The sequence below is a fragment of the Ramlibacter sp. genome, assembly GCF_050250995.1.
Classification (GTDB): domain Bacteria; phylum Pseudomonadota; class Gammaproteobacteria; order Burkholderiales; family Burkholderiaceae_C; genus Ramlibacter.
The window spans coordinates 113,659-225,167 of the sequence record NZ_JBFWNP010000004.1 but is presented as its reverse complement, the minus strand read 5'-3'; the positions used below and the strand labels follow the sequence as shown (position 1 = coordinate 225,167).

Annotated in this window: 108 protein-coding genes and 1 other RNA gene (1 of these 109 running past the window's edge); 36 read left to right on the top strand and 73 right to left on the bottom strand. The window is 68.9% G+C overall.

Translation table 11 applies throughout. The features are described 5' to 3' along the window. A partial coding sequence (locus AB7E83_RS06405; protein WP_428566683.1) for an AMP-binding enzyme occupies positions 1-297 on the top strand: 297 nt, incomplete at its 5' end. Positions 298-346: 49 nt separating this feature from the next. On the opposite strand, the gene AB7E83_RS06400 is transcribed toward AB7E83_RS06405, so the two are convergent. The 6 genes from AB7E83_RS06400 to AB7E83_RS06375 form a co-directional block, all read right to left on the bottom strand. After that, a complete protein-coding gene (locus AB7E83_RS06400; protein WP_428566681.1) occupies positions 347-1,162 on the bottom strand; it encodes an ABC transporter permease in 816 nt (271 codons plus the stop codon). Next, the gene (locus tag AB7E83_RS06395; protein ID WP_428566678.1) at positions 1,159-2,139 is read right to left on the bottom strand and encodes an ATP-binding cassette domain-containing protein; all 981 of its coding nucleotides are present in this window, start codon (positions 2,137-2,139) and stop codon (positions 1,159-1,161) included. Before AB7E83_RS06395 ends, AB7E83_RS06400 begins: the two co-directional genes overlap by 4 nt. Positions 2,140-2,555: 416 nt before the next feature. Next, positions 2,556-3,293, bottom strand: coding sequence for a hypothetical protein (locus AB7E83_RS06390; RefSeq protein WP_428566675.1), 738 nt, complete (start codon positions 3,291-3,293; stop codon positions 2,556-2,558). 100 nt (positions 3,294-3,393) lie between these two features. Beyond that, positions 3,394-3,726, bottom strand: a complete 333-nt coding sequence (locus AB7E83_RS06385; protein WP_428566672.1) for a YkvA family protein — start codon at positions 3,724-3,726, stop codon at positions 3,394-3,396. A 50-nt stretch (positions 3,727-3,776) separates the two neighbouring features. Next, positions 3,777-5,075, bottom strand: a complete 1,299-nt coding sequence (locus AB7E83_RS06380; protein ID WP_428566670.1) for an MFS transporter — start codon at positions 5,073-5,075, stop codon at positions 3,777-3,779. 31 nt (positions 5,076-5,106) lie between these two features. Continuing rightward, positions 5,107-6,111, bottom strand: a complete 1,005-nt coding sequence (locus AB7E83_RS06375; RefSeq protein ID WP_428566668.1) for a Bug family tripartite tricarboxylate transporter substrate binding protein — start codon at positions 6,109-6,111, stop codon at positions 5,107-5,109. A 283-nt stretch (positions 6,112-6,394) separates the two neighbouring features. On the opposite strand from AB7E83_RS06375, the gene AB7E83_RS06370 reads away from it, so the two are divergent. The 3 genes from AB7E83_RS06370 to AB7E83_RS06360 all read left to right on the top strand — a co-directional run bounded on the left by AB7E83_RS06370 (position 6,395) and on the right by AB7E83_RS06360 (position 9,901). Continuing rightward, positions 6,395-7,597, top strand: coding sequence for a hypothetical protein (locus AB7E83_RS06370; protein WP_428566666.1), 1,203 nt, complete (start codon positions 6,395-6,397; stop codon positions 7,595-7,597). A 116-nt stretch (positions 7,598-7,713) separates the two neighbouring features. Continuing rightward, a complete protein-coding gene (locus AB7E83_RS06365; RefSeq protein ID WP_428566663.1) occupies positions 7,714-8,259 on the top strand; it encodes a carboxymuconolactone decarboxylase family protein in 546 nt (181 codons plus the stop codon). A 10-nt stretch (positions 8,260-8,269) separates the two neighbouring features. Beyond that, a complete protein-coding gene (locus AB7E83_RS06360) occupies positions 8,270-9,901 on the top strand; it encodes an MBL fold metallo-hydrolase (protein WP_428566661.1) in 1,632 nt (543 codons plus the stop codon). Between the two features lie 95 nt (positions 9,902-9,996). Here AB7E83_RS06360 and rnpB read toward each other — a convergent pair. The 5 genes from rnpB to AB7E83_RS06335 all read right to left on the bottom strand — a co-directional run bounded on the left by rnpB (position 9,997) and on the right by AB7E83_RS06335 (position 14,265). Further along, positions 9,997-10,323: RNase P RNA component class A (gene rnpB / locus AB7E83_RS06355), an RNA gene on the bottom strand. A 53-nt stretch (positions 10,324-10,376) separates the two neighbouring features. Further along, positions 10,377-11,252, bottom strand: coding sequence for a protease HtpX (htpX, locus tag AB7E83_RS06350; RefSeq protein WP_428566658.1), 876 nt, complete (start codon positions 11,250-11,252; stop codon positions 10,377-10,379). 66 nt (positions 11,253-11,318) lie between these two features. Further along, positions 11,319-12,071, bottom strand: coding sequence for a DUF3025 domain-containing protein (locus AB7E83_RS06345; protein WP_428566656.1), 753 nt, complete (start codon positions 12,069-12,071; stop codon positions 11,319-11,321). A gap of 67 nt (positions 12,072-12,138) precedes the next feature. Next, on the bottom strand, positions 12,139-13,173 hold the full coding sequence (gene pyrC / locus AB7E83_RS06340) for a dihydroorotase (RefSeq protein ID WP_428566655.1): 1,035 nt from the start codon (positions 13,171-13,173) through the stop codon (positions 12,139-12,141). Between the two features lie 519 nt (positions 13,174-13,692). Then, the gene (locus AB7E83_RS06335) at positions 13,693-14,265 is read right to left on the bottom strand and encodes a hypothetical protein (RefSeq protein ID WP_428566704.1); all 573 of its coding nucleotides are present in this window, start codon (positions 14,263-14,265) and stop codon (positions 13,693-13,695) included. Here AB7E83_RS06335 and AB7E83_RS06330 point away from each other — a divergent pair. Together AB7E83_RS06330 and AB7E83_RS06325 are read left to right on the top strand one after the other, a co-directional pair. Next, positions 14,264-18,526 carry an RHS repeat-associated core domain-containing protein gene (locus tag AB7E83_RS06330; protein ID WP_428566702.1) on the top strand — a complete coding sequence of 1,421 codons (4,263 nt, stop codon included), beginning with the start codon at positions 14,264-14,266 and terminating at the stop codon, positions 18,524-18,526. The two genes, AB7E83_RS06335 and AB7E83_RS06330, sit on opposite strands and share 2 nt — an antisense overlap. Beyond that, positions 18,523-18,999 (top strand): hypothetical protein, encoded by a 477-nt coding sequence (locus AB7E83_RS06325; protein WP_428566652.1) that lies wholly within the window; start codon positions 18,523-18,525, stop codon positions 18,997-18,999. Before AB7E83_RS06330 ends, AB7E83_RS06325 begins: the two co-directional genes overlap by 4 nt. Before the next feature lie 140 nt (positions 19,000-19,139). Here AB7E83_RS06325 and AB7E83_RS06320 read toward each other — a convergent pair whose 3' ends face one another. From AB7E83_RS06320 to AB7E83_RS06265, 12 genes are all read right to left on the bottom strand, one after another. After that, positions 19,140-20,135 carry an NADPH:quinone reductase gene (locus AB7E83_RS06320; RefSeq protein WP_428566650.1) on the bottom strand — a complete coding sequence of 332 codons (996 nt, stop codon included), beginning with the start codon at positions 20,133-20,135 and terminating at the stop codon, positions 19,140-19,142. Positions 20,136-20,163: 28 nt separating this feature from the next. Further along, a complete protein-coding gene (locus AB7E83_RS06315; RefSeq protein WP_428566648.1) occupies positions 20,164-21,141 on the bottom strand; it encodes a Bug family tripartite tricarboxylate transporter substrate binding protein in 978 nt (325 codons plus the stop codon). Between the two features lie 53 nt (positions 21,142-21,194). Continuing rightward, positions 21,195-22,304, bottom strand: coding sequence for a DSD1 family PLP-dependent enzyme (locus tag AB7E83_RS06310; RefSeq protein ID WP_428566645.1), 1,110 nt, complete (start codon positions 22,302-22,304; stop codon positions 21,195-21,197). Between the two features lie 2 nt (positions 22,305-22,306). Beyond that, a complete protein-coding gene (locus AB7E83_RS06305) occupies positions 22,307-23,986 on the bottom strand; it encodes an amidohydrolase (RefSeq protein ID WP_428566644.1) in 1,680 nt (559 codons plus the stop codon). A gap of 2 nt (positions 23,987-23,988) precedes the next feature. After that, a complete protein-coding gene (locus AB7E83_RS06300; protein ID WP_428566641.1) occupies positions 23,989-25,530 on the bottom strand; it encodes a gamma-glutamyltransferase family protein in 1,542 nt (513 codons plus the stop codon). Beyond that, positions 25,527-26,246, bottom strand: a complete 720-nt coding sequence (locus tag AB7E83_RS06295; RefSeq protein WP_428566638.1) for a GntR family transcriptional regulator — start codon at positions 26,244-26,246, stop codon at positions 25,527-25,529. The genes AB7E83_RS06300 and AB7E83_RS06295 overlap by 4 nt, the downstream gene beginning before the upstream one ends. A 314-nt stretch (positions 26,247-26,560) precedes the next feature. Beyond that, complete coding sequence (locus AB7E83_RS06290; RefSeq protein ID WP_428566635.1) at positions 26,561-27,298, bottom strand: amino acid ABC transporter ATP-binding protein; 738 nt, start codon at positions 27,296-27,298, stop codon at positions 26,561-26,563. An 11-nt stretch (positions 27,299-27,309) separates the two neighbouring features. Further along, positions 27,310-27,969 (bottom strand): amino acid ABC transporter permease, encoded by a 660-nt coding sequence (locus tag AB7E83_RS06285; protein ID WP_428566633.1) that lies wholly within the window; start codon positions 27,967-27,969, stop codon positions 27,310-27,312. Beyond that, positions 27,969-28,724, bottom strand: a complete 756-nt coding sequence (locus tag AB7E83_RS06280) for an amino acid ABC transporter permease (RefSeq protein ID WP_428566630.1) — start codon at positions 28,722-28,724, stop codon at positions 27,969-27,971. The genes AB7E83_RS06285 and AB7E83_RS06280 overlap by 1 nt, the downstream gene beginning before the upstream one ends. 70 nt (positions 28,725-28,794) lie before the next feature. Then, entirely contained in the window at positions 28,795-29,682 is an 888-nt protein-coding gene (locus AB7E83_RS06275; protein WP_428566628.1) for an amino acid ABC transporter substrate-binding protein, read from the bottom strand. 121 nt (positions 29,683-29,803) lie between these two features. After that, positions 29,804-30,730: a LysR substrate-binding domain-containing protein gene (locus tag AB7E83_RS06270; RefSeq protein ID WP_428566625.1), complete on the bottom strand. Its 927-nt coding sequence runs from the start codon at positions 30,728-30,730 to the stop codon at positions 29,804-29,806. A 9-nt stretch (positions 30,731-30,739) separates the two neighbouring features. Then, the gene (locus tag AB7E83_RS06265) at positions 30,740-31,171 is read right to left on the bottom strand and encodes a VOC family protein (RefSeq protein ID WP_428566699.1); all 432 of its coding nucleotides are present in this window, start codon (positions 31,169-31,171) and stop codon (positions 30,740-30,742) included. Positions 31,172-31,252: 81 nt separating this feature from the next. Here AB7E83_RS06265 and AB7E83_RS06260 point away from each other — a divergent pair, with 81 nt between their 5' ends. Beyond that, entirely contained in the window at positions 31,253-31,555 is a 303-nt protein-coding gene (locus AB7E83_RS06260) for a helix-turn-helix domain-containing protein (RefSeq protein ID WP_428566622.1), read from the top strand. Continuing rightward, on the top strand, positions 31,552-32,820 hold the full coding sequence (locus tag AB7E83_RS06255; RefSeq protein ID WP_428566620.1) for a type II toxin-antitoxin system HipA family toxin: 1,269 nt from the start codon (positions 31,552-31,554) through the stop codon (positions 32,818-32,820). The genes AB7E83_RS06260 and AB7E83_RS06255 overlap by 4 nt, the downstream gene beginning before the upstream one ends. Before the next feature lie 28 nt (positions 32,821-32,848). On the opposite strand, the gene AB7E83_RS06250 is transcribed toward AB7E83_RS06255, so the two are convergent. After that, complete coding sequence (locus tag AB7E83_RS06250; protein ID WP_428566617.1) at positions 32,849-33,865, bottom strand: aldo/keto reductase; 1,017 nt, start codon at positions 33,863-33,865, stop codon at positions 32,849-32,851. A gap of 62 nt (positions 33,866-33,927) precedes the next feature. On the opposite strand from AB7E83_RS06250, the gene AB7E83_RS06245 reads away from it, so the two are divergent. Beyond that, complete coding sequence (locus AB7E83_RS06245; RefSeq protein ID WP_428566614.1) at positions 33,928-35,793, top strand: PAS domain-containing protein; 1,866 nt, start codon at positions 33,928-33,930, stop codon at positions 35,791-35,793. A 24-nt stretch (positions 35,794-35,817) separates the two neighbouring features. Here the strand turns inward: AB7E83_RS06245 and AB7E83_RS06240 are convergent, their stop codons facing one another. The 11 genes from AB7E83_RS06240 to AB7E83_RS06190 form a co-directional block, all read right to left on the bottom strand. Next, positions 35,818-36,954: an MFS transporter gene (locus tag AB7E83_RS06240; RefSeq protein WP_428566612.1), complete on the bottom strand. Its 1,137-nt coding sequence runs from the start codon at positions 36,952-36,954 to the stop codon at positions 35,818-35,820. Next, entirely contained in the window at positions 36,951-38,258 is a 1,308-nt protein-coding gene (locus AB7E83_RS06235; RefSeq protein ID WP_428566609.1) for an amidohydrolase family protein, read from the bottom strand. Before AB7E83_RS06235 ends, AB7E83_RS06240 begins: the two co-directional genes overlap by 4 nt. A 22-nt stretch (positions 38,259-38,280) precedes the next feature. Continuing rightward, positions 38,281-39,258: a Bug family tripartite tricarboxylate transporter substrate binding protein gene (locus tag AB7E83_RS06230; protein ID WP_428566606.1), complete on the bottom strand. Its 978-nt coding sequence runs from the start codon at positions 39,256-39,258 to the stop codon at positions 38,281-38,283. 57 nt (positions 39,259-39,315) lie between these two features. After that, positions 39,316-40,554: an NAD(P)/FAD-dependent oxidoreductase gene (locus tag AB7E83_RS06225; protein WP_428566603.1), complete on the bottom strand. Its 1,239-nt coding sequence runs from the start codon at positions 40,552-40,554 to the stop codon at positions 39,316-39,318. Between the two features lie 9 nt (positions 40,555-40,563). Further along, the gene (locus tag AB7E83_RS06220; RefSeq protein ID WP_428566601.1) at positions 40,564-42,201 is read right to left on the bottom strand and encodes a sensor histidine kinase; all 1,638 of its coding nucleotides are present in this window, start codon (positions 42,199-42,201) and stop codon (positions 40,564-40,566) included. A gap of 230 nt (positions 42,202-42,431) precedes the next feature. Beyond that, positions 42,432-43,532 carry a serine hydrolase domain-containing protein gene (locus AB7E83_RS06215; RefSeq protein ID WP_428566598.1) on the bottom strand — a complete coding sequence of 367 codons (1,101 nt, stop codon included), beginning with the start codon at positions 43,530-43,532 and terminating at the stop codon, positions 42,432-42,434. A gap of 43 nt (positions 43,533-43,575) precedes the next feature. Beyond that, on the bottom strand, positions 43,576-44,241 hold the full coding sequence (locus AB7E83_RS06210) for a trimeric intracellular cation channel family protein (protein WP_428566595.1): 666 nt from the start codon (positions 44,239-44,241) through the stop codon (positions 43,576-43,578). 55 nt (positions 44,242-44,296) lie between these two features. Next, on the bottom strand, positions 44,297-45,091 hold the full coding sequence (locus AB7E83_RS06205; RefSeq protein ID WP_428566592.1) for an SDR family NAD(P)-dependent oxidoreductase: 795 nt from the start codon (positions 45,089-45,091) through the stop codon (positions 44,297-44,299). 21 nt (positions 45,092-45,112) lie between these two features. Then, positions 45,113-45,427 (bottom strand): hypothetical protein, encoded by a 315-nt coding sequence (locus AB7E83_RS06200; RefSeq protein WP_428566590.1) that lies wholly within the window; start codon positions 45,425-45,427, stop codon positions 45,113-45,115. Beyond that, entirely contained in the window at positions 45,424-45,777 is a 354-nt protein-coding gene (locus AB7E83_RS06195) for a hypothetical protein (RefSeq protein WP_428566588.1), read from the bottom strand. The genes AB7E83_RS06200 and AB7E83_RS06195 overlap by 4 nt, the downstream gene beginning before the upstream one ends. A gap of 2 nt (positions 45,778-45,779) precedes the next feature. After that, positions 45,780-47,639 (bottom strand): ABCB family ABC transporter ATP-binding protein/permease, encoded by a 1,860-nt coding sequence (locus AB7E83_RS06190; protein ID WP_428566586.1) that lies wholly within the window; start codon positions 47,637-47,639, stop codon positions 45,780-45,782. 37 nt (positions 47,640-47,676) lie between these two features. Here AB7E83_RS06190 and AB7E83_RS06185 point away from each other — a divergent pair, with 37 nt between their 5' ends. The 5 genes from AB7E83_RS06185 to AB7E83_RS06165 all read left to right on the top strand — a co-directional run bounded on the left by AB7E83_RS06185 (position 47,677) and on the right by AB7E83_RS06165 (position 59,106). Continuing rightward, complete coding sequence (locus AB7E83_RS06185; RefSeq protein WP_428566584.1) at positions 47,677-48,084, top strand: acyl-CoA thioesterase; 408 nt, start codon at positions 47,677-47,679, stop codon at positions 48,082-48,084. A gap of 305 nt (positions 48,085-48,389) precedes the next feature. Further along, entirely contained in the window at positions 48,390-49,487 is a 1,098-nt protein-coding gene (locus AB7E83_RS06180) for a tetratricopeptide repeat protein (protein WP_428566582.1), read from the top strand. Then, entirely contained in the window at positions 49,468-50,049 is a 582-nt protein-coding gene (locus AB7E83_RS06175; RefSeq protein WP_428566580.1) for a hypothetical protein, read from the top strand. Before AB7E83_RS06180 ends, AB7E83_RS06175 begins: the two co-directional genes overlap by 20 nt. Positions 50,050-50,087: 38 nt before the next feature. Continuing rightward, positions 50,088-57,068: a hypothetical protein gene (locus tag AB7E83_RS06170; protein WP_428566577.1), complete on the top strand. Its 6,981-nt coding sequence runs from the start codon at positions 50,088-50,090 to the stop codon at positions 57,066-57,068. Next, positions 56,971-59,106, top strand: coding sequence for a polymorphic toxin-type HINT domain-containing protein (locus AB7E83_RS06165; protein WP_428566696.1), 2,136 nt, complete (start codon positions 56,971-56,973; stop codon positions 59,104-59,106). The genes AB7E83_RS06170 and AB7E83_RS06165 overlap by 98 nt, the downstream gene beginning before the upstream one ends. 30 nt (positions 59,107-59,136) lie before the next feature. Here the strand turns inward: AB7E83_RS06165 and AB7E83_RS06160 are convergent, their stop codons facing one another. The 4 genes from AB7E83_RS06160 to AB7E83_RS06145 are packed head-to-tail and all read right to left on the bottom strand — an operon-like array spanning position 59,137 to position 61,130. After that, positions 59,137-60,105, bottom strand: coding sequence for an amidohydrolase family protein (locus AB7E83_RS06160; protein WP_428566575.1), 969 nt, complete (start codon positions 60,103-60,105; stop codon positions 59,137-59,139). Beyond that, positions 60,102-60,455, bottom strand: coding sequence for a DUF1428 domain-containing protein (locus AB7E83_RS06155; RefSeq protein WP_428566573.1), 354 nt, complete (start codon positions 60,453-60,455; stop codon positions 60,102-60,104). Before AB7E83_RS06155 ends, AB7E83_RS06160 begins: the two co-directional genes overlap by 4 nt. Positions 60,456-60,457: 2 nt before the next feature. Further along, positions 60,458-60,811: a helix-turn-helix transcriptional regulator gene (locus AB7E83_RS06150; RefSeq protein ID WP_428566571.1), complete on the bottom strand. Its 354-nt coding sequence runs from the start codon at positions 60,809-60,811 to the stop codon at positions 60,458-60,460. Next, positions 60,798-61,130 carry a type II toxin-antitoxin system RelE/ParE family toxin gene (locus tag AB7E83_RS06145; RefSeq protein WP_428566568.1) on the bottom strand — a complete coding sequence of 111 codons (333 nt, stop codon included), beginning with the start codon at positions 61,128-61,130 and terminating at the stop codon, positions 60,798-60,800. Before AB7E83_RS06145 ends, AB7E83_RS06150 begins: the two co-directional genes overlap by 14 nt. A 69-nt stretch (positions 61,131-61,199) precedes the next feature. Here AB7E83_RS06145 and AB7E83_RS06140 point away from each other — a divergent pair, with 69 nt between their 5' ends. Beyond that, positions 61,200-62,300, top strand: coding sequence for an AI-2E family transporter (locus AB7E83_RS06140; RefSeq protein ID WP_428566566.1), 1,101 nt, complete (start codon positions 61,200-61,202; stop codon positions 62,298-62,300). Between the two features lie 28 nt (positions 62,301-62,328). Here the strand turns inward: AB7E83_RS06140 and AB7E83_RS06135 are convergent, their stop codons facing one another. The 3 genes from AB7E83_RS06135 to AB7E83_RS06125 form a co-directional block, all read right to left on the bottom strand. After that, positions 62,329-62,811: a thioesterase family protein gene (locus tag AB7E83_RS06135; RefSeq protein ID WP_428566563.1), complete on the bottom strand. Its 483-nt coding sequence runs from the start codon at positions 62,809-62,811 to the stop codon at positions 62,329-62,331. Next, a complete protein-coding gene (locus AB7E83_RS06130) occupies positions 62,808-63,707 on the bottom strand; it encodes an SDR family oxidoreductase (protein WP_428566561.1) in 900 nt (299 codons plus the stop codon). Before AB7E83_RS06130 ends, AB7E83_RS06135 begins: the two co-directional genes overlap by 4 nt. 82 nt (positions 63,708-63,789) lie before the next feature. Further along, the gene (locus AB7E83_RS06125; RefSeq protein WP_428566558.1) at positions 63,790-64,677 is read right to left on the bottom strand and encodes a LysR family transcriptional regulator; all 888 of its coding nucleotides are present in this window, start codon (positions 64,675-64,677) and stop codon (positions 63,790-63,792) included. Positions 64,678-64,737: 60 nt separating this feature from the next. Here AB7E83_RS06125 and AB7E83_RS06120 point away from each other — a divergent pair, with 60 nt between their 5' ends. The 4 genes from AB7E83_RS06120 to AB7E83_RS06105 all read left to right on the top strand — a co-directional run bounded on the left by AB7E83_RS06120 (position 64,738) and on the right by AB7E83_RS06105 (position 68,612). Next, complete coding sequence (locus AB7E83_RS06120; RefSeq protein ID WP_428566555.1) at positions 64,738-66,102, top strand: acyclic terpene utilization AtuA family protein; 1,365 nt, start codon at positions 64,738-64,740, stop codon at positions 66,100-66,102. Further along, on the top strand, positions 66,099-66,425 hold the full coding sequence (locus AB7E83_RS06115; RefSeq protein WP_428566553.1) for an AtuA-related protein: 327 nt from the start codon (positions 66,099-66,101) through the stop codon (positions 66,423-66,425). The genes AB7E83_RS06120 and AB7E83_RS06115 overlap by 4 nt, the downstream gene beginning before the upstream one ends. Next, positions 66,422-67,393 carry a Bug family tripartite tricarboxylate transporter substrate binding protein gene (locus tag AB7E83_RS06110; RefSeq protein WP_428566551.1) on the top strand — a complete coding sequence of 324 codons (972 nt, stop codon included), beginning with the start codon at positions 66,422-66,424 and terminating at the stop codon, positions 67,391-67,393. The genes AB7E83_RS06115 and AB7E83_RS06110 overlap by 4 nt, the downstream gene beginning before the upstream one ends. Positions 67,394-67,478: 85 nt before the next feature. Continuing rightward, on the top strand, positions 67,479-68,612 hold the full coding sequence (locus AB7E83_RS06105; protein WP_428566549.1) for a tetratricopeptide repeat protein: 1,134 nt from the start codon (positions 67,479-67,481) through the stop codon (positions 68,610-68,612). A gap of 44 nt (positions 68,613-68,656) precedes the next feature. Here AB7E83_RS06105 and AB7E83_RS06100 read toward each other — a convergent pair whose 3' ends face one another. The 7 genes from AB7E83_RS06100 to AB7E83_RS06070 form a co-directional block, all read right to left on the bottom strand. Continuing rightward, positions 68,657-69,868, bottom strand: coding sequence for a diguanylate cyclase domain-containing protein (locus AB7E83_RS06100; protein WP_428566546.1), 1,212 nt, complete (start codon positions 69,866-69,868; stop codon positions 68,657-68,659). Between the two features lie 42 nt (positions 69,869-69,910). After that, positions 69,911-70,348, bottom strand: a complete 438-nt coding sequence (locus AB7E83_RS06095; RefSeq protein ID WP_428566543.1) for a universal stress protein — start codon at positions 70,346-70,348, stop codon at positions 69,911-69,913. A 16-nt stretch (positions 70,349-70,364) separates the two neighbouring features. Further along, positions 70,365-71,051 (bottom strand): TerC family protein, encoded by a 687-nt coding sequence (locus tag AB7E83_RS06090; RefSeq protein WP_428566539.1) that lies wholly within the window; start codon positions 71,049-71,051, stop codon positions 70,365-70,367. A gap of 153 nt (positions 71,052-71,204) precedes the next feature. After that, positions 71,205-72,611: a sensor histidine kinase gene (locus tag AB7E83_RS06085; RefSeq protein WP_428566537.1), complete on the bottom strand. Its 1,407-nt coding sequence runs from the start codon at positions 72,609-72,611 to the stop codon at positions 71,205-71,207. Further along, positions 72,592-73,272, bottom strand: a complete 681-nt coding sequence (locus tag AB7E83_RS06080) for a response regulator transcription factor (protein ID WP_428566534.1) — start codon at positions 73,270-73,272, stop codon at positions 72,592-72,594. The genes AB7E83_RS06085 and AB7E83_RS06080 overlap by 20 nt, the downstream gene beginning before the upstream one ends. A gap of 21 nt (positions 73,273-73,293) precedes the next feature. Then, a complete protein-coding gene (locus AB7E83_RS06075; protein ID WP_428566531.1) occupies positions 73,294-73,713 on the bottom strand; it encodes a type III secretion system chaperone in 420 nt (139 codons plus the stop codon). A gap of 14 nt (positions 73,714-73,727) precedes the next feature. Continuing rightward, on the bottom strand, positions 73,728-75,959 hold the full coding sequence (locus AB7E83_RS06070; RefSeq protein ID WP_428566528.1) for a hypothetical protein: 2,232 nt from the start codon (positions 75,957-75,959) through the stop codon (positions 73,728-73,730). Positions 75,960-76,068: 109 nt separating this feature from the next. On the opposite strand from AB7E83_RS06070, the gene gorA reads away from it, so the two are divergent. After that, complete coding sequence (gene gorA, locus AB7E83_RS06065) at positions 76,069-77,439, top strand: glutathione-disulfide reductase (RefSeq protein ID WP_428566525.1); 1,371 nt, start codon at positions 76,069-76,071, stop codon at positions 77,437-77,439. A 4-nt stretch (positions 77,440-77,443) separates the two neighbouring features. Here gorA and AB7E83_RS06060 read toward each other — a convergent pair whose 3' ends face one another. Continuing rightward, positions 77,444-77,818, bottom strand: coding sequence for a DUF192 domain-containing protein (locus AB7E83_RS06060; RefSeq protein WP_428566523.1), 375 nt, complete (start codon positions 77,816-77,818; stop codon positions 77,444-77,446). A 111-nt stretch (positions 77,819-77,929) separates the two neighbouring features. Here AB7E83_RS06060 and AB7E83_RS06055 point away from each other — a divergent pair, with 111 nt between their 5' ends. The 3 genes from AB7E83_RS06055 (at position 77,930) to AB7E83_RS06045 (ending at position 80,509) form a co-directional block, all read left to right on the top strand. Beyond that, on the top strand, positions 77,930-79,096 hold the full coding sequence (locus AB7E83_RS06055; RefSeq protein WP_428566520.1) for a DNA topoisomerase IB: 1,167 nt from the start codon (positions 77,930-77,932) through the stop codon (positions 79,094-79,096). A 137-nt stretch (positions 79,097-79,233) separates the two neighbouring features. After that, a complete protein-coding gene (locus AB7E83_RS06050) occupies positions 79,234-79,413 on the top strand; it encodes a hypothetical protein (protein ID WP_428566517.1) in 180 nt (59 codons plus the stop codon). A gap of 67 nt (positions 79,414-79,480) precedes the next feature. Next, a complete protein-coding gene (locus AB7E83_RS06045) occupies positions 79,481-80,509 on the top strand; it encodes a porin (protein WP_428566514.1) in 1,029 nt (342 codons plus the stop codon). 54 nt (positions 80,510-80,563) lie between these two features. Here the strand turns inward: AB7E83_RS06045 and AB7E83_RS06040 are convergent, their stop codons facing one another. Continuing rightward, positions 80,564-81,142: a hypothetical protein gene (locus AB7E83_RS06040; RefSeq protein ID WP_428566511.1), complete on the bottom strand. Its 579-nt coding sequence runs from the start codon at positions 81,140-81,142 to the stop codon at positions 80,564-80,566. Positions 81,143-81,236: 94 nt separating this feature from the next. On the opposite strand from AB7E83_RS06040, the gene AB7E83_RS06035 reads away from it, so the two are divergent. Then, the gene (locus AB7E83_RS06035) at positions 81,237-82,175 is read left to right on the top strand and encodes a 2-hydroxyacid dehydrogenase (RefSeq protein ID WP_428566509.1); all 939 of its coding nucleotides are present in this window, start codon (positions 81,237-81,239) and stop codon (positions 82,173-82,175) included. Between the two features lies 1 nt (position 82,176). Here the strand turns inward: AB7E83_RS06035 and AB7E83_RS06030 are convergent, their stop codons facing one another. Continuing rightward, complete coding sequence (locus tag AB7E83_RS06030; RefSeq protein WP_428566506.1) at positions 82,177-82,971, bottom strand: IclR family transcriptional regulator; 795 nt, start codon at positions 82,969-82,971, stop codon at positions 82,177-82,179. Between the two features lie 84 nt (positions 82,972-83,055). On the opposite strand from AB7E83_RS06030, the gene AB7E83_RS06025 reads away from it, so the two are divergent. Genes AB7E83_RS06025 through AB7E83_RS06015 form a run of 3 tightly spaced genes read left to right on the top strand, consistent with a single transcriptional unit; the run spans position 83,056 to position 85,978 of the window. After that, positions 83,056-83,637, top strand: a complete 582-nt coding sequence (locus AB7E83_RS06025; protein WP_428566505.1) for a hypothetical protein — start codon at positions 83,056-83,058, stop codon at positions 83,635-83,637. A gap of 17 nt (positions 83,638-83,654) precedes the next feature. Beyond that, positions 83,655-84,995: a Rieske 2Fe-2S domain-containing protein gene (locus AB7E83_RS06020; RefSeq protein WP_428566502.1), complete on the top strand. Its 1,341-nt coding sequence runs from the start codon at positions 83,655-83,657 to the stop codon at positions 84,993-84,995. Next, positions 84,992-85,978: a Bug family tripartite tricarboxylate transporter substrate binding protein gene (locus tag AB7E83_RS06015; RefSeq protein ID WP_428566499.1), complete on the top strand. Its 987-nt coding sequence runs from the start codon at positions 84,992-84,994 to the stop codon at positions 85,976-85,978. The genes AB7E83_RS06020 and AB7E83_RS06015 overlap by 4 nt, the downstream gene beginning before the upstream one ends. Positions 85,979-86,090: 112 nt before the next feature. On the opposite strand, the gene AB7E83_RS06010 is transcribed toward AB7E83_RS06015, so the two are convergent. Continuing rightward, on the bottom strand, positions 86,091-87,293 hold the full coding sequence (locus tag AB7E83_RS06010; protein ID WP_428566497.1) for an MFS transporter: 1,203 nt from the start codon (positions 87,291-87,293) through the stop codon (positions 86,091-86,093). 430 nt (positions 87,294-87,723) lie between these two features. Here AB7E83_RS06010 and AB7E83_RS06005 point away from each other — a divergent pair, with 430 nt between their 5' ends. The 4 genes from AB7E83_RS06005 to AB7E83_RS05990 all read left to right on the top strand — a co-directional run bounded on the left by AB7E83_RS06005 (position 87,724) and on the right by AB7E83_RS05990 (position 90,256). Beyond that, positions 87,724-88,254 carry a TlpA family protein disulfide reductase gene (locus AB7E83_RS06005; RefSeq protein WP_428566494.1) on the top strand — a complete coding sequence of 177 codons (531 nt, stop codon included), beginning with the start codon at positions 87,724-87,726 and terminating at the stop codon, positions 88,252-88,254. After that, positions 88,251-89,366 (top strand): transglutaminase-like domain-containing protein, encoded by a 1,116-nt coding sequence (locus tag AB7E83_RS06000; RefSeq protein ID WP_428566492.1) that lies wholly within the window; start codon positions 88,251-88,253, stop codon positions 89,364-89,366. Before AB7E83_RS06005 ends, AB7E83_RS06000 begins: the two co-directional genes overlap by 4 nt. A gap of 96 nt (positions 89,367-89,462) precedes the next feature. Then, positions 89,463-89,861: a RidA family protein gene (locus tag AB7E83_RS05995; protein WP_428566490.1), complete on the top strand. Its 399-nt coding sequence runs from the start codon at positions 89,463-89,465 to the stop codon at positions 89,859-89,861. Continuing rightward, a complete protein-coding gene (locus tag AB7E83_RS05990; RefSeq protein ID WP_428566488.1) occupies positions 89,858-90,256 on the top strand; it encodes a RidA family protein in 399 nt (132 codons plus the stop codon). Before AB7E83_RS05995 ends, AB7E83_RS05990 begins: the two co-directional genes overlap by 4 nt. A gap of 10 nt (positions 90,257-90,266) precedes the next feature. Here AB7E83_RS05990 and AB7E83_RS05985 read toward each other — a convergent pair whose 3' ends face one another. The 4 genes from AB7E83_RS05985 to AB7E83_RS05970 are packed head-to-tail and all read right to left on the bottom strand — an operon-like array spanning position 90,267 to position 94,084. Next, the gene (locus AB7E83_RS05985; RefSeq protein WP_428566485.1) at positions 90,267-91,160 is read right to left on the bottom strand and encodes an MBL fold metallo-hydrolase; all 894 of its coding nucleotides are present in this window, start codon (positions 91,158-91,160) and stop codon (positions 90,267-90,269) included. After that, positions 91,160-92,671: a tripartite tricarboxylate transporter permease gene (locus AB7E83_RS05980; RefSeq protein WP_428566482.1), complete on the bottom strand. Its 1,512-nt coding sequence runs from the start codon at positions 92,669-92,671 to the stop codon at positions 91,160-91,162. The genes AB7E83_RS05985 and AB7E83_RS05980 overlap by 1 nt, the downstream gene beginning before the upstream one ends. A 7-nt stretch (positions 92,672-92,678) precedes the next feature. Beyond that, positions 92,679-93,113, bottom strand: coding sequence for a tripartite tricarboxylate transporter TctB family protein (locus AB7E83_RS05975; RefSeq protein ID WP_428566480.1), 435 nt, complete (start codon positions 93,111-93,113; stop codon positions 92,679-92,681). Next, complete coding sequence (locus AB7E83_RS05970; RefSeq protein WP_428566478.1) at positions 93,110-94,084, bottom strand: Bug family tripartite tricarboxylate transporter substrate binding protein; 975 nt, start codon at positions 94,082-94,084, stop codon at positions 93,110-93,112. The genes AB7E83_RS05975 and AB7E83_RS05970 overlap by 4 nt, the downstream gene beginning before the upstream one ends. A 195-nt stretch (positions 94,085-94,279) precedes the next feature. Here AB7E83_RS05970 and AB7E83_RS05965 point away from each other — a divergent pair, with 195 nt between their 5' ends. Then, positions 94,280-95,659, top strand: coding sequence for a S41 family peptidase (locus AB7E83_RS05965; RefSeq protein WP_428566475.1), 1,380 nt, complete (start codon positions 94,280-94,282; stop codon positions 95,657-95,659). An 86-nt stretch (positions 95,660-95,745) separates the two neighbouring features. Here AB7E83_RS05965 and AB7E83_RS05960 read toward each other — a convergent pair whose 3' ends face one another. Together AB7E83_RS05960 and AB7E83_RS05955 are read right to left on the bottom strand one after the other, a co-directional pair. Beyond that, a complete protein-coding gene (locus AB7E83_RS05960; RefSeq protein ID WP_428566472.1) occupies positions 95,746-96,015 on the bottom strand; it encodes a BrnA antitoxin family protein in 270 nt (89 codons plus the stop codon). Further along, a complete protein-coding gene (locus AB7E83_RS05955) occupies positions 95,999-96,301 on the bottom strand; it encodes a BrnT family toxin (RefSeq protein WP_428566470.1) in 303 nt (100 codons plus the stop codon). Before AB7E83_RS05955 ends, AB7E83_RS05960 begins: the two co-directional genes overlap by 17 nt. A gap of 180 nt (positions 96,302-96,481) precedes the next feature. On the opposite strand from AB7E83_RS05955, the gene AB7E83_RS05950 reads away from it, so the two are divergent. Then, a complete protein-coding gene (locus AB7E83_RS05950) occupies positions 96,482-97,129 on the top strand; it encodes an NAD(P)H-binding protein (protein ID WP_428566467.1) in 648 nt (215 codons plus the stop codon). Positions 97,130-97,168: 39 nt separating this feature from the next. Here AB7E83_RS05950 and AB7E83_RS05945 read toward each other — a convergent pair whose 3' ends face one another. The 7 genes from AB7E83_RS05945 to AB7E83_RS05915 all read right to left on the bottom strand — a co-directional run bounded on the left by AB7E83_RS05945 (position 97,169) and on the right by AB7E83_RS05915 (position 102,497). Then, positions 97,169-98,089 (bottom strand): pseudouridine-5'-phosphate glycosidase, encoded by a 921-nt coding sequence (locus tag AB7E83_RS05945; RefSeq protein WP_428566466.1) that lies wholly within the window; start codon positions 98,087-98,089, stop codon positions 97,169-97,171. Between the two features lie 72 nt (positions 98,090-98,161). After that, positions 98,162-98,974 carry a transporter substrate-binding domain-containing protein gene (locus AB7E83_RS05940; protein ID WP_428566463.1) on the bottom strand — a complete coding sequence of 271 codons (813 nt, stop codon included), beginning with the start codon at positions 98,972-98,974 and terminating at the stop codon, positions 98,162-98,164. A gap of 88 nt (positions 98,975-99,062) precedes the next feature. Then, positions 99,063-100,025, bottom strand: coding sequence for a Bug family tripartite tricarboxylate transporter substrate binding protein (locus AB7E83_RS05935; RefSeq protein WP_428566461.1), 963 nt, complete (start codon positions 100,023-100,025; stop codon positions 99,063-99,065). A gap of 50 nt (positions 100,026-100,075) precedes the next feature. Continuing rightward, positions 100,076-101,275: an MFS transporter gene (locus AB7E83_RS05930; RefSeq protein ID WP_428566458.1), complete on the bottom strand. Its 1,200-nt coding sequence runs from the start codon at positions 101,273-101,275 to the stop codon at positions 100,076-100,078. Between the two features lie 16 nt (positions 101,276-101,291). Further along, positions 101,292-101,636 (bottom strand): type II toxin-antitoxin system HicB family antitoxin, encoded by a 345-nt coding sequence (locus AB7E83_RS05925; protein ID WP_428566455.1) that lies wholly within the window; start codon positions 101,634-101,636, stop codon positions 101,292-101,294. After that, positions 101,633-101,827: a type II toxin-antitoxin system HicA family toxin gene (locus AB7E83_RS05920; RefSeq protein ID WP_428566453.1), complete on the bottom strand. Its 195-nt coding sequence runs from the start codon at positions 101,825-101,827 to the stop codon at positions 101,633-101,635. The genes AB7E83_RS05925 and AB7E83_RS05920 overlap by 4 nt, the downstream gene beginning before the upstream one ends. A gap of 100 nt (positions 101,828-101,927) precedes the next feature. Next, a complete protein-coding gene (locus AB7E83_RS05915) occupies positions 101,928-102,497 on the bottom strand; it encodes an MOSC domain-containing protein (protein ID WP_428566450.1) in 570 nt (189 codons plus the stop codon). Between the two features lie 87 nt (positions 102,498-102,584). Between AB7E83_RS05915 and AB7E83_RS05910 the strand changes: the two genes are divergently transcribed. Together AB7E83_RS05910 and AB7E83_RS05905 are read left to right on the top strand one after the other, a co-directional pair. Then, the gene (locus AB7E83_RS05910) at positions 102,585-103,421 is read left to right on the top strand and encodes a TIGR02587 family membrane protein (protein WP_428566447.1); all 837 of its coding nucleotides are present in this window, start codon (positions 102,585-102,587) and stop codon (positions 103,419-103,421) included. 11 nt (positions 103,422-103,432) lie between these two features. After that, positions 103,433-103,873: a hypothetical protein gene (locus AB7E83_RS05905; RefSeq protein WP_428566444.1), complete on the top strand. Its 441-nt coding sequence runs from the start codon at positions 103,433-103,435 to the stop codon at positions 103,871-103,873. 16 nt (positions 103,874-103,889) lie between these two features. Here the strand turns inward: AB7E83_RS05905 and AB7E83_RS05900 are convergent, their stop codons facing one another. The 7 genes from AB7E83_RS05900 to AB7E83_RS05870 are packed head-to-tail and all read right to left on the bottom strand — an operon-like array spanning position 103,890 to position 111,315. Next, a complete protein-coding gene (locus AB7E83_RS05900) occupies positions 103,890-104,603 on the bottom strand; it encodes an isochorismatase family protein (protein ID WP_428566443.1) in 714 nt (237 codons plus the stop codon). Positions 104,604-104,607: 4 nt separating this feature from the next. Further along, positions 104,608-105,864: an FAD-dependent oxidoreductase gene (locus tag AB7E83_RS05895; RefSeq protein ID WP_428566441.1), complete on the bottom strand. Its 1,257-nt coding sequence runs from the start codon at positions 105,862-105,864 to the stop codon at positions 104,608-104,610. Next, positions 105,861-106,373 carry a (2Fe-2S)-binding protein gene (locus AB7E83_RS05890; RefSeq protein WP_428566439.1) on the bottom strand — a complete coding sequence of 171 codons (513 nt, stop codon included), beginning with the start codon at positions 106,371-106,373 and terminating at the stop codon, positions 105,861-105,863. Before AB7E83_RS05890 ends, AB7E83_RS05895 begins: the two co-directional genes overlap by 4 nt. Beyond that, a complete protein-coding gene (locus AB7E83_RS05885) occupies positions 106,370-107,233 on the bottom strand; it encodes an FAD binding domain-containing protein (protein ID WP_428566436.1) in 864 nt (287 codons plus the stop codon). The genes AB7E83_RS05890 and AB7E83_RS05885 overlap by 4 nt, the downstream gene beginning before the upstream one ends. Then, a complete protein-coding gene (locus tag AB7E83_RS05880) occupies positions 107,233-107,994 on the bottom strand; it encodes a CoxG family protein (RefSeq protein ID WP_428566433.1) in 762 nt (253 codons plus the stop codon). The genes AB7E83_RS05885 and AB7E83_RS05880 overlap by 1 nt, the downstream gene beginning before the upstream one ends. Positions 107,995-108,005: 11 nt before the next feature. Next, positions 108,006-110,312, bottom strand: coding sequence for a xanthine dehydrogenase family protein molybdopterin-binding subunit (locus AB7E83_RS05875; RefSeq protein WP_428566430.1), 2,307 nt, complete (start codon positions 110,310-110,312; stop codon positions 108,006-108,008). Positions 110,313-110,352: 40 nt separating this feature from the next. Further along, positions 110,353-111,315 carry a Bug family tripartite tricarboxylate transporter substrate binding protein gene (locus AB7E83_RS05870; RefSeq protein ID WP_428566427.1) on the bottom strand — a complete coding sequence of 321 codons (963 nt, stop codon included), beginning with the start codon at positions 111,313-111,315 and terminating at the stop codon, positions 110,353-110,355. 137 nt (positions 111,316-111,452) lie between these two features. Between AB7E83_RS05870 and AB7E83_RS05865 the strand changes: the two genes are divergently transcribed. Further along, positions 111,453-111,509 carry the 5' end (the start) of an IclR family transcriptional regulator gene (locus tag AB7E83_RS05865; protein ID WP_428566424.1) on the top strand. 696 nt of this gene lie beyond the right edge of the window, so the window shows 57 of its 753 coding nt (coding positions 1-57); the start codon lies at positions 111,453-111,455; its stop codon lies off the right edge, out of view.

Genomic DNA, 111,509 nt, shown 5'->3' with positions numbered 1-111,509 from the left:
AAGGTCTATCCGCCGGAGGTGGAGAACCTCCTGCTTCAGCACGAAGCCGTCGAGGACGTCGCGGTCGCCGGCGTGCCCCACGAGGAACTGGGGCAGCTGGTGACGGCCGTGGTGCAGGCGCGGCATGCCGCGCACGCCGGCCCGTCACTGGCTGACGAATTGATCGACTGGTGCCGCTCGAGGTTGTCGCGCGTGAAGTGCCCGCGGACCGTCGTCTTCGTCGACGCGCTGCCGCGCAGCGATGCCGGCAAGCTTCTGCGGCGGCGCGTGCGCGAACACGTCACGAAGGGAGATTAGCACCCGGATCGGCGTTTGTCGGGTCAGCGCGCGTGTGTGTATCGCGGCGTCACTTCCGCCGGTACAGCCACAGCGTCAGCGGCGCGAGCACGACCGTCAGCGCCACCGGCGCCGCGAGCGCGAGCAGCACATCGCCTGCCGTGGCCGTCCCCGCCATCAACCCGCGCTGCGCCGTCGTCATCAGCGTCACCGGGTTCACGTCGACGACGGTCCGCAACCATCCCGGCATCGTCTTGGGGTCGACCATGATGTTCGACGCGAACACCAGCGGAAACATGAAGCTGAAGCCGATGGTCATCACCGTCATCGGCGTGCGGACCGTGAGGCCGATCACGATGAAGATCCAGCCCATGCCGAAGCCGATGGCGATGAGCAGCGCGAAGCCCGCGAGCACGCCGAGCACACCCTCACCCGGCCGGTAGCCGAGGATCAGGCCGATGGTGAGGATGATGCTGCCGGCAATCAGGTGACGCAGTACGTCGCCCACCATGAGCCCGGCGAAAGGCGCCAGCGGCCAGATCGGCAGGGACCGGAATCGGTCGAACAGGCCCTTGCCCATGTCGGTGGCCAGGCCCATGCCCGAATACACCGAGTTGAACACCGTGGTCTGCACGAGGATGCCGGGCAGGAAATACTGCAGGTACTCGCGGGGCGAACCGGCGAGCGCGCCGCCGAACACGAACGTGAACAGCAGCGTGAACATGATCGGCGTCATGACCAGGTCGAACAGTTGCTCGGGCAGGTGCTTGAACTTGAGCATGGCGCGCCAGCCGAAGACGAGCGCATTCGACGCGGCCGAGGGCCGCGCGGGCGCGGCGACCGGCCGCAGTTGCGGCGCAAGCGCGCCGGTGGCGTTGTCGTTCATCCTTGTTCTCCGTCGACCGGCGCGCCTTCGCCCGCCCGGCCCGTCAATGCGAAGAAGACTTCGTCGAGACTCGGGCTGCCGAGCGCGAAGTCGACCGGCTCGATGCCGGCGGCGAGCAGAGCCGCCAGGGCGTCGCTCGCATCCTGCGCGGACCGCGCGGCCACCGAGAGGCGCGCGCCTTCGACGCCGCGCTGCACCTGCGCCCCGCAGCGTTTGTGCAGCAGCCGCGCCGCTTCGTCGAGCTGCGCCGCATCGGCCAGCGTGACGTGGACGAAACCGGAGCCGGTGGCGCGCTTCAATTCGATGCTCGTCCCTTCGGCGATCTTGCGGCCGTGGTCGATCACCGCGATGCGTTCGGCGAGCTGGTCCGCCTCGTCCATGTACTGGGTCGTGAGCAGCACCGTGACGCCGGACCGCGCGAGCTGGCGAACCATGGCCCACACGTCCTGGCGCGCCTTGGGATCGAGCCCGGTCGTCGGTTCGTCGAGGAACAGGACGCCCGGCGTCACGATCAGCGACGCCGCGATGTCGAGGCGGCGCCGCATTCCGCCCGAATAGTTCTTCACCTGCCGCGTCGCGGCATCGGCGAGGTCGAAGGCCGCGAGCAGTTCGTCGGCACGTTCCTTCGCCGCGCCGCCTCGGAAGCCCCAGAGGCGCGCGAGCATGACGAGGTTCTCGCGCGCGGTGAGATCCTCGTCGAGCGAGGCGAACTGGCCGGTCATAGAGACCGAGGCGCGCACGTCCTGCGGCGCCGCCGCGAGGTCGTGGCCCATGACGCGCGCCGTGCCCGCGTCCGGCGGCGTCAGCGTCGCGAGCATGCGCATCAGCGTCGTCTTGCCCGCGCCGTTGGGTCCGAGGATGGCGAAAATCGTGCCGCGCGGCACGTCGAGGTCGATGCCGTCGACGGCGCGGACCTCGCCAAAATGCTTTGCGAGGCCGCGGACATGGAGGGCGAGCGTTGCCGGATCTGCGTTCATCGAGTGTTCAGGCCGCGGGATGTCGTTCATCGTCGCGATGGGTTCGAAGTCCGCGATTGTGCATTGGCCTCCTCATCGCATGTGACAGCAGAGTCGACCCTCTGAAGAGAGCCGATCATGAACGTCCGCGCGGATTGACACCCGGGCGCCGCAAGTCTATGTTCGTGCGCGAGTCGGAGCACAGGGGAACATCGAAGTCGTGTAGCCGAATGGCGAGGCGGGTGCGATCTTCAGGTTCGACTCGTGCCACGCACAACGGCGTGACTTCCGCAGACCGGCGTCCCGGCCGTCATCTGCGAGGCGGCTCGGTTGGCGGTGATGCTGCCGCGGCCGAAGCATGCCGAGACTTGCCCATGCCGAGCGCTGCCACGCGGTTGCCGCAAGACACCAGGGAAACCGGCCGCTCGAATGCTCCGCTATACGCGCGCCTCAATGGCTGCAGCAACCTGATCGCCTCGGATCACGTTCTCACATGCCACCGCGAGCCAGTCGAGATGTTCGTCGTAACGCTTCAGGTAGTCCACCACATGATTCTTGACTTTTTCTGTCGACGCAGTGATCGCGTTCGCGCGCTGTCGTTGCTCGGCAATGCGCAGTTCAGAGCCGACCGAGACGTCTATCTGCTCCGGCACGGCGCGTTCCAGGCGTCTGAGCGCTTTTCCGGCAGGATCGACGACCTCTGCGAAGAACTTCTGCACTTCTGTTCCATGAGTCTTGAAAGTTTCGAAATCTATCCGAGCTCCCAACTGCTTGAGCACACCCTCCTCGGGATCCAGTACGCGTCCTGCTCTCCAGACGTCCCCATTGAGCTCGTAGAGCTTTGTGAAGAGCCAGGGAACAAGAACACCCTTTTCCATGGGCCCCAACACTTTCGCAATTTCAGACCGTTGACCGTCGATGCGTCTCTGCAGGTCAGCCGGCAACGCGACATCTCCCTGCGGCTTCGGCTTCTCGAAATCGGCCACCGCCGCGGCAAGATCTTCGAACTCCGCTTTCTCTGCGGGTTGTTGGCGCGGTTGAGCGTTCAAGGCTTGTTGGAGCGCCGAGAATGCCGATTTCGGCGAGCGATCTGCAGAAGTACAAGTTCCCATGACGATTCCCGAGATGGTTGAAGGAACTGAAGTGTTCACCGGGACGCGCAGCAGCAATATCATCCAATCGTCTTCATTGCAAACCGTTGGGAGCAAGCTGTCGCGTCATTCCGAATTGCAAATCGAAAGTTGAATTTCCGATTTGCAGACAACGCGCCGCCTTTCATCGCGCAAACCAGATATACGAGCCGCATGCAGCCGTCACCCACACCGCCACGATGCAGACGGCTCCCACCCGACTCGCCGGCTTCGACTTCCCCTCGGCAAACCACTCGTCGGCACGCGCCCGCGCATCCTGAACGACTTCGCAAGGAATCAGCCGCAATGCGAGCCAGATCAACGCCGGCAGCAGGATCGCGTCGTCGAGATAGCCGAGGACGGGAATGAAATCGGGAATGAGGTCGATCGGACTGAGCGCATAGCCGACGGTGAACAGCGCCAGCGCCCGCGCCGTCCACGGCGTGCGGCGGTCGCGCGAGGCGAACCAGAGCGCCACGCTCTCGCGCTTCAGCGCGCGTGCCCTGCTCTTGACGGAATCGACCCACTTCATGACCGAGCGACCCGGCCTGCCACCACGCGCACACCACTCGGACGAGCCCGCCAGATCGCGAACGCCGACATCGCCGCCCAGCCGATGGCGACCCAGAACGCCAAAGCATAGCTCCCCGTGCGGTCGTGGACGACCCCCGTGAACCACGGCCCCATCGCGCCCCCCGCCAACGCGGCCAGCATCAACGTACCGAAGATCGGTCCGTAGTTCTTCCCCTCGAAGATCTCCGCGGGAATCGCCCCGATCACCGACGTGAGCCCGTACCCGAGCGCGCCCTGCGCGATCACCATCGCGTACAGCAACGGCAGAGCAGGAAACGTCGGCAGCGCGAGCAACGCCACGTACGTCAGGGCGAAACCGAAGCAGCCGATGGCCCACACGATCTCGCGCCCGATGCGATCCGACAACCACCCGAGCGCGATGCCACCCGGCACGCCGGCAAGGCTCACGGCCCCGAGCGCCCAGGCGGCCTGGTGCGCGTCGAAGCCGGCTTCGATCAGGTACTTCGTCTGGTGGACCTGCACCGCATACCAGACGAACAGCGCGCCGAAGTACGCCACCGCGATCCACCAGAAGCGCGCGGTGCGCATCGCGCGGCCCAGCGTCCAGTCCACGGCGGCCCACGCGGGATCGACGACGTTCACGCGACGCGCCTGCGTCGCCGCCGACGAAGCGCTGTCGCCGTCGGGCGCGAGGCCGATGTCCTGCGGACGTCGGCGCAACAGCAGATTCAGCGGCACGAGCACGACCAGCGCCACGACGCCCAGCAGCGTGCAGGCCGCGCGCCAGCCGCTTCGCTCCACCAGCGCCTGCAAGGCGGGCAACATGACGATGGAGCCCACGCCGACGCCGGCGAAAGCCAGGCCCATCGCGAGCCCGCGGCGTCGGGCGAACCAGTTCGGCAGGAAGAGCGCCTGCCCGGTGTAGCCGGTGAACGTGGTGCCCGCGCCCACCAGCATCCCGAGCGTGAGGTAGATGTGCCATGCCTCGGTCGCGAAGGTCGCGAGCAACAGGCCCGCCGCCGTCGCGACGACGCCGATCTCCATCACGACGCGTGGGCCCCGGCGGTCCATGAGCCGGCCGAGCAAGGGGCTCAGCACGCCCGAGACGACGAAGCCGAACGAGAACGCGCCGGCGGTGACGCCGCGCTCCCAGCCGAACTCGTCGAGCATCGACGGGAACAGCAGCGAGAACGCGGTGCGGGCATTGACGCAAATGGCCATCGTCACGAAGACGACCGCCACGACGATCCAGCCGTAGAAGAAGGGCAGGCGGCGGGCGAGTCGTTCGATCAAGAGGCGCTTCTCCCGAGCGTGCGCGCCGGGCTCAATCGATCGTGATCTTCGCCTTCTCCACCACCTCCGCCCACTTCGCGCGGTTGTTGCGCACGGTGACACGGAACTGATCGGGCGTTTCGAGCCGCACGGTGTTGCCCGTGCCTTCGAGCTTGGCGCGCACCTCGGGCATCTGCAGCACGTTGCGCACCGCGCCGTTGAATTTGGCGACAACGCCGGCGTCCGTCCCCTTCGGCGCGAAGATCGCGAACCACGTCGTGCTCTCGAAGCCCTGCGTCCCGGGAATGCCCGACTCGGCGATGGTCGGCACTTCCTGGATCACGCCCACCCGCTTGGCCGTCGTCACCGCGAGCAGGCGCACCTTGCCCGCCTTGTACTGGGTGAGCACCGTCTGCACCTGGTTCATGATGCAGCAGGTCTCGCCCTTCAGCACGCCCTGCATCGCCTCGGGCCCGCCCTTGTAGGGGACGTGGACCATGTTGAGGCCCAGCTTCGAGTTCATCTCCGCGAAGGCCATGTGCGTGCCCGTGCCGTTGCCGGTCGACGCGTAGTTGTACTTGCCGGGATTCGCGCGCACGAGGTCGACGAACTCCTTGAAGGTGCGCACGTTCATCACGTCCGGGTTGACCGTGAGCACGTTCGACACGTCGAGGATCGGCGCAACCGGCACGAAGTCGGCCTCGACGTCGAAGGGCAGCTTCTTGTACAGCGCCGCGTTGCTGCCGTGCGTGGCCGCCGTGCCGAAGACCACGGTATAGCCATCGGGTTTCGCGCGCGACACGTACTCGCTCGCCACGTTGCCGGCGGCGCCGACCTTGTACTCGATGACGATCGGCTGGCCGAGCGCCTTCGACAGAGGTTCCTGGACCGTGCGCGCGACGACGTCGACGCCCGAGCCCGCCGGGAAAGTCATGACGACGTTGATCGGGTGCGAAGGGAAATCGGTCTGCGCCAGCACGAGCGGCGCAGCCAACGCGAGCGCGGCAACGGAGACGGCGCCGGCAAAGAGACGGCGATAGGACGGAAGATGGAACACGATCACTCCTGAATTCGACGGCAACGGATCATTGTGTCAAGCCTGCGAGGCCGGCGCCAGCATGAGCTCATGCATGCGCGCCGGGGAGATGCCGGAAGGCTTTAGTCTCTCGCGTCCGGTGGCACAGGGTGTTCAACTTTCGCCCATGCCCCTCCCCCCTATCGTCGGCAACCAGTTCCCGCGTCGCACGGCCGGCGCCCAACACCCGCGGCCCGCAGTGGCCGCAGTGGCCGCAGGAGAACGTTCAACGGACACCTTCGCCCCCCGGGTTGCAGCCGCGGCAATGCCGGGAATCGACGCCAGAATCATTTCGGCGCGCCGCGGACCCGTCGAGCATGCCTGCTTTCTCCTGGCGCAACCCGCACTCCCGGATCTCGACACAGCGCTGCCCGAGCTCGACGGCAACACACCCGGGCAGGTGGCCGCGTCGCTCGCGGAACTCGCCGCGAACGGCAATCCCTTGGCGCCCCGATGTCTCGACGGCCTGCGCGAGCGGATGCAGCGCCAGGCTGCGGCTGCGACGAACGAGCAGTCGCCTGCGGCCGACCCGCAGACCGCGCACGCAGGGCTCACGCACGCGGCCCCCCGCGACGCGGCCGAGGGCGCCTGCATCCACGTCATGCAGTTCCATACCCACGCGGGTCAGAGCTTCGACGAGCGACGTGCCGTCATCGAGTCGCAACGCCAGGTGCTGAATGCCTTGTACGACAAGCGCCCCAAGGCCGTCTTCGTCGAGGGCCGATCGGACATCGGCTGCGCCGACGATCGCCGGGCGGGCGCCGAGCTCGTCGGAGACGCGTTTGCGGGCTATCGCGCCGGACAGGAACTCGAGGTCGGCCAGGAATTCCAGCTGCTCGGCGCCTCGGGCGCCTTGATCTATGCGCTTCAGCACCCCGAGGTCGAGCTGCGGGGGACCACCACGGATGCGGAGAAGGCCACGCTCGACGCGTACATGCAGACGCACGGCGCGCGCATCCAGCAGGATGGCCGGCTGAACGAAGAGGACAGGCAGACGATCCTCGCGAGACGCGAGCATCTTGCCGTGTCGCTCGTCGCCGAGTGGCGCGATCGGAATCCGGGCGCGACGGCCGCCATCGTCTTCGGCGGCGCGCACGACTTCAAGAAGTACTCCGGCGCCTTGGGCACGCCGGTCGAAGCCGTCGATGCGGTGCCTCCGCTGCCGCCCAGTCAGCCCCAGTTCATGCCGGGCGCGCGCCGGACACACGCGATGGCCTTTCCCGAGGCGCAGGCGGACATGCGGAGCATGCGCCCTGCGGGAGGCGTTGCCCATCAAGTCGCACGAATGTCGCCGGCCGAACTCGACGCCCACCTCGAGCAATTTCCGATGAACGTCGCCGCACGCTTGAAGCGGGGCACCGAAGCGGACCTGCGATTCGTGCTCCAGCACGATCCCGAGCAACGCGAGGCGCTCGCTCGGCTGGGCAGCCCGGCGCCGGAGGGCGACGCCCCGGTCGATCGGCCCTGAAGTCCGCCGCGCGGCGGTAATGCGGAAGACCGCAACGCGCCCATTCCTTCGGCAAAACAGTACGGTCTTCCCGGGCAGGCGGCCAGCGCGCGCGGCCCGAGCCTTATGCTCGCGTCATGCGAATCCCCGACTGGACCCCCGAAGCGCAGCCGCGCCCCGCCGAACTCGTCGACGCCATCCTCGCGCGCCGCGGCGGCAAGCTGATGCAACTCGACAAGGCGCTGCTGTGGAGCGAGCCCGTCGCCGCCGGCTGGAACGTGTACGTGAAGAACGTGCGCACCGGCCTCGCGGCCTCGCGCAAGCTGCGCGAACTCGGCATCTGCACCGTCGCGCTGCTCACCGGCGCGGAATACGAGTACGTGCATCACGCGCCGGACTTCATCGCCGCCGGCGGCACGCAGGCGGAGCTCGATGCCCTGCAGGCGTGGGTGAAGACGGCGCGCGACGCCGCGCCCGCGAATCTCGGCGAGGACGAGGCGCTCGTCGCGCACTACGCCGCCGAGATGACGGTCAAGGTGAAGGTCGACGACGCCATCGCCCAGCGGATGCAGCAGCGCTTCTCGACCTCCGAGGTCGTCGAGATCACCGCCGCCATCGCCACGTACAACATGGTCGCGCGCTTCCTCGTCGCGCTCGGCATCGTCCCCGACGACGAACACTGACACCTGCGCCATGATCCGCCCCACGCAAATCCTTCATGCGCAACGCGAGCCCGCCGCGGTGCGCGCCGCGGCGACCGTGCTTCTGCTGCGCGACGGCCCGCAGGGCGTCGAGGTGCTGATGACGCGCCGCTCGCCCACCGCGAGCTTCGCGCCCGGCGCCTACGTGTTCCCGGGCGGCGTGGTCGACGCGGCCGACACCGAGGCGCACCGCATCGCCAACCGCCGGCCCACGCAGGACGATTCGCGCCTCACGCAGTGCATCGCGGCGATCCGCGAGAGCTTCGAGGAACTCGGCATCCTGCTCGCGCGCCGTGCCGACGGCAGCCCCCCGACCGCCGACGACATGGCGACGCTCAAGCGAGACGAGTCGCTTCTCGCGCAATTCGAGGTGCGCGGCCTTCGCTTTGCCGCCGACGAGGTCTACCTCTTCGCGCACTGGATCACCGACCGCGATTCGCCCAAGCGCTTCGACGTGCCTTTCCTCATCGCGCGAATGCCGCAGGGCCAGGTGCCCGTCGCGGACGAGGCCGAGCAGTTCGAGCCGGTGTGGGTGCGGCCGTCCGAAGCGCTGGAGCGCCACAAGGCCGGCAACTTCTTCATGATCTTCCCGACGATCCGCACGCTGGAGCGCATGGACCAGTTCGCCGACGTCGAGGCGGTGCTGGCCGCCTGCGCGAGCGAGCAGCCGATGTGGATCAGCTGCCCGCGCGGCGGGTACGTAAAGGGCAAGATCGAGCGCTACATGGAGCACGAGATGCAGTTCGGCGAACTCGCGATGGTGAGCCCCGACGGGCAGATCCAGCACGCGCTCGACTGGAACACCGAGGCGCCGGCGCGCCTGCTGAAGAACGTGATGCGCCTCACGGCGCCCAACCCCGGCGTGATGACCGGCCCGGGCACCAACAGCTACCTCGTGGGCGATGGGGCCACCGGCTATATCGCCATCGATCCCGGCCCGAACGACCCGCAGCACATCCAGCGCCTCTTCGACGCGGCGGGCGGCGACATCCGCCACATCGTCTGCACGCATTCGCATGCCGACCACTCGCCCGGCGCCAAGCCGCTGCAGGCGCTGTGCAGGAACAAGCCCGTGATCCACGGCCTGCCCTCTGCGCCGACCGCGCGGCCAGCGAGCGAATTCACGCCGGACCGCGTACTCGGCGACGGCGAGACCCTGACGGTCGAAGGCGGCGGTGTCACGCACACCCTGAAGGCGATCCACACGCCGGGCCATGCGGCCAATCACCTGTGCCTCGTGCTCGTGGAGGACGGCCTGCTGTTCTCGGGCGACCACATCCTGAACGGCAGCACGACGATCGTGGATCCGCCGGACGGCAACATGACCCACTACCTCGACTCGCTGGATCGCCTTCGCGCGGCCTGCGGCGAGTACGACATCGAGTTCATCCTGCCCGCGCACGGCCACGTGCTCGGCTTCGCGACGCGGGTGATCGACAATTTGAAGAAGCATCGGCTGCAACGGGAGTCGAAGGTCATTGCCGCGATGCGCGCCCGCCGGGGCGGCACGCTCGAAGACTGGGTGGAACTGGCCTATGACGACGTGCCCCCGCGCATGTGGCCCATGGCACAGCGCTCTCTCTTGGCGCACGTTCAGCGCATCGAAGCCCTGAACTTGGCGTGACGGGTTTTCCTCCCTCGCCCCCTCGGGGGAGAGGGCCGGGGAGAGGGGGTTCCTGAAGCCGGCGCAGCACGTTTCATCGGCGACAGCCGATGAAAAAGTGAAGTCGGCCGGTACGCCGGATTTTGTGGCCCGCGGTTGCCCGCGGGTGACCGCCATTCCTCTGGGCCGGGGGTCGCCCCACCGGCTCGGTGCTACCTACCCGCCAGCTCCGCGGGTCGCCTCATCGCTGGCCTATTTGGTATTGCTGCGCGTAGAGATTGCCCGTTTCACCCCCTGCGGTTGCCCGCAGGGACTACGTCTCTGTTGCTCTGATCCTCACCTCACGGTGGGCAGGTGTTACCTGCTACGCTGCCCTGTGCAGTCCGGACGTTCCTCCAGTGCGGCCTTTCGGCGGATGCACCAGCGGCGGTCTGGCCGACTTCACGACGCGATTATCCTCCGCCCATGAAAAGGCCGCCCGGAAGCGGCCTTTTCGTCACTGCGGCGCGTTGTTCTGCAGCGCCGCGATGCGCTCCTCGATCGGCGGGTGGGTGGAGAAGAGCTTGCCCACGCCGGAGGTGATGCCGAAGGCCTGCAGGCCCTTGGGCAGCTCTCCGGGGACCATGCCGCCCAGGCGGGCCAGCGCATTGATCATCGGCTGGCGGCGGCCCATCAGCGAAGCCGCGCCGGCGTCGGCCCGGAACTCGCGCTGGCGCGAGAACCACGCGACGATGATCGCGGCGACGAAGCCGAGCAGGATGTCCAGCACGATGGTCGTCACCCAGTAGCCGATGCCGGGACCCGAACGCTGCTCGCCGCGACTGAGCCAGCCGTCGACCATGGAGCCGACGACGCGCGAGAGGAACACCACGAAGGTGTTCATCACGCCCTGGATCAGCGTCATGGTGACCATGTCGCCGTTCGCGATGTGCGCGACCTCGTGGCCGATGACGGCCTCGACCTCTTCGCGGTTCATGCCCTGCAGCAGGCCGGTGGACACGGCCACGAGCGCGTTGTTCTTGAAGGCGCCGGTGGCGAACGCGTTGGGCTCGCCCTCGAACACGCCGACCTCGGGCATGCCGATGCCGGCCTTTTCGGCGAACTTGCGCACGGTCTCGACGATCCAGCGCTGGTCGGCGCCTTCGCTGCCGTCGATGATGTGGACGCCCGCGCTCCACTTCGCCACGGGCTTGGAGATGAGCAACGAGATGATCGAGCCGCCGAAGCCCATGATGGCGGCGAACACGAGCAGCGCGCCGTAGTTGATGCCGTTGGCCGTCATCCACCGGTCCACGCCGAGCAGCTTGGTGACGATGCCGAGGACGACGATCACGGCCAGGTTGGTCGCGATGAACAGCACGATACGTTTCATTGAGGGTCAGCTCCAAGGGTGGTCAGACGGGCACCCCGCGCGAAGATGAGGCGCGCGGCGGCGAATTCAAGGGCGGCGGGGACGGAACACCTGCGGGTCATCATAGAAGGAATCCACCTCGTTGCCGCGCCACCAGCCGGGCACGCCCAGCACCGGCAGCGGGGTGAACGGCTTCGCGGCCAGCCGCTCGACGGTGATTTGAGTGCAGAGCCAGGCGTCGAGTTCCCCAGGATTCGAGGGTGCGTTCGCGAGCGGGCCGGTCGGCGCGCACCAGACGTGCGCCGTCATGTCCTTGCGCGGCGCGGCCAGTTTCTCGAGAAGGGCGTGGCCGAAGAGATGCAGCCTTGCCTGCTGCCAGAGCGGCCGCAGTTCGATGAACGCTTTTCGCCAGTTCCGCGCGAGCAACGCCTCCCACAGCGCGGGCGGCGCGTGCAGGAGCGCGCCGTTTTCGTCGAAGACGGTGATGGCATCCCGGACGGGGCCCCGCGTTGCGCCGGCGCCGCGCCGCGCGATCTCGCCGGCCTGGAGGCGATTGAGCGCGCGCTTGCTTTCCGGGAACGCGAGCCACACGAGGCCGTTGAAGAAATCGTGCAGGTTCTCGCGCACGGGACAGCAGCCGCGGTCGTGGATGAAGGTTTCGTAGGGCACGCCGTCGGGAAGTTCGTGCTGTGGCACGAACCGGACCGGTGCGCCGGGAATTGCGTTCAGCGCCGAATGCAGCGGGCCGTCGTGCCAGTGCCGCTCGACCTGCTCGCCGGGCTCGCGGAAGGGCGCGTACCAGGGGAGGGACCAGTCCGCCGGGGGCGGGTCTTGAACCATGCGATGGCCCGCTCGGTCGACGGCGGCGGCTTGTCGAGCGTCGCGTTCGCTCACCGCCTGCCTGCGCTCAGCCCACCACCCGCCAGGGCATCGACTCGCCGCCGCGCAGCGGCTTCAGCTCGGCCTCGCCGAAGGGAACCGTCTCCGGAACCTGCCACGCCTCGCGCTTCAGCGTGATCGTGCCCGTGTTGCGCGGCAGACCGTAGAAATCCGCGCCGTTGAAACTGGCGAAGGCTTCGAGCCGTTCCAGCGCGCCCGCCGCGTCGAACGCCTCGGTGTACATCTCCATCGCCGCATGCGCCGTGTAGCAGCCCGCGCATCCGAGCGCGTGCTCCTTCAGCACCGCCGGGTGCGGCGCGCTGTCGGTGCCGAGGAAGAACCGGCCGCTGGCGCCGGTCGCGGCTTTCACGAGCGCTTGCCGATGCACTTCCCGCTTGAGCACGGGCAGGCAGTAGTAGTGCGGGCGGATGCCGCCGGTGAAGATCGCGTTGCGGTTGTACAGCAGGTGGTGCGCGGTGATCGTGGCGCCGAGAAAGCGGTCGGCCTCGCCCACGTACTGCGCCGCCTCCTTCGTGGTCACGTGCTCCATCACGACCTTGAGTTCCGGGAAATCGCGGCGCAGCGGCGCGAGCTGCTGGTCGATGAACGCTGCCTCGCGGTCGAACACGTCCACCGACGGATCGGTCACCTCGCCGTGTACGAGCAGCACCATGCCTTCGCGCTGCATCGCCTCGAGCGTCTTGTACGTCTTGCGGATGTCGGTGACGCCGGCGTCGCTGTTCGTCGTCGCGCCGGCGGGATACAGCTTGCAGGCCACGACGCCAGCCGCCTTCGCCCGCACGATCTCGTCGGGCGCGAGATTGTCGGTGAGGTAGAGCGTCATGAGCGGCTCGAACTTCGCGCCGGGCGGGAGCGCATCGACGATCCGCTTCTTGTACTCGAGCGCGAGCGCGGTCGTCGTCACCGGCGGCCGCAGGTTCGGCATGATGATGGCCCGCGCGAACTGCGCGGCCGAATGCGGCATCACGTCGCGCATCGGCGCGCCGTCTCGCACGTGCAGGTGCCAGTCGTCGGGGCGGGTGATCGTGATCTGTTGGGACATGGGGGGGATTGTCCCAGAGGGCTCTTGCGCGCAGACGCGGCGGCGATCCGACGCGAGCTGAAGAATCTGTTTGACTTTGGATTAACGCTTAGGAAATAATCCCGCCGACCCTGGAAGCCGAGCAATAAGAAGTACAGCTCGCGCGTGGGAGGAGGACATTTTCATGCTGCTTCGAATGGCTGCGGCGCCTGCGTGCGCTGCCGTGGGGGCGCGCGTGCGCGCGTTTGCTTTGATTCGCCGCCTATCGAATGTCGGGTACGCAATGCGTTGCCGCATTCGCTCGCGCTCTGGTGTCTGGCGCGCAGCCCGCGCCCTGATCGTGACGCTCGCGGTCGCTTCCGTGTTCGGCCTCGCCGCGAGCGCGTCGTGGGCGGACATGTACCGGTTTCCCATCGGCCCGCATGGTGCGGGCGCGGCCAATCCCGCGGCTTGCGCGAACCAACCGTGGCATTCGACCCTTTCCGCCGCATGCCAGAACCTCACCACGATCCTCCCCGCCTGCGACCGGGGCTCGGCGATCTATCGGAACCACGTCGCGCAACTGCAGGGCTCGCAATGCGCGGCGAGCTGGCAGTACCAGAACATCGGCTCCACCAGCTGGAACTCGTGGAGCAGCAGCTTCACCGCCCACGTGTGCCCGTCGCCGATGATCGTGGTCGGCAATGCATGCGTGCCGATAGCGACGGACCTGATCGCGTTGAACGGTGCCGGTTCGACCAAGGCGCTGCCGGCGGGGCCGGCGCTGGAACAGGTGGTGGTCGTCACGCAGAACGGTGCGCCCGTCTTCGGCAAGGCCGTCACGGTCACGCTCGCCGACAGCCCGTTGAGCGGCGTGACGGACGCCAATGGCGAATTCCGCTTCATGTACGAGCCGCCGTTCCAGGCGCAGGCGGTCGATCGGATCACGGCGACGTGCGGGACCTGCACGAACACCGCGGAGAAGACGATCACGGTGGAGATGGACGCGCTGCCGGCGGACGAAAGCGGCCAGAGTTGCACGCCGGGCGATCCGGGTGCGCCGTCGGGCGGTGCCGCGGCTTCGGAGCCCGCGCCTGCGCCCGCGCCGTACAGCCCCAGCGGCTGGAGCTTCATGAATCCCGGCCAGACCTACGAGACCGACGCGGGCGCACCGGCGTACTCCGGCTGGAGCGGAGAAAGCGGCAGTGGCTACGGCTCGAGCGGCGAACAAGGCGGCGGCGGCTCGGGCTGGTCGTTCATCGGCAACCCCATCAACGCGGTCACGGGCGAGAAGGTGCAGACCGTCGTGGACTGGCGCGATGCCGGCGTGCATCCGCTGCACTTCGTGCGGCACTACCGGAGTTACGGCAACCCGGCGTGGTCGCACAACTGGGCGGCGTCGATCGCGATCGAGGGGACGCAGGCCAAGGTCGCGTTCGGGTCGGGCCGCAGCGTCGTGTTCACGCGCGCCTCGGCCACCGGCGCATGGGTGGCGCAAGGCAGCGTTCGCGATACGCTGACCGATGTCGCCGGCGGCGTGCAATACCTCAATGCATCGAACGACAGCCGCTGGCTCTTCGCGGCCGACGGCCGACTGCAATCCGTCGCGCAGCGCAACGGTTGGACGTCTTCGCTCGCGTACAACACCGCGAATCAACTCGTGCGCATCACCAACGCCCTCGGCCGCAGCCTGCAGTTGGCTTACGACTCTGCGTCACGCCTCACAAGCGTCACCGCTTCCGACGGGAGCTCGGCTTCGTATTCCTATGACGCGGCCTCGCGCCTCGTCGCCGTCACCTACCCCGGCGCAAGCCGAGGCTACCTCTACGAAGACGCCCGTTGGCCGCAGGCACTGACCGGCGTCGTGGACGAAGGCGGCCAGCGCCTGTCGACCTTTGCGTACGACGAGCAGGGCCGTGCCGTTCTCACGCAGCACGCGGGCGGCGCGCAGTCGTACACCGTGAGCTACTCGCGCGCAGCAGGCCAACGCGGCGCATTGCGCGGCGGATCGACGGTCGACCCGGCGATCTATCAGTCGACAACGACTGCCATTACGCCCTCGGGCGGCCAGCAAGTAATGTCGTGGCAAGGCGGACACGGCGCGACCCGGCTCGCGGCCACCAACGGCGCATTCGCCGGCAACTCGGTCGCCGGCCGCACGTTCGGAACCGGGCTGCTGATCGACACCGAAACCGACGTCCTCGGCGTGCAGACGATGTACACCTGGGACGTCAATCGGAAATTGAAGCTCTCGACGACGCGCGCCGCGAATCGGCCGGAAGCACAGACGGTCCAGGTCCAGTGGCATCCGACGATGCGGCTGCCGATGCTCGTGACCGAAGCAGGCCGAACCACCGAACATTCATACAACGAGTTCGGAGATCGGCTGAGCACCACGGTGCGCGACACGGCCACAGGCCAATCGCGCACCTGGAGCTGGACGTACAACGCGCAGCGCCTCGTCGACTCGATGACCGATCCGCGCGGTGGCGTCTGGCGCTATCGCTACGACGCTGCGGGCAACCTCGTGGGCCGCACGAATCCGATGGGGCAGGAGAGCGTAACGGCGTTCGATGCTGCGGGGCGCATCGTTGCGCACACGGAAGCCGGGCAAACGACGAATCGTTTCACCTACGACGCACGCGGTCGCGTCACGAGTGCAAGTCGCGGCGATGAGACGACCACGTTCGCCTACACGCCGACCGGCCAACTCGCCACCGCGACACTGCCCAACGGCTACTTCGTGATGTACCGCTACGACGCCGCGCAGCGGCTCGTCGGCGCGCAGGACAGCTATGGGACCTCGGTGTCGTTCACGTTGAACGCCGCAGGCCAGCGCATTCGCGACGAGGTCAAGGACGGCTCGGGTCGCATCGCGATGCTCACCACCCGGGTCTTCGACACCCTGGGCAAGCTCGCCGCGCTGCAGGGCGCATCGGGTCAGAACACGCAGATCGGCTACGACGCGAACGGCGCTCCGGTGAGCGTCACCGATCCGCTGAACCAGACGATGCGGCAGACACTCGACGGCCTGCAACGAACCACCGCCACCACGTTCGCGGACGGCGCAGCGGCTACGCAGAGCTGGAAAGCGCTGGATCAGCTGACTCGCGTCACCGATCCGAAAGGCGTCGCCACCCAGTACACGACCAACGCCTTCGGCGAAGTGCTGGCCGAGACGAGTCCCGACATCGGAACGTTGCGCTACACCCGCGATGCCGCAGGTGCGGTGACGAGCATCGAGGATGCGAAGGGGCAGATCACCCGCATCGAACGCGATGCGCTGGGTCGAGCCACGTCCATCACCTACGCGGATGGCGCGAAGACGATGTTCTCGTTCGATCCTGCGGGATTCGTGTCCGAGATGCAGGACGGCTCGGGCACGACGCGGTACACGCGCGACGCGCACGGCCGAATCCTCGGCAAGACCCAGACCGTCAATGACAACCCTGGCAAGGCTGGCAGCCAGCACAAGCTCGGCTATGCGTACACCAACGGCGACCTCACAACGATCACATACCCGAGCGGCCTGAAGGTTGGCTACGAGCGCAGCGGCGGGCGCATCACGGGCATCACCATTCAACCTGCGGGCAAAGCCAAGGCAACGTTCATCAGCGAACTCACCCACACGGCGCTGGGCCAACCGCGAAGCTGGAAGTGGAGCAACGGCGCCGTAGCGAGCCGCAGTTTCGACGCCGACGGCCGCATGACCGCCAACGAGTTCGCGAGCTACACGTATGACGCAGCGTCGCGCATCGTCGGAATCACGCAGAAGCTGAAGGTGGCGGGACCGGGTCATGGCCACAAGCATCCGCATCCGCCGGGCCACCCCCACGATCCGGCAGCCGGTCCCTCGCCTGCGCCTGCACGTGGACCCGGGCAAGAGCATGCACATGGCCCCGGTCATGAGCACGCTCACAGCCAGGAGGGTGTCGTTTCGGTCTCCTGGGTCGTCGACTACGACAACCGCAATCGCCTCACGCGCTTCGCGCGCCCGGGAGCAGAGAGCCGATACACGTACGACCCGAACTCCAACCGGTTGACGGGCATCGAGACGAGCGGCGGCGAGTTCGACCTGGACGGCAATCTCGACGGTGCCGTGCAATCGCGAACGGATGGCCGGCAATTCAACATCGAACAGGGCAGCAACCGACTTCTCGGCTTCACGCAGACCCAGAGCAGCACGAACGACAGGGGCAAGCCCGGTGCGACCTCCACCACTTCCGTCGCCTACGGCATCGACGCCAACGGCTCGATGACGAGCGATGGTCTGCGCGGCTTCGAGTACGACGCGAGCGGTCGACTCGTCAAGGTCAAGCTCGTTCGCAACGGCGAGGCGGCCTCGGTGGCCTACCTGCACAACGCGCAAGGACAGCGAGTCTTCAAGTCCGAGGTGCGCGCGGAGCAGACCCTGCCGAAGAAGGACGACCTGGGCAAGGGTTTCGTCGACTGGCTGCTGAAGAATTTCGGCTGGCTGTTCGAGAAGCCGAAGCAGGCGAGCCTCGGGGACATCTTCGTCTACGGCGATGGGCCGATTCCGGGCTGGGCGCTGCTCGGGGAGTACGACAACGGCAAGGGCAAGGAAGCGACGGAGTACATCTGGCTGCCAACCGAAGACGGAAGCGCAATCCCGGTCGGCATGCTTCGAGGCGGCAAGTTCTACGCCATCCACGCAGACCACCTCGGCACTCCGCGCTTGATCGCCGACGAGAAGAACCGGGCTGTCTGGCAGTGGCCGTACAGCGCGTTCGGGCAGAACGAGCCGACCGGTGTGCTCGAAGCGCGGGACTCGAAATCAAAGCCCGCGATCAGATTCACGGCGCCTCCGGTCGAGGTGAACCTGCGGCTTCCGGGGCAGTACTTCGACTCTGAGATTCGACTGTTTTTCAACACCCTTCGCAACTACGACGCGGGAATGGGGCGTTACATCCAGACCGATCCACTCGGATGGATGGGCGGGGCAAACCGGTTCTTGTACGTTGGAGCAAATCCACATGGACAGATCGACCCTTGGGGGCTGATGGGACAAGCGCCTGGCGGAGGTCCACGAGTTGCAGGCAACTCAGGCTCCTCATGTCTGAGAATGGATCTTCAGTCTCCACAGGTCGACTCATCCGGTTGCATCTCGACAGGCTCAGGACCCGCACTCTGCTTAGGCCCAGGTGCAATTCGCAGCGTCGCGCTGACCTTGGCCGAGCAACTAGCGCTCGCATCGGCCACGACAGGCGGTGGCACAAGGATCATGCAAGGTTTCATCAAAGACCCGGCCTACCCGTCCGAACTGTGGGCGAAAATGCAAGCTGTGCATTTCGATCAGCAGGCAGGACGCAACATCGTCATTCACTACTGGCAGAACCTTCAATCCGGCGTTCGTGAAGGATTCAAGTTCAAATGAAAAGAAGCCCGGAACTGTTGGATATCGAGGCCCGCTGGCGCCTGGGGCTAGTGCCGATGGAGGAAATTCCAAGATGGGCCACGGAACAGCTATCGTCCGAGTCTGTTTCGCCGACGCTCCTCCAGCTTGCTCTGTGCGACCGGGACGACGATCGGGAGATCGGCCGGCTCTTCCGAGAATTGCTCGAGGAGTCCGGCGGAGGGGAGATGTCGCCCACCGATGCCCTGAGGTTCTATGCGCGTAAAGTTTCCCGCGCCATTCTGGCCCGCGACACGGGACCGAAGGAGGGTGCCGAAAGCATCTGGCGCGCAACGCTTGTCGTGGGCGAGCCTGACTTCCACGAACTCGATGCTTTCATCTACGCAGCGAGCGAAATGTCCGATCGACCCACGGATCGGCAACTGTTCGCGGACGCCATCTTCGCCGAAGCCGCGCGCTGGGCGCGATCTGATCTCGATAATCCGCGTAGCTGAATGTCTGAACTGACTCGGGCGGCACCGTAGCGCGGCCGCGTGTGTTGGCATCAAGGCGGTGGCCCAGCTCGGCACCCATCACATACTCGATCAGGGTGGTTGCTCGATTCAATTGCCTGAAGCTCCCCCAATCACGCCATTCACAAGTCCCCGCCGACCCGCACCGCCACCTTCCCGATCTCCCTCCCACTCTCCACCGCCAGATGCGCCTCCGCGAGCCGCTCCAGCGGAATCGTCTTCGCGATCTGGTGCTGCGCCTTGCCGGACACCAGCCAGCGGTTCACGTCGCGCCCTGCGTCGGCGATGGCCGCGGCCGGCATGTCGTACACCAGCACCCACAGGACCTGCAGGTTCTTGTTCATCATCGGGTAGAACGGAATCGACGGCTGCGGCTGGGACATCGACGAGTAGGTGGCGATCGATGCGCCCAGCTTCGTCATGGCCACCGTGGCCGGCAGGTTGGCGCCGAAGTCCACGTCCACGACGTGATCGACGCCCGCGCCTCCCGTGATCGCAAGGGCGCGCTTGGCGACATCTTCCGTCTTGTAGTTGACGACTTCATCGGCCCCTGCGCGCCTTGCCACCTGCGCCTTCTCTTCGGAGCTCACAGTGGCGATGACTTTCGCGCCGCCCCACTTCGCGAGCTGGATCGCGTAGAAGCCGACCCCGCCGGCGCCGCCGGTCACGACCACCGTCTTGCCATCGACAGGCCCGAGCCCGAAGACCGCGCGGTGCGCCGTCATCGCGGGCACGCCCAGGCTGGCGCCTTCGAGCATCGACGTGTTCGCGGGCAGTTCGAATGCGCGCTCGCTCGACGTGATCGCATAGTCCGCGCAGGTGCCGAATGGCCGCTTCCACGCCGTGCTGTGCAGCCACACGCGCTGGCCCACGCGCGCGGGGTCCACGCCCGGCCCGACGCGGTCGATGACGCCCGAGCCGTCCATGCCCGGCACGACGCGCGGGAAGGGCATGCCCTGCCCGTTGGTGCCGCCGCGGCGCTTCACGTCGGACGGGTTGACGCCCGAGTACGCGACCTTCACGCGAACGTCGCCGGAACCCGGCTCCGGGTCGGGCATGTCGCCCCAGCTCAGGACCTCGACCGCGGGCCCGGTCGCTTCGTACCAAACGGCTTTCATCGAATGTTTCTCCGAATCGGGGTGTCGTTCACTGGGCGCGCTGCAGCCGGCCTTCCTTGACCATCTTCTCCCAGCGATCCATTTCGCCGAGGACGTATTTGCCGAACTCCGCGGACGGCGCCGGGATCGGCTCGGCGCCGATCGTGGCGAACCGTTCGCGGATGGCCGGGTCCTGCAGCGCCAGGATGGTGGCGCGCTCGATCTTCGCGGCAATGTCGGGCGGCGTTCCGGTGCGGACCATGAAGCCGATCCACGAGCCGTTCTCGAAGCCGGGGAAGCCCGACTCCGCGACCGTCGGCACGTCCGGCAGCGACGACGAGCGGCGCGCGGCCGTGGTCACGAGCGGGCGGACCAGGCCGCCCTTGATGTTCGCGAGCGCCGAGCCCTGCAGGTCGAACAGCATGTCGACGCGCTGCGGAATCAGGTCCTGGTACACGAGGCCGCTGCCCTTGTAGGGCACGTGCACGAGGCGCGTGCCGGTGGCGGCCTTCAGGAGTTCGCCCGCGAGGTGGCTGCTCGTGCCGGGGCCCGACGAGCCGAAGGTGAGCTTGTCCGGGTTGCGGCGCGCTTCCGCGAGCAGGTCGGGCAGCGTCTTGTACGGAGAATTGGCGCTCACCAGCAGGATGTTCGGCACGATGCAGATGCCGGCCACGGGCTGCAGGTCCTTGCGCGGGTCGAAGGTCAGCTTCATCAGGCTCGCGTTCGACGCGAGGCTGGCCGAGCCGAGCAGAATGGTGTAGCCGTCCGCGGCCGCCGTCTGGGCGACATGGGCCGCGCCGATGTTGCCGCCGGCGCCGGCGCGCAGATCCACGACGACGGTCGTGCCGAGGTGGCGTTCCATCGACTTCCCGACGGCGCGGCCGATCAGTTCGGCGGTGCCGCCCGGCGCGAACGGAATCACGAGCGTGACGGGCCGGGTGGGAAAGTCCTGCGCCGCCGCGGGGAAGACGCTGCCGACGGCGATCAGCGAAGCCAGCAGGGGCCGGAGGAATGTGGAGAGGCGCATGAAAACTCCTGTGAGCAAAAAGGGGGGCGACGCGAGGTTCTCGAGGTTCGGATCTACTGGCACCGGCCTCGGGCCTCGATGGGCCAGAACGCATGTGCCGTGCCCGCTTCGTGCACCACGAAGCGGTCGTACAGGTTGACGGTGGTGTCGCAATGGCCGGGCACGAGCTCGACGCGTTCGCCGGGGCGCAGGTCCACCGCGCCGCCGTTCGCCGAGACGATGGCGCCGTGTTCGTCGCCCGCGAATTCGAATCGCAGATCGGGGCGGCCCCTCACCTTCGGCGGGCCGGCGTCGCAGCTCACGGCTTTCCATCCCGCGTCGACGACGACCTTGTCCTGCCTCCGCGTGCTCACCACCGAGGTCAGCACGCGCAGCGGCTGGCCGAGCGGCGCGACGACGTCGGGCTGCCACTGGACCTGCGTGTACGTCGCGTCCATGGTGACGTAGCTGCCGGGTTGCAACTCGGTGAGCGCTTTCAGGCGCAGGTCGATGGGGAAGCTGCCGGTGCCGCCGCCGGTGCGCACGGGCACCTCGATGCCGGCCGCCGCGAGGGCATCGCGCGCCTGCGCGAGGCGTGCCATCGCGGCCTGCACCGCGGACTCGCGCTCCTCGAAGGAAGCGATCGACTGCAGCAGGCCCTGGTAGCCCTGCAGGCCGCGAAACGTGAGATGCGAGGCCTGGCCGGCCTGCAGCGCGAGAGGGACCGCGTCCTTCGCATCGCCGACACCGCAGCGGTTCTGGCCGACGTCGACCTCGACCACGATGGCGATGCGCACGTCGGCATCGCGTGCCGCGCGGGCGATGTCCGCGAGGTTCTGCGCGTCATCGACCACCACGGCCATCGTCGCGGACCGAGCAAGCGCGACGAGGCGCGCGATCTTCAGCGCGCCGACCGCGGGGGTCGTCACCAGGATGTCGCGCAGCCCCCCGGCGACCATGACTTCGGCCTCGGCCAGCTTCGAGCAGCAGATGCCGGTGGCCCCGGCTTCCATCTGCAGCTTCGCGACGTGCGCGCTCTTGTGAGCCTTCGCATGCGGACGCAGCTGCATGCCGCCCGCGCTGGCTTCCTGCTGCACGCGCCGGATGTTCTCGCGCAGTTGCGCGCCGTCGAGCAGGAGCGCGGGCGTATCGACGTCGGCGAACGGGGGAGCGGTGTCGGCCACGTTCAGCCCTGGAGCTTCGAGTACACGAGCTGGCCGCCCACGTAGGTCATGTCGGCCGTGATGTCCTTCAGGTCGTCGAGCTCGCAGGTGAGCGGGTCCTTGTCCAGCACGACGATGTCGGCGAGCTTGCCGGGTTCGATGGAGCCCTGGCGGTGCTCGTCGAACGTCAGCCGCGCGCCGTGGATCGTGGCGCACTGCAGCGCCTGCATGCGCGTGAGGCATTCGCCCTCGCCGATGACCTCTCCGGTGTTGCGGCTCTTGCGCGCCACCGCTTCCCAGATGGGATAGAACAGGGAGACGGGGACATTGTCGGTGGCGAGCGAGACGGTCACGCCCTTCTCGACCAGCGAGCGCAGCGGCGAGATCTCGTGGCGGCGCTCGGCGCCGAGCCGCTGGAGGTGCAGGTGGCCTTCCTTGTAGATGTTGCGGTTGGTGTGCGAGGTCAGCACCAGGTCCATCTCCGCGATCTTCTCGATGTCGCGCGCCGAGAGGATCGAGATGTGCCCCAGCACCCAGCGCTTCCCGTTGAGCGGGAATTCCTTGTGGACTTCGTAGTAGAGGTCGAGCATGTTCGGCCAGATCGCGACCACGCGCACGTCGTTTTGCGCGCAGGCCCGCAGCAGCTCGAGCGCGCGCTCGCGCGGCAGCGCCGTGTTGTAGTTGAATCCCGCCCAGCCGGTGTACGGCAGGCGCTCGGCGCGCATCTCGTTCTCGGCGGTCTTGTTCATGTCGACGAAGATGCCGCTGACCTTCAGGAACTCGTCGCCCAGCGCGGGCTCCGACAGCCAGCCGCACCAGGCCTGCACGAAGAAGCCGAGGTCCACCCGCGGAACGACCTGCCACGACGGGCTCACCACCAGCGTGGTGCGCATCGTCAGCTCGCCGCGGCCCCAGGCCTGCTTGTAGGCCTTCAGCAGTTCGGTGGCCACGCCGTGCTCTTCGAGGATGCTCGTGGTGCCGCAGCTGTGGTACGCGGCCATCGACGTCGGCAGCGTCTTCACGCGGTCCTCGGGCGTGAAGCCCGGCACCGCCTTCAGCAGCGTCATCTCGACGATGGGCATCATCGTCTCTTCGTAGAAGACGCCGGTGGGCTCGCCCTGCTCGTCGTACTTGATCGTGACTTCGGTGCTCGGCGACGGCGTGTCGCGGTCGATGCCGGCGAGCGCGAGCGCGCGCGAATTCGCGATCGACACGAGCGGCGTCGTGTGCCGCCAGAATCCCCAGATCGGGCGGATGTAGACCGGGTTGTCCGGCGACACCTCGTCGAGGTCGTGGCGGGTGGGAAAGCGGCCTTCCTCCAGGATCTCGGGCACGTTGAAATAGGTCGGCGGGTCGCCGATGGGCATGGTGACGATCCATTCGCCCGGCTTCGCGGCCTTCACCAGTTCGGCGATGCGCTTCTTGATGTCGCCGATCGAGCGCACCTTGCCCAGCGAGGGAAACACCGCCTTCAGGCCCTCGCGGTCCATGTGCGCATGCCCGTCGGTCATGCCCGGGATCGCCGTGCGGCCCTTCAGGTCGACGACCCGCGTCGATTCGTCGGCCAGCTTCGAGATCTCGGCATTCGTTCCGACCGCGAGGATGTGCTTGCCGGACACCGCCACGGCCTGCGCCGTGCTCAGCTTCTCGTCGATCGTCAGGACCTTGCCATTGATGAGGATCAGGTCGGCGTGCTTCGGCAAGTTCAGGCTCCTTGTGCCGCGGCGTCGCGGCGGTTGTCGGCCACGCCGGTGAGCGTGCCGTCGTCATGCAGTTCGATGCCCTCGGCCGAACCGAAGAAGGGCGAGTCGGGGCCCGTGTGCTTCATCTCGATGCCTTGAGCGCGCACGCCCGAAATGACGTGTTCGGGCATGGAAGGCTCCACCACGCAGGCCGACTGCAGGTCCATGCTCCAGCGCGGCGCGCGTATCGCGTCGACGAGCGAGGCCTTGCGGTGCAGCATGCCTTCGATCACCTGGCTGAGCGTGATCGTCTGGCCCGGCCCGCCCGGCGTGCCGAGCGCGAAGCGCAGGCGGCCGTCGCGCAGGACCATCGCGGGGCACAGCGTGTGCGCCGGCCGCTTGCGCGGCGCAACGCAGTTCGGGTGCGAGGGATCGACGCTGAAGCCGAAGAGGCGGTTGTTCAGCAGCAGCCCGCTGCGCGGGTCCGCGATGCCGCTGCCGAAGACGAGGAAGACGCTCTGCACGATGGTGGCCGCGTTGCCTTGGGCATCGACGACCGAGATGACGGCCGTGCCTCCCAGGTTCGGCGCGCGGCCCGGCAGCGCGTCCTTCAGGCGTTGCCGGCCTTCGGCGCCGAGCAGCGGGCCCGTCGGCTCGGGGTCGAACGCGGGGTCGGCTATGGCGCGCGAGCCGACCGCGAACGCGGCTTCGGCCGCCCGAACGAGGCGCGAAAAGCGCGCGGCCGAGAGCAGCGGCGCTTCGTCGTCCGGCATGTCGTCCAGCGCCATCAACTGCAGCAGGAGGTACAGGCCGAACGAGTTGGGCGGCATCACGCGCACTTCGTGTCCGCGATAGGGCACGGCCAGCGGCTCCACCCACTCGGGCACGTATCCCCGGAAGTCGTCGGCGCGCAGCAGGCCGCCGGCTTCCTCGCAGGCGCGAGCGAGACTCGCGGCGATCTCGCCGTCGTAGAACGCGTTCGCGCCGCCGCGCGCGACCGCCTCGAGCGTGTCCGCGAGCCGGGATTGGCGGAATCGCTCGCCCGTGCGCAGCGGCCGACCCTCCGGCGCGAAGAGCGCGCGGCAGCCCGGGTCCTTGGCCAGCATCGCGGCGAACACTTCCGTCGCCCTTGCGAGTCCGGCCGACGCCTCGAAGCCGTCGCGCGCCAGCGCGATCGCCGGGGCGAGCAATTCCCGCCAGGCGAGCGTGCCGAAGCGCTCGTGCATCGCCGCCAGGCCGCCCAGCATGCCGGGCACGCCGCAGCTCATGGCGCCGCGCTCGTGCATGCCCGAGGGGAACAGGGACAGCGAGGTCAGTGCGGGCGAGGGGCCCGACGCGTTGATGCCGTGCGTCCTGCCGCTCGACGCCTCATGGACCAGGATGAACGCATCGCCGCCGAGCGTGCAGGCTTGGGGCAGCGTCACGCCCATCACCATCGCGCCGGCGATGGCGGCGTCGGCCACGGAGCCGCCCGCGGCCAGGATGTCCCAGCCCACGCGCGACGAGTCTTCATGGCCCGAGACGACCATGCCTTTGCGGCCGCGAATTTCGCTGACGGGCCTCATGGCGCGCCTCGGTGCATGCCGGCGGGCGCGCGGTAGAGGGACTCGTCGAACGACTCCTTCACCGTGGACGGGAACTCGGCGAGGATTTCGCGCATGGCGGCCTGGGCCGCCTCGGGGTCGCCCATCGACACGGCCTTCGCGACCCTCAGGTGCGCATCGATCTCGGCGCGCAGCGTCTCCGGCGCGCGGCGCGTGAGCGAGTAGTGCCAGAAGCGCAGGGCGCCCAGCAGCAGCGTGTTGGTGACCTTGGCAAGCCAGCGGTTGTGCGTCGCTTCGCCCAGCGCCTGGTGGAAGTTCAGGTCCATCATGATGAGCGTGCGGTAGTCCGCGCGGGCGATGACGTCGTCGACGCCGTTGAAGGCGGCGTTGAGCGCCGCGACATCCTTGCGCGTGGCGTGCGTCGCGGCGAGCGCGGCCGCGCTCCCTTCGAGCTGGACCCGCAGCGCGAAGACCTGCTGCAGCTCGATCGCGCCGATGTCCGTCACGACCGTGCCCAGGCGCGGCCGGCGATCCACCAGACCTTCGAGGGCCAGGCGGCTCAGCGCCTCGCGAACGCCGGCCCGCGGCATGCCGTAGGTTTCCGCCAGCGAGATTTCGTCGATCGCATCGCCGGCGCGCAGCCCGCCGCAGATGATCTCGAGCAGCAGCGTTTCGTACGCCAGCTCGTTCTTCAGCCGCCGGCTATCCGAAAGTTCAACTACACCACTTTCGTTCAAGTGTCACCTCGCGTGAGTTGGAGTGTGACATGTTACGCAGCATTCGAATCGGAGGCAATCGGCGATTCATTGGATGAAATCCGTCCGTGTGGCGGATGCAGCCGGCGCGCTCACAGAGGCAGGCAGCCGAGAGCGCGAGACAGAAATTGAAATGGGGGTCGCCAGATCCGTGAACTGCTGGATCGGGTGGAGATTCAGATCGTCACCCTGCTGTCAGGGCCGATTGTCAATGCGGGGGTGAAGGCCGAGTACCCGCGAAGTCGAACTCCGCAGGCACCTCATCGTCGAGGCTCGACGCGATGGCTCGTCGAGCCTTAATGCGCCAGGATCTTGTTCAGGAAGTCCTTTGTCCGCGGCTGCCTCGCCTCCGCATTGCCGAAGAACTCTTCCTTGGAGCAGTCTTCCAGGATGCGGCCGCCCACGTCGATGAAGATCACGCGGTTGGCGACCTTGCGCGCGAAGCCCATCTCGTGCGTGACCACCATCATGGTCATGCCTTCCTTTGCCAGGTTCACCATCACGTCCAGCACTTCGCCGACCATCTCGGGGTCGAGGGCAGACGTGGGCTCGTCGAACAGCATGACGATCGGGTCCATGGACAGCGCACGCGCGATCGCGACGCGCTGCTGCTGGCCGCCCGAGAGCTGGCCCGGATACTTGTCCTTGTGCGCCGTCAGGCCCACGCGGTCGAGCATCTTGAGCCCGCGCACCTTCGCTTCGTCCAGGCTCCGGTTGAGCACCTTGACCTGCGCGATGGTCAGGTTCTCGGTGACCGACAGGTGCGGAAAGAGCTCGAAGTGCTGGAACACCATGCCGACGCGGCTACGCAGCTGGGGCAGGTTGGTCTTGGGGTCGGTCACCGCGATGCCGTTGACCAGGATCTCGCCCTTTTGCACCGGCTCGAGCGCATTCACGGTCTTGATCAGCGTCGACTTGCCCGAGCCCGAGGGGCCGCACACCACGACGACATCGCCCTTGTCGATCTTGACGTTGCAGTCGGTGAGGACCTGCACCGGGCCGTACCACTTGGAGACGTTCTTGATTTCGATCATGGAGTTCGTGCCTAGCGGATGATGGCGATCTTGGCCTGCAGGCGCTTGACCAGCCAGGACAGCGTGTAGCAGATGACGAAGTAGAAGACCGCGGCCAGGATGTATGCCTCGCGCGGGGCGCTCAGGTTGGCGCCGGCCGTCGTGAAGCCGTGCAGCAGGTCGTGCGCCGTGATGATGTACACGAGCGACGTGTCCTGGAACAGGATGATCGTTTGCGTGAGCAGGATCGGCAGCATGTTGCGGAAGGCCTGCGGCAGGATCACCAGCTTCATGTTCTGGCCGTACGACATGCCCAGCGCCTGCCCGGCGAAGACCTGCCCGCGCGGGATCGACTGGATGCCGGCGCGCACGATTTCGCTGAAGTACGCGGCCTCGAACGCGATGAAGGTGATGACCGCCGACAGCTCCGCTCCGATGGGCCTTCCAATGAGCATGGGCACCAGCAGGAAGAACCACAGCAGCACCATCAGCAGCGGAATCGAGCGCATGCCGTTGACGTAGACCGTCGCGACCATCGCGAGGGGCTTGATGCCCGACAGGCGCATGAGCGCGAGGACCGTACCGAAGACGATGCCGCCGGCGGTGGCGACGGCCGTCAGCGCGAGGCTGAAATAGAGGCCCTTGAGGATGAATCCCCGGAAGACGTCGAGCGTGAAGAGCGAGAAATCCATCAGTGCCCCCCGCCGCCCGTGGAAGCGACGAAGCCGGGCACGCGCGTCCTTCGCTCGATGAAGGCCATGATGCGGTTGATGGCCAGCGCGGAGATGACGTAGAGCAGCGTCACCGCCATGTAGATCTCGATGCCGCGCGAGGTTTCCTCGCCGGCCTGCTGCGCGAAGAACGTCAGTTCGGTGACCGAGACCGCGAAGGCCACCGACGAGTTCTTGAAGATGTTCATGCTCTCGCTGGTGAGCGGAGGAATGATGATCCGGTACGCCATCGGCAGGAGGACGTAGCGGTAGTACTGCGCGGTGGTGAAGCCGAGCGCCATGCCCGCGTAGCGCTGGCCGCGCGGCAGCGCCTGCACGCCGGCGCGCACCTGCTCGGCAATGCGGGCCGAGGTGAAGAAGCCGAGGCCGAACACCACCAGCAGCAGCTTGGGCGTGTCGGCGAAGGCGGGAATGAGCACCGGCATGACGTGGTACCAGAGGAAGATCTGGACCAGCAGCGGAATGTTGCGGAACAGCTCCACCCACATGTTCCCGAGGCGAACGGCCCAGGGGCTGTCGGGCAGCGTGCGCATGACGCCGACGATGGAGCCGACGACGAGCGCGACGACGAGCGACAGCGCGGCGACCATGACGGTCTGGCCCCAGGCGCGGAACAGCCAGTCGAGATACGTTTCGACGTTGCCCGAACCGAAGCAGCCCTTCACGGGCGCCTTGTCGATGGTGTCCAGGCAGAAGATCTGCCACTCGAAAGCCATCGCTTCTCCTCTACTCGTTGTTCGGTCGGCGCGGTCGATCCCGCGGGCCGCGGCCCGCGGGCGCCTGCTCTTACTTGTTGTACTCTTCCGCCGGCTTGTCCGACGGGTTCTTGATCAGGTCGGCCAGGATCTTGCCCATGGGCAGGTTCACGCTCGTGTCCTTCGGCGGGATCGGCTTCTGGAACCACTTCGCATACAGCAGGTTCAGTTCGCCCGACTTCATCGCGCCGCGGATGTAGTCGTCGACCGCCTTCTTGAACTCGGGATCGTCCTTGCGGATCATGATCGCGATGGGCTCGACGTTGAGCGTCTCGCCGACGATGGCGAAGTCCTTGGGCGACTTCGACGAGGCGATCAGGCCGGCCAGGATGTTGTCGTCCATCACGAACGCATCGGCACGGCCGGACTCGAGCAGCAGGAAGCTGTCCGCGTGGTCCTTGCCGAACACTTCCTTGAACTCGACGCCGGCGCCGCGGCGGTGCTTGCGCAGCAGGGCGACGGAGGTCGTGCCGGTGGTGGTGGCGACGGTCTTGCCCTTCAGGTCGGCGATCGACTTGATCTTCGACGCGACCTTCACGGCCGTGCGCACTTCGGTCACATAGGTCGTCAGCGCGAAGGCGACGTCCTTCTGGCGCGTCGCGTTGTTGGTGGTGGAGCCGCACTCGATGTCCACGGTGCCGTTCTGCACCAGCGGAATGCGGTTGGCCGAGGTCACGGGCGTGTACTCGATGGTCGCGCCGGTGGCGATGGACTTCAGGATGCGCTGGCACAGCTCGATGTGGTAGCCGGTGAACTGGCCGCCGCCGAGGGTGTAGGCGAGGGGCGCGGACGACTCGCGCACGCCCATCACCACCTTGCCGGACGCCTTGATCTTGGCGAGCGTGTTGTTGGCTTGCGCGAAGGCGCTGGGCGCCACGGCCATCGCCGCGAGGGCGACCGCCAGGATTTGCTTGATCATCGAAAAACTCCTTGGGTGATGCATCTGCATGAAAACGAAATTCTAGAGATTCGAGGTATGGGGATTACCCTCCCCTCGGCGACGCGCGAAACAACGTAGCACGGTCCGTGCCGGCGTTGCCTCACCCCCGTGCTTTCACGAGATACGCCCACAGGGCCTGCGACGTGCCCTTGGCCGGCTTGCCGCCCGCGGGCCGCTCGCGGTAGGCGCGGACTTCCATGCTCATCTCGAGCTTGCCGAGCTCGGGCGGGGCCGCGCTCACGAGCCGGCGTGACCGCAGCTCCCTGCGGACGGCCGACAGCGGCAGGAAGGCCACGCCGTGGCCCTCGACGGCCATGACCTTCAGGCCTTCGGCCATGTCGGTTTCGTAGACGCGATCGAGGTGGATGGGGCTGGCCGCCTGCTTGAGGATCAGCTCGGTGACCTGCCCGAGGTAGGCGCCCGGCGCGTAGCCGAGATAGGGCAGCGGCTGGCCCGCGCGCCCCGGCAACGAGAACAGGGGCGCGCCGTTCGCATCGGCGCGGCAATACGGCGCCAGCGTCTCCTCCCCGAGGGTCACCATCTCGTAGCGGTCGGCGTCGAGCTGCAGCGGCTGCGAGGCATGGTGATAGGCGATGAGCAGGTCGCAGCTGCCTTCGACGAGGCGCATCGCGGCGTCGTGGACGTTCATCGCGATCAGCCGGCTCTTGATGGGACCGAACCTGTCGCGGAGATCTGCCACCCAGGCCGGGAAGAACGTGAATGCGAGCGTGTGCGGCACCGCGAACTCGATCACGTCCTGCCCCGCCGACGCATGCCCGCGCAGCATCGCGCGCGCGCTTTGCAGCGCCTGCAGGATCTCGAGCGACTGCGCGTAGAGCGTCTCGCCCGCGGGCGTGAGGCGTGTCGGGTAGGAACTGCGGTCGACGAGATCCGTGCCGGCCCAGGCCTCCAGCGCCTGGATGCGCCGGGAGAACGCGGGCTGCGTCACGTGCCGCAGTTGCGCGGAGCGGCTGAAGCTTCGCGTTTCGGCGAGGCTCACGAAGTCTTCGAGCCACTTGGTTTCCATGGCGATGGATTATTGCGCCGCGTCCGGAGGCAGCAGTTGCGGATTCCAGGCCACTTCCCACAGGTGGCCTTCGGTGTCGTGGAAATAGCCTGCGTAGCCGCCGTAGAACGTGTCGTGCGCGGGCTTGACCAGGGCTGCCCCTGCTTTCGTCGCGAGCGCGAGCACTTCGTCGACTTCTTCGCGCGACGCGACGTTGTGCGCCAACGCGAGGTCCGTGGTGGCGCGCGGGCTCTGCGCGAGGCCGGTGTCGGCGGCCAGGCTACTGCGCGGCCACAGCGCGAGTTTCAGGCCGGGCTGCAGGTCGAAGAAGGCCACCGCGCCGTTCTCGAACTCGGTGCCCACGATCCCTTCGGTGGGCCAGCCGAGGCCGTCGCGATAGAAGGCGACGGCGCGTTCGAGGTCGTCGACGCCGAGGGTCAGGAGAGTGAGACGAGGCTTTATCGACATTGATAAAAGCTTTATTAAACAGTTTTTTAGTGACTAAAATCGTGCTTAATGAAGCGTTCCGCATCACCTCATCTGTTGCCGCTGCCGGCGGAGGCTTTGCTGCGAACGCTCGGTGAACGCATCGTCCTCGCACGTCGCGCACGCCGCATGACGCAACCCGATCTTGCCGCGAAAGTGGGGGTCGGGCTCTCGACGCTGCGGCAGATCGAACGCGGCGCGCCCAATGTGCAGGCGGGCTTCTACGTCACGGCGCTGTGGGCGCTCGACCTGCTCGACGAATTGCTGGATGCGGCGAGCGTGCTCGGGCGGAGTTCGTCGATCGGGATTCTTCTCGAGCAGGCAGCGGGTGCGAGGGCGCGCGACGGAGAATCGCCATGACCTCGAGCTCGGTCTGGACCTGGCTGCCGCAGCATCATGCGCCCGTGCGCTGCGGCGTGTTCGCGCTCGAGCGCGGCGTGGGCACGTTCGCCTATGACGGCGAGTACAGGCAACGCGCCGATGCCGTCGCCCTCGACCCGGTAAACCTGCCCTTCACGCGAAGCCAGCGGCCCGCAAAGGAAACGCGCCAGAACGGCCTGTTCGGCGTGTTCCGCGACGCGAGCCCCGAGGGCTTCGGCCTCGCGATGCTCGAGGCCATGCATCACAAGTCCCTCGCGTCTCCCCTCGACCGGCTCGAAGCGTCGGTCGGCGATGCCGTCGGCGCCATCGAAGTGTGCGACGACATCGAGCGCAAGTTGCGGTGGGATGCGCCTTCAAGCGAAGACCTGGTCGCGGCGCTGCGCGATCTCGCGCCGGAACAGTCCCCGACCGCCGCGGCGCGCGCGGTGGTGAAGGTGCAAGGCACGAGCCTCGGCGGCGAGCGGCCGAAACTCACGGTGCGGCACGACGGCCAGCTCTGGATCGCGAAGCTGCAGTTGCGTGGCGACGCGCCGCATGCACCCCTGCGCGAATACGCCGCGATGCAGTGCGCCGCGGCGGCTGGCGTGGAGGTCGCGGAGACACGCTTCGTGCGCGCGGGCTCGCGGGAACTGCTGCTCGTTCGCCGCTTCGATCGGCACATCGGCGGCGACGGCCATTTCCGCAGGCGCCTTTATGCCAGCGCGCACACCGTCCTGCGCCTCGACGCCGCCGACATGCGCGGCGATCCACGGCGCTCGTACGTCGCGCTGTGCCACGAGTTGCGTCGTTGGTGCGCGCGCGCCGACGCGCCGGTGCTCGAGCAGCAGCGCGAGCTCTACCGGCGCATGGTCGTCAACGCCGTCTGCGGCAACGGCGACGATCATCCGCGCAACCATGGGCTTGTCCTGGTCGACGATCGCTGGCGGCTCTCGCCGGCCTTCGACATCGCGCCGCACATCGTCTTTTCCGAAACGCTCGCGATGAGCGTGAACCGGCGCGGCGATTCCGCCGTCCGTGCATCGGCGCTGCTGCAGGACTGCGAGTCGTTCGGCTATTCGCGCGAAGAAGCGCTGGCGCTGATCGACGCGTCGATGGCGGCGGTCGCGCGGCGGTGGCCGCAGGCACTGCAGGAGGCGGGCTTTCCGGCGGACATCCTGCCTGCGCCCGCGTCCGCGCGCTGGATCAAACTCGACGAAGCATTGGCCGAGCCGCCGCCCCGGGGCCGGCGACTGCGAAGCGGCTGAACGCGATCGCGAAGACCGCTTGCGGCGCTCAGCGCTTCAGCGCCACCCTGCCCAGCACCGGATATGCCGGATCCGTGAACCCCGGCGTCGACGGATGACCTCGCGCCACCAGCTCGTCGACCAGCGCTTCGTCTTCCGCACCGAAGGCGTCGTTCAGGGCCGCGAGGTAGTCGTCCCACTGTTCCATCGTTCGCGGCCCGCCGATGACCGAGCTCACCAGCTTGTTGTTCAGCACCCAGTTCACCGCGAGGTGCGCGGCCGTCGTGCCGCGCGCCGACGCGTGTTCGTGGATCGCGCGCGCCAGCGCGATGGATTCCGCGCGGAACTCCGTCTGCAGGATGCGCGTGTCCTTGCGCGCGGCGCGGCTGCCCTCGGGCGGCGCATCGACGCTCGCGTACTTGCCCGTGAGCACGCCGCGCGCGAGCGGGCTGTAGGGCACGACGCCGATGCCGTAGTGCTCGCACGCGGGCAGCATCTCGTTCTCGGCCATGCGGTTCATGGCGTTGTAGAGCGGCTGCAGCGCGGCGGGGCGTTCGACGCCCAGCTCGTCGCAGACGCGCACGAACTCGGCGATGCGCCAGCCTCGGAAATTCGACAGACCGACGTAGCGGATCTTTCCCTGCCGCATCAGGTCGCCGAGCGTGCGCACGGTCTCGTCGAGCGGCGTGTCGTGGACGTCGCGGTGCAGGTAGTAGAGATCGATGTAGTCCGTGCCGAGCCGGCGCAGGCTGTCGTCGACCGCCTTCATCACGTACTTGCGCGACAGGTCGGGGCCGCTGCGTCCGCCCGCGGGACCGACGAGGTTGCCGACCTTGGTGGCGATCACCCAGCGGTCGCGGTCCGCCTTCACGGCGCGGCCGACGATCTCCTCCGACCTTCCCGCCGCATACACGTCGGCGGTGTCGATGAAATTGACGCCGGCTTCGCGCGCCCGATCCACGATGCGCGCCGCGTCGGCCTCCTGCGTCTGGTCGCCGAACATCATCGCGCCGAGGCACAGCGGCGACACCTTCAGGCCGGTCCGGCCGAGATTGCGTAGTTGCATGGGGCTCCTGGAATCGATGGCCGATTCTGCGCGAGAACGCCGGGAGTCGCCACAATAGGCGCATGGCTGTACCCGATTCCGATCCCGCGCCCCTGCCCGACTCGAGCGTGCTCGCCGCCATCGCGCATGCCACGGACGACATCATCTTCGCGAAGGACACGGACAGCCGCTACCGCTTCGCCAACCCGGCCGCGCTGGCCCGGCTCGGCCGGCCGCTTGCCGACGTGATCGGCCGCACGGACGAGGAGATCCTCGGCGATTCGCCCTCCGCGCGCCGGCGCAGGGCCGCCGACCTGCAGCTGATCGCCACCGGCGAGCCTTCGGAGTCCGAGGAGGTCTTCGCCAACCCCGACGGCACCACCACCATCGTCCTCGTGCGCAAGATGCCGCTGCGCGACGCCGCCGGCCGCATCGTCGGCGTGCTCGGCACCGGCCGCGACATCACGCAGCGCAAGCAGGCGGCGCAACGGGAACAGGCGGACCGCGTGAAGCTGCAGATGGCGATGCAGGCCGCCGGCCTCGTCACCGCCGAGATCGACTACCGCAACAACCGCAACCACATCTCCGCCGAACTCGCGCGGCTCATGGAACTCGGCAACGACGCGATGGTGGTGCCGCGGCAGGCGATCTTCGAGCGCATCCATCCCGAGGACCGCCAGCGCTACCTCGACGCGATCGCCCTCACGCTCGACCCCGAGGGCAGCGGTCACCTCGCGATCGACGTCCGCGCGCTCATGCCGAGCGGCGCCGAGAAGTGGCTGCACATCGTGCTGCAGGTGACCTTCGCCATGATCGACGGCCAGATGCGCCCCGACCAGGGCATCTGCGCGGCGGCCGACGTGACCGACCGCATGGTCGCGGAGCGCGGCATGCGCGCGGCGCACCGCATGGTCGAAGCGGTCATCGAGCATGCGGGCGCGCTCGTCTATGCCAAGGATCTGCAGGGCCGCTTCATCCTCTCCAACGAAGCATGGCGCAGGCTGCATGGCTTCACCGCGGACGAGGTCGCGCGCGGCGTCACGGACGTGCAGGTGTTCGGCGCCGAGGTCGCGGCGAAGCTGCGCGACAACGACCTGCAGGTCGCGCGCACGCGCGAGCCGCTGGTGGCGCACGAGCAAGGGATGGCGGGCGGACGCGGCGTCACCTATCGCTCGCACAAGTTTCCGCTGCTCGACGACGCGGGCGAGGTGTATGCGATCTGCGGCGTGTCGACCGACATCACCGACGTGCTCGAGGCCGACCGCCGCAAGGACGAGTTCATCGCCACGCTCGCGCACGAGCTGCGCAACCCGCTCGCGCCGGTGCGCAACGGGCTGGAGATCCTGAAGCTCACGCCGGGCATGCCCGCGTCCACGCTGAAGGTCCGCGACATGATGGACCGGCAGCTCACGCACCTCGTGCGGCTGGTCGACGACCTGCTCGACGTCTCGCGCATCACCCGCGACAAGCTCGAGCTGCGGCCGAAGCCGGTCACGCTGCAAGAGATCGTGGACCACGCGGTCGAAGCGAGCCGGCCGGCGATCGAGGCGGCGGGCCATGAATTCGCCATCGACATCCCCGCGCAGCCCGTCGCGCTGCGGGCCGACCTCGTGCGCCTCGCGCAGGTCGTGAGCAACCTGCTGAACAACGCGGCGAAGTACACGCCGCGCGGCGGACGGATCGACCTCGCGGCCCGCATCGACGGGGCCGACGTGGTGCTGCAGGTGCGCGACAACGGCGAGGGGATCCCCCGCGAGAAGCTGCCGCGCGTGTTCGACCTGTTCGAGCAGGGCGACGGCGTGAACCGGCACCTGCAGGGCGGCCTGGGCATCGGCCTGTGGCTCGTGAAGAAGCTCGTCGGCATGCACGGCGGCCGGATCGAGGCGGACAGCGACGGCGTGCGCGGCAGCGTGTTCACCGTGCGGCTGCCCTTGCGCGCGAAGGACTGATCCGCGCGTTGCGCTGCGGCGCCTTCAGGCGCGCGGCCTCAGCGCGCGCCCGGCCAGCGCGGCGACGACCGCGGCGAAGACGCTCACCACCAGCAGGCCCGCCGTGAGCGAGCGCGCCTCGGCGATGAAACCGATCAGGGGCGGCCCGGCCATCATTCCAAAATAGCCGACCGCGGACACGGCCGCGATGCCGTGCGCGGGCGCGACTCCGGGCACCTGTCCCGCGGCGCTGAACAGCAGCGGCACGACGTTCGCGAAGCCGAGGCCCATGAGCGCGAAGCCCGCGAGCGCCGCGCCGGGATGGGGCACCGCGAGCGCGAGTGCCATGCCCACGGCGCCGAGCGCGCCGCTTGCGCGCAGGAGCGTGGCGGGTGCGACGCGCGCGCGTGCCCAGTCGCCGCCGAAGCGCCCGAGCGCCATCGCGCCGCTGAAGCTCGCGTAGCCCAGGCTCGCGATGGCCGCGGGCGCGGCGAGCTCCTGCCGCAGGTACAGCACGCTCCAGTCGTACATCGCGCCCTCGCCCACGAGGCCGAGACCGGCGAGCACGCCGAGCAGGAACAAGGGACCGCGCGGCAGGCTGAGCGGCGCCTGGCGATCGCTCGCATGCCGCGCGCGGCCCAGCATGAAAGGCGCGGCGGCGAGCGACAGCAAGCCGAGCGCGGCGGCCGCGCCCGCGAGATGGGCGGCAGGCGAAACACCGAGCGGCGCGAGCATGCTCCACGCGGCCGCGCCGGCCATGCCGCCGAGGCTGAACATGCCGTGGAAGCCGCTCATGAGCGGCCGCGCGGCCAGCCGCTCGATCTCCGTCGCCTCGTCGTTGATCGCGACGTCGAAGAGCGCGGCGGCGAAGCCGTAGGCGAGCATGAGGGCGAGCAGCACGCCGTACTGCGCGGGCAGCAGCAGGCTCCCCACGCACGCCGCGCAGACCGCGACCAGCCCGGGCGCGAGGGCGCGCGGCGAGCGGCGCGCCAGGATGCGCCCGGCCTGGGGCAAGGCGATGACCGCGCCGAGCCCGCTCGCGAGCATCGCGACGGCCAGCGCCTGCTCGCCGAGGACGTAGTGGGCCTTGATGCCCGGCACCTGCACGCCCCAGGTGGCGAACAAGGCGCCGGCGACGAAGAACTGGGCCCGCAGCGCCCCGGTGGCGCGCCGCAGGTTCACACGTCCCGATTCGAATCCGTCGGACCGCGAACCTTGTCCTTCATGAGCACTCCGTTCGCCACGATCAGCGAAATGTTCTCTCCCTGCCCCGAAAGCAGCCCCAGGTCCTCGAGCGGATTGCCGTCCACCGCGATCAGGTCCGCGAACGCGCCGGGCGCGATGGTGCCGAGCTTGCCGGGCAGCCGCAGGATTTCCGCGCCCACGGTCGTCGCGCTGCGGATCACGTCCGCCGCCGGCAGCACCGCGCCGCGCAACAGGAACTCCTGCGACTGGAATTCCGGGCAGCGCGCGACATCGGTGCCGAAGCCCATCGGCACGCCCGCCGCCGCCGCGAGTTCGAGCGAGCGCGCGTTGCCCTCCCACACCGCATCGACCTTCTGCATGCTCGCCTCGGAGAAGCCGAGGCTGCGGCCGCTGCGCTTGATGACGTCGTAGATCGTCAGCGTGGGCACGAGGTAGCGGCCTGCCTGCGCCATCATGCGCGCGGTGCGTTCGTCGATCAGGTTGCCGTGCTCGATGGTGCGCACGCCCGCTTCCACGCAGCGCTGCACGCTTTCGGCCGTGATCGCATGCGCCATCACGTACTTGCCCGCGCGCTGCGCCTCGTCGACCACCGCCTGCAACTCCTCCATCGAATACTGCAGGTACTCCACGGGGTCGGTGATCGAGCCCACGCCGCCGCCGGCCATCACCTTGATCTGGTCGGCGCCCATCCGCAGTTCGTCGCGCACCGCCTTGCGCACCTCCGGCACGCCATCCGCGATGCGGCCGATGCCGGGGAACTGCGCGCAGCACATCGGCGGCTCGCGCGTGTCGGCCTGCGAACGCGAATCGCCGTGGCCGCCGGTCTGGCTGATCGCGCGGCCGGAGACGAAGAGCCGGGGGCCGGGGAACAGGCCGAGCTCGACCGCGCGCTTGTGGCCGTAGTCCGCGCCGCCGGCGTCGCGGATCGTCGTGAAGCCGCGGCCCAGCATGCCGCGCATCACGTTCGCCGCGCTCGCCGCCATCAGCGACGGCAGCATCTTCGGCGCGACCGGAAAGCACTCGCCGAGGATGTGGCTGTGCAGGTCGATGAGCCCCGGCATCAGCGTGCGCCCGCCGAGATCGATCACCTCCGCATCGCCGGCAGGAATGCTGTCGCGGCGCACCTCCGCGATCGTATGGCCTTGCACGAGCACTTCGCAGCGCGACACGAGTTCGCCCGCCTTCGCATCGAGCAGCGCGAAGTTGCGCAGCAGGATCGCGCGCGCGGGCGCCTTCGCGCCCGCGTCGTCGAGGTAATTCAGCAGGGGCAGGCGGGGCATCGGCCGTCCTTGGTCAGCGCCATCACTCCACCTTCACGCCGGCGCGGCGCACGATGTCGCCCCACTTGCGAATTTCCTTGTCCACGAACTCCTTGTATTCGGCCGGGGTGCTGCCCTCGACGATCAGGCCGGTGGGGCCGAAGTACTCCTGGATGTCGTTGCTGCGCAGCGCCTTGTTCATCTCCGTACTGAGCAGCGCCACCACGGCGGGCGGTGTGCCGGCCGGCGCGAAGAGCCCCTGCCACGACAGCGCCTCGAAGCCCGCGTAGCCGCGCTCGGCCATGGTCGGCACGTCGGGCAGCATGGGATGGCGCTTCGCCGAAGTCACCGCGAGCGGCACGACCTTGCCGGCCTTCACCTGCTGCATCAGCACCTGCATGTCGCTGAACATCGCGTCGATCTGGCCGCCCAGCAGGTCGGTCAGCACCGCGGCGCTGCCCTTGTACGGCACGTGGACGAGATCGGTGCCGGTCGCGATCTTGAACATCTCCGCCGTGAGGTGCATCGACGTGCCGTTGCCCGGCGTGCCGTGCGAGATCGACTTCGGCTTCTGCTTGGCGAGCGCGACGAACTGCTCGAGCGTCTTCGCCGGCACCTTCGGGTTGACCACCAGCAGCAGGGGCGATACCGACGCCATGGTCAGCGGCGCGAAATCCTTCGTCGCGTCGTAGGTGAGGTTGGAATACAGCGCCGGCCCGATGGCGTTGCTGCCCGTCACGCCCATGAGGATCGTGTGGCCGTCCGCGGGGGACTTGGCGACGTAGGCCGCGCCGAGCGTGCCGCCCGCGCCGGGCTTGTTCTCGACCACGACCGGCTGCTTCAGCGCCACCGCGATCTTCTCGCCCACGCGCCGCGCGAGCACGTCGGTGCTCCCGCCCGGCGGGAAGGGCACGATGATGTGAATGGGCTTCGACGGAAACGACGCCTGCGCGTGAAGCGCGGGCGCGAGCAGCGGCAACAGGGCGCCGGCGAGAATCTGCCGGCGGCGGAATTGAGGCATGGGGAACTCCTTCATGACGATCCGGCGAAGTCTGCCGCAAAGATCGTGCCGCGCGAATCAGTGGAAGCGCTCGGCCCCGAAAGGCCGCAGATCGACCTGGGTCGGACGACCCGCCACGAGGTTCGCCACCTCGCGGCCGGTGCTCGCGCCCGCGCACATGCCCACGTGCTGGTGGCCGAAGGCGAGCCAGGCGTTCTCCGCCGCGCCCGCGCGGCCGATCACCGGCAGGCTGTCGGGCAGGCAGGGGCGGTGGCCCATCCATTGCGTGGTGCGCGAGGTGTCGAGGTGCGGAAAGAGCTCGCGGCCCTTTTCCAGCAGGACGTCCGCGCGACGGTAATCGGGCGGGCGCTTCAGCCCCGCGAACTCGACCGTGCCCGCGATGCGCAGGCCGATCGCCATGGGGTTCATCATGAGGCTGTACTCGTGCGCCTGGATCGTGTGGTGCAGCGCCACGTTGCTGCTCTGCACCGTCACGTGGTAGCCGCGCTGGGACTCCAGCGGCACCCGTGAGCCGAGCTGCGCGGACAGGCGCGCCGACCAGGCGCCGGCCGCGAGCACCACGCCATCGCATGCGATGGAATCGCCGTTGTCGAGCCGCACCGCCTTCACGGTGCCCCCGGTCCGCTCGAACCCGGTCGCGCCGGCGCGCACCGACCGTGCGCCGTCGCGCTCGCATTGCGCGTGAAGCGCCTTCACCAGGCCGCCGGGGTCGGCGGTGGAGCCGTTGTCCGGCGCGAGCACGGCGAAGCGGAAGCGCCCGCGCAGATCGGGCTCGAGCGCCGCGAATTCGTCTTCATCGATGTCGCGCAGCGCGACACCCAGCCGGCGCCGCAAGTCCATGCCCCATCCGTAACGGTCGGCTGCGGCCTTCGTGGTGAATGCGTAGAGGCAGCCGCGGCGGCGCACGAGGTGTTGCGCCCCCGCATGTTCCACGAGGGGCGTGTAGCAGTCGAAGATGGGCGCCAGCAGCGAGCGCATGGCCGCGGCGATGCGCTCGACCTCCCGCGGCCGGGAGGCGCGGACGAATCGCAGCAGCCAGGGCAGCACGTGCGGCAGGTAAGTCGGATGGATGCGCAGCGGCCCCTCCGGGTCGATCAGCCACCGGGGTACTTTCTTCCACATGCCGGGCATGCCGACGGGCAGGCAGGCGCTCGGCGAGAGCGAGCCCGCGTTGCCGAACGAGCAGCCCTCGCCCGGCGCGAGCGGAGAGACGAAGGTGACCGTGTGGCCATCGCGCTGCAGCCAGGCCGCGGTGCAGACGCCGATGATGCCGGTGCCGAGGACGACGATGTGCATGCCGCGATGTTACGAGACGGGCAGCGCTCCCGATTCATGCCCCACATCGGCGTCCTCTGCCGCCGCACGCGCGAAGACCAGCGTGAACGTCGCGCCCTGCCCTGGCGTCGACTCGGCGCGCACGGTGCCGCCGTGTCGCTCCATGATCCTGCGGACATTGGCGAGCCCCATGCCCGTGCCCTCGAACGCCACGTCGGTGTGCAGGCGCTCGAAGGGACGGAACAGGCGCCCCGCCTCCTTCATCTCGAAGCCGATGCCGTTGTCGCCGACGCGCAGGCATGGGTTGCCGCTCTCGTCCTCGACCGCGTCCACGCGGATCCGGGGCTCGTCGCGCACGCGGCTGTACTTCACCGCGTTCGAAAGCAGGTTGACCACGGCGAGGAGCAGCAGCGACGCGTCGCCGCGCACGACCGGCAGCGGCCCGATGGTCCATGCGATGCGCGCCGCATCCGCGTCGTCCGCGAGCGTGTGGCGCGCCTCGTCCACGAGCGTGCCGAGGTCCACCATCGAGGATTCGACGCGCCGTTCGCCCAGCCGTGCGAACTCGAGCAGGCTGCGGATCATGCGGTGCGCCATGCCTGCGGCGAGGATGATCCGCTGCAGGTGCGACGCGTCCTTGGCGCTGTGCAGATGGCCACTCTGCCGCTGGATGACCTGCGCGAACGCGCCGATGGTGGTGATCGGCTGCTGCAAGTCGTGCGCGAGGCCGCCGGCGAACGCGTCGAGGTCGCGGTTCGCCGCCTCGAGTTTCGTGCTCAGGCGGTGGAGCTCCGCGGCGCGGCGCCGCTGGGCTTCATTCGCCTCGACGAGGCGCGCATAGAGCATGCTGTTCTCCAGCAGCATCACGGCCAGCACGAAGCTGCTCGCTGCGAGCCCGTAGACGCGGCCCAGGTACCACCCGAGGTCGTAGCGGGCGCCGTTGAAGACCGCCGCGAGCGCCGTATCGGCCGCCCACACGCACAGCACGACCATCAGCCACAGGTCGATCACCGAGTGCGGTCCGCGCAACAGCAGGATGCCGAGGGCGATGGCGCCCACGCCCCACGTGATCGTGGCCACGACGGCCTTGGCCCAGCCATCGGCGCTGCCGGCCATGAGCGGCAGTTCGCGCCCGGCTTGCTGCGCGAGGCCAACGGCGATCGCCACGACCGCGAGGGTCAGACCGATGCCCGCCATCAGTTCGCCGCGCCACGAGGCGGCGTCCGCCGTTCGGTCGCTTCCGCGCTTCTTCAGCAGGGCGTAGCCGCCGACGAACAGTGGGAATCCGCCGTGCCACAGGAAATACAGCCACGCCGTGGTCTGCCCGCCCCCGAGCAGCCCCTGCGGTCCGAAGAGACCGGGGAAGCTCACGGCATGGGCAGCGGCCATCGATGCGCTGAACAGGTAGGCGCAGGCGAGCACGAGCAGCCCGCGCGAGCGCAGGATGGCGTACTGCCCGAGCAGCAGCGTCATGGTGATCACATCGACCACGACCAGCGCCGACTGGTAGATCGGCAGGAAGGCCGGCAAGGGCGCGAGCGGCGTCCGGGCGAAGGGCGCGGCCGCGAGGAACAGCAGGAAGGACAGGAGCACCACGGCCGCGGCGGCGCGCATCTGGCTGCGCCCGGCGCTCAGGGTCGAGAGGAAGGGCGCCCGGCTGCTGCTCACGTAAGCCGGAAACGCGTGACGTGCGCCGAATGTGCCTGTGTCGTGGTCCCCGGCGCGCTCGCGCGTCCGCTGCGGGCGTGCCGCAATGGCCTGCGCTCTCCGAACGTTCATGGTCCTCCCTTGCGCGGTCCTCGAGACCCGCCCTCGCGGAAAATATACAAGCGAACGAAGGTGGGGGCAAAGCCGCCGGGAAGGACGCCCTCGGGGCACGAAGCGCGGGGCGGACCGCTTCAGCGCTTCAAGTAGGCGCGCACGGCGGGCACCACCACCTCCGCCTCCTCGTCCTCGAAGTCCCCGTTCGCGAAGAACACCACCGAGATGCGCCGCTTCGGAAGAAACCACGCGTCCGCCTGGAACCCGGGGATCGATCCGTTGTGTCCCCACGCCTCGCCCCAGGGCGTGTCGTCGATCGTGCAGCCGAGGCCATAGCCGCTTTCGGGCTCTTCGGCCTGCACGCGGCACATGCGCGCGACCGCGGGGCGCGGCAGCACCTTGCCGTCGCGCATGAGCGCGAGGATGAATTTCTCGCAGTCGCTCGCGGTGCTGACCAGCGCGCCGTCGCCCGTCACCGCGTTCCAGCCGCTGAAGCTCACGTCGGCGAGCCGCCCGCGCGCGCCGGCCGTGTAGCCATGCGCGAGGTCGCGTTCGGCCGCCTTGGCGCCGACCGTGGTGGCGGTCATGCCGAGGCGATCGAAGATGCGCCGCTGCAGCACGCGCGCGAAGGGCATCTGGTCCACCGCTTCGGCCACCAGGCCGAGCACGACGTAGTTGGTGTTGGTGTAGCTGTGCTCGCGCCCCGGGCGCGACTCGGGTTCCTGGTCGTACGCGAAGGCGAGCGACTCCGCCGCGCCGAACACCTTGCGCGGCGCCGCGGCCGCGGCCTTCTCGAAGTCGTCGGTGTAGTACTCCGCGAGGCCCGAGCGATGCTTGAGCAACTGCTCCAGCGTCACGCGATGGATGTTGCGCAGGCGCCGGATGCCGGAGGTGTCGCGCACCAGCGGATACACCGGTTCGTTGAGCCTGAGCTTGCCCTCTTCCACCATCTGCAGCACCGCCGCGGCGGTGGCGAGCTTGCCGGCCGAAGCGATGTAGAAGCGCGTCCGCGGCGTGACGGGTTCGCGGCGCTGCACCTCGGCGACGCCGGCCACCGCTTCGGCCGTGCCGCGCGGACCCGTGATGCGCAGCACGGCGCCGGGCAGCTTCTGGCGCTGGACGAAGCTGTCGAGGAAGTCCTGCAGGCTCGCCGGCTTCGCGAAGGCGGGAGCAACGCCGGCCACACCGGCGACACCGGAAATGGCGGCGAGCAGAGCGGCGCGGCGGCTGGTGCGCATGGCTGCGCCGGAGTATTGCATGCGCCGACGATCGGCTGCCGGGTCAGTCCTCGCGCCGTTCGTCCTGCGGGCCGCCCGGCGACCAGCGCGGCAGCGTGAACCCCGTGACGAGCGCCAGCACGCGCAGGCCGCTCGCAGTCGCTGCCCCGAGCAACAGGGCCACGCCCGGCAGCATGCCTGCCGACTGCGCCAGCACCAGCACCCAGCCGCCCACGAACGCGCAGATCGCATACGGCCGGTGATCGCGCAGCGCGGTGGGGATCTCGTTGCAGACGATGTCGCGCAGAACGCCGCCGAAGGTCGCGGTGATCACCCCCATGAGCACGGCGACGATGCCGGGCAGGTCCTGCACGAGTGCGAGCTGCGTGCCCGTGGCGCTGAAGAGACCCAGGCCCAGCGCATCGGGCCACTGCATCGCGCGTTCGGTGGGCTCGAAATGGCGCACGCGCAGGAAAGTCATGGCGAGCACGCACAGTGCCAGCAGCCCCCAGAGCCATTCGGAATGCGCGACCCAGAAGAACGGCCGGCGGTCGAGCAGCACGTCGCGCAGCGTCCCGCCGCCGAATGCGGCGAGCCCGGCCACGAGGCAGACGCCGACCGCGTCGAGCCGCTTGCGCGCCGCCTCGAGAAGGCCCGAGAGCGCGAAGGCAAGCGTGGCCAGCGCTTCGACGACGATCAGCAGCCAGGCGAGGTACGGCGAGGTGGACATGCGCGGGATTGTCGTCGCAAGCCGTCGGCCGCACGCTCTCGGCGCGCTTGCGCGATCACCGCGTCGCGGACGTGAAGCCGCCGTCCACCACCAGCTGCTCGCCCGTGATGTAGCGCGCCTCGTCGCTCGCGAGGAACAGCGCGGCGTGCGCCACGTCCCAGGCGTCGCCCATGCGTCCCATCGGCACCTGCGCATTGCGCGTGGCGACGAACGCATCGTACTGGCCGCCCGCGTATTTGTCGGCGAGGCGGCGCACGAGCGGCGTGAGCATCAGGCCCGGCACCACGCTGTTGAGGCGCACGCCCCTGGCCGCATAGATCACGGCCGTCGTCTTCGTCATCTGCATCAGGGCGGCCTTGGCCGCGGCGTAGGCCACCTGCGGCTTGCCGACGTAGCGCAGGCCGGCGACCGAGGACACGTTGACCACCGCGCCGGCGCCCCGCGCCTCCATGAGCGGCAGCACGTGCTTGCAGCCGAGAAAGGCGCTCTTGAGGTTCACGCCCATCTGATCGTCCCAGGTCGCTTCGGACATCGTCACGGGGTCGCCGGGCTCCGAGCGGCCGACGTTGTTGACGAGGATGTCGATGTGGCCGAAGCGCTCGACACAGGCCGCGACCATGCGGCGCACGTCGGCATCGGCGGTGACGTCCGCGGCCATCACCTCCATCGTGCCGCCCTCGCCGCGCACGATCTCCCGCGTCGCCTGCGCCGCTTCGAGCGCGAGGTCGACGCCGAACACCTGCGCGCCTTGCCGCGCGAACAGCACGCTCATGGCCTTGCCGTTGCCCCAGCCCTCGCCCTGCGTGCCGCAGCCGGTCACGAGCGCCACCTTGCCATCGAGTCTCAGCATGTCATGTCTCCTTCGCGCCTGTCATCTGAATTCCCTGCACTTGCCGATCGTCTCCGGCGTCTTGCGCAGCTTCTCGTTCGCGCACACGGCGCGCGCCGCCGCCTCGCAAGCCGTGGCTGCCACGTCCTGTTCCTGCGGGGTCTGCCGCTTCAGGCCGGGGATGACGAAGGGCCGGAAGGTCTTGCCGCACTCGCCCGCCAGCGCGGGGTCGCCGTTGTGCTTCGCGATGTCGGTGACGGCGTCCCAGGCGCGGTAGGCGACGTCGAAGGGCGGCGCCGCGTGCAGCGTCGCGCCATGCGCGACGAGCGCCAGGGCGATGAAGACCGGCCGCATCACGCGCGGCGCACTTCCATGATGCCCTCGCGCGTGACGTACACGTAGACCTTCGCGTCGCGCGTGGCGAGGTCCAGCAGGATCTTCGGCGCCTGGTGCGCGATGGCCCGGTGCAGCAGCACGCCGGCCGCGACCAGCGCGGCGCCCAGCCACGTGCGCCCCATCAGCGCCAGCGCGAGCCCCACGCCGATGATCGGCAGCAGGAACACGATCAGCATGAGCCGCTGCGAGACGAACCGGCGCGCCAGTTTCGGATTCACGACGACACGAAACCGGCCCTGCGCGATGCCGGCGCGGAATTCGTCGTGGGCGATGTATTCCGCAAATGCCTCCGGGGACGGCCCGCTGCCCACGCCTACATCCCCATCACTTCCACGAACCGTTCGGGCTCGTTGCTCTGCTGCAGCGCCCACATGTCGGCATAGCGGCCGCCCTTGGCGAGCAGCGCCTGGTGCGTGCCGCGCTCGATGATGCGGCCGGCCTCCATGACGAGGATCTCGTGCGCGTCGACGACCGTGGACAGCCGGTGCGCGATGACGAGCGCCGTCTTGTGCTGCGCAACGCTGCGCAGCTCGGCCTGGATCGCGCGCTCGTTCGCGCTGTCGAGCGCCGACGTCGCCTCGTCGAAGATCAGGATGGGCGGATTCTTCAGCAGCGTGCGCGCGATCGCCACGCGCTGCTTCTCGCCGCCCGACAGCTTCAGCCCGCGCTCGCCGACCATCGTGCCGTAGCCCTTCGGCGTGGACGAGATGAAACCGTGGATGCGCGCCGCCTTCGCCGCTTCCTCCACCTCGGCGCGGCTCGCGCCGGGACGGCCGTAGGCGATGTTGTATTCCACCGTGTCGTTGAAGAGCACCGTGTCCTGCGGCACGATGCCGATGGCCTGGCGCACGCTCGACTGCGTGACTTCGCGGATGTCGTGCCCGGCGATGGTGATGCGGCCCTGCTGCACGTCGTAGAAGCGATAGAGCAGCCGCGCGAGCGTCGACTTGCCCGAACCCGACGGCCCGACGACCGCCACGGTGCGGCCGGCCGGGATCTCGAACGACACGTCGTGCAGGATGGGCCGGGCGGGCTCGTACGCGAAGTTCACATGCTCGAAGCGCACGGCCCACTCGAGCGGCGTGCCTTCCGGCTGGCCGGCCGCGAGCTGCAGCGGCAGCGCGCCCGGCGCATCCGCCACCTCGCGTTCGCGCTCCATCAGCGTGAACATCTTGTCGAGGTCGGTCAGGCTCTGCTTGATCTCGCGGTACAGCACCCCCAGGAAGTTCAGCGGGATGTACAGCTGGATCATGAACGCGTTGATCATCACCAGGTCGCCGAGCGTCATGCGGCCTTCGACCACGCCGACCGTCGCGCGCCACAGCATCGCGACGAGGCCGATGGCGATGACCATCTGCTGCCCGGTGTTGAGCAGCGACAGCGTGGTCTGGCTCTTGAGCCGCGCGCGGCGCAGGCGCTCCAGGCTCTCGTCGTAGCGGCGCGCCTCGAAGGCCTCGTTGTTGAAGTACTTGACCGTTTCGTAGTTCAGCAGCGAGTCGACGGCCTTGGTGTGCGCCGCCGAGTCGAACTCGTTGGCCTCGCGGCGGAACTGGGTGCGCCACTCCGTCACGCTCACGGTGAAGACGATATAGACGACCAGCGCGACGCCGGTGATCCACGCGAACCACGCGTCGAACTTCACCGCGAGGATCGTCAGCACCAGCGCCACCTCGATCAGGGTCGGCAGGATGCTGTAGAGCGAATACGAGATCAGCGACTCGATGCCGCGCACGCCGCGCTCGATGTCGCGCGTCATGCCGCCGGTCTGGCGCTCGAGGTGAAAGCGCAGCGACAGCGAATGCAGGTGGCGGAAGGTCTCGAGCGCGATGCTGCGCGCCGCGCCCTGCGTCGCCTTGGCGAACACCAGCTCGCGCAGTTCGGTGAAGAGCGAGGTCGACAGCCGCAGCAGGCCGTAGGCCACGAGCAGGCCCAGGGGCACGACGAGCACGGCCGCGGGGTTGCCGGGCTTGATGCTCATCGCATCGACCAGGTCCTTGAGCAGCAGCGGCACGCTGACGTTCGCCAGCTTCGCGCCGATCATGAAGCCGAGCGCCGCGACCACGCGCCACTTGTACTGCCAGAGGTAGGGGAAAAGCCGCCGCAGCGTGCTCCAGTCCGACCGGGGACCGGTGGACGCGGGCGCGGGGGGAGAGATGTCGCCGCCGTGGCGCATGAAGGAGAATCCTTGGACTGAAACGGAGATTGTGCCCATGTCCGCCGCGACGAGCTTTCCCGCCCCGCCCTTGCCCAGCCAGCGCGAACTGGTACTCAAGGTGATCCCGATGCCGGCCGACACCAACGGCAACGGCGACATCTTCGGCGGCTGGGTGATGGCGCAGGTCGACCTGGCCGGCTCCGTGATCCCCGCGCGCCACGTGCAGGGGCGCATGGCGACCGTGGCGGTGAAGGAGTTCGTCTTCAAGCAGGCCGTGAAGGTTGGCGACATCCTCAGCTTCTTCGCCGAGGTCCAGCGCGTCGGCCGCACGTCGATCACGGTCGAGGTCGAGGTGTATGCCGAGAACTTCCGCGAGCAGGGCAAGTTCGTGAAGGTCACGGAGGCGACGCTGACCTATGTGGCGATCGACGACGACGGGAAGCCGCGGCCGATCGCCAAATAGCTCGCGGATACGGCGAGGATCCGGTCGCGTCCTTGTATGCCGCCTCGCGGCCATCGATGCACGAAAGCGACGCGGGACTGCTCTTTTGCTGGATCGGCGCTCCAGCTCATGCATAGAATCGCGCAGCTGTTCCGGCTCCGCTTGCAGTCTCGCGGCCTATGTCGTCCATCGAAGAGTTACTGCAATGCAACGTCGTGCCATTCCCGTTCGCGGGCGCTGTTCCCCATCCTTTCCCCCCATGAAAGCGCGAGCCCCTGCCGGCTCGCATTCGCCCGTTCGCGTCGCACGCATCTGAGCGCGCCCCGATGGCGACCTCCGTCGACGCGAGGCTGTCGCGGTTGCAGACCTTTCTCGAGGCCGACCCCGACAACCCGCTGCTGCTGTGCGACCTGGCCGACCTGCACCTGCAGTCGGCGCACAAGGACGACGCGCGCCCCTACCTCGAACGCGCACTGAAGTTGCGACCGCACGATCCGCGCGCGACCTACATGTTGGCCGTGCTCGAGTACTTCGCGGGCCGGCTGGCCGAGAGCGAAGCGCTGACGGCGCAGCTGCTTGCGCAGGAGCAGCAGAGCCCCGCGATTCGCCACCAGCACGCCTGCACGCTCGCGAAGCTCGGCGACTTCGCGCAGGCGCTGCCGCTGATCGAGCGCCTGCTCGAGGAACACGTTGGCCTGCCGGGACTCGACGCGCTTCATGTGCGCGCACTGCACGCGCAAGGCAGGCTGGCGCAGGTACACGTCCCCGAGACGCGCAACGTGGAAGCGCGTGTCGAACGCGGCATGACCCTGCTTGCGCTCGACGAGCCCCGCGAGGCGGCGCGCGTGCTGGGCAGCGCGGCCGAACTCGCGCCGGGCGATGGGTCCGCATGGCTCGGCTGGGGCCTCGCCGACCTGATGACCGGCGATCTCGGCGCGGCGCGGACGCGCCTCGACAACGCCGTCTCCCGCATGCCCGAACACCTCGGCGCGCGCAACGCGCTTGCGTGGACGCAGATCCTGCAGAACGACCTCGACGGCGCCACCGCAACGCTTGAGGCTTGCCAGGCGCGCGACGACACGTTCGCCGAAACCTGGGGTTGCCTGGCCGTTGTCGCGGCCCTGCAGGCACGGTGGGATGACGCGGGGGAACTGTGCCGCACGGCGCTGCGCCTGCAGGCCGATTCGTTCAGCGCCCGTGCGGCGCAGGCGCTGCTGGAGGGGCATCGCGGCCGGCACGAGCGTGCCGTGCCGATGTTGCGCGCCCTGTTCGGCGGCATGGGGCCGCTCGGACAGCGGCATTTCCAGGACATGGTCCGCCGGCTCGCGCAGGAGGCCCGCGCGCCGGGCGACTCGACGATGACAACAACGACAACGACAACGACAACGAAAAAGGAGGAGTCGAATGGACTCGCAACCCCATGACCTGGACGGCGAGGAACTGCTCTCGCTCGCCATCGAAGCCGCGGGACGCAGCCGGCACGATCTCGCCATCTCGTACCTGAAAGAGGCGCTGCGCGCCGACGCCAATGACGCGCTCGCGCTCTACTTCCTCGGCGTGGAGCACGCACAGATCGGCCTGCACGACCGCGCCCTCGCCGAACTCGCGCACGCCGTCTCGCTCGCGTCCGACCTGCACATCGCCCGCCTGCAACTGGGCATGCTGCAGCTGACTTCGGCGTTGCCGCAGGACGCCGCCGCCACCTTGCGGCCACTCACCGAGCTTGGCGACGACAACTTCTACAGCTGCTTCGCACGCGGCCTGCTTCACCTGATGCGCGACGAGTTCGCGGCCTGCCGCCGCTGGCTGCGGGCGGGCATCGCCCTCGACCCGGACAACCGCGCGCTCAACGGCGACATGCAGCGCGTGCTCGATGCGCTGCCTGCGGAAGCCGCGGCGACGCCCAACGAAGCCGCCACCGCGGACGCGGGCAGCTTCTGGCTCTCGGCCTATGCACAAGCGCCGGCCGCGCCGCGCATTCGCTGAACAAGAACGCAAGGTCGAACGAAAAGAAGGGGCACAGCATGGTCGCACTCGTGAGCAGTCTCAACCTCGGCCTGACCGATGCATCGCAAACCGCGCTCGGCCTCCGGCAGGGCGACCCGGCGCTGGGGCGCGGCGGCGAGAAGGCCTGGGTCAACACGGCCACCGGCAACCTGGTGCTGCAGCAGCAGGACGACTTCCTCGCCGCGCACGGGCCGGACATCCCCGTCTTCCGCACCTACAACAGCCAGGGCACGTTCGACGGCGACAACAACGACAACTGGCGCATCGGTTTCTACCGGCAGGTCAAGGCGCTGGTGGGCACGGTCAACACCGCGAACAGCAGGGTCACGCGCGTGGACCAGGACGGCTCGGAGCTCGTCTACGCCTACGACACGACTGCCGCGAAGTACATCCGCAAGGACGGCGACGGCAGCAACGACACGCTGGCATGCAGCGGCACGACATGGACCTGGACGGACGGCGCCAGCCGCCTCGTCGAAACCTATGACGCAGCCAACGGCGGCCGGCTGGTCAGCCGCAAGGACATCGACCTCAACACGGTCACCTTCAGCTACAACGCGAGCTCGCTGCTCACATCGGTCACCAGCTCGAACGGCGAGCGGGTCGAACTCGACTACAGCGGCAACAAGCTCACGCTCGTGCGCGTGATCGCCCTCGACGGCGCCACGACCCTGACCTCCACCCGCACACGCTATGCCTACGACGCGAGCGACCGGCTGGCCACGGTCACGGTCGACCTGAGCCCCGGCGACAACGCCGTCGCCGACGGCGCGACCTATGTCACCACCTACACCTACGACGGCGCGAGCAAGCGCATCGCGGGGATCGCGCAGACGGACGGCACGAGCGTCGCCTTCGTCTACACGCAGGTCGGCACGACATGGCGCGTGGCGAGCATGACGCAGGTGGCGGACGACGGCATCGCGCGCACGACAACCTACAGCTGGGACACGGCCAGCCGCATCGCCTCGGTCACGGATCCGCTGGGCAATGTCGCCCGATACACGCACGACGCAGGCGGTCGCCTCGTGGGCGTGATCGCTCCGGCGGTCGACGGCACGAGCCAGAGCACGGCCTACGAATGGAACGCCAACGGCGGCCTCGCGAAGACGACCGACGCGCTCGGCAACGAAACCGTCTGCACCTACGACGCGAACGGCAACATGACGCTGTCCCGCGATGCGGCGGGCAACACGGTGACGCAGACCTGGGGCACGATGAACCAGCTGCTGACGCGCACGACCTGGGCGGTGCCCGATCCCGACGGCGCGGGCTCGCAGGCGGCGAGCGTTCCGCTCACCTCGCGATACGCGTACAACGCCGCCGGCAAGTTGCGCTGGGCGCTCAGCCCCGAAGGGCGCATCACCGAGTACCAGTACGCCGCCACGGGCGAGTGCTCCGCCGTCATCGAATACGTCGGCATCCTCTACCCCCTGGGGACCATGAGCGCCTCCACCGCGCCGTCCAACCCGACGATGAACACATGGCGCGACGCCTTGCCGTCCGCCGAGCGGGCGCGCACCACGCGCACGGACTATGTGTACGACTTCCGGGGCCAGCTCTCGAAGGCCATCGCCTACCAGAGCGTCGACGGCGCGGGTGCGGGCGTCGCCTCGGGCGCGCGCACCACGCAGTACGTCTACGACCCCGCCGGCAAGCTGCTGCAGACCATCGAGGCGAAGGGCGTCGCCTCCGCCACCGCGAACGACTTCGTCACGCAGCATCTGTACGACGGCCTCGGCCGCGCCTGGAAAACCATCGACAGCCTGGGCAACGTCACGCTGACGCAGTACGACGACGCGAGCAACAAGACCACCACCACGCTCGCGAGCGGACTCGTCACCACCCGCACCTTCAACCGCGCCGGCGACCTGATCGCCGTGGCGCAGGGCGGCGCCGGCATCCCCACGGGCACCGTCGCGTCGACCTACGACAGGGACGGACAGTTGCGACGGGTGATCGACGCGCGCGGCGCGGCGACCTACAGCCTGTACGACGCGGCCGGGCGCAAGGTGGCCGACATCGACGCGCTCGGCGCACTTGCCGAGTACGGATACGACGCCAACGACCAGGTGGTCCGGACCACGCGCTACGCCACGCCGGTGTCGTCCGCGCTGCTGTCATCGCTCGACGCGGATATCGCCGCCGGCACGAACGGCGTCACGCTGGCCACCGTGCGGCCGGCTGCCGCCGCGGGCGACGGCACGACCCGGTCGGTGTACGACAAGGCCGGCCGTCTTGTCCGCGAAATCGGCGAACTGGGCGCGGTGACCGAATACCAGTACGACGGCGCCGACCGGCTCCTCGCGACGCTCGAATACGACCAGCCGCTGACGGGCGCCGGCACCGTGCCCGACATCGGGGCGACGTTCTCCCGCACCCGCAACTTCTACGACAACGACGGCCTGCTCGTCGCCACGCTCAGCCCGGTCGGCTCGCTCACCGAGAACGTGTACGACGCCGCCGGGCGCCTCGTGAAGCGCATCGACTACGCGACGGCAACGGACAGCACGAAGTGGGCAAGCGGAACGCTGGCGCAGCTTCGGCCTGCGGCGGTCGCCGCCGACGCGCAGACGCGCTGGCAATACGACGCGAGCGACCGCGTCACCTTCGAGGTCGACGCGGCGGGGGCCGTCACCGGCTACCTCTACGACGCCAACGGCAACGTGGTGCAGGAGCGGATGTACGCGAACGCCATCGCGGCCACGGCTTCGCCCGATTCGGTGCCCGCGGATGCGGCGCGCGACCGCATCGTGCGCAACACCTATGACAACGCCGACCGCGTGAGCTTCACGGCGGACGCGCTCGGCACGGTGACCGGCTACGTCTACGATGCCGCCGGCAACACGATCCGGCAGACGACCTATGCGAACGCCGTGTCGGCCGCCACGGCGCCGGAGGCGGTCGTGGCGGATGCCGCGCGCGACCAGGTCGTCACCAACGTGTACGACGCGGCCGGCCGGCTCACTCACAGCATCGACGGCCTGGGCGCGGTGACCGGCTTCACCTACGACGCCCGCGGCCAGGTCACGCAGAAGACCACCTATGCCAACCCCGCGACCACGGCCCTGAAAGGTCGCTACGTCCGCATCTATCACAACGACCAGCAGGCGCAGGAGGGCTACACGTCCGTCATCTCGCTGACCGAGCTCGAAGTGTGGGCGGGCGGCGTGAACATCGCGAGCGGCAGGCCCGCCGTCGCGGGCGCCGACACGGGCAGCGTCAACGCGACATATCACGCGCCCGGCGCGCTGACCGATGGCGCCAACAAGGGCGGCGCCTGGACGGGCCAGGCCGGCAGCGCCTCCGGCATGGCCTGGGTGGACGGCAACACGACGGGCTACATCGAGCTCGACCTGGGCGCCGTGCGCAGCATCGACACGATCCATCTCTACGGCCGCACGCTCACAGCGGCGGACTCGCGCAACCTTCGCATCTACGTCTTCGACACCTTGCCATCGGCCGCGACCGCGAAGGCGACGCTCGAGGCCGACGCCGGCATCTGGCGATCCGATGCAAGCCTGTCGGACGCGACGCCTTGCACGTTCACGCAGGGGCCGGTGGCCGCCACCTCGGGCAACGACCAGGTCACGCGCTACGAATACGACGCGGCGGGCCGGCAGACGAAGACGATCTATCCGCCGGTGACCGTCTACACGGGCGAGACCTCCGCCGCCCTGCTGGCCAACGGCGCCACCGAATTCGCGCGGCGCACGGAGACGACACAGACGCTCTACACGCAGGCGTTCTACGACGCGCTCGGCAACATCGTTGCCAACCGCGACACCGCGGGGAACATGCGCTACCAGGCCTGGGACGCCGCGGGCCAGCTCGTGTACAGCGTCGACGCCGAGGGCTACGCCACCCGCTACGAGCGCGATGCGCTGGGCAACGTGACCGTTCTCACGCGCTACGCCACGAAGATGTTCGAGAACGCGGGCTGGGGCACGCAGGCGCCGTCGGCGCAGGCGGTCGCGACGCAGATCGTTGCGAGCAGTTCGGACCGCCAGATCCGGACCGACTACGACGCGATGGGGCGCACCGTGCGCGTGACCGAGCCGCAGACGTTCAACGTCCTCGGCGACGGCACGACCCTCACCGCTAGCCCCGTCACCGAAAACATCTGGGACGCGCTGGGCCGCCTGCAGCAGACGCGGGTGCTGCGCAAGCCCGGCGAGTGGCTGACCACCACGCACCACTACGACGCGCAGGGACGCGTCGTCGCCACCCTCGACAGCCTGGGCCATCTCACGACCCGCAGCTGGGACGTCTTCGGCAACGAAGTCCAGCGCAAGGAGTACGCGACCGCCGCGCCCACCTGGACGCCGGGCAGCGCCCCACCGACAAGCGCGCTCGACCGCACCGTGACCATGGTCTGGGACAAGGCCAACCGGAAGATCGCGGAGACCCGCGTCGACGTCGAGTTCGCCAGCGGCGCGTCCCTCGTTCGCGGCGACCTCTCGTATGCCTTTGCCTACGACGCCTTCGGCAACCTGATCCGCCAGACCGACGCCACCGGCGCGCTCACCCGCACCTGGTACGACAAGGCCAACCGCACGACCGCGGTCGCCTCGGCACAGACCGCGGTGCTCGGCAACGGCAGCTTCACGCCGCTCACCGAGTTCAGGCGCGACAACTTCGGCAACGTGGTCCAGCAGGTCGCGCACGCCAGTTCGGCGGTCAACCTCGGCGACGCCGGCTACACCGTCGCCGCCAGCGCCGACGACCGCATCGACGCCGCGCGGTACGACAGCTGGGGCCGTGCGGTCGATGCGGTCGACGCGCTGGGGAACCATCAGCTTTTCTCGTACGACAGCGCGGGGCGGCTGGCGAAGCAGTGGTCGGCCGTGACGATCGGCAGCGGGACGGTGGGCAACACGACGAGCACCCGCTTCCAGGCATTTCTGTACGACAAGCTGGGGCGGATGACGGTATCCGGCGAGGCCGATTCGGCCGGCACCGCCGTCGTCGCCACGCTGATGAAGTACAACGCGTTCGGCGAGATGACCGCGGGTGGCGTTTTGGGCATCGACGACGGCGCGTCGGAGTACATGCACTACGACAACGGCGGGCGGCTGTGGCGCACCAACGGCGGCGACGGCGTTGCGAAGGTGATGCAGTACGACCTGCAGGGACGCATGACCGCGACCCTTGTCAGCGCTGACACGAACCTGAAGTCCGTGGCCGACGCCGCCGCGGCCCACGCGCTCGCCGGCACGTTCAGGACCGTCAACACCTGGGACGCGCTCGGCCGCATGACCCGGCGACTACGCGGGCAGCGGCCAGGCCTTCGGGCTCGGCACCTGGAACATGACCGACTACGCGGGCTTCAACGACCACGTGCGTTCGCTGAAGGTCAAGGCGGGCTACAAGGTCACGCTGTTCTCGGACGTCAACACGACGGGCTGGGTGTCCGCCAACGACGGCTGGCTCCCGTACGCCTATGCGCCGATCGACTACGTGATCGACGAGGACCGGCCCAACCTGAGCTTCGGCGGCTACGGGAACGAGTGGTGGCGCCACGTCTCCAGCATCCTCGTAGAACGCGACGATGGCGCAACGGTCGGCAGCACCACCGTGGAGGCCACCACCAGCACGATGATCTACGACGCCGCGGGCCGGCTGCTCTCCAGCACCAACGGCGCGGGCGAGACGACGTCGTATCGCTACGACCGCCGAGGCAACGTGGTCTGGACCGTGCAGCCGGGCAACCTGACGAGCACCAGCCGGTACGACGCGTTCGATCGCAAGATCGAGGACATCGGCCCGGGGGCGCCGACGCCGACGCTGTCGACCTTCAACTACTTCGGCAGGATCCTCTCGAAGGACGACGCTGCCGCGGGCGACTCGGCCGACATCTACACCTACGACCTCGCGGGCCGGCTCACGCGGCAGACCAATGCGCGCGGGCGAAACGTCGGATACATCTACGACGCGATGGGCAAGGTCACGCGGGTGGACGACAGGACCAGCGGCGACACCTGGCGCGTCAGCCAGTACACCTACGACAAGGCCGGCAACCGCCTGTCCGAGAAGACCAGCCTCGAACTCCGATACGGAACGGTGGCGCCCGTACCGACCGTCATCCAGGACGAAACGATGCGCTACGACCGGCTGGGCCGCCTCACCTACGCCGGCCGGCCCGGAAACGACGTCTACTACGACTACGACGGCATGGACAACCGCACGCGCATCCAGAGCTACGTCAGTGGCAGCGGATGGAAGAGCGGGTACTACGCGTACGACGCGATGAACCGCCAGATCCTGGTCGATGGCGCCGTGAACGGCAACGCCGACGACGCGGGCAACCTCACGGCAAGCCAGGGCAGCCGCATCGCCTACGACAAGAACGGCAACCGGATCGAGGAGAAGTCCGGCGCGGCGGGTGCGATGAAAGAGACCTACGCTTACGACACGCTGGGTCGCCTCACGCAGGTCAAGCTGAACGACGCCACGATGTCCGAGCGCTACTACGACAAGGCCGACCGCCTGGTCTGGAGCAGCAGCAAGGATGCGGCCTCCGGCAAGACCACCGCCGTCGGGAGCAACTACGACACCGCCGGGCGCCTGGTCGTGCAGACGATCCAGCGGGATGGCGCCAACGTCAACCAGGTGATCAACCGCTACGACACGCAGGGCAATCTCGCGACCTCGTCCCGCGGCGTCCACAAGGAGGGAAGCAACGACTACTTCACCTCGAAGAACATCTACACGTCCACGCTGACCGATCGCTGGCGCACCTCCAGCATCGTCGCCACGCGCAGCGACAACACGGGCAACCCGGGCGAGACGACGTACACCTACGACGTCAATGGCTTCCTCACCGGCATCGCCGATTCGGACAAGGCCGGCAACGGCCGCAGCTTCCAGAACACGTTCGAGGGCGTGATCCTGCAGAAGATGCAGGAGGGCAACGTCGTCAGGAACATCGTCGCCAACGGGCAGGTGCTGGGTTCGTACGGCACCGGCGTCGACGTGGACGATCCGACGAACGATGACGGGTCACCCCGCTATGTGGCGATCCGCGACTTCGACCTCGGGTACCAGGACATCGACCTCGCGCACCCCGGCACCGGGTCCGGCACGTACCGCGTGGCATCCGGCGACAACCTGCGCGGCATCGCCCAGGCCGCGTATGGCGACGCGCAGCTGTGGTACCTGATCGCCGACGCGAACGGCCTACGCGGCGACGGCGACCTGCGCGTGGGGCAAGTGCTCACGCTGCCCAGCAACGTGAGCGGGATGCACAACAACGCGAGCACGTTCAAGCCCTACGACCCCGCCAGCATCGTCGGCGATACCTCGCCGTTCGTGAACGGCGCGAACGGCTCGAACTGTGCGCAGGTCGGCATCATCGTCGCCGCCGTGCTGGTCGCGGTCGTGATCACGGTCGCCACGGCCGGCGCGGCGACGGCGGCAGGCGCGGCCATCGCCGCCTCGCTCGGCACCGTGGGCGCGGCCATCGCGACAACGACCGCGGCCGCTGTCGGCGGCGCCGTCGGCGGCGCGCTCGGCTCGGCGGCGTCGCAGGGCATCATGATCGCGGGCGGCCTGCAGAAGGAGTTCTCCTGGTCCGAGGTCGGCATCGGCGCCCTGACGGGCTTCGTCGGCGGCGGCCTCGCCGGTGGCGCGGGCACCGTGGCGGGCGCGGTGTTCCGAGGTTCCACGACCTTCGCGGCCACCGTGCTGCGCGGCGCGCTCGACTGCGCGCAGAAGGTCACGCTGGCCGCGAAGGCCGGGCGTGCGCTCGCGCTGAGCGCGGGGTACGCGGCGCTCAACGTCACCGCCGACGCTATCGGCCAGGGCGTCCGCATCGCGATCGGCCAGCAGGGCGGCTTCGACTGGCGCAGTACGGCCTCCGCCGCGCTTGCCGGCGCCTTCAGCGGCGCGGGCGGCACGGTGGGTCGGCAGGGTTCCGTGCGCGCCCTCGGCGGCGGCGTGGTGGCCGACCTGATGGGCAGCGCGATCGACAATGGGGTCGCCAACGACGGCCGCTTCGATCCGACGCAGTTCGCGGCGGATGCCGCGGCGAGCCTCGGCAGCGCGGTGACGGGCCGCATCGCGGCATCGAAGCGCCAGGCCTGCTTCGTCGCCGGCACCGTGATCCACACGCGCAACGGACCGCTGGCGGTCGAGCGGTTCGTCGGCGGCGAACTCGTGCTCGCGCGCGACGAGAAGACCGGCGAGACGGGCATGCGGGCCGTGCTGAACACGAAGGCGACGCCCGACATGCCGATCCATCGCGTCACGGTGCGCAACGCGGAAGGCCGCACCGAGACTCTTCGCACGACCGAGGAGCACCCGTTCTGGGTGAAGGGCAACGGCTGGGTCAAGGCAGCGCTGCTGACGGTCGACGACGTCCTGCTCGACCTGCAGGACCGCGACATGACCATCGTCGACGTGGCGGTGGAGGAGGCGCGCGAGACCGTCTACAACATCGAGGTGGCGCAGTTCCACACGTATCACGTCGGCGAACTTGGCGTGTGGGTTCACAACGCGAACTGCCCCCGGAAGCGCGCGGCGGAGGACCCGCTCGCGGCGGACGGGGCGCAGCGGCAGAAGGTCGCCCCCGGCGTGATGTACCGGAAAGACAAGTTCTACCTCGCCAATCTGCGGGGCATCCCCGGACCGCTCACGCACAATGAAACCATGAGCCTCGATGCGCGCGTCGCCAGACATATTGCGAGCGGTATCCGGCCGGCCTACAAGGCTGGATTGGTCGACACCGTGTGGAACGCCGCGCGCCGGCACAGCAGCGGCCGGGTGTTCGATCCTAACGGCATGTCCGACGGCACGTCGATCGAACTGCGGTGGGACAAGAGCCGGTCGCGCCAAGGCCAGTGGGACATGGGGCACACGCCCGGCAACGAATACTGGAAGATGGAAAAGACCTTCCTGGCCCATGCGGAATCCTACGACGGCCCGGGTCGACGAATGGATGGAAGGACGTTTCTGCTCGACTACAACAACCCGGAGCACTATCGTCCCGAGTACGGGCCGAACAACCGCAGCCACCAGTTCGAAGCGCCCGATTGAGACTGTCGGGGCCGAAGCGATCAAGCAACCTCACCGCCGCCGCACCAGCCCCAGCAGCGTCCCACGCCCGACCGCTTCGCGCGCGCCGGGCGACAACTGCGCCAGGAAGTTCTGCACGCTGGCGAACTTCATCGTGTCGGACTGCAGGGAGCGGTGGCTCGCGTCGGTGCCGACCAGGAAGCGATGCGGCATCGCCTCGACCAGTTGCAGCCACTCGGGCCACACCTTCTCGCCGTCGCGCAGGATCGTGTAGTCGGGCGAGCGCGGATGCCGGGGCCAGGTCCGGGCGCTCAACTCGTAGTACAGGTTCGGATGGCGCTCCAGCATGCGGCGCGCTAGGAAGAGCGGCGTGTAGCCGCCGTGCGCCCAGATCACCGGCACGTCGGGGAAGCGCGCGAGCAACTCGCCCAGTTCGGCCATGCGCGTGCTCTCCACGTGCAGCATCACCGGCATCCGGTACTTGCGCGCCAGAGCCATGATGCCGGTGACCATCGGCCCGAGGGGGCTGTAGTCGGTCTCGTCGAAGCCGGCCGAGGGGAAATGAACGGCGTTGATCTCGCCGATGCCCTGGTACGCGCCCGTCGCCAGCATCGCGTCGAGCTGCCGCAGCAAGGCATCGTCGTGCTCGGTCCACGCCCGGCGATAGGCCGTGCGCTCCGGCGAGATCGAGGCGAACGCGATCAGCGCGTCCGGGTGGTCGCGTGCCGCCTGCGCGACCGACTCGTTGCTGCTTCGGCCGCCCCAGAACACCACCGCCTGCGTCGCGCCCCATTGCCGCATGAGTTCCAGCTGCATGGCGGTGTCGTTGAGATGCGCGTGGGCATCGACGAAGGGAATGAGGGTGGCGGGCGGCGTTGGCGCCGCCGCGTCGGCGGGCTGCGCACGCTGCATCGGCTGGCGCATCCGCCGCGCGGGCGCCGATGTGTCGGACTGCGGCCAGACCGCCGGCGGCATCGCGACGAGCAGCGCCGGCAGGAGCCATGCGCAGCGCCGGTTCACGCGCGCTCGTCGAAGATGGGCATGAACCCGCCGTAGACCAGCCGCCCGCCGTCGAACGGCATGGGCAGCTTCTCCATCCGCGGATCCGCGTTCATCCGCCGTGCGCACTCGTCGCGGACTTCCTTCGATGGGTATTCGATCCACGAGAAGACGACGACCTCGTCGTCCTTCGCCTGCACGGCGCGCCGGAAGTCCGTGAGCTTGCCCTCCGGAACGTCGTCGCCCCAGCACTCGACGTGGCGGGTGGCGCCGTATTCCTTGAAGAGGACCCAGGTCTGCGCCGCGGCAGCCCGGTAGGCCTCGCGGTTGGCGGCCGGAACGGCGATGACGAAACCGTCGACGTAGGGCATGGTCATCTCCCTCCCGTTCCGCGAGCAACGGGACGACGCTCGCCGACGGATGTCGACCGGCGTACCTTCGGCGATTGACGGACAAGCCGGATCTCGAGCTTGCACCCGAGGGCCTCGGCGTAGCGGGACAGCGTTGCGATCGATGGCGAGTGTTTTCCTCGACCCGACTCCATCCTCGCGACCGCGGACTGCGTGGTGCCGATCCTTTCGGCGACCTGAGCCTGCGTGAGCCCCTGGTCGGCCCGAGCCCTGAGAAACTCGTCGAGAAGCGCGAATTCCTCCAGCGATTTCCTGAACTCCAACTGCACTTCAGGGTCTTGAAGCGCCTTCGCACGCAACTGCTTATGCGTCAGCATCGATCCACTCCTTCATGCGCCTGCGCGCGACTGCCAGTTCCCGGGGCGGCGTCTTCTCCGTCTTCTTCACGAACTGATGCAGGATAACGATTCTGCGATTCACGAACGTGCCATAAAACACCCGGGAGATTCCCTCCTTCGCCTTCAGCCGCAACTCGAAGAGACCCGAGCTCATGGCACGGGTGTGCGGCATTCCGAGGTCGGGGCCGTATTCGGACATCCGATCGGTCAGGTGCAGATACCTCGCCAGGAGCCCGGCGGGAAGCGAAAGCACGGCATCTTGAACCTTCCCGTCGAAGTACAGGATCTCCCAGGTCATCGTCTCGATCATAGCAAATACGCTATATCTCCGTCGCGCCGGCCTGTGTTCCTGCTACCCTCGCCCTCCATGACCGCGCCCAATCCGCTGAAGACGCCCGACCTCGAATTCAAGTCGCTCCTGTTCCTGGTGCTCGCCGCCACGGCGCTCTTCCTGCTCATCGTTTGGCCGTTCTTCGGCGCCGTCTGCTGGGCCGTTTTCATCGCCATCGTGTTCTGGCCGCTGCACCAGCGGCTGCTGCGCGGCAGCCAGGGGCGGCCCAACATGGCGGCCGCGGCATCGCTCACGATCATCCTGCTCATCGTCATCCTGCCGCTGGCGCTGGTGACGGCGTCGATCACGCAGGAGGCGAGCCTGCTGGTCGCGAAGATGCGCTCGGGCGAGGTCGACTTCGGCGCGTACTTCCAGCGCGCCATGCAGGCGCTGCCGGCCTGGATCCGCGCGATCCTCGAGCGGCTCGGCGTCGGCGACCTCGGCGTGCTGCAGCAGCGCGCGCTCGCGAGCCTGGGCGGCAACGGCCAGGCGCTCACCGCGCGCGCCTTCAGCATCGGGCAGGTCACGCTCGACTTCGTCGTGGCCTTCTTCGTCATGCTCTACATCCTCTACTTCTTCTTCCGGGACGGCGGCGCGATCGCGCAGTCGATCGCCCGTAGCATCCCGCTGCGCGACGACCACACCCATCGCCTGCTGACGCACTTCGTGACGGTGGTGCGCGCGACGGTCAAGGGCAACATCGTCGTCGCGCTCGTGCAGGGCACGCTCGGCGGCCTCGCCTTCCTCGTGCTCGGCGTGCAGGGGCCGCTGCTGTGGGGCGCGGTGATGGCGCTGTTCTCGCTGCTGCCGGCAGTCGGGGCCGCGCTGGTGTGGGCGCCCGTCGCGGCCTACTTCTTCTTCACCGGCGAGCTCGTCGCCGCCATCGGACTCGCGCTGTGGGGCGTCGTCGCCATCGGCCTCGTCGACAACTTCCTGCGGCCCCGGCTGGTGGGCCGCGACACGCGCATGCCCGACTGGCTGATCCTCGTCGCCACGCTCGGCGGCCTCGTGGTGTTCGGCCTCAACGGCTTCGTGATCGGCCCGGTGATCGCCGCGGTCTTTCTCGTGAGCTGGCAGATGCTGGCGGCGGCGCGGCAGCAGGACGTGGCCGCGCCTGCCGCGCGCGAGCCCGACTGACGCGCGGTCCGCCGCCGCGCTCGCACGCTCAGGACACGATGTAGGCGCCCGCGCCCGACGCAAGCAGTTCGCCGTCGTGGCCGTGAAACTCCATGCGCGTCGACGCCACGCGCGAGCCGAGCCGCAGGACCTGCGCCCTGAGTTCGAACCTCGGGCCGATGGCCGGGCGCAGGTAGTCCACGCGCAGGTCGATGGTGCCGAGACGGACGAAGCGTTGCAGGCGCTGCGCGGGCGGCTCGTCCATGTGCCGCCCGCCGATCGCGGCGAGCACCGCGAGGCCGGCCATCGCATCGAGCCCGGCGCTGATCACGCCGCCATGCACGCGGTTGTAGACGAAGTGGCCGACGAGTTCGGGCTTCATGTCGATGTGGCCCGTCACGCCATCGGGCGCGAGCTTGTCGATCTTCAGCCCGAGCACCGCATTGAACGTGATGCGCTGCTCGAAGATTTCCTTCAGTCCAGCGACGAACTCGGGCTCGAACGCCCGTATGGGTGGAGGCGCCTTCGTCATTCCGCGCGTTCCCCCTGGACGACCTTCGGCGCGCGATAGCGGTGGAAACCGTCGAACGGCTTGACCGCATCGCGCTGCTGCGTGTCCGCGCGCGCCGTGAAGTCGCCCCAGCCGCCGCGCGCGTTGGGCCGGCCGCCGTCCACGCGCACCACCGAGCCGGTGATGAACGACGACGCGGCGGACAGCAGGAACACGATGGCGGCGCTCGTCTCGGCCTCGGTGCCGAAGCGGCCCAGCGGCACGGTCGCCGCCATCGACCGCAGCTGCTCGCCGGCCTCGGGCGGGTAGTGGTCCATGCCGCTCGACGCGATGTAGCCCGGCGCGACGGCATTCACGCGCACGCCGTGCCGCGCCCATTCGAGCGCAAGCGTCTCGGTGAGGTTCATCATGCCCGCGCGCGCCGCGCCGCTGTGCGCCATGCCCGGCATCGAGCCCCACATGTCGGCCACGATGTTCACGATGGCGCCGCCGCGCTCCTTCATCGCCTGCGTGAAGCACTCGCGCGCCATGTAGAAGCCGCCGGTGAGGTTGCTCGCCACCACGGCTTCCCAGCCCTTGCCCTTGATGGCCTCGGCCTTCGCGATGTACTGGCCGCCCGCGTTGTTGACCAGCCCGTCGATGCGGCCGTGGGCGACGACGATGGCCTGCACGACGTCGGCCACGTCGTCTTCCTTGCGGATGTCGCACGAATGGAAGGTGGCCCGGCCGCCGTCGGCCGCGATCTCGGTCGCGACCGTGTGCAGCTTTTCGAGCTTGCGCCCGATCAGCACGACGTGCGCGCCGAGCGCGGCGAGTTCGTGTGCGGTGCAGCGGCCGATGCCGGAGCCGCCTCCGGTGACGATCACGACCTGCCCGGCGAAGGTGCCGGGGGCGAAGACGGAACGGTAGGCGCTCAAGGGGGTTCTCCTGCCGCGGTACTGAAAAGCGGCACTCGGGGGTTATAGCAAGACTGCGAGCAAGACCGCGGCATGCCGCGGCTCAGGCGGCCGCCCGCTCGCGAATCATCTCGACCATGGCCTGCGCCGCGACCGAGAGCGCCTTGCCTTTGCGGCGCGCGAGGACCACGGGCCGGCGCAGCGCGGCGTCGCGCAGGGGTACGGCGGCGAGGCCCGCCCGCTCGAAGTGAAACAGCGTGAGCTCCGGCACGACGCTCACGCCCAGCCCCTGGGCGACGAGCGCCGCGACGGTGGCCAGGTGCTCGACCTCCAGCGCGCCCGTCGCCACCGCCACCTGCGCGGCTTCGAGGTGCTGCCGGACGCTGCTGCCGCGCGCGAGGTGGACGACATCCTCGTCGCGCAACTGAGCGAGGGCCACGCTGCGCCTGCGCGCGAAAGCATGGTCCTTGCGGCACACGAGGAAGAAGCGTTCGCTCTTGAGCACTTCGGTGGCGAACTCGCGCAGGTCGCCGCCGGCCGTGACGGCCATGTCCACCCTGCCTTCGCGCAGCAGGGCGAGGCCGCCGCCCGCGAGCGTGTCGTACAGCGCGATGCGGATCATGGGATGCGCGGCGCGATAGCGGGCGATCACCTGCGGCATCCATTCGGCGGCCACCGACGGCAATGCGGCCACCGCGACCTTGCCGATGCGCCGCGTGGCCAGGTCCTGCAGGTGCGACAGCGCATGCTGCAGGTCCTGCTGGATGCGACGCACCTCCTCGGCGAACACCTCGCCCTCGGGCGTGAGCGTCACGTGCCGGGTGGAACGCTCGAACAGCGCCACGCCCGCCGCCCGCTCGATGCGCGCGATCTTCTGGCTGAACGCGCTTTGCGAGAGGTGGCAGCGCTCGGCCGCGCGCGTGAAGTGCTGGGCCTGTGCGAGGACGAGAAAGGCTTCGAGGTCGCGGGCGGAGAGATTGATCGGCTTCATCGATGAAACGATCCGTTCTTTCCATTTTACAAATCACGTCCCCGGGCGCACGATGAGGACATGAACGAGCTCCCGCCCCTGCGCATCGGCTGCGGCGCCGGCTTCTCCGGCGACCGCTGGGACAGCGCTATCGCCGTGGTGAAGACCCTCGCCGCGACGCCCGGCCCGGCCGTGCTCATGTTCGAGATGCTGGCCGAGCGCACGCTCGCGCTCGCGCAGCTGCAGCGGCGCGGCAACCCCGAGGCCGGTTGGGAGCCCTCGCTCGAACGCTTCATCCGGCCCGTGCTCGCCGACTGCGTGAAGGGGTGCATCCCCATCGTCGGCAATTTCGGCGCGGCCAATCCGCGCGGCGCGGCGGCGCTCCTGCAGCGACTCGCGCAGGAGCTCGGCCTGGGCGCGCTGCGCATCGCCGTCGTGGAGGGCGACGACCTGCTCACCGACCTGTCGGCGGCGCAGCGCGACGCGGTGCTGGGCAGCGCGACCGCAGGCCGCACGCTGGTGAGCGCCAACGCCTACCTCGGCGCGCAGGAGATCGCGCAGGCGCTGAAGGCCGGCGCGCAGATCGTGGTGACCGGCCGCGTGGCGGACCCGGCCCTCGTGCTCGGCCCGCTGATCGCGCACTTCGGCTGGCGCGACGACGACTGGGACCGGCTCGCCCGCGGCACGATGGCAGGCCACCTGCTCGAGTGCGGCGCGCAGGTCACGGGCGGCTACTTCGCCGATCCCGGAATCAAGGACGTGCCGGACATCGCGGCCATCGGCTTCCCCATCGTCGAGGTGAGCGAGGACGGCACCCTCACGATCACGAAGGCGGACGGCACGGGCGGCTGCGTCGACACGCGCACCGTCACCGAACAGCTGCTCTACGAGATCCACGATCCGCGCGCCTACCTGACGCCCGACGTCGTGGCGGACATCGGCGAGGCCACGCTCGAAGTCGTCGGCCGGGACCGCGTGCGGGTTCGCGGCGTGCGCGGCCATGCGCGGCCGCCGACGCTCAAGGCAACCGTCTGCTACGAAGGCGGCTGGCTCGCGGAAGGCGAGATCTCGTATGCGGGACCGAACGCCGCCGCGCGCGCGCGGATGGCCGGCGACATCGTGCAGCAGCGCCTGAAGACGCTGGGCGTTCCGCTTCTCGGCCTGCGCCGCGACGTCATCGGCGTGACGAGCGTGTTCGCCGAGGACGCCGGCGGCTGGTGGGACGATGCAGCCCCCTCCCCGGCGCAGGATGTGCGCCTGCGCGTGGCCGTCGTCACCATTGGACGCGCCGATGCCGAAGCCGCGGCCCGCGAAGTGCTCGCGCTCTACACCTGCGGTCCGGCGGGCGGCGGCGGCGTGCGCACGACGCTCACCCCCCGCCTCGCGAGCGACTCGTGCTACGTGCCGCGCGAGTGGCTGCGCCCCCGCTGGAGCTTCGTGCCATGAAGACCTTGCTGCACACCCTCGCCCACGCCCGCACCGGCGACAAGGGCAACCGCTCGTCCATCAGCCTCATCGCCTACGAGCCGCGTCACTGGCCGCTGCTGGTCGAGCAGGTCACGGAGGAGCGCGTCGCGAAGCTGTTCGCCGCGCGCAAGCCGACGGCCGTGAAGCGCTACCTGCTGCCGAACCTGCACGCAATGAACTTCGTGCTCGACGACGTGCTCGACGGCGGCGTCAACGGCTCGCTCAACCTCGACACGCACGGCAAGGCGCTGTCCTCGCTGCTGCTCACGCTCACTCTCGACGTACCGGAGACAACAACATGATGAATCGCAGAACCACCCTCGCCGCCGCGGCCCTCGCGCTGCTCCCGTCTATTCCCATTGCCGCCGCGGCGCAGACCTTCCCCGACAAGCCGATCACCTTCATCGTCCCCTTCGCCGCGGGCAGCGCGACCGACCAGCTCGCCCGCGCGCTGGGCCAGGGCGTGACGCAGGAGACGAAGCAGCAGGTTGTGATCGACAACAAGCCGGGCGCCAACGCCTTCATCGGCGCGCAGGCCGCCGCCAAGGCGCCGAAGGACGGCTACTCGATCTTCATCACCACCAACACCACGCACGCCGCCAACGAGCACCTGTTCAGGAAGCTGCCCTACGACCCCGTGAAGGACTTCGAGCCGGTCACGCTGTTGTCGAAGGGCGGTCAGATCCTCGTCGTGAACAACAACCTGCCGGTCAACAGCGTGCAGGACCTCATCAAGCTCGCGAAGTCGAAGCCGGGCAAGCTGTCGTTCGGCTCGGGCAGCTCGTCCAGCCGCATCGCGGGCGAGCTCTTCAAGCAGATGACGGGCACGTACATCGTCAACATCCCGTATCGCAGCAACCCGCCGGCGGTGACCGACCTGATCGGCGGCACCATCGACCTGATGATCACCGACATGGCCACGGGCCTGCCGCAGGTGAAAGGCGGCAAGGTCAAGGCGCTCGGCGTGTCGACGACGAAGCGCATCGCGCTCGCGCCCGAGATCCCGACGATCAGCGAGGCGGGCGTGAAGGGCTACGAGATGACGTTCTGGTTCGCGGCCTACGTGCCCGCCGGCACGCCCGCGCCGGTGGTGGCGCGCCTCAATGACATCCTGCAACGCGCGAACCGTAGCAAGGTGGTGCAGGACTTCTACGCGAGCACGGGCTTCGAGACGCTCGGCGGCTCGTCGGACGACCTGCGCAAATTCCAGGCAGCCGAATCGCAGAAGTGGGGAAAGATCATCAACTCGGCGGGCATCGAGAAGGAGTGATCCTTCCCTGCCGGTTCAGTATGGCGGGCTGAACCCGTTGCGTCCCGCGCCGATGCGCAGCGCCGTCGGCCGCTACATTAATCGCATGACCGACAACGCCACGCCGACACCCGATCCGGACCGCTCCCGCGACCACTTCCGCGAAGGCGTGCGCCTCTCGGGCGAAGGCGACTTCGCGGCTGCCGAGAAACGTTTCGAGCAGGCGCTGGCGCTCGACCCCGCGCGGCTGTCGCCGGCCGTCTACCTGGCGTCGTGCCGCATGCGGCTCGGCCGTCCCGGCGATGCGCTCGTCCTCCTGCACGGCGTGCTCGACCGCGACCCGGAGCACATCGACGCGCTCGGCCTGCGCGGCGCGGCGCTCGCGATGATCGGCCAGTACGACGCCGCCCTCGACACGTTCGAGCGCGCCCTGCGCCTGCGGCCCGACCACAAGCAGGCCCGCGCGATGCGGCGCAATGTGCTGCACGAGCTGGGCCGGCTCGACGAAGCGAAGGACGACGAAGAGGCGGCCCGCGAGGTCCGCGACCCCGAGGTGGAAGGCTACAACCGCGCGGCGGCCAGCAACGGCCCGACACCGCCGTCCCCGCCCCGCGCCTATGTGCGCAATCTCTTCGACCACTACGCGGCGAACTACGACCAGGACCTGCTCGATACGCTGCACTACCGCGTGCCGGCGGTCTTGACGAAGGGTGTCGCCGACATCGGGCGGCGCTTCGAGAACGCCCTCGACCTGGGTTGCGGCACGGGCCTGTGCGGGCCGCTGCTCAAACCCCTCGTCGACCGGCTGGAAGGCGTGGACCTGTCGCCGGAAATGATCGAACGCGCACGGCCGCGAGGCGTGTACGACGCGCTGCACGTGGCCGATATCGCCGAGTTTCTGGCGGACACGCGTGAGCGCTACGACCTGGTCGTGGCCGGCGACGTGTTCATCTACGTGGGCGCGCTCGACACCGTGTTCGAGCGGGTCGCGCAACACATGCACCCCGGCGGCATTTTCTGCTTCACGGTCGAGGCGCATCCGGGTCCCGAGCCTCTCGTGCTGCGCCGCAGCCGGCGCTATGCGCACGCCGAGGCGCCGCTGCGTGAACTCGCGGCGAAGAATGGGTTCGAGGTGCTGCGGCTCGAGCACTCGCCTCTGCGCGATCAGGGCTGGGAGCCGCTCGCGGGCTTCTACGTCTGGCTCGCGAAGCGCAGCGCCGACCCGCGCGAGGACGGCTGAGCCACCCTGCCGCGGGCCGGACGACAGCCGCTACCGTCGACCCGCTAGCGTGTGGCCGCTGCCGGCAGGGCGACCTCCAGCACGTCGCCCTGCTGCGCCGAATACCGCGCGATCCGGCTGCGATAGGCCAGCGCCGTGCGCGACATGCCGCGCGCCGTGTTCACCGCGGCGGCGCGGTTCAGGTCCGGCGGCACGGCAAGGACGCCGATGCCGAAATCGGGCACCCACTGGTGGGCGCCGACCCGCACTTCGGACGGACGCTCGCCGACGCCGAGCGTAAGCGGCTGCGACAGCCGTTCATGCACGCGCAGCGCCACGTCGAGAAGATGGCGGTCGGAAGTCTCGCCGCGCAGCAGGAGCAGGAACACGTCGTTGCCCAGCCGGCACATCTGCACGCCGCGCGGCACCGCGTTGCGCAGTCGCGTCGCCAGCACGAAGAGCGCCTGGTTGTGCTCGGCGCGGCCGTGCAGGTTCTCGAAGGCATAGAGGTTGGCCACCGTCACGACGATGGTGCCCACCGTTTCCGATCCGCGCGTGGCGAACACCGAGTTGATGAGGTTGCCCGCGGTCTCCAGCGACCGCATGCGCGTGACCGGGTCGTAGCCCGAGCCGTAAGCGCGCACGAGGCGCAGCTCGGCGAGGTGCGAGAACTGGCTCCAGACCGCGAACGCCATGCAGAGCTCGTGCGCGCTCACCACGAGCGCGGTCACCGCATGCGCGGGCCAGGGGACGCCCGGCGAATTCGCGGCGATCCAGGCCGTGAGGACGAGGCCCAGCGACACGCTTCCCACGCTCGCCACCGCGAGCCAGGCCAGCCGGTGGTGCCGCAAGGCGCGCCGGCTGAACAGCAGGGCGAGCGCGACGAGCGTGCAGAAGGTGGCGTAACCCGTGGCGAGCAGCATGCCGCTGCGCGGCGGCAGGCTCCACGAGAGCGCCGCGACGGCCAGCACCACGAGGACCGATGCTCCCCAGAGTCGCCACACCCAGCCGCGCGTGCGCAGCATGAGCAGCATCAGGCCGCTGAGCGCCAGGGAGTTGAACAGGGCGGTGACCGACTGGATCCTCAGGTTGAGGTCCGGCCCGCCGGGAAAGCCGCCGAGGGCGGCGAGAACGTAGGGGCTATTGAGAAAGGGCGCCGCCGCCATCAGTAGCGCGACGCGCGGCAGGCCCTGGGCCAGCGGAATGGCAGCCGCGAGGAAGGCAACCGCCGCGACACCAAAGTACGCTCCCCAGAATCCGACGGCAAGGGCATCCATCCCGCGGACGATATCAGGCCCGCGGGACGCCGACGCCCGGACTCAGGAGCCGATCACCTCGTAGCCGGCATTGCCTTCCAGCAGGTGGCGCACCTGCCCGGCGAGCGAGCCGAAGAGCGCCATCTTGCGCTGCGCTTCGTGGCCGTCGCCGAACAGGACGCGCCCGCACTGCAGTTCGCGCGCGCAGGCCGCGATGGTCTCGGCGCTGCGCCCCACGCGGACGTGCGAGGTGTGGCGGATGCCCGCCGCGCCGAGCAGCGCCTCGGCGCTCGCGAGGTCCTCGCGGCCGGCCTTGTCGTGCAGCTCGCTCAGCTCGTTGCGGCCGAAGAACATGGCGACGTGCGAGGTGACACGCGGCTGCACGCTGAGCAGATGCACGTGCAGGGCGGGGTCGAGCGCCGCGGCGCGCGCGGCCTCGGCCACCGCGGCGCGGATGTGCGCGTCGTCGCCGCGCGTCACGGGAATGAGGATGTTTTTCATTGCAGCGGCTCCCGGGTCAGGCTTGCGCCGGCTGAACCGTGCCGCGGCCCATCAGCCACTTGCCGGTGGCGACCACGAAGGCCGCGCCGATGGCGGGGGCGATCCAGTGCAGCACGTGCAGTTGCGAGGTCCAGCCGCTGATGGCGGGGTCGCTGATCGCCATTTCGCCGGCCACCCAGCCCAGGAGCGCGGCGCCCAGGGTGATGATGACGGGGAAGCGGCCCATGATCTTGAGCAGCAGCGCGCTGCCGAAGATGATGAGGGGAATGCTGATCACGAGGCCGATGACGAGCAGCGGCACGTTGCCCTTGGCCGCGGCGGCGACGCCGATCACGTTGTCCAGGCTCATGACCAGGTCGGCGATCACGATCGTCTTGATCGCGGCGGCCAGGTTGGAGTGGCCTTCCAGGTTCTCTTCCTCGTCGTCCTGCTTCAGCAGGCCGATGCCGATCCACAGCAGCAGCGCCGCGCCGACCAGCTTGAGGTAGGGCAGCGACAGCAGGTACACCGCGAAGAAGGTGAGCACGATCCGCAGCACGATGGCGCCGACCGAGCCGAAGATGATGGCCTTCTTCTGCTGGTGCGGCGGCAGCGAGCGGCAGGCCAGCGCGATCACGACCGCGTTGTCGCCCGAGAGCACGATGTTGATGAGGATGATCTGCGACAACGCGATCAGGAAGTCGGGGCTGGAGAAGAATTCCATGACTCTGGGGCCTTCGGTGAGGGGTAGGACCACGGCGGAGTGCCGCTGCCCCCGAGTCTGCGAAGCGGGCCTGACGGGAGTTTCTTCCCAGCCTGTCGGCAAGCCCGCGCCAAGCTGTCCTGGAACTGACAAACGCCCTTGCCGGGCGCCGGTTCAGTCGTCCGCCGCCAGCGGGAACACCACGCTGAAGCGGTTGCCCACGCCGTCGCTGTCGTCCTCCAGCTCGATGGATGCGCCATGCAGCATCGCGATCTCGCTGACGATGGACAGTCCCAGGCCGCTGCCGTCGGCCTTGGTGCCCAGCGTCCGGTGGAAGCGTTCGAAGATGCGCTGCCGCTCCTCCGGCGCGATGCGCGCGCTGTCGTCGCTGATGGCGATCACCGCGTGCGTTCCCGCGGCGTTCTTCCCCGCGCCGACCGTCACGCGCCCGCCGCGGTGGCTGTAGCGGATCGCGTTGTCGATCAGGTTGTTGAGCATCTCGCGCAGCCGGTCGCCGTCGCCCTTCACCGGCAGCGGCGCCGCCTCGCCCTCGAAGCCGAGATCGATGCCCGCGCGCAAGCCCTGCGACACCCATTCCATCGCCACGTCGAGGGCGAGCGCGCGCAGGTCGAGCACCTGCAGCTGCGCGGCCTGGACCACGCCGGGTTCGTTGCGCGCGAGCGCGAGCAACTGCCGCACGAGGCGCGAGAGCCGCTCGACGCTCACGTACACCTGCGCCAGGTTGTGATGCAGCCGCTGGGGGTCCTGTTCGCGCAAGCCGAGTTCGATCTGCGCCTTGAGCCCGCTCACCGGCGTCTTCAGCTGGTGCGCCGCATCGGCGATGAAGCGGTTCTGCGCGTCGATGGCGCCGCGCACACGCGCCATCAGCTCGTTGACCTCGTCGAGCAGGGGCCGCACTTCCGCGGGCACGTGGTCGACCTCGATCGGGCTCAGGTCGACGTGCGAGCGCGACGACACCGCGGCGCTCACCCGGCGGACCGGCGCGAGCCCGCGCGACACGCCCACGTACACCGCGCCGACCGCCAGCAGGATCAGCAGCAGCTGCGGCGCGATGGTGTTCAGCAGCATCTCGTTGGCCAGCGCGCCGCGCTTGTTGGTCGTCTCGGCGACCTGCACGAAGACGAGTTCGCCCGTGCGCGCGCCCGGGTAGGGCAGCCACGCGGCGACCGCGCGCACCTCCTTGCCGTGGAGCCTGAGCGAGTAGAAGCGCGCGCCGTTGCGGCGCGTGCCGTGCGGCGGCCCCGCGAACTCCGTTTCGCCGCCGAGCAGGCGACCTTCCGCCGTGGCGACGCGATAGAAGATCTGGTCCTGCGCGTCCTCGAAGAGGATCTGCTTGGCCATTTCGGAGAGATCGAGGCGCGGCACGCCGCCATCCGCGCGGACCTGCACCGCGAGCTCGCGGGCGATCTCGTGCAGCGAGCGGTCGTGCGCCAGGTTCGCGAGGCGCGTGGAGCTCCAGGACGAGAACGCGGTGTCGAGCGCGAGCAGCACGAGCAGCGGCACGAGCAGCCAGCCGAGCAGCCGCGACTGCAGGCTGCGCTCAGTCCGCGCCGGGCTCATTCGGCCGCTCGATCAGGTAGCCCATGCCGCGGATCGTCTTGATCTCGCAGCCGAAGCTCTCCAGCTTCTTGCGCACCCGGTAGACGAGCACCTCCACCGCATTCGGCGCGACGTCGTCGCCCCAGCCGTAGAGCTGGTTCGTGATGTGCTCCTTGCTCACGACGCGGCCCACGCGCAGGAACATGAGCTCGATCAGCGCGAGTTCGCGCGCCGACAGGTCGATGGGCTGGTCGCGGTGATACAGGCGCCGCGCGACCGTGTCGAACCGCAGGTCGCCGTACTCGATGTCGGGCGTGGCCTGCGCGCCGCGGCGCAGCAGCGCGCGCACCCGCGCCTCGAGTTCGGGCAGGTCGAAGGGCTTGGCGAGGTAGTCGTCGGCCCCGAGGTCGAGCCCCTTCACGCGGTCCTGCAGCGTGTCGAACGCGGTGAGCAGGAGAATGGGGACGAGCGATTTGCGCGCGCGCAGGCGGCGCAGCACCTCGAGCCCGCTGATGCCGGGCAGGCCGATGTCGAGGATGGCGAGGTCGTAGGGATGCTGCGCGAGCGCGACGTCGGCGAGCTCGCCCGTGTCGATCGCGTCGACCGTATAGGCGGCCTGGGCCAGCGCGCGCACGAGGGCGTCGGCCAGGACCTTGTCGTCTTCCACCAGCAGGATGCGCACGGATGCGATCCTAGCCTACGCTCAGGACACGGCGGCCGCGGCCTCGAGGATGTCGTGCCAGGACTGCCGGATCTCGCCCATGTTCGCGAGCACGGCGCACAGGCGCGCCGGTGCGAGCCCGGGCAGCGGGAGCTCGAGCATGAGCACCACCCGGCCGGGCGTCCCCGAGAGCGCCATGCGAAGGCCGCCGGTGTCGTGCCAGAGAAAGTTGTACTGCAGCAGCCGCTCGTACAGGCGTTCGCGCGCGGCCGGCGCGGCCTCGCCGACCGGGCACACGATCACCATGCGGCCTTGCGCGTCGTCGTGCTCGATGTCGAAGGGCAGGCCGTCCGCGAGACGCAGCGTCCAGGCCGGGCGCTCGTCGTCGGACACCAGCGCCTCCGCACTCAGCATCAGCGCGGCTTCGCGCACGAGATCGTCGATGGCGGTTTGCAATGGCATGGCGGCAGCCTTCATCACGCGGCGGCGTGCGGAAACGGCGGCGCGCCCAGTCCGAAACGCGGAACCTTCGCCTGCGCTTCGTCCATCGCCTTGCGCAGCGCGATGGCGTCTTCGACCCGATGCGATCGGCCCTTGCGCTCGACGCCCATCCTGTCCAGGATCTTGCGGCCTGCGGATGGGTCCTTCGACTTGTCGTGGTGCGACGTGTGGCGCTTTACACGACCCGTGGAAGGCCCGGCCATTTCCGCCGCCCGCGCCTCTTCGGCTTCCCGACGGGCCTGCGCGGCCTGCCGCTGGTTGGCCTTCCCGATCCTGGCTGCCTGCGTGCGGTCTTCCCGAGCCGCAGCGCGGCTGGCCTGGCGATCGTGATAGCCGTCTTCAGCCCCTGCGGCGGCCGCGTTCTTCGCATCCCGCGCCTGCCAGCGCGCCTGCTTCTCCGCGGCCTGCCGCGCCTGCCAGTCCGCGAGCACCTCGACTTCCGGAGGCTCTTCGGGCGCTTCGGACTCGACGACGACCGGCAAGATGGGCGTCGCACCGGCCGCTTCAACCGGCAAGTCGCCCGGCTGCGCGTCGGCGCCGACCGAGGCGGGCTGCGGAGCCGGGAGCAGTCGCTGCGTCACCTCCTGAGGCATTTCGAGGAGTTGCGCCAACGCGTGATCGACCACGGCCTGCATGATCCAGGGACGGTAGTGCCCGATCAGCGCATGCGGCGCCACGCCCTCGTTGCGCGGGTCCCGGGCTTCATCCGACAGCAGGAAGACCTCGTACAGCCAGGCGCTTTGCCGCAGGTCCGCCACCTCCTCCTGCCAGCGCAGCGCGCGCGGGCTGTCCAAACCATCGGGACGAAGGCCATCGCCCTTCGGCGAATACACGGTCGACTGCGATGCGGCAACCCCCAAGGCCAACTTCAGTCCCGCCCCGCCTTCGTGGATGTGGAGCTTGATCCGGGGCAGCGCCCGGATCGCGCCATCGGCGATCCGGTCGACCTGTGCGCAGGAGAACACCGCATATTCGCGCAGCACCGGTCGCGGCAGATCGAGCAGCATCAGCGCGGCGCTGAGCCAGAACGCATTCTCGACAATCGGCTCCGCGATGCGCGCCTCGGCCATCCAGTGCAGTTCGTCCACGACGGACTCGGCGCAGTCCACCCGCCACTGCGCGACCCTTGCCAGGCTCTGAAGAACCTCGTTATCCGACTCTCTCGTGCTGCTTCTGGTGAACATCCGGAAGGCGCTGGCGAACTCGTCCCGGCTGAAGTCGTCATCCACATCCACGGCCGGCAATTCTTCGCCGGCATCCTGCGCGCGGGCAACGGCGGCGAAGCCCATGGTCAGCAAATGGCAGATCATGAAGGCGCGTTCTGGAAGCATCGCAGTAGAACCCGCGCGGAGGATCTCGGCCTCGGGAAGGCCCCACCTGTTCACCAGCGCGTCCCAGTCGCCAGCGCTCGCATCGGCGGCCACCGAAGCCAGGACCTCCAGGTCGGCAACGGTGGGCGGACCCTGCTCGCATCGTTGTCGAGCGATCGTCTCGAACCAGCCGCGAATCGCCTTGTGCACATGCGGCGGCAAGGTGGGGCGCGCCTCGTTCCACATCGCCTCGACCAGCATGCGGACCAGCATGTCCGTCTGCCCGGCATCGAGCGGCAGCGCACTCCCCATCGAAAACCTGTCGTGACCTGCCGGAAACAGGAACATGCGTGCCGCCTGGCCAGGCTCGCGCGGGATGCCCTGCACCAGCTGGGTCATGCGCAGGCCCGGCGGCAACACCACCGTGCCGAAATAGTCCGTCTCCTCCCCTCGTGCCCGCGCGCGCTCGCGACTTCTCTGCTGCTGTGCGAATTCGTCGAGCGCGCGGGCGGACTCGCCACGCGCCGGCACCAGCGAACGCAGCGGCGCGGGGTCGCCGACGAGGAATGCTGCCGACGCCTCGGCGAGCTGCTGGAAGCCTTCCAGCGGGAGGCGAGGTCCCGTGAAGACGTTCCACACTGCGACTTGCGCGACCCGCCGCCAGTCGCCGGGTCGGGCCTCCGGCTGGCGGGCCATGTCGGCCATCATCATGTCTTCGAGCGCTTCGCGCAGACGGCGCCGGTGGGCGGCGCTCAGGTCCTCGCAGGCGGGGTTCAGCGCCAGGCGATCGGCCTCGTGCATTTCAATGGTGAAGGCGCCCGGGCTGCCCTTTGTTGCGTGCTGGAGAGTGGGCCATGTGGCGGCCAGCGACATGCCGGGTTGGTGGCGGGCGAACATTTCGGATCCTGCAGAGGAACAAGTCGGAACCATCGCATCGACAGGCTCGCCGTGCATGATGCGAAGGTCTGAACCGCTATAAATTCCTCGTGCATCCACAAGGACCTCCATGACCGATTCCAACGACTGCGACCTTTTCGTCATCGGCGGCGGCAGCGCCGGTGTTCGCGCCGCGCGCATGTCCGCGCAGCGCGGCGCGCGCGTGGTGCTCGCCGAGGCCGCAGCGCTCGGCGGCACCTGCGTGAACGTCGGCTGCATCCCCAAGAAGCTCTACAGCTACGCGGCGCACTTCGCCGACGACTTCCGCGATGCCGCCGGCTACGGCTGGACCGTGGGCGAGCCGACTTTCGACTGGGCCACGCTGAAGAAGAACCGCGCGGCCGAGATCGCGCGACTCAACGGCGTGTACGCGAACCTGCTCGCGGGCGCGGGCGTGCGCACGATCACGGGCTGGGCCTCGCTCGCGGATGCGCACACGGTGATGGTCCGCACCGCGAGCGGCGAAGAGACGGTGCGCGCGAAGCACATTCTCGTGGTGACCGGCGGGCGGCCCACGGTGCCCGACTTTCCCGGCTGCGAACACGTCATCACGTCCGACGGACTGTTCGATGCGGAGCCCTTTCCGAAGCGCTTGCTCGTGGTGGGCGGCGGCTACATCGCCTGCGAGTTCGCCTCGATCTTCAACGGCCTCGGCGCAAAGGTGACGCAGCTGTACCGGGGCGAGCAGGTGCTGCGCGGCTTCGACGACGACATCCGCGCGCACGTCGCGCGCGAGATGACGAAGCACGGCGTCGACCTGCGCACCCGCGCGGACGTGAGGTCGATCGAAAAGCGCGGCGACGGCTCGCTTGCCGCCACGCTGGCCGACGGCACGGTCCTCGAAGCCGACAAGGTGCTGTATGCGACGGGCCGCGTGCCCAACATCGCGGGGCTGGGCCTGGAAGCGCTCGGCGTGAAGCAGGGCCGCGACGGCGCGATCGTGGTCGACGAGGCCTACCGCACCTCCGTCCCCTCGATCCTCGCGGCCGGCGACGTCACCGCGCGCATCCAGCTCACGCCCGTGGCCTTGGGCGAAGCGATGGTGATCGCGGACCATCTCTTCGGCGCGGGAAAGAAGGCGATGGGCTACGACTACATCCCCACCGCCGTGTTCACGCATCCGAACATCGGCACCGTGGGCTATTCCGAAGCGCAGGCGCGCGAGAAGTTCGGCGCCGTCACGATCTTCCGCAGCGAATTCAAGGCGCTCAAGCACACGTTGAGCGGCAGCACCGAGCGCACGCTGATGAAGCTCGTGGTCGACACGGCCAGCGACCGCGTCGTCGGCCTGCACATGGTCGGCGCCGACGCGGGCGAGATCGTGCAGGGCTTCGCCGTGGCGATGAAAGCGGGCGCGACCAAGGCGGTCTTCGACAGCACCATCGGCATCCACCCCACGGCGGCGGAAGAGTTCGTGACGATGCGCGAGCCGGTGGCCTGAAGCCTCAGGCGCGAATGAAGAGCGGGCCCTCGATGCGCGCTCCCGGCGCGATGCCGCGCTCGCTGAACCAGCCCTGGTTGACTTCCAGTACGTAGCGAACCGGCGTCTCGCAGGTGTGCGCGTCCTCGCAGTGCGGCTCCAGGTCGCCGATCTGCACGATGTGGCCGTCGTCGTCCATGAACGCGATGGACAACGGAAGCGGCGTGTCCTTCATCCAGAAGCTCTGCGGCTGCGGCTCGTCGCACATGAAAAGCATGCCCTCGTTCTCCGGCATCTCGCGCCGGTGCATGAGGCCCAGGGCACGCTCTTCGGCGTTGCGGGCGACGTAGGCGTCGAGCGGATGCTCGCCGATGGTGAGTTTCACGCGCGGGAGTGTCATGCGGTCATTCTGGCGCGTGCGGCGCGAAGGCCGTGTAGTGAAGTCGCCCCGCCTCATCCGTCGCGCTTGTCCTACGGCCGCGCCGGTCGGCGGCACGAACACTCGCCAGCCATGGCCCGCGCCGAAGCCGAATCCGCTCCTCCGCCCGACACCGCCGGGGCCGTCGACCCGCGCGAGGCCGCGGAGGTCGCGGGCCTGCAGTACGTCTCGGACGAGCAGCCTGGCATCCGCCGCGAACAGGCGGGCGACCTGGTCGCCTACTTCAAGGACAACGGCGATCCGGTCCACGACGACGCGACGCTGGAGCGCATCCGCAAGCTCGCGATTCCGCCGGCCTGGACCGAGGTCTGGATCTGCGCCCGTGCGAACGGGCACATCCAGGCGACCGGACGCGATGCGCGCGGCCGCAAGCAGTATCGCTACCACGCGCAGTTCCGCGAGGTGCGCGAGGAGACCAAGTACGGCCGCATGCTCGATTTCGCGCAGGCGCTGCCCGCGGTCCGCGCCCGGCTCGCCGAGCACATGGCGCTGCGCGGCCTGCCGCGCGAGAAGGTGCTGGCCACGGTCGTGCATCTGCTGGAGACCACGCTGATCCGCGTGGGCAACGAGGACTATGCGAAGGAGAACCGGAGCTACGGCCTGACGACGCTGCGCAACCGGCACGTGAAGGTCGAGGGCGGGCAGCTCCGGTTCCAGTTCAAGGGCAAGAGCGGCAAGACCTGGCAGCTCGCCGTGCGCAACCCGCGCGTGGCGAAGGTCGTGCGCGCGTGCCAGGAATTGCCGGGGCAGGAGCTCTTCCAGTATCTCGACGACGAAGGCCAGGTCAAGCGGGTCACGTCGTCGGACGTCAATGCCTACCTGCGCGAGATCACCGGCCGCGACATCACCGCCAAGGACTTCCGCACCTGGGCCGGCACCGTGCTCGCCGCGATGGCGCTGCAGGAGGTCGAACGGATCGACCCGGACGCGACGCAGAAGAAGAACCTGAAGGCGGCGATCGAACGCGTCGCGGCGAAGCTGGGCAACACCCCGACGATCTGCCGCAAGTGCTACATCCATCCCGAGGTCATCTCCGCGTACACCGAGGGTGCGCTGGCGCTGGAGGTGAAGGAGCGCGCCGATGCCGAGCTGCGCGAGAACCTGGGCCGGCTGAAGCCGGAGGAAGTGGCGGTGCTCGCGCTGCTCGAGGCACGGCTCGCGCGCACGCTCGAAGGCTCGCTGAAGGCATCGCTCGCGGCGAAGAAGAAGCCGCGGGGGAAGTCCGCCCGAAGGGTTTAGGGCGAAAGTTCGACCGCCGCCGCGCCGGCTCGGACTTCGCCTACGCACGCATCCGACAAGCCGCCACGTGCAGGGTTGAGCCAGGTCCTCACACTGGACGCAATTGCAGAGAAATTGCAGAGAGAAAGGTTTTTTCCATGTTCGGCCTGCCCACCGAGTTCTTCCCCTTCTTCTTCGCCGCGCTGGCGGCGCTCTTCGGATTCTTCTTTTCGCGCCGCGGCCAGGGAGAAGCGATCCACTTCGCGAGCCGCATCCTGTATGCGGTGGCGGCGGCCTGCGTCATCATTGGCCTGTGGGTCGTCGTGATGCAGAGGTAACGGCACGCCTCTTGCACTCCGCCCGTTTCCGCAGCTCGACTGCGGCAACAACAACCGGAGTGAAGAAATGGCGATCCTTGGAAGAATGCTGCTCGCGGCGGCGGGCGGCGTGATTGCGCTTGGTGCGCATGCGCAGAGTTCGGTGCAGCTCATGGGCACCGTCGACACCTTCGTGGGGAGCATGCGCATGGCCGGCGACACGGGGCGGCGCACCGTGGTGGGCAGCGGCGGCATGACGACCTCGTGGTTCGGGTTCAAGGGCACGGAAGACCTCGGCGGCGGCCTCAAGGCGAACTTCGCGCTCACCGCGTTCTTCCAGGCCGACAGCGGCACCGCCGGGCGCTTCGCGAACGACCCGTTCTTCTCGCGCGACGCGAACGTCTCGCTCTCCGGCCGATTCGGCACCGTGATGCTGGGCCGCGGCCTCGCGCCGAACTTCCTGCCGACGATCCTGTTCAACCCGTTCGGCGACTCGTTCACCTTCTCGCCCCTCGTCCTGCACAACAACGTGCCGCTGTTCAACCCTTCGGGCTGGGCCGCGACCACACCCTCGGACACGGGCTGGGCCAACGAGATCCTCTACACGACGCCCAATTTCGGCGGGCTCACCGCGAACTTCCACTACCAGTTCGGCGAGGTCGCCAACGACAACGGCGTGCGCAACTTCGGTGCGAACCTGCTGTTCTTCAAGGGCCCATTCGCCGCGACCGCCTTCTACGAGAGCGACGACTTGAGCAACCCGGTGCCCGCGCGCTTCACCGGCGACGCGCGCCGCACCGACTGGATGCTCGGCGCCTCATGGGACTTCACGGCCGCGAAGCTGTTCGGGACCTACGGCCGCTCGCGAACCAGCATCTCGCCGCTGGAGAGCCGTACCGTGTCGCTCGGCGGCACGGTGCCGGTGGGCGCCGGCAAGATCATGCTGGGCACGGCGCGCACCGAATACACGCCGGGCCGCACGCGCCGCACCACGACGGTGGGCTACGACCACAACCTGTCGAAGCGGACGGACGTCTACGTGAACGTGATGCGCGACACCATCACCACGTTCTCGGGCGGCACGAGCTTCGGCGCGGGGATCCGCCACAGGTTCTGAGGCCGGCCCGCCGCGCGGCCGGGCGACCGGGAGCATTGCCGCGGCGGTCGTGGGCTAGTCCTTCCGCTGCGCGAGGCAGAACGAAGTCCTGTACGTGTGATCCGCACCCCAGGTGCGCCAGCCGCTCACGTCGAGGTGGATGCGCCCGCTCGGGTAGCGGCTCAGGCCCATGTTCCACTTGCGGCCTTCGTCGCGCCAGAACGCGCACAGCTTGGTCACGTCGATGGACGGGCCTTCGGCGGTGAGGTCCAGCGCCCAGCTCACGGTGTGGGCGCTGCGCGGCGCGCCGTTGGCGCAGGCATTCAGCGCCGGGTTGCGATAGGCGGAGGCGCCATCGACCTCCTTGAGGATTTCGCGCTTCTTGAGCTCCGCCACCAACGCGACGACCTCGCGCATCACGGGCCAGTGACTCTTCGGCGGGATCTCGAATTGAGGCGCCTTGCACCTGCGCCAGTCGGTCGCGGTGCGCAAGAGCGAACGCGTGGGAACGATGCCGTTGAGCTTGCGCTCGGCCAGGAAGTCCTCCAGTTGGGTGACCGGATGGTGGTTGAGCCAGGCGTCGAAGGCGGCGGCATCGTCGGGTTCGGGGGCGGCGCGGGCGGGAGCAAAGGCGAGCAAAAGGAGAAGTGGCAACAGACGAACACGGCGCATGGACAGGAGTGTGCCGCGAGCGGCCCGTTTTCGCCGAGTGCGTAACATGCGGTGCCTCAGCACGGCCGGAATCGCCATGAAACCCCGCATCCTCGAAAATGCCCGCATCCCGCCCCTCGAGGCCGCGCTCGCGCGCGAGTACGACGTCCACCCGCTATGGAAAGAGGCCGACGCGGCCGCTTTCCTGCGAGAGCACGGACGCGAGTTCACCGGGCTCGTCACCGGCTCGCTCAAGGGTGCGAGCGGCGAGCTCATCGATGCGATGCCGAACCTGCAGGTCATCGCGAACTATGGCGTCGGGTACGACACGATCGATCTCGGCGCCGCCCGGCGGCGCGGCGTGGCCGTGAGCACCACGCCCGACGTGCTCACGGACTGCGTCGCGGATTTCGCCTTCGGCCTGCTGATCGCCACCGCGCGCCAGCACGTCGCCGCCGACCGCTTCGTGCGCGACGGCGAGTGGAAGCCCGGCGTGTTTTTCCGCGTGACCACGCGCGTGGCGCGCAAGCGCCTCGGCGTACTCGGCCTCGGACGCATCGGGCAGGCCATCGCGCAGCGTTCGACGGGCTTCGGCATGGAGGTGCGCTACCACTCGCGTCGTCCCGTGGCGCAAGCGCGCTGGACCTACGAACCCTCGCTGCGCGAGCTCGCGGCATGGTGCGACTTCCTCGTGGTCGCCTGCGCCGGCGGCGAGGCGACGCGCCACCTCGTGAATGCCGAGGTGCTGGACGCGCTCGGCCCGCACGGCTTCATCGTCAACATCGCGCGCGGCACGGTGATCGACGAGGCCGCGCTCGTCGCGGCGCTGAAGAACAAGCGCATCGCCGGCGCCGGACTCGACGTGTTCGAGCACGAGCCGAACGTTCCGCGCGAGTTGCTGGAGGCCGACAACGTCGTCCTTGCGCCGCACACCGCCAGCGGCACGCAGGAGACGCGTCGGGAGATGGGCGAGCTCGTGCTCGACAATCTGCGTTCGTGGTATCGGGACGGCAGGCTGCTGACGCCGGTGGCGTGAGCTAGCCGTTCTTCAGCGCAAGCTCCAGGCTCTTCACCATCGCGACGAGCCGCGGGCCGATCTCGTTCTCGAGCATCCCCTTGCGAAGCTGCTTGACGTTCGAGACGCAGTTGAACACGAGCCGCTCGCCGTCGACCGGCCGCTTCAGCGGGACCGCGACCGCGCGCACGGCGGGGTCCATGTGCTTTTGCAGGATGCAGCAGCCGGTGCGCGGGAATTCGCGCAGGCTGCGATCGATGGACCGGTGGTAGTCCTTGAACAGATCGGGCATCTTCACGCGGACTTCGTTGAGCAGGCTCTCCCGTTCCGCCCTGTCGCAGGCGACGAGATACGCGTGCCCCATCGACGAGGAGGCGATGGGCAGCCAGCGGCCGATGTCCGAGAACTGCGGCGCGAACACCGCGCGGCTGCGGCTCGTCTCCACGTAGACGATGCCGAGGCGGTCGCGCACGCCCATCGACACGGAGCAGCCGAGCAGGTCCGCGAGCTCGTTCATCGCCGGCCGCACGACCTGCCGCAGGCGCACCCGCGCGAGCATGGGATAGCCGAGCGACACCACCGCGGAGCCGAGCTGGTACTTGCTCGAATGCATCGCATGCCGCAGGTAGCCGAGACGCACGAGCGTGTACGTGAAGCGCGAGATGGTGGGCCGCGGCAGGCCCGTGCGCTCCGCAAGCTCCTTGTTGCCGAGGAAGGGTTCCTCGGGCGTGAAGCAGCGCAGGATCTCGAGCCCGCGCGCGAGCGTGGTCGCGAACTGGCGGTCTTCCAGCGTGTCCTCGTAGATCGGCGCGGTCAAACGAAAATTCAACATAGCGAAACTCCGCTCGTTTTCTAACACCGCGGACGGGTACTGTCACCTGCAAAACGCGGAGACAAGTCAATGAAGTTCGACATCCTGCAGCGGGCGCCCGCCATGGAGGCGGCCATCGCGCGCACCACCAACAAGAGGCACCTCGCCATCCTCGAGAACTACCGCCGCCACGCGATCCTCGAGGTGTGCGGCCTGTACGAGGGAATCCTCGCGCCCGACATGATCGTGCCGAACCCGGTGTACCGCTTCCACACGCCCAAGGGCACGCGCGTCATCGAGGGCATGGAGGCCGTGCGCGCGGAATACCAGAGCTACGTGGACCAGAACACGACGGTCATCTACCACACGCAGGAGCACTGCGCGGTCGACGACGACGGGCTCTACACCGAGTACGTGTCGCACCGCTTCTTTCCCGGCAAGGTGCTGCTCGCGATGGGGGACTCCATCGACGACCCCGACGCCACCTACATGGCGACGCTCACGCAGTCGATGTTCTGGCCGTACGACGAGGAGGCGCGTCTCGTCGAGGAGCGCGTGTACCGCGGCAACGACCGCAAGCTGCACCGCTGCGAGCCCGACGAGGTGATCACGATGCAGGAGTGCCGCGACAAGCTGATGCCGCTGCTGCGCCCGGTCGCCAAGGTCCGCTGACGGCGGGGCCACGCATCATGCTGAGCTTCGCCGACAACGAGATGCTGACGCGCACCGGGGAGGGCACGCCCATGGGCACCCTCTTCCGCCGCTTCTGGACGCCCTTCCTTCTCTCGCAGGAACTGCCCGAACCCGACGCGCCGCCGGTGCGCGTGCGCGTGATGGGCGAGGACCTCGTCGCGTTCCGCGACACGCGCGGGCGCGTGGGCCTGGTCGAGCCGCAGTGCCCGCACCGCGGCGCGAACCTCTTCTGGGGCCGAAACGAGGACAACGGCCTGCGATGCGCCTTCCATGGCTGGAAGTTCGACGTGGAGGGCCGGTGCGTCGACATGCCGTGCGTGCCAAACGGCGCGAACTACATGAAGACGATCCGGCTGAAATCGTACGAGGTCGAGGAGCGCGGCGGGATGCTCTGGGCCTACATGGGCCCGCCCGAAGCGAAGCCGACCTTTCCCGCGATCGAGTTCACGATGCTGCCTGCCTCGCACGTCTTCGTGTCGAAAAAACTGCAGGAGTGCAACTGGGCGCAGGCCTGCGAGGGCGGCCTCGACACGGCGCACTTCTCGTACCTGCACATGGCGGTGTCGGCCTCCGAAGAGGAGTTCATGAAGACGATGTCGCGCGCCGACGCGAGCCAGCAGTTCCAGCGCGTGAAATGGATGAAGGACGACGGGGCGCCGCGTTTCACCATCATCGCGCACGACGCGGGCATCGTGATCGGCGGCGCGCGCACCGCGGACCCCGGCAACACGTACTGGCGCATCAGCCAGTTTCTGATGCCCAACCACGGCTACACGCCCAATGCGTTTCCCGGCGAGAGCTATCACGGGCAGACCTGGATCCCGATCGACGACCATTCGTGCTGGATCTACTGCTACACGTGGAACCCGGAGCGCCCGATCACCGAGGCCGAGCGCCGCAAGTACGCGGGCGGCTTCGCGGTGCATGCGGAAGTCGACGAGAAGTGGATTCCGATCCGCAACCGCTCGAACGATTACCTGATCGACCGCGTCGAGCAGAAGCACCGCAGCTTCACCGGCATCACCGGCGTGTCCGAGCAGGACGCATGCATCCAGGACAGCCAGGGCTGGATCGCCGACCGCACGCGCGAACATCTCGGCCCCACCGACATGGGCGTCGTGCAGTTCCGCAAGCTCGTGCTCGGCGCGGCAAAGGCTCTGGCAGGCGGCGAGGAGCCGAAGGCCGCAGGAGCGCCGCAGGCCTACGCCGTGCGCTGCGGCGGCGCCATCACGCCCGATGCCGTGCCGCTCGCCGACGTGATGACGCAGCGCTTCGGTTCTCCCACGGGGCGCTACGACGCGCCGAGTCCCCAGTCCACGGAAGGAGTCGCATCGTGATCACGTTCCTCAGGAAGGCCGTTCTTGCCGCCTTCGCCCTCTCCGGCCTCGCCCTCGTGCCGGCGGCCGCGTTCGCGCAGGCCTACCCGAACAAGCCGATCCGCATCGTGGTGCCCTACGACGCGGGCGGTCTGTCCGACGTGACCGCGCGCAACATCGGCAAGGAGCTCACCGCGCGCCTGGGCCAGCCGGTGCTGATCGAGAACCGGCCCGGCGCGACGCAGATCATCGGCGCGTCCTACGTGGCGAAGTCGCCGGCCGACGGCTACACGCTCTTTTTCGCGAGCCTCACCTCGATGGTGCTCAACAAGCATGGCTTCGCGAAGCTCGCGTACGAGCCGCTGAAGGACTTCGCGCCGGTCACGCTCGTCACGCAGACGCCGCTCTTCCTCTTCGTCAACGACAAGTTTCCGGCGAAGACGTTGCCCGAACTCGTCGCCGCGGCGAAGGCGAAGCCCGGCGCGTATTCGTATCCGTCGCTCGGCCACGGCAGCAGCTATCACGTGGTCATGGAAATGTTCAAGGCGGTCAATGGCATCGACGTGACGCACGTGCCGTACAAGGGCAGCGCGCCCGGCCTGCAGGCGCTGCTGAAGGACGAGGTGCAGATGATGTTCGACGTGGGCGGCATCTCCACGCAGTACATGAACGAGGGCAGGCTGCGCGCGCTCGCCGTCACCGGCGCGAAGCGCAACCCCGGCCTTCCCAACGTTCCGACGCTGGGCGAACTCGGCGTGCCCGGTTTCGAATTGAGCTTCTGGTTCGGCATCGTCGCGCCCGCGGGCACGCCCAAGCCCATCGTGGACAAGCTGTCCGCCGAGATCGGCCAGATCGTGCAGGCGCCCGACTTCCGCGAGCGCGCGCAGAAGACGGGCTACACGACGGTGTCGACCACGCCGGCCGAATTCGCCTCGCTGATCGAGGGCGACCTCGGCCGGTGGGAAAAGATGTTCAAGGCGGCGAAGATCGAGCCGCAGCAGTGACCGGCGATGTCGAGGGCGCGGAGCCGATGCGGCGCTTCGAATACCTTTTCAGCGTGAGCCGCCTCTGGCTGTTCCGGGGCCCGATGAAGCACTTTTCATCGGGCCACCTTGGTCACTCGTCCGAGTTCGACGCGTCCTTCCCCAGCATCGTCACGGCGGCGAGCGCGGCGAGAACCGCCAGCGCGAGAAAGCCGGCGGTGTAGGTCCCGCCGAACGCGAGCAGCTGCGAGAACAGGAACGGCCCCAGCATCGAGCCGCCGAACAGGAAGAACTGCGTGCCGCCGGCCGCGCGCGCAAGCTGGTCACGGGGCACCACGCGCACCAGTTCGGCGAAGAAGACGCCGTTCCACCCCATCGCCGTCGCGCCCGCGATGACCATGACGACACCGACGAGCGGCACCGACGGGGACGCGGGCAGGAAGGCCAGGCCGACGGAGGCCGCGGCCATGGCGAAGCCGAAGATCGAGAGCAGGCGGCGCGGGGGAAACCAGCGGTCGGCAATGTGGCCCGCGGTCACGCGCGTGATCACGGAGGCGAGCTGCGCGATCGCGAGCATGCCCGCCGCCTGCGCGAGTGGCAGGCCGAGACGCACGAGCAGCGACACGGCATAAGTGACGAAGCCGAGCTGCATCGTCGCGTAGGCCATGGCCATGAAGCTCAGGCGGCGCAGCGACGGCTCGCGCGCGGCATGCAGCAGGGACTCGACCCAGGGCTGCCTCGCCGGCGATGTTTTGGGCGACGGCGGATCGAGCAGCGGCCTCGCGGGAATCAGCACGACGGCCAGTGCGACCAGCGCAGCGGCGGTCGCGAAGAGCGCGGCCTGCCAGCCGATCGTCGCGAGCGTGGCGGGGAGGACGAGGCCGGCCAGCGCGATGCCCGCCGGCACGCCCGCCTGCTTGATGGCGAAGAACAGTCCCGGCGAACCCGGCGGCGCATGGCGCCCGAGGATCACGGCGGCGGCCGGGTTGACCACGCCGTGGCCGATACCGATCACGACGGCGGCGAGCAGGAGCATGGCCGCCGTGCCGGCGCCCGCAAGCGCGATGCCGCCCGCGATGCACACGAGCACGACTTGCGTGCTGCGCAACGCCCCCACGCGCCCCATCCACGACGCGCACGCGACGCCGGAGAGCATGGCGACGAGGTAGATCGTGGCGGTGAACAGGCCCACGCGTTCCGGCGCAATGCCCAGCTGCGGCGCCACGGCCGGCGCAACGACGGGTGCGAAGGCCGTGACGAAGCTGGCGAAGAGCTGGGCCGCGAGCGTGGCTTGCAAGGCGAGCCAGGGGCGGGGAACGAGCGGGTCGGCGGTCAAATCGCGGACGATCTTACCGGCTCGCAATCTTCTCCTGGCGGCGGCGCATGACTCCGGGCGTGCCCACATGGGCGTTCCATCGACGCACGGTCCCAGGCTGAGCCGGACAGCCGTAGGCACCTGCCTACGCGCAATGCCCCCGCCGACCACGGCGAGACCCGGTGCCGCCCGTCACGCTGCGCATGGCGCCCGGCTTATCGTTTCAACAACACGAAACCCAACAAGGAGAGCAACATGCCCGTCATTCTTTGGCTACTCGGCGTCCCCCTCAGCCTGATCCTGCTGTTCATGCTGATCTTCTGAGGCAGCGCGCAACTTCGAAAAAGCGGAACCTCTGCCGTTCCGCTCCCCGCCGGGCGCCGTGAGGCGCCCGCGGGCCTTTCAGGGGTTGCGGGCGAGTGGGTATGATTCTTTTCTCTCATATCCCGCGATGTCCCTCTTTCCCCGCCGTCACGTGCTGGGCGCCCTCGGCGCAGCCCTCCTCGCGCCGCGCCTCGCGAGCGCGCAGGATGCCTTCGCGTCGACCGCCTGGCCGGCGGGCAGACCCACGCCTGCGCTCGATGCCCCCGACCTCGACGGCAAGTCGCGCACGCTCGCCGACTGGCGCGGCCGCGTCCTCGTCCTGAACTTCTGGGCGAGCTGGTGCGCGCCCTGCCGCACCGAGCTGCCCTCGCTCGCGCAACTCGCGCAGTTCCACGGTGGCGAAGGCGTCGCGGTGGCCACGGTCAATTTCAAGGAATCCGCGCGGCTGGTGCGCCGCTTCCTCGAGCCGCGCGGCCTCGACCTCGCGGTGCTGCTCGATCCGGCCGGTACGGTCGCGGCCCGCTGGGGCGTCAAGATCTTCCCCACCACCTTCCTCGTCGATGCCGGGGGCCGCGTCCGCTGGTCCGTCCGCGGCGAAGCCGACTGGACCGGCCCCGAGGCCACCCGACTCATCTCCACCCTTTTGAAGACACCATGAAAATCGATCGCAGACATTTCATCGCCGCCGGCGCCGCCAGCGGCCTCGGCCTTCCGGGCCTCGCGTTCGCCCAGGCCGCAGGCACGCCCGCCGTGCCGGCCGGCGCCAGCAAGCCGTTCGACGCGACCTGGCGCACGTTCGACGTGACGACGCGCGTGAATCTGAAGCGCGCCGATGCGCCCTCGCAGTTGTGGCTGCCCCTGCCTTCGGTCGACGGCGAGTGGCAGACGCCGATGGTCGAGTCCTTCATCAGCAACGGCAAGGCGCGCGTCACGGCCGACCCGCGCACCGGCGTGCGGATGCTTCACGTGCAGTTCCCCGACAGCCGCGAGCCGATGGCCGAGGTCACGAGCCGAGTGCGCACGCGCAGCCGGCCCGATGCGATGACGACGCGTCCCTTGCAGCGCGACGACGCCGCGAGCCTGCGCAAGTGGCTCGCCCCGACCGAGATGATCCCCACCGACGGCATCGTCCGCACGACGGCGCAGAAGGCCGTGGGGACGGCGAGGACCGACGTCGACAAGGCACGTGCGATCTACGACTGGGTGGTGAACAACGCGCACCGCGAACCCAAGACGCGCGGCTGCGGCGAGGGCAACGTGAAGGCGATGCTCGAGTCGGGCGACCTGTCGGGCAAGTGCGTCGACCTCAACTCGCTCTTCGTCGGCCTGTGCCGCTCGGTCGGCCTGCCCGCGCGCGACATGTACGGCCTGCGCCTCGCGCCCTCGGCCACCGGCTACCGCGAGCTCGGCGCGAATCCGCAGCGCCTCGACGGCGCGCAGCACTGCCGCGCGGAGGTGTACCTGCAGGCGCACGGCTGGGTGCCGGTGGACCCGGCGGACGTCGCGAAGGTGATGCGCCAGGAAACGCCGCAGTGGATCAAGTCGGCGAAGCACCCGCTCATCACACCGGTGTACGCGCGCCTGTTCGGCACGTGGGAGGGCAACTGGCTCGCCTGGAACGATGCGCACGACGTCCACCTGCCCGGCGCGAAGTCGAAGACGATCTCGTTCCTGATGTACCCCGTGGCCGAGATCGGCGGCGAGCGCATCGACTCGTATTCCCCGGCGGATTTCGCTTATTCGATCGCGGCGAAGGAAGTGACGGCTTAAAGGGCGACCTTCGGGCCGCTGTAGCCGAAGATACAGACGCCCCCCGCCGCCCCGCACGAAGATGAAGGCCTCCTCCCCGAGCGCCTTCGTCTCACCATGCAGCGTCAAGTCATCGTTCCCCCCACCGGCCTGCTGCCGCACCGGCCGTATTCGCCGGCCGTGCTGGCCGGCAACATGCTCTACGTGTCCGGACACACCGGCAGCGACCCCGTGACCCGCGAGTTCGCGGCGGGCATCGAGGCGCAGACGCGGCAGGCGCTCTCGAACATCAAGTCCGTGGTCGAGGCCGCGGGCGGCACGCTCGCCGACATCGCCAAGGTCAACGTGTTCATGGTCGACATGCCGAGCGACTTCGAGGGCATGAACGCGGTGTTCAAGGAATTCTTTCCGGAGGCGCCGCCCGCGCGCAGCACCGTCGGCGTCGCGCATCTCGCGCGCGCGGGACTGCGCGTCGAAATCGAGGCGGTGGGCGTGCTGCAGGAGCGCGCGAAATGACGCGCCGCGCCGTCTTCCTCGAAGGCGCGAAGCACACGCTGCCGTTCTCGCCCGCGCTCGTGTGGCGCGACATGGTGTTCGTCTCGGGGCAGGTGGGCAAGGACCCGGCCACCGGCGAGTTCCAGCCGGGCATCGCCGCGCAGGCGAGGCAGACGCTCGAGAACGTGCGCGCCGTGCTGCAGGCCGCCGGCAGTTCGATGAGCGACGTGCTGCAGGTCACGATCTACATGACGGACATGCAGGGCGAATTCGCCGAGCTCAACACGGTGTACCGCGAGTTCTTCCCCGAGGGCGTGCGCCCCGCGCGCTCGACCGTCGGCATCTCGCATCTCGCCCTCCCGGGCCTGAAGGTCGAGATCGACGTCGTCGCGGCGGTGTCTTCCGCCGCTTCCTGATCTTCCCCGATCAGGGACTGTCGGCCGCGACGAAATCGAGCGCGAAGCCCGCGCCCTCGCGCCGGATCGCCGCCACATACGGCGCGGCGAAGTGCGTGGGGAACAGCAGCGCGGGCGAGTCCGCGCACCACGCCAGAACCTCCCGGCGCGTCTTCACGGCTTCTTCGGGCACCTCGCAGAACGCGCTGTTCCACTCCGGGTGATAGACCTGCGTCGCATGGTGCAGCACATCGCCGCAGAACAGCGCGCGGGCCTTGTCGTCGACAAGCTTCAGGACCACGTGGCCCGGCGTGTGGCCCGGCGAGGGCTCGATGGTGAGCAGGTCGCCGAGGGTGTGCGAACGATGCTCGAGCATCTGCGCCTGCCCGGCGCGCACGACGGGCAGCACGCTGTCCTCGTACACGGCGGCTCGGTTCGGGTCCATCCCCTGCATGCGCCGAGGGTTCCAGCGCGCATCGTCCCGGTCGGAGAACAGGTACTTCGCGTTCGGAAACGTCGGCACCCACTTGCCGTTTTCCAGCCGCGTGTTCCAGCCCACGTGGTCGGCGTGCAGGTGCGTACACAGGACGATGTCGACGTCCTCCGGCTTCACGCCCGCCGCCTCCAGGTTCTGCATGTACGGCGTGTCGAGCTGGTGGAAGCGCGGCATCCACGGCCGATCCTTGTGGTTGCCGCAGCAGGCGTCGACCAGCACGATCTTGCCGCCGGTGCGGATGATCCACGAGTGCATGCTGGACACCAGCCGGTCGTGCTCCACCGAGTAGTGGTTGGGCATGCGCGGCAGCAGTTCCATGAAGGTCGCGCGGTCGAGGCCGACCAGGAACTTCTCGGGCGGAAATCCGCCCACGCCCACCTGCTCCTCGATGCGCGTCACGCGCGCCGAGCCGACCTGCCAGCTGTTCATCATGTTGTCTCTGTATTGGCGTTGAGCACGGGCACCCTGGCGCGCAGCTTCGGCACGAGCGTCCACACCGCAAGGATGACCGCAAGGGCGAGGCACACGGCCGACATCGGCCGGGTGACGAAGAAGGACCAGTCGCCGCCGCTCGTCATGAGGCCGCGGCGCATGTGCAGTTCCAGCAGCGGCCCGAGCACGAAGCCCACCACCAGCGGCGTGAGGTCGTAGCCGTTGCGCCGCAGCAGGTAGCCCACCACGCCGAAGAAGCCCATCTGGAACAGCTGGAACAGCGAGCCCGTGGTGCCGTAGACGCCGACGACGCAGAAGACGAGGATGAGCGGGAACAGCACGCCATACGGCACGCGCAGCAACTGCACCCAGATGCCCACGAGCGGCAGATTCAGCACGAGCAGCATGACGTTGCCCACGTACATGCTGGCGACCACGCCCCAGAACAGCTCGGGATGGTTCACCATCAAGAGCGGCCCCGGCTGCACGCCATGGATCATGAACGCGCCGAGCAGGATGCCCAGGATCACGTTGGGCGGGATGCCGAGCGTCAGCAGCGGAATGAACGACGCGCTTGCCGCCGCGTTGTTCGCGGCCTCGGGCGCGGCCACGCCTTCGATCGCGCCCTTTCCGAAACGCTCGGGCGTTTTCGAGAAACGCTTTTCGACCGCGTACGAGAGGAACGACGCGATCACGCCGCCGCCGCCCGGCAGCAGGCCGAGGAAGAAACCGAGCACCGAGCCGCGCGCGATGGGCTTCGCGCTTCGGCGCCAGTCGTCGCGCGTCGGCAGGAGGTTCCTGATTTTCGTGTCGACGACCGTGCGCGTCAGGCGCGACTCGAGGTTCATCAGCACCTCCGACACGCCGAACAGGCCGATGACGAGCGTGACGACGTCGATGCCCTCGATCAGCGCCGGAATGTCGTAGGTGAAGCGCGTGCCGCCGCTCACGAGGTCGCTGCCCACCAGGCCGAGCACGATGCCGAGGCTGGCGGTCATGATCGCCTGCGGAAGCGAGCCCGAGGACAGGCAGCCGATCAGCACGAGGCCCAGCACCATCAGGCTGAAATACTCCGCCGCGCCGAACGACACCGCCACCTTGGCGAGCGGCGCGGAGATGAGCGTGAGCGCGATCACGCCGAGCGTGCCCGCGATGAACGAGCCGATGGCCGCGATGCCGAGCGCGGGTCCCGCGCGGCCCTGCAGCGCCATCTGGTGACCGTCGAGGCAGGTGACCACCGACGATGCTTCGCCGGGGATGTTGACGAGGATCGACGTGCTCGAGCCGCCGTACATCGTGCCGTAATAGATGCCCGCGAGCAGCACCACGCCGGCCGTGGGCGACATGCCCGCCGTCACCGGCAGCAGCAGCGCGATGGCCGCGGCGGGCCCGATGCCCGGCAGCACGCCGACCAGGGTGCCCAGCAGCACGCCGATGAAGCAGTAAAGGAGGTTGGCCGGCTGCAGCGCCACCTGCAGGCCGAGCAGGAGTCCCGGTGCGAAGTCCACGATGCGTTCAGCCGAGGATGCCGGGCGGCAGCTGCACGCCGAGCGCGAACTTGAAGAGCGCGTACGAGGCGGCGGTCGCGCCCGCCGCGACGATCAGCGCGCGGCTCCAGCGCAGTTCCGCGAAGGCGACGAACAGCACGAGGAGCAGCGCGAACGTCGAGAGCACATAGCCCAGGCGGACGAAGACGAGGAAGTACGCCACCAGCACGCCGCACAGCGCGACGACGCGCGCCGACACGGCGGGGGCGGGCTGCCACGTGCCTCGGACGATGCGCACCGCAGCACGCCCCGCGGCGATGGCCGCGATGAGGATGCCGAGGCCGAACGACACCATGCCCGTGCCCGGCTCGGCCTGCGTGCCGAGCCCGTGCACACGGGACTGCCATGCGATCAGCACACCCAGCACCACCCAGAACAGGGTGCCCAGCCAGGACAGGATCACTTCGTGTCTTTCTCCGCGAAGCGCCGCACCACTTCGCCGATGCGCACTTCCTCCTCGAAGGCCCACTTGCGGAAGTCCGCCGGGCCGAGTTCGAACAGGTCCATGTCGTACTGAGCCATCAGCTTCATGTGCTCCGGCTCGTGCATCGCCTTGCGGAAGGCGCCGTAGATCTTGTCGACGACGGCCGGGTCCATGCCGGCCGGGCCGATCAGGCCGAAGGGCGTGGACTCGACGATGTCGATGCCGACTTCCTTCAGCGTGGGCACGTTGGGCCAGCGCTTGCTGCGCTTGTCGCCCCAGGTCACGAGCAGGCGGAACTGCCCGGAGTCGACGAAGGGCGCCCAGGCGCTGCCGTCGGCCGAGGCCATGACGTGGCCGCCGAGCACGGCCGCGTTGTTCTCGGCATTGCCGCGCGAGGGCACGTGGCGCAGCTTGATCCCGGTGGCCGCGGCGATGCGCTCCATCGTGAGGTGCAGGACCGAGTTGGTGCCGAAGGTCGTGTACGTGAGCTGGCCCGGATTCGCCTTTGCATAGGCGACGAAGTCCTGCCAGGTCTTCAGCGGCGAATCGTTGCGGACCACGACGCCGAAGCGGAAGGCCGAGAGGCCGCCGATGTACGTGAAGTCCTTCTTGAAGTCGTAGGAGACCTTCATCATGTGCGGCATGCGCAGGACGGCGGTGGTGAGCTGCGTGATCGTGTAGCCGTCGGGCTTGGAATTCGCCGCGACCGCCGCGGGCGCCATCGTGCCCACGCCGCCCGGCTTGTTCTCGACCACGATGGGCTGGCCGAGATGCGGTGCGGCCAGGCGCGCGAGCAAGCGCAGCTGCGTGTCGGGAATCCCGCCGGCCTGCCAGGGAATGACCAGCGTGACGGGTCGGGACGGATAGGCCTGCGCCGCGGCCTGCAGCGACAGCACGGCGAGCGAGGCGGCGAATCCGGCGTGGAGGAAAGTTTTCAGAATGCGCAGCATGGCGGGCCTTGAATCGGTGAAAGGGTGCGATTTCGATTTTGTGGGCGGCCCGCGCATTCTTTCTGTGTCCAGCGATACAAAGTCCGGCCGCGTGCATCGGGCCGGACCCGGTGTCATACTGCGTTTCACGCTTTACCCTGTGGCCCGGCGATGAAACGATTGTCTGTTGCGCAACGTCTCCTGGCAGCCGCCAGCATGCTCCTTGTCGCGGGGGCATCGTCCGCCGCGTCGCCCACGATTCCGGGGCACACGGTCGCCGCCGTGCAGTCGGCCTTCGAGCACTCGGTCGTGCCCGGCGAGCCGGCCGCGCACTACCGCGACCTCATCGCCACCGTCTTCGAACGCATCGAGCGCAGCTACGCGGCCGAGGTCGACGTTTCGGCGCTGGCCGCGAACGCGCTGAAGTCGATGGAACCGGTGGTACCCGGCACGGGCGAGCCGGCCGTCGTGTTCAAGGCCGCGATCAACGCGGCGCTCAAGACACTCGATGGGTATTCGCGCTACATCGACCCGCAGTCGCACGCCAACGAGCGCAGCGAATCCGGCGGCAGCTTCGGCGGGGTCGGCATGCAGGTCGAGCCCGGCGAAGGCGTGGTGCGCGTGGTCTCGACCATGCCCGGCAACCCGGCCGAGCGGGCGGGCGTGAAGGCGGGCGACCTGATCCTGCGGATCGACGACGTGCCGCTGCAGGGCGTGCCGCTCGCCGACGCGATCGCGCGCATGCGCGGGCAGCCCGGCACCACCGTATCGGTCACCTTGCGGCGCGGCGGCGCCGAGGCCTTCACCGTGGCCATCACGCGCGACACCATCCGCCGGCAGACCGTGCAGTGGCGCATGGAGGGCGACGTGCTGGTGCTGAAGCTCGCGTCGTTCACGACCGGCGTGGCGGTGGAGATCGAGAAGGCGGTCGCGCTCGCGAGCGCGGAGAAGATGCCGCGCGCGGTCACGCTCGACATGCGCGGCAACCCCGGCGGATTGCTTCGCGAGGCCGTGCTCATCGCCGACCTGTTCCTGAGCGAAGGCACCATCGTCTCGCTGCGGCGCCGGCCGCCTTCGAGCTACAGCACGCGCAAGGCCGATGCGAACGAGATCCTGCCCGGTGTGCCGATGGTGGTGCTGATCGACGGCCGCTCCGCGTCGGCCTCCGAACTCGTCGCCGCCGCGTTGCAGGAGAACGGCCGCGCCAAGGTGATGGGCCAGCGCAGCTACGGCAAGGGCACGGTGCAGACGACCTATGGCCTCGGCGAGGCGAAGGGCGCGCTGAAGATCACCACCTCGGTGTATCACGGGCCGCTCGGGACCACGGTGAACAAGAGCGGGGTGGCGCCGGACATCGAGTTGGTGAGCGGTTCGCCGTCATCGGCCGCCGCCACTGCAGCCGCCGTCGCGGCGGCAACCGGACCCGATGCCGTTTCCGCGCCCGTGGTCGCAGCCGCACGCATCGACCCGAGCCGTTGCCCAGCGCTGTACAAGGTGACCGACTTGCCGGTCGCGTGCGCGGTCGGTTATCTGCGCACGGCGGACCTGGACGGGTTCATGTCCGAGCTGGCGGAGCGGGCGGAAAGGGCGCCGTAGTGACGGGTTCCTCTATGCCTTCGACAAATTGTGCGAATTGCGCATGACCGTCCCCTGTCTTCGTCCGGCCGCAGACGTGGCCCCCTCTAGTGGCTGTGGAGTTTTTCCTGTAGCCACACCTTGATCAAGGACTGATATGGGACGTCCCGGGCATTGGCCGCCATCTTGATCGAGTCGAGCAGATGCTGAGGCAGTCGCAAAGAAATTGTCTTCGTGGTCGGTTTCAGGTTGGGCAATGTCACTTTCTGCGCCTGGAACCAGTCGACATGATCGGTCGATCCGTTCGTTTCCCAGTAGTCGCGCTCGGCCTTTTCGGTCGCGAACCGCGGCAGGGGCTTCTTAGCCGGCTTGTTCATAAGCCAATCGCTCCTTCCTGTGCATGTCCCGGGCGGAAATCACCCGGATCAATGTTCCCGCCTTGCGCAGAGTGAAAGTGATGTGCAGGGCGCGCTCGTCATCGGTCTTTCCGAGCGCATGCACTCTCACCTCTTTACTGCTGTGAGCCAGGTCTTCCAGAAACAGCAGCGGGACGTTGAAGAAAACCTGCTCGGCCTCCGCCATGGAGACTCCGTGCTTCTCTTCGCTCTTCCGGGAGTTGCCGCTGTCCCAGTTGAAGCCCGATATCCTGGCGAGGTCGATCACGAGTGTATATTACCATCATGTACAGAGGCTAGGCGTGATCCAGCGTCGACCCAGGCGACCCGGATGCAGGATGACAGAACGGCATCGCGCACCGCATCTCTTCCATGCATGGCGCGCCTGTAACTACAATGTCCTCATTCTTTCCTCGCGAGCCGCGCCATGGACTCTCCGAATCGCCCCGTGAAATCCAGGCGCCGCACCGTCGCCCTCGCCGGCGCCACGGGCCTCGTCGGGCAGGCGCTGCTCCAGGGGCTGCTCGCCGACGACACGGTCGATGCCGTGCATGCGCTCGGGCGCCGTCCGTCCGCGCTGACGCATCCCAAGCTGCATTGGCAGGTCGTCGATTTCGCGAAACCCCTTTCGCTGCCGCGCATCGACGAGGTGTATCTCGCGCTCGGAACGACCATCAAGGTCGCGGGCAGCCAGGATGCCTTTCGCGCGGTCGACCACGACGCGAATCTCGCCGTGGCGAAGGCCGCGCTCGCCGCAGGTGCGCGGCAGGCCGGGCTCGTGAGCGCGATGGGCGCGGACGCGCGCTCGAGCGTCTTCTACAGTCGCGTGAAGGGCGAGACCGAGGATGCGCTCGCGAGCCTGCCCTTCGACGGGGTCGTCATCGCCCGGCCCTCCATGCTCGTCGGCGACCGCACGCAACTCGGCCAGCCCGAGCGGCGCGGCGAAAAGATCGCGGAGTCCATCGGCCGCGTGCTCGGCCCGCTCGTGCCGGCGAACTACCGGCCCATCGACTCGGTCAAGGTGGCGAATGCGCTGCTGCGGCGCGTGCCTGGAGCGCGCGGCAAGGTCGTGGTGCCGTCGGGGACGATGCAGTAGGGCGTGCGCCCCGCGCCGACTCGCACTCGCACGCGACGCTCACCGCGCCAACGCAACGGCGAGCCTCGCTCCCACCTCCGCGTTGTGCTTCACCAGCGCGATGTTCGTCGCCAGGCTGCGCCCGCCGGTCAGCGCGCGAATGCGGGCGAGCAGGAAAGGCGTGACCGCCTTGCCGGCGATGCCCTGCGACCGCGCATCGGCCAGCGCCTGTTCGATCAGCGCATCGATCTCCGCGCGCGGCATCTCGGCCTCGGCGGGCACGGGCGCGCTCACGACCACGCCGCCCGCCAGGCCGAGGTCCCATTTCGTGCGGATGAATCTTGCCTGCGCCGCCGCGTCGTCGATCCGCCGGTCCGCCGCGAAGCCGCTGTCGCGCGTGTAGAACGCGGCGAAGTTGTCCTGGCCGCAACTCACCACCGGCACGCCATGCGTCTCGAGGTACTCGAGCGTGAGGCCGATGTCGAGAATGGACTTCGCGCCCGCGCACACCACGGCCACCGACGTTCGCGCGAGTTCCTGCAGGTCGGCCGAGATGTCGAAGCTCTCCCCCGCGCCGCGATGCACGCCGCCGATGCCGCCCGTGACGAACACTTCGATGCCCGCGAGCGCCGCGCAGATCATGGTGCCGGCTACCGTGGTCGCGCCGAGCTCGCCGCTCGCGAGCACGGCCGGCAGGTCGCGCCGGCTCACCTTGTGCGCGTCTTTCGCCTGTGCGAGCAGCGCCAGGTCTTCATCCGCCAGGCCGACGCGGATCCTTCCGCCCATCACCGCGATGGTCGCGGGCTCGGCGCCATGGTCGCGCACGACCGCCTCGACCTCGCGCGCCGTGCGCAGGTTCTCGGGATACGGCATGCCATGCGCGATGATGGTGGACTCGAGCGCGACGACCGGCCGCTTCGCGGCCTGCGCGGCGGCGATGGCGGGGCTGCGCTGGAGCCAGGCGGCGGCGGGATCGGTCATCGGGGACGATGGTAGATCACGCCGCCCTTCGGCGGACGCGATCCGCGACGGCAGCGGCGCAGGCCGCGCCCGCTACTTCACCATCCCCTTCAGGCCGGCACGATCGGCGGCGCGCTGCAATTCGCCGTTGCGGCGGACTTCGTCGGTGAACATGCGCAGGTAGGCCAGTCCCGCCGCATCGCGCCCCTTGGGCAGCGCCGCGGCGAAATGCTCGGTGCCCCATCGGCCCTCGAGCACGCGCGAGCCGGGCACGCGCTCCCCGAGTTCGTGGAGCACGGCCTTGTTCGTCGCGAACCCGTCGACCTGCATCGTGATGAGCGCCTCGCGCGCCGCGGCGAGCGAGGGGAAGCCGCGCACCTTGGACAGCCGGAACCGCCCGCCGAGCGTGCGCTCCGAGGTGCTGCCCTGACTCACGCCGATGACGAAGCCCGACTGGTCGATGCCGTCGATCGACGTGATGCGCGGCGTGGGCGGCACCAGAACGCCGAGTTCGAGGTCGACGAGCGTCGAGGCGAAATCGAGGGTGGCCGCGCGCTCGGGCGTGGCGTTCGTGATGATGAGGTCGGCGTCGCCGCGCCGCACGGCGGCCAGCGAATCCGGCAGGCGCGGATACACGACGAACTTCACGGGCACGCCCAGCCGGCCGGCCAGCGAGCGGCCGAGGTCCACGCTCACGCCGCGCATCTCTTCCACGGGCGCGGTCGCGACGAGGGACATGGGGCTGCCCGCGATCAAGGCGACGCGCAGCTCGCCCGTGGGCGCGAGTGCGGCGCGAGCGCCGGCAGGAGGCATCGACGGCGTTGCGCAGCCCGCCAAGATGGCCAAGCACGGCAGCGCGCCGACGAGCGCGCGGCGGGTGGTCGAGGGGGTGCCGGAACGTGTCATCGGGAGTGCTCCTTGTGGCGCGAGTTTCCCGGGGCTTCGCGTTCGGCGCAAGAGGGGAAGTCGCGGCCTCGCCCGCCGCCGCCCAGGGTCACTGCCGCGGGACGCCCGCGCGCGCGATCACCTCCGACCAGCGCCCGATTTCGGACGACAGGAGCTGCCGCAACTGCTGCGGCGTGCCGCCCGCGGGTGTCACGTTGAGTTCGGCGAGCTGCCGGCGCAGCGCCGCGTCCTGCAGCGCCTTGTTCGCCTCCCGGTTCAAGACGGCCACCACGGCGGGCGGCGTCTTCGCGGGCGCCGCCAGCGCATTCCACGACGCGACGTCGAAGCCGGGCACGCCGCTCTCGGCGACCGTGGGCACGTCCTTCACCCCGGCCGCGCGCTTCGCGCCCATCACGGCCAGGGGCCGCACCGCCTTCGCGGCGATCTGACCCATCATCGGGCCGAGGATCTCCACGGCCACGTCCACCTGTGCGCCACGCAGGGCATTGAGGACGGCGGGCGAGCCGTTGAACGGCACCACCTGGAAGTCGACCCCTGCCGCCGTCTTCAGCAGCTCCGCCGACAGATGCTGCGTGCTGCCCACGTTGACCGTGCCCACGTTCAGCCGGCCCGGGTTCGCCTTCGCGAACGCGAGCATCTCGCGCAGCGAGGCGAAGCGGCTCTTCGCATCCGCGATCACGGCGATGTCGAAGTAGCCGAGCGTCACCACCGGCGCGAAGTCCTTCTGCGCGTCGAAGGGCAGCGACCTGAAGAGACCCGCGCTCACCGCCGTCGCGTTGCTCATGAGCAGCAGCGTGTGGCCGTCGGGGTCGGCACGCGCAACCGTCTCGCCGGCCACGACGCCGCCGGCGCCGGGCTTGTTCTCGACGACCACGCCCTGGCTGAAGGAGTCGCCGAGCGCCTTCGCGACCGCGCGCGCGGTGAGGTCGGCGATGCCGCCCGCGCCGAAGGGCACGACGATGCGGATCGGCTTCGCGGGGAAGGCCTGCGCGGCGGCGAGCGCGGGCAGCGTGGCGGCGCTTGCGGCGATGAAGTGGCGGCGACGGAGCATGCGGGGATTGTCGCTGGCGGCGCCCGAGCCCTGAGCCCTGAGCCCGGTCTTCAATGCAACGTTTCGCGCTCGGCCAGCGGCCTGAACAGGCGACCCCAGCTCCAGGCGACCGCGATCGTGCCCACGCCGCCGAGCACCACCGAGCCGACAGGCCCGAGCCAGGCCGCGGTCACGCCGGACTCGAACTCGCCCAACTGGTTGCTCGCGCCGATGAAGAGCGTATTGACCGCCGCCACGCGGCCGCGCATGAGGTCGGGCGTTTCGAGCTGCACCAGCGTCTGGCGGATGACCACGCTCACCATGTCCGCCCCGCCCGACAGTGCGAGCATGAGCACGGACAGCCAGAACGACGTCGACACGCCGAACACGATGATGCACACGCCGTAGACGGCAACGGCCATCAACAGCTTCCTGCCCACGCCGCTCGACGGTGGATGCCGTGCGAGGAAGAACCCGACGAGCAAGGCGCCCACCGCCGGCGCCGAGCGCAGCACGCCCAGGCCTTCGGGGCCGACGTGCAGGATCTCCTTCGCGAAGATCGGCAGCAGCGCGGTCGCGCCGCCGAGCAGCACCGCGAACAGGTCGAGCGACATGGCCCCCAGCAGCAGGCGGCTCGATGCGATGTAGCGGGCGCCCGCGAGCAGCGTCGCCATCGTCACCGGCTCGCGCGGCGGCGGCACGTGTTCGTAGCGCACGAGCAGGCACATGACGGTCGACACGCAAAAGAGCACGGCGCAAGTCGCGTAGACCGCGTTCACGCCCGCGGCGAAGATGAGTCCGCCGAGCGCCGGCCCGCCGATCACCGCGGCCTGCATGCCCGCGGAGCTGAAAGCCGTGGCGCGAGAGAGCAGCGACAGCGGCACCAGGGAAGCGACGAGCGCCTGCTGCGCCGCCATCTGGAAGGGCCGCAAGCCGCCGAGCACGAGCGAAAGCACGAGCAGCAGTTCGCGCGTCACCGAATGGCCGAGCGTCTGCAGCGCGAGGAAAAACGCAACCGCCGCCTGCAGCGCGATGCAGGTGGCCACGATGCGGACGCGGTGATACCGGTCGGCCGTGTGGCCGGCGAAGAGCGTCGTGGCCACCGAAGGCGCGAACTGGAAGAGCCCGACCAGCCCGAGGTCCCAGGCGCTGCCCGTGAGCTCGTACATGTGCCAGCCGATGGCCAGCATGAGCATCTGCGACGCGGCGACGGCGGCGACGCGCGCCGCCCAGAAGCGCACGAAGGACCGGTGTTCGAAGAGTTCCTTCATGCGGGCCGCATCGCGCTCACGGCGCGGCGATCCGTTGCTGCAGCGCCTCCTGCGCCAACGCGTTGATGCTCTTGCCTTCCGCTTGCGCGACGATGGCGAGACGCTCGTGCAGGTCCGGTGGAATCCGCAAGTTGAACTTTCCGGAGTAGTTCCGCCGCGGCTCGATTCCTTTTTCCCGGCAAACCTCCAGGAAGACGCTCAACGACCTCCGGAATTCGGCGCGAAGCTCCCGGGGGTTCTTGCCATAGAAGTCGGCACCCCCGTTCAGCCCCAGGATTTCTCCCCGGAACAGATCGAGATCCGCGTCGTACTCGATCTTCGCCGTGAACCCGTCGACGGTCATGACATTCATGGCATTCATGGCATTACTCCGTGTTGCTCGAGCCATTTCCGAATGCTGGCGATCGCGCCCTTGTCCGTGTCGGGAGAGGGGTGAGGCCGGTGGAATACCCGCACCTCGTCGAACAGGAACACCGCAACGCGGCTGCCTTCGCGTTCGGAAATCTCCGCGCCCAACTCATGGAACAAAGCCTCGACGTCGCGCCATTGCACGTTCGAGCTGGTGGGATGCGCAATACAGCTTCGAGGGTGCGCTGGTGCTTTCGCCTCATCGAACGAGATGGTACCAGAAGCCGGTACCGCTCGCGACTTGTCAGACGGGAGCGAGCGGCCGATGCGGCTGCGCCGGCAGCCGCACCGCCACCGCGTCGCCCGCACGCACGATGCCGCCCGCGAGCACGACGCCCATCACGCCCGCCTTGCGGATCACGCCGCCGTCCTCGTCCCGGTCCACGACTTCGGCGAGCAGGCCGCGCCGGAATCGCTCGATCTGCGAGCAGGGGTTGCGCAGGCCGGTGACCTCCACGACGGCGGTAGCGCCAATCTGCAACTCGGCGCCGGTCGGCAGCGCCAGGAGGTCGATGCCGCGGGTGGTGATGTTCTCGCCCAGCGCGGCCGGTGCGACGTCGAATCCCTTGCCGGCCAGTTCGTCGAGCAGCTCGGCGTGGATCAGGTGAACCTGCCGCAGGTTCGGCTGCGTCGGATCGCGCGCGACGCGCGAGCGGTGCTTCACGGTCGCGCCGCTGTGCGCATCGCCGAGGACGCCGAGGCCCTCGACCAGCGCGATGTCGGTGGCGGCGACTTTGGAGAAGGCGTGTTTCGATGCGGCGGCGACGGCAACGACACGGCCGGCCGGGGGGCGGCGGGAGGTAGGCTTGGGCATGGACGAAGCGGCATCGTAGCGTGCTCGGCCACGGCAAACGGCCGCGTCCTACACGAGCGCCGTCACCGCGGAGCTTCAATCCCATCCATGCAAGCCGCGCTGTACGCCGCCGACGCCAACCGCCAGTTCGGCCGCGGCCTCGCGCGCGCGTTCGCGGGCGCCATCATCTTCGGCCTGCCGATCCTGATGACGATGGAGATGTGGGCGCTCGGCTTCAACGTCGACGACGGAAAGCTCGCACTGCTTCTCGCCCTCTTCTTCCCCGTGCTCGTCGCCCTGTCGTGGCACGCCGGCTTCGAGAAGACCTTCAGCTGGCGCGACGACGTCCTCGATGCGCTCGTGGCCTACGCAGTCGGCTTCGTCGCCTCGGCCGCGATCCTGGCCGTGCTGGGACAACTCGAGGGCGGGATGTCCGCGCGCGAGATCGTCGGCAAGATCGCATTGCAGGCCGTGCCCGCGAGCATCGGCGCGCTGCTCGCGCAATCGATGCTGGGCGACAACCGCGAGGACAGGGAAGTGCGCGGCGGCGTCGCGAGCTACGCCGCCGAACTGTTCGTGATGGGCGCGGGCGCCCTCTTCCTCGCCTTCAACCTCGCGCCGACCGAAGAGATCCTGCTGATCGGCGTTCGCCTGTCGCCGCTGCAGGCCGCAATGCTGATGCTCGCGACGCTCGCGCTCATGCATGCCTTCGTGTACGGCGTTTCGTTCACGGGCCACCACGGCGAGATCGACCGCGGACCGGCCTGGAGCGTCGCGCTGCGATTCACGGTTCCCGGCTACGCGATCGCGCTGCTGCTGTGCGCGTACGTGCTGTGGACGTTCGGCACGCTCGGCGGGATGTCGGCGGCCGAAGGGCTCAACACCATCGCGGTGCTCGGCTTTCCGGCGGGCGTCGGCGCGGCGGCCGCGCGACTGATTCTCTGACGGGGGCGCGCATGGGACGGGATCGCGAACGCAAGGACGACGGCAATGGCGACGGCGATGGGCAGGCCGAAGGCCAGGCGCCGCCGCTCACCGAATGGATCGTTGCCGGCATCGGCCTGCTGCTGGTCGCCTCGTGCATCGCCTTCCTGCTGCTGCACGCGCGCGGCGCGGACGATGCGGTGCCGCAGCCCGTCGCCGCGGTCGACGGCGTGCAGGCCTCGGGCGGCGGATTCGTGGCGCGGGTTTCGGTGAAGAACGACGGCCCGGCGCCTGCTGCGCGCCTGAAGCTGAAGCTCACGGTCGAAGGCGAACCGGGCGCGGAGCCGGAGGAACGCGAGGTCGAGCTGCAGTACCTGCCCGGCGGATCGAAACGCGAAGCCGGCGTCTTCCTCGCGAACGATCCGCGATCGAAGCGGGTGACGGTCGAGATGCTCTCGTACGAACGGCCCTGAGCCTGTCCCAGCCCGCTCAGCGCCTGGGCGCGATCTGCGTCCGCAGCCGCTGCGCCAGTTCGGCGGCCGGCAGCACGTCCGCGTACTTGCTCGCCATGTCGAACAGGTTCACCGCATGCGACACCTGCGAGCGGTCGTACACCGCGTCCTGCGGCACGACGACCTTGAAGTTGAGCGCGCAGGCATCCACCACCGTCGCGCGCACGCAGCCGCTCGTGGTGCAACCCGTCACGATCACCGTATCGACCCCCAGGCCGACGAGGTAGCTCGTGAGCGCGGTTCCGTGGAAGGCGCTGGCCTGGAACTTCGGGATGAGGATATCGCCCGCGCGCGGCGCGACGTCGGCCACGAATTCGTAGCCGCGCCGCGGCACGTCCATCACGCCCGGCACCTTGAGTTCGAACTGCCCCCGGTCGTGCGGCGACTTCGGGGCGACGTGCGGGTACAGCACCGGCGCGCCGAGTTCGCGGAACACGGCGAGCAGCTTCGCGATGTGCGGCACGGCGCGCCAGCCGTATTCGCCGCAGCTCGTGGGCGCGGTCTCGATGGCCTGGGCGATGGGCAGGGGCGATTCGCCCATCGAGCGGTACTGCACGTCGATCACGAGCAGCGCGGGCCAGCGGCCGAGGCCGGTCGGGTGGCCCCAGCCGGCGCGCCGGTAGATCTCGAGCTCTTCCTCGGGAATGATGCCGTCCCACGGACGCGCATCGCGTTCGATCACTGCGGCCATGGCGTCAGATCTCCACCGTCGTCGCGTCGTAGGCGAGCAGCCAGTCGTAGCGCTCGCGCACGGCCTGCGACGACCACTGCTTCTCGATGTAGGGCCACGCGGTCTCGCTCGTCGCGAGCGCCGGGTTGTGGAAGATGGGCAGCATGGCGAGCGAACTCGCCTTCGTGCGGTTCGTGCGTTCGATGCGCGCATTCTCGTAGCGCTTCAGCGCGCCCTCGACGTCCTCGGGCGATTCGGCGAGGCAGCGCGCGAGCACGTAGGCATCTTCCATCGTGACGTTCACGCCCATGCCCAGGTACGGCGTCATCGAGTGGCAGGCATCGCCGACCAGCGTGACGCGGCCTTTCGACCAGGCATCCAGCGGATCGCGCACGAAGAGGCCCCAGCGGAACAGGTTCTCGGAATTGACGAAGAGGTCGAGGATGTCCTGATGCCACCCTTCGAAGTCCTTCAGCGCGTCGGAAAGCTCGCCGCGCTCGGACCACGACTCGGTCTGCCACGTGTCGCTGTCGACCTGCGCGGAGAAACTCACGAACTCCTCGCCATTGCGCTGCACCGGATAGGTCGTCACGTGCGCGGTCGGCCCGATCCAGGTCGAAGCGAGCGGCTTGCGGTGCTGTGGCTTGAGCTTGCTCATGGGCGCGAGGCCGCGCCACGCATTCGCGCCGGTGTAGCGCGCGGGCGCGGGGCCGAAGATCGACTGGCGCACGCGCGAGTGCGCGCCGTCGCAGCCCACCACGACGTCGCCTTCGATCGCGCTGCCGTCCTCGAGCAGCAGCCGCGCCCGGCCGTTCGCGGTTTCGGCGCCGACCGAGCGCACGCCGAAATGCACGGTGCCGGGCTTCAGTGCTTCGACCGCCTCGAACAGCACGCGCTGCAGTTCGGCGCGCAGCACCTGGATGAGCGTGTGGTCGGCCTTGGGCTGCTGCGCCGCCTGCGCGGCCATGGCGGAAGGCGAGGACTTGTCGACGTTGTAGACGGAGCGCTCCTCGCCCGTCTTCCAGAAGCGCACGACACGGTCGAGCGGCGGCAGGTTGATCGCCTCGAGCTGCTGCTTCAGGCCCAGGGCGTCGAGCACGCGGCTGCCGTTCGCCGAGATCCAGAGGCCGGCGCCGACTTCGCGCAGTTCGGGCGACTGTTCGTAGACGTCGACGGCGATGCCCTTCTTCAGCAGGGCCGCCGCAAGCGTGAGGCCGCCCATGCCGGCGCCGGCGATGATGACGTGCGGGCGCGTGCCGGCGGTTCGTTGCGAATCTGTCATGGTGACTCCGATGCGAAGTTTGCGGGGTTGTTCACGAGATCGAGGATCGCCTCGAGGATCTTCACGTAGCCCGTGCAGCGGCAGAGGTTGCCGCGCAGCCAGTGGCGAATCTTTTCTTCCGACGGGTGCGCGTCGTGCGCGAGCAGCGACTTCACCGCGAGGATCATTCCCGGCGTGCAGAAGCCGCACTGCAGCGCGCCGTGCGCAATGAAGGCGCGCTGCACCGGGTCGAGCCTGCCGCCCTGCGCAAGGCCTTCGATGGTGGTGACCTCGCGCTCGTGCACGTCGGCGCAGAGGGTGGTGCAGCTCGACGCGGGCAGGCCGTCGACGAGCACGGTGCAGGCGCCGCAGACCTGCACGTCGCAGGAGCGCTTGGTGCCCTTCAGGCGCAACTGGTCGCGCAACACGTCGATCAGCAGGTCGCGCGGCTGCACCTCGACCTCGGTGGGCGCGCCGTTCACGCGCATGTCCACTCGCAGGAGCGGGACCTCTCGAATGGGATTGCTCATGGCAGGCAGGCCTCCAGCGCGCGTTGCGCAAGCACGGTGACGAGGTGGCGCTTGTAGTCGGCGCCGCCATGCAGGTCGTCGTGGGTGGCGATGGACTGCGCGTCCTCGGCCACGGCCTGCCGCAGCGCGGCCCACACGTCCGCGCGCGGCGCGTCGGGCGCGATCTCGCTCGCGGCCGCTTCCGCGCGCGCCAGGCGCACGGGCGCCGCCGTGAGCGCGCCGGCCCACAGGCTCAGGCGCTGCGGATTGTCGGTGGACCAGACGGCGGCGACGCCGACGGCGGGCCGCTCGGTGTGGCCGAAACATCGGTAGGCGGAGCGCGTGCCCTCGGACTGCGGCGCGACCTCGATCGACACCAGCAGTTCGTCGTCGCGCTTCGCCGTGGCGAATTCGCCGAGGTGGAAGTCGCGCGAGGGCACGTCGCGCTCGCCGTCCACGCCGGCGAGGACGACCCACGCATCGAGCGCGCACAGCATCGTCGGCGCATCGGCATGCGGCTCCGCGAAGCACAGCACGCCGCCGAGCGTGCCCGCCACGCGAACACGGATGTTCGCCACGTGCTCGCTGAGTTCGGCGTAGCCGGGGAGCATCGCACGCACCGTCTCGTCGTTCGCGATGCGGTGATGCGTACACAGCGCGCCGATGGAAAGCGTGCCGTCCGAACGCAAGCGGATGCCGTTCAGCTCGGGCACGCGCTTGATGTCGATGACGTGTTCGTAGCGCAGCACGCGCGCCTTCAGCGCGATGAGCAGCTCGGTGCCGCCCGCGTGGAACGCGGCCGCGTCGCCGAGTTCCGCCTTGAGCGCCAGCGCGGCGGCCAGGCTCTGCGGCCGGTGCAAGGTGAACTGCGCGGGCCGCATCAGTCCCTCCGGCGGTCCAGCCCGGCGGCGACACCGAGCAGCGGCGCGACGAGCCACCACCACGGCGACTGGCCGAAGGCGACGGCGCCGTGCGCGACCGCGATGCCCGTGAGGACGCTGATGCCGACGCGCGGCCAGACCAGGACGAGCTCGATGCGGCCGGGGCGCGATGCGGTCACCGGCAGGGAAGGGGATCGCGCCTGGGCCGTGACGGGCGCTGCCGCGGGCGCCAGCGCGGGCGCCGGTTGCGGCACGGTGGCAGGAGCGACGACGTCCGCTCGCGGCTGAGTCTGCGCGCCCCCCACCCCGGAAAGTTCCGAGCGCAACCTGCGCTCGAACTCCGCGAACAGCTCCTCCGAACGCTTCTTCACGATCGGATAGCCCAGAGATGCGAGCCGACCCGCGACCTGCATGCTCGCGTCGACGCCAAGCCGGCACTGCGCACCGCTCGCGCCACGCAACTCTTCCAGATCGACCTTCAAGCGCACGTCGATCGTCGTGCCCGTGAACCGGTCGGCGCCCGCCGCGACGAGCACCACCTGCTGCTCGACCTCGTGCGACTCGACGACGATGCGCGTGGGTACTTCGAGCTTGAACGGGCCGATCTTCTGTTTCATCACCGCCGAGAATTCCTTCAGCGGCTCGACCTCCACGACGTTCTCGCACCCCGGAATCAGCGTCGCCACGCGCTGCACGTCGAAGAAGATGGCCCAGAGCTGCGCCGCGGTCGCCGGCAGGACGGCGTCGATTCGGAAGTCCATGAATGTCCTTGTCAGTCGTTGCGGCCGGCTTGCTTCGCGGCCTGGAGCGCCCGCCACACGCGCTCGGGCGTCAGCGGGAGGTCCTTGATGCGGATGCCCCAGCCCTGGTACAACGCGTTCGCGACCGCGGGCGCCACGGGCAGGATCGCGCCCTCGCCGCCGCCGCGCGCGCCGAAGGGGCCCGGTCCGTCGCCGCTTTCGATGAGCGAGGTTCCCACATGCAGCGGCACGTCCTCGATGTTGGGCACCTTGTAGTCGAACAGCGTGCCGTTCACCACCTGCCCATCCTCGTACACGTACTCCTCCGACAGCGTGTGCCCCAGGCCCATCACCATCGCGCCTTCGTCCTGCCCCTCGGCGGCCTTGCGGTTGATCACGTGGCCGAGGTCGGCCGCGCCGCCGACGCGCAGGACGCGGATCGCGCCGGTGCCTTCGTCGAGCGCGATCTCGCAGGCGTTCGAGCCGGTCTCCCAGAACAGGGGCGCGAGCTTGAACGCGCCGTTCTTCGTGTTGGCGTTCACGCGTCCCACCCCGAGGAACTCGCCCGCCGCCATGCCGTTGAATCGGCGAAGGAGTTCGATGAACGCGATCGATCCGCTGGGTCCTTCGATGCGCCCTTCTTCGATCCGATAGTCGCCGGGCGCGCCGCCGAGCACGTCCGCCGCGGTCTCCGTCACCTGCCGCACCACGTCCTCGCAGGCCAGCTGAACGGCCAGCCCGACGATCACCGTGGAGCGGCTCGCGCCGGTGCCCCAGTCGTAGGGCGCCTGCAAGGTGTCGGGCTCCGCGACCGCGATCATGCGCAGCGGCTGCCGCAGCACCTTGTTCGCGACGATGCGCAGCACGCCGCGGCTGCCCTGCCCGATCTCCACCGTGTTGGCCGATACGTTGACCGAGCCGTCCGCGCGCAGCCGCACGATGGCGCCGCCCACGGGCACGATGCCGGGGTCGCTCGCGCCGACCGCGACGCCGCGCCCGCGCTTGCCGGCACGCGCCACCTCGGGCAGGCCGTCGAGCGCGCGAATCGCTTCGCGCAGCGACCGGCGCATGTCCACGTCGAGCGGCCGCAGGTCCGGCTTGATGGTCTGCCCCACCTGCGCCATGTTGAGCAGGCGGAACTCGACCGGGTCGCGGCCGAGCGCGGCGGCCATGATGTCCATCTGCGATTCGGTCGCCCACACGGCCTGCGGTCCGCCGATGGAGCGGAAGGCCGCGCCCGGCACCGTGTTCGTGTAGGTCCCGACGGCTTCGAGTCGCAGGTTGGCGATGTGATACGGACCGATCGCGCGGATCGCGGCCTTCACCGCGATCGACGGGCCGGTGTCCGCATAGGCGCCGCCATTGAGCACCGCACGCACGTCCTTCGCCACGATGCGGCCCTCGGCGTTCACGGCGGTCTTGAGCGTGATCTCCGCATCGAGCCGGCGGCAGGTCAGCATCGATTCCGCGATCGAGAGGCACACGCGCACGGGCGCGCGCGCCTTCCACGACAGCGCCGCCACCAGCGGATCGATCTTCACCGAGGCCTTGCCGCCGAAGCCGCCGCCCACGTAGGGCGAATGCACGCGCACGCAGGCGAGCGGCACGCCGAGGATCTCCGAACACACGCGCTGGATCGCCGTGGGCGTCTGTCCGCCGCTCCAGATTTCCAGCGAGCCCGGCTTCCAGTGCGCGACGCAGACGTGCGGCTCCATCGCGTAGTGGAACACCATGGGAAAGGTGAACGTGTCCTCGAACACGCGCACGGCGCCGCTTTCGAAGGCCGCGGCCACGTCGCCGCTCTCGTAGTTCCACTGCTGGAAGCGATTGGTGCCGGTCACCGGCGCGCATTCGCCGCGGAAGTAGAAGTCCTTCAGCGTCTCCATGTCGTCATGGACGAGCGGGGCGTCCGCCGCGAGCGCTTCCTTCGCCGTCGTCACGTGGGGCAGCGGCTCATAGTCGACCGCGATCGCATCGAGTGCCTCGATGGCCGTGGCTTCGTCGACCGCGGCCACCGCCGCGACCGGGTCGCCGACGTAGCGGACCTTGCCCTGCGCGATGACGGGCCGGTCGCGCAGCGACAGGCCCCAGCGCACCGAGGAGCCGGGCAGGTTCGCGAGGTCGTCGCCAGTCAGCACCGCGACCACGCCCGGCATCGCCAGCGCCGCGCTCGCGTCGATGCCGCGGATGCGCGCGTGCGGCACCGTGCTGCGCAGCACCTTGCCGTGCAGCATGCCCGGCACTTCCACGTCGCTCGCGAAGGTCGCCGTGCCCGTCACCTTCTGCAGGTAATCGGCGCGCGGCTCCTGGTTCGGCGGCGGATGCGGGGGCGAATGCATGGTCGAGGTCTCGCGTCGAGGTCGTGCGGCGCGTGGGGAATCAGTCTTCGAGCACGATCTTCGAGCGCGCGATCACGTCGCGCCACATCGCCGTCTCCGCGGCCTGGCGGCGCGCCACTTCTTCCGGCGTGCTGGCGGTCGGTTCGACGCCGACCGCGGCGAGCCGCTCGCGCACTTCGGGCGAGTTCATCGTCTTCGCGACCTGCGGCACCACGCGGTTGAGCACGGGCTTGGGCATGCCGGCGGGCGCGTAGAGCGCGAACCACGTGACCGCCTCGAAGCCGGGCAGCACCGTCTCGGCGAGCGTCGGCACGTTGGGCATGGCCTGCGCGCGCTTGGCCGTCGTCACCGCGAGCGCCTTCAGCTTGCCCGACTTGATGTGCGTGAGCACGGCGGGGCCTTGCTCGATGGCCATCACCGTGCGGCCGGCGATGAGGTCGATCACCATGGGGCCGCTGCCCTTGTACTGCACCGGGAACAGGTCGACGCCCGCGCGCTGCTTGAAGAGCTCCATGAACACGTGCTGCGACGTGCCCTTGCCGGCCGACGCGTAGCCAAACTTGCCGGGGTTGGCCTTGAGGTAGGCCACGAGGTCCTGGATCGTGTTGACCGGCAGCGACTCCGGCACGACGACGTACGAGGGATTGAAGCCGAGCAGCGACACCGGCTCGATGTTCTTGTAGATGTCCTTCATGCGGTCGCTCAAGAGCGGCAGCACCGAGAACATGGACGAGGCGCCGATCAGGAAGGTGTGGCCGTCCGCGGGACGCTTGGACGCGTAGTCCGCGCCGATCATGCCGGACGCGCCCGCGCGGTTGTCCACCACGGCCGACTGGCCCATCTCCGCCAGGCCATTGGCCAGCGAGCGCGCGTACAGGTCGGTCGCGCCGCCCGGAGGATAGGGCGCGACGATCGTGATCGGGCCGCTCGGATAGGTCTGTGCATGGGCCGCGCCGGCGAGGCAGAAGGCGGACAGCAGCAGCAAGTTCTTCCAGAAACGCATGGCGATGGGACTCCTGTGAGGGGTGGGCTGGCGATTCAAATCTTCACGTCCTCGAATAGAGTTCCGTGTAGAAGAACTGCATTCTGTCTGACAGTACGCTACAATGTCAAGCAGATTTTGCGAGACCGAGCCCCTTCATGCCCGCCGAGACCGACACAGAACAGAAAAGCGGCGGCGTCGCGGCCGTGCAGCGC

Excerpts from the sequence above, each read along its gene's own strand:
- AB7E83_RS05985 (WP_428566485.1), bottom strand. The coding sequence starts at position 91,160 with ATGAACAGCTGGCAGGTCGGCTCGGCGCGCGTGACGCGCATCGAGGAG.
- AB7E83_RS05910 (WP_428566447.1), top strand. The coding sequence starts at position 102,585 with ATGCAAGCCGCGCTGTACGCCGCCGACGCCAACCGCCAGTTCGGCCGC.
- AB7E83_RS06050 (WP_428566517.1), top strand. The coding sequence starts at position 79,234 with ATGTTCGGCCTGCCCACCGAGTTCTTCCCCTTCTTCTTCGCCGCGCTG.
- AB7E83_RS06215 (WP_428566598.1), bottom strand. The coding sequence starts at position 43,532 with ATGCGCACCAGCCGCCGCGCCGCTCTGCTCGCCGCCATTTCCGGTGTC.
- AB7E83_RS06060 (WP_428566523.1), bottom strand. The coding sequence starts at position 77,818 with ATGACACTCCCGCGCGTGAAACTCACCATCGGCGAGCATCCGCTCGAC.
- AB7E83_RS06165 (WP_428566696.1), top strand. The coding sequence starts at position 56,971 with ATGCAGGAGGGCAACGTCGTCAGGAACATCGTCGCCAACGGGCAGGTG.
- AB7E83_RS06175 (WP_428566580.1), top strand. The coding sequence starts at position 49,468 with ATGGACTCGCAACCCCATGACCTGGACGGCGAGGAACTGCTCTCGCTC.
- AB7E83_RS06245 (WP_428566614.1), top strand. The coding sequence starts at position 33,928 with ATGGCTGTACCCGATTCCGATCCCGCGCCCCTGCCCGACTCGAGCGTG.
- AB7E83_RS05930 (WP_428566458.1), bottom strand. The coding sequence starts at position 101,275 with ATGAAGGAACTCTTCGAACACCGGTCCTTCGTGCGCTTCTGGGCGGCG.
- AB7E83_RS05995 (WP_428566490.1), top strand. The coding sequence starts at position 89,463 with ATGCAGCGTCAAGTCATCGTTCCCCCCACCGGCCTGCTGCCGCACCGG.
- AB7E83_RS06020 (WP_428566502.1), top strand. The coding sequence starts at position 83,655 with ATGCTGAGCTTCGCCGACAACGAGATGCTGACGCGCACCGGGGAGGGC.
- AB7E83_RS06395 (WP_428566678.1), bottom strand. The coding sequence starts at position 2,139 with ATGAACGCAGATCCGGCAACGCTCGCCCTCCATGTCCGCGGCCTCGCA.
- AB7E83_RS06335 (WP_428566704.1), bottom strand. The coding sequence starts at position 14,265 with ATGAAGCTCCAGCCGCTGGGGCTGTACGGCGCGGGCGCAGGCGCGGGC.
- AB7E83_RS06365 (WP_428566663.1), top strand. The coding sequence starts at position 7,714 with ATGCGAATCCCCGACTGGACCCCCGAAGCGCAGCCGCGCCCCGCCGAA.
- AB7E83_RS05885 (WP_428566436.1), bottom strand. The coding sequence starts at position 107,233 with ATGCGGCCCGCGCAGTTCACCTTGCACCGGCCGCAGAGCCTGGCCGCC.
- AB7E83_RS06360 (WP_428566661.1), top strand. The coding sequence starts at position 8,270 with ATGATCCGCCCCACGCAAATCCTTCATGCGCAACGCGAGCCCGCCGCG.
- AB7E83_RS05880 (WP_428566433.1), bottom strand. The coding sequence starts at position 107,994 with ATGGACTTCCGAATCGACGCCGTCCTGCCGGCGACCGCGGCGCAGCTC.
- AB7E83_RS06330 (WP_428566702.1), top strand. The coding sequence starts at position 14,264 with ATGAATCCCGGCCAGACCTACGAGACCGACGCGGGCGCACCGGCGTAC.
- AB7E83_RS06300 (WP_428566641.1), bottom strand. The coding sequence starts at position 25,530 with ATGAGGCCCGTCAGCGAAATTCGCGGCCGCAAAGGCATGGTCGTCTCG.
- AB7E83_RS06275 (WP_428566628.1), bottom strand. The coding sequence starts at position 29,682 with ATGATCAAGCAAATCCTGGCGGTCGCCCTCGCGGCGATGGCCGTGGCG.
- AB7E83_RS06095 (WP_428566543.1), bottom strand. The coding sequence starts at position 70,348 with ATGAAAAACATCCTCATTCCCGTGACGCGCGGCGACGACGCGCACATC.
- AB7E83_RS06255 (WP_428566620.1), top strand. The coding sequence starts at position 31,552 with ATGACCTCGAGCTCGGTCTGGACCTGGCTGCCGCAGCATCATGCGCCC.
- AB7E83_RS06125 (WP_428566558.1), bottom strand. The coding sequence starts at position 64,677 with ATGAAGCCGATCAATCTCTCCGCCCGCGACCTCGAAGCCTTTCTCGTC.
- AB7E83_RS06110 (WP_428566551.1), top strand. The coding sequence starts at position 66,422 with ATGATGAATCGCAGAACCACCCTCGCCGCCGCGGCCCTCGCGCTGCTC.
- AB7E83_RS06270 (WP_428566625.1), bottom strand. The coding sequence starts at position 30,730 with ATGGAAACCAAGTGGCTCGAAGACTTCGTGAGCCTCGCCGAAACGCGA.
- AB7E83_RS06025 (WP_428566505.1), top strand. The coding sequence starts at position 83,056 with ATGAAGTTCGACATCCTGCAGCGGGCGCCCGCCATGGAGGCGGCCATC.
- AB7E83_RS06070 (WP_428566528.1), bottom strand. The coding sequence starts at position 75,959 with ATGTTCGCCCGCCACCAACCCGGCATGTCGCTGGCCGCCACATGGCCC.
- AB7E83_RS05940 (WP_428566463.1), bottom strand. The coding sequence starts at position 98,974 with ATGACACGTTCCGGCACCCCCTCGACCACCCGCCGCGCGCTCGTCGGC.
- gorA (WP_428566525.1), top strand. The coding sequence starts at position 76,069 with ATGACCGATTCCAACGACTGCGACCTTTTCGTCATCGGCGGCGGCAGC.
- AB7E83_RS05905 (WP_428566444.1), top strand. The coding sequence starts at position 103,433 with ATGGGACGGGATCGCGAACGCAAGGACGACGGCAATGGCGACGGCGAT.
- AB7E83_RS05965 (WP_428566475.1), top strand. The coding sequence starts at position 94,280 with ATGCTCCTTGTCGCGGGGGCATCGTCCGCCGCGTCGCCCACGATTCCG.
- AB7E83_RS06315 (WP_428566648.1), bottom strand. The coding sequence starts at position 21,141 with ATGCGCCTCTCCACATTCCTCCGGCCCCTGCTGGCTTCGCTGATCGCC.
- AB7E83_RS06370 (WP_428566666.1), top strand. The coding sequence starts at position 6,395 with ATGCCGGGAATCGACGCCAGAATCATTTCGGCGCGCCGCGGACCCGTC.
- AB7E83_RS06250 (WP_428566617.1), bottom strand. The coding sequence starts at position 33,865 with ATGCAACTACGCAATCTCGGCCGGACCGGCCTGAAGGTGTCGCCGCTG.
- AB7E83_RS06190 (WP_428566586.1), bottom strand. The coding sequence starts at position 47,639 with ATGCGCCACGGCGGCGACATCTCTCCCCCCGCGCCCGCGTCCACCGGT.
- AB7E83_RS06035 (WP_428566509.1), top strand. The coding sequence starts at position 81,237 with ATGAAACCCCGCATCCTCGAAAATGCCCGCATCCCGCCCCTCGAGGCC.
- pyrC (WP_428566655.1), bottom strand. The coding sequence starts at position 13,173 with ATGTCCCAACAGATCACGATCACCCGCCCCGACGACTGGCACCTGCAC.
- AB7E83_RS05890 (WP_428566439.1), bottom strand. The coding sequence starts at position 106,373 with ATGAGCAATCCCATTCGAGAGGTCCCGCTCCTGCGAGTGGACATGCGC.
- AB7E83_RS05875 (WP_428566430.1), bottom strand. The coding sequence starts at position 110,312 with ATGCATTCGCCCCCGCATCCGCCGCCGAACCAGGAGCCGCGCGCCGAT.
- AB7E83_RS06005 (WP_428566494.1), top strand. The coding sequence starts at position 87,724 with ATGTCCCTCTTTCCCCGCCGTCACGTGCTGGGCGCCCTCGGCGCAGCC.
- AB7E83_RS06325 (WP_428566652.1), top strand. The coding sequence starts at position 18,523 with ATGAAAAGAAGCCCGGAACTGTTGGATATCGAGGCCCGCTGGCGCCTG.
- AB7E83_RS06290 (WP_428566635.1), bottom strand. The coding sequence starts at position 27,298 with ATGATCGAAATCAAGAACGTCTCCAAGTGGTACGGCCCGGTGCAGGTC.
- AB7E83_RS06155 (WP_428566573.1), bottom strand. The coding sequence starts at position 60,455 with ATGCCCTACGTCGACGGTTTCGTCATCGCCGTTCCGGCCGCCAACCGC.
- AB7E83_RS06285 (WP_428566633.1), bottom strand. The coding sequence starts at position 27,969 with ATGGATTTCTCGCTCTTCACGCTCGACGTCTTCCGGGGATTCATCCTC.
- AB7E83_RS06000 (WP_428566492.1), top strand. The coding sequence starts at position 88,251 with ATGAAAATCGATCGCAGACATTTCATCGCCGCCGGCGCCGCCAGCGGC.
- AB7E83_RS06045 (WP_428566514.1), top strand. The coding sequence starts at position 79,481 with ATGGCGATCCTTGGAAGAATGCTGCTCGCGGCGGCGGGCGGCGTGATT.
- AB7E83_RS06135 (WP_428566563.1), bottom strand. The coding sequence starts at position 62,811 with ATGACGAAGGCGCCTCCACCCATACGGGCGTTCGAGCCCGAGTTCGTC.
- AB7E83_RS06225 (WP_428566603.1), bottom strand. The coding sequence starts at position 40,554 with ATGCACATCGTCGTCCTCGGCACCGGCATCATCGGCGTCTGCACCGCG.
- AB7E83_RS05900 (WP_428566443.1), bottom strand. The coding sequence starts at position 104,603 with ATGGCCGCAGTGATCGAACGCGATGCGCGTCCGTGGGACGGCATCATT.
- AB7E83_RS06115 (WP_428566553.1), top strand. The coding sequence starts at position 66,099 with ATGAAGACCTTGCTGCACACCCTCGCCCACGCCCGCACCGGCGACAAG.
- AB7E83_RS06345 (WP_428566656.1), bottom strand. The coding sequence starts at position 12,071 with ATGGTTCAAGACCCGCCCCCGGCGGACTGGTCCCTCCCCTGGTACGCG.
- AB7E83_RS06170 (WP_428566577.1), top strand. The coding sequence starts at position 50,088 with ATGGTCGCACTCGTGAGCAGTCTCAACCTCGGCCTGACCGATGCATCG.
- AB7E83_RS05870 (WP_428566427.1), bottom strand. The coding sequence starts at position 111,315 with ATGCGTTTCTGGAAGAACTTGCTGCTGCTGTCCGCCTTCTGCCTCGCC.
- AB7E83_RS06075 (WP_428566531.1), bottom strand. The coding sequence starts at position 73,713 with ATGCCATTGCAAACCGCCATCGACGATCTCGTGCGCGAAGCCGCGCTG.
- AB7E83_RS06320 (WP_428566650.1), bottom strand. The coding sequence starts at position 20,135 with ATGAAAGCCGTTTGGTACGAAGCGACCGGGCCCGCGGTCGAGGTCCTG.
- AB7E83_RS06100 (WP_428566546.1), bottom strand. The coding sequence starts at position 69,868 with ATGGATGCCCTTGCCGTCGGATTCTGGGGAGCGTACTTTGGTGTCGCG.
- AB7E83_RS05970 (WP_428566478.1), bottom strand. The coding sequence starts at position 94,084 with ATGCTGCGCATTCTGAAAACTTTCCTCCACGCCGGATTCGCCGCCTCG.
- AB7E83_RS06150 (WP_428566571.1), bottom strand. The coding sequence starts at position 60,811 with ATGCTGACGCATAAGCAGTTGCGTGCGAAGGCGCTTCAAGACCCTGAA.
- AB7E83_RS06055 (WP_428566520.1), top strand. The coding sequence starts at position 77,930 with ATGGCCCGCGCCGAAGCCGAATCCGCTCCTCCGCCCGACACCGCCGGG.
- AB7E83_RS05990 (WP_428566488.1), top strand. The coding sequence starts at position 89,858 with ATGACGCGCCGCGCCGTCTTCCTCGAAGGCGCGAAGCACACGCTGCCG.
- AB7E83_RS06205 (WP_428566592.1), bottom strand. The coding sequence starts at position 45,091 with ATGCTGAGACTCGATGGCAAGGTGGCGCTCGTGACCGGCTGCGGCACG.
- AB7E83_RS06085 (WP_428566537.1), bottom strand. The coding sequence starts at position 72,611 with ATGAGCCCGGCGCGGACTGAGCGCAGCCTGCAGTCGCGGCTGCTCGGC.
- htpX (WP_428566658.1), bottom strand. The coding sequence starts at position 11,252 with ATGAAACGTATCGTGCTGTTCATCGCGACCAACCTGGCCGTGATCGTC.
- AB7E83_RS06280 (WP_428566630.1), bottom strand. The coding sequence starts at position 28,724 with ATGGCTTTCGAGTGGCAGATCTTCTGCCTGGACACCATCGACAAGGCG.
- AB7E83_RS06185 (WP_428566584.1), top strand. The coding sequence starts at position 47,677 with ATGTCCGCCGCGACGAGCTTTCCCGCCCCGCCCTTGCCCAGCCAGCGC.
- AB7E83_RS06090 (WP_428566539.1), bottom strand. The coding sequence starts at position 71,051 with ATGGAATTCTTCTCCAGCCCCGACTTCCTGATCGCGTTGTCGCAGATC.
- AB7E83_RS06105 (WP_428566549.1), top strand. The coding sequence starts at position 67,479 with ATGACCGACAACGCCACGCCGACACCCGATCCGGACCGCTCCCGCGAC.
- AB7E83_RS05915 (WP_428566450.1), bottom strand. The coding sequence starts at position 102,497 with ATGCCCAAGCCTACCTCCCGCCGCCCCCCGGCCGGCCGTGTCGTTGCC.
- AB7E83_RS05895 (WP_428566441.1), bottom strand. The coding sequence starts at position 105,864 with ATGACAGATTCGCAACGAACCGCCGGCACGCGCCCGCACGTCATCATC.
- AB7E83_RS06145 (WP_428566568.1), bottom strand. The coding sequence starts at position 61,130 with ATGACCTGGGAGATCCTGTACTTCGACGGGAAGGTTCAAGATGCCGTG.
- AB7E83_RS05960 (WP_428566472.1), bottom strand. The coding sequence starts at position 96,015 with ATGAACAAGCCGGCTAAGAAGCCCCTGCCGCGGTTCGCGACCGAAAAG.
- AB7E83_RS06140 (WP_428566566.1), top strand. The coding sequence starts at position 61,200 with ATGACCGCGCCCAATCCGCTGAAGACGCCCGACCTCGAATTCAAGTCG.
- AB7E83_RS06120 (WP_428566555.1), top strand. The coding sequence starts at position 64,738 with ATGAACGAGCTCCCGCCCCTGCGCATCGGCTGCGGCGCCGGCTTCTCC.
- AB7E83_RS06390 (WP_428566675.1), bottom strand. The coding sequence starts at position 3,293 with ATGATATTGCTGCTGCGCGTCCCGGTGAACACTTCAGTTCCTTCAACC.
- AB7E83_RS06180 (WP_428566582.1), top strand. The coding sequence starts at position 48,390 with ATGGCGACCTCCGTCGACGCGAGGCTGTCGCGGTTGCAGACCTTTCTC.
- AB7E83_RS05945 (WP_428566466.1), bottom strand. The coding sequence starts at position 98,089 with ATGACCGATCCCGCCGCCGCCTGGCTCCAGCGCAGCCCCGCCATCGCC.
- AB7E83_RS06210 (WP_428566595.1), bottom strand. The coding sequence starts at position 44,241 with ATGTCCACCTCGCCGTACCTCGCCTGGCTGCTGATCGTCGTCGAAGCG.
- AB7E83_RS06230 (WP_428566606.1), bottom strand. The coding sequence starts at position 39,258 with ATGCCTCAATTCCGCCGCCGGCAGATTCTCGCCGGCGCCCTGTTGCCG.
- AB7E83_RS05935 (WP_428566461.1), bottom strand. The coding sequence starts at position 100,025 with ATGCTCCGTCGCCGCCACTTCATCGCCGCAAGCGCCGCCACGCTGCCC.
- AB7E83_RS06400 (WP_428566681.1), bottom strand. The coding sequence starts at position 1,162 with ATGAACGACAACGCCACCGGCGCGCTTGCGCCGCAACTGCGGCCGGTC.
- AB7E83_RS05925 (WP_428566455.1), bottom strand. The coding sequence starts at position 101,636 with ATGAATGCCATGAATGTCATGACCGTCGACGGGTTCACGGCGAAGATC.
- AB7E83_RS06235 (WP_428566609.1), bottom strand. The coding sequence starts at position 38,258 with ATGCCCCGCCTGCCCCTGCTGAATTACCTCGACGACGCGGGCGCGAAG.